The sequence below is a fragment of the Streptomyces akebiae genome (assembly GCF_019599145.1).
Lineage (GTDB): Bacteria > Actinomycetota > Actinomycetes > Streptomycetales > Streptomycetaceae > Streptomyces > Streptomyces akebiae.
Genome location: NZ_CP080647.1, coordinates 7,972,176 through 8,085,945, shown reverse-complemented (window position 1 = coordinate 8,085,945; position 113,770 = coordinate 7,972,176). Strand labels below are relative to the sequence as shown.

General features: G+C 71.3%; 101 protein-coding genes, 2 pseudogenes and 1 riboswitch (1 of these 104 running past the window's edge). Of the genes and pseudogenes, 42 read left to right on the top strand and 61 right to left on the bottom strand.

Going from position 1 to position 113,770, the window contains the following annotated elements; genetic code table 11:
* The 4 genes from K1J60_RS35020 to K1J60_RS35005 form a co-directional block, all read left to right on the top strand.
* Positions 1 to 838, top strand: partial view of a S8 family serine peptidase gene (locus tag K1J60_RS35020; RefSeq protein ID WP_220649710.1) — the 3' portion only. The gene continues 692 nt to the left of window position 1, outside the view; only the last 838 of its 1,530 coding nucleotides appear in the window; the start codon falls outside the window, past its left edge; its stop codon occupies positions 836 to 838.
* 37 nt (positions 839 to 875) lie between these two features.
* A complete protein-coding gene (locus K1J60_RS35015) occupies positions 876 to 2,396 on the top strand; it encodes a S8 family peptidase (RefSeq protein ID WP_220649709.1) in 1,521 nt (506 codons plus the stop codon).
* 73 nt (positions 2,397 to 2,469) lie between these two features.
* Entirely contained in the window at positions 2,470 to 3,900 is a 1,431-nt protein-coding gene (locus K1J60_RS35010) for a CoA transferase (protein ID WP_220649708.1), read from the top strand.
* Between the two features lie 99 nt (positions 3,901 to 3,999).
* Complete coding sequence (locus K1J60_RS35005; protein ID WP_220649707.1) at positions 4,000 to 5,040, top strand: CopD family protein; 1,041 nt, start codon at positions 4,000 to 4,002, stop codon at positions 5,038 to 5,040.
* Here K1J60_RS35005 and K1J60_RS35000 read toward each other — a convergent pair.
* Both K1J60_RS35000 and K1J60_RS34995 read right to left on the bottom strand, forming a co-directional pair.
* Entirely contained in the window at positions 5,006 to 5,746 is a 741-nt protein-coding gene (locus K1J60_RS35000; protein ID WP_220649706.1) for a lysoplasmalogenase, read from the bottom strand. The two genes, K1J60_RS35005 and K1J60_RS35000, sit on opposite strands and share 35 nt — an antisense overlap.
* Positions 5,743 to 6,663 carry a sterol desaturase family protein gene (locus K1J60_RS34995; RefSeq protein WP_220649705.1) on the bottom strand — a complete coding sequence of 307 codons (921 nt, stop codon included), beginning with the start codon at positions 6,661 to 6,663 and terminating at the stop codon, positions 5,743 to 5,745. Before K1J60_RS34995 ends, K1J60_RS35000 begins: the two co-directional genes overlap by 4 nt.
* A 190-nt stretch (positions 6,664 to 6,853) precedes the next feature.
* On the opposite strand from K1J60_RS34995, the gene K1J60_RS34990 reads away from it, so the two are divergent.
* From K1J60_RS34990 to K1J60_RS34980, 3 genes are all read left to right on the top strand, one after another.
* Entirely contained in the window at positions 6,854 to 7,864 is a 1,011-nt protein-coding gene (locus K1J60_RS34990; protein ID WP_220649704.1) for a DEDDh family exonuclease, read from the top strand.
* Between the two features lie 80 nt (positions 7,865 to 7,944).
* Entirely contained in the window at positions 7,945 to 8,178 is a 234-nt protein-coding gene (locus K1J60_RS34985) for a hypothetical protein (RefSeq protein WP_078853751.1), read from the top strand.
* Between the two features lie 59 nt (positions 8,179 to 8,237).
* On the top strand, positions 8,238 to 9,038 hold the full coding sequence (locus tag K1J60_RS34980) for an SURF1 family cytochrome oxidase biogenesis protein (RefSeq protein ID WP_220649703.1): 801 nt from the start codon (positions 8,238 to 8,240) through the stop codon (positions 9,036 to 9,038).
* 13 nt (positions 9,039 to 9,051) lie between these two features.
* Here K1J60_RS34980 and K1J60_RS34975 read toward each other — a convergent pair whose 3' ends face one another.
* The 4 genes from K1J60_RS34975 to K1J60_RS34960 form a co-directional block, all read right to left on the bottom strand.
* Positions 9,052 to 10,011 (bottom strand): hypothetical protein, encoded by a 960-nt coding sequence (locus tag K1J60_RS34975; RefSeq protein ID WP_259408061.1) that lies wholly within the window; start codon positions 10,009 to 10,011, stop codon positions 9,052 to 9,054.
* A gap of 86 nt (positions 10,012 to 10,097) precedes the next feature.
* On the bottom strand, positions 10,098 to 10,286 hold the full coding sequence (locus K1J60_RS34970; protein WP_220649701.1) for a YbdD/YjiX family protein: 189 nt from the start codon (positions 10,284 to 10,286) through the stop codon (positions 10,098 to 10,100).
* Complete coding sequence (locus tag K1J60_RS34965; RefSeq protein WP_220649700.1) at positions 10,283 to 12,433, bottom strand: carbon starvation CstA family protein; 2,151 nt, start codon at positions 12,431 to 12,433, stop codon at positions 10,283 to 10,285. Before K1J60_RS34965 ends, K1J60_RS34970 begins: the two co-directional genes overlap by 4 nt.
* Positions 12,434 to 12,551: 118 nt before the next feature.
* Positions 12,552 to 12,809, bottom strand: coding sequence for a DUF3311 domain-containing protein (locus K1J60_RS34960; RefSeq protein ID WP_220649699.1), 258 nt, complete (start codon positions 12,807 to 12,809; stop codon positions 12,552 to 12,554).
* Positions 12,810 to 13,004: 195 nt separating this feature from the next.
* Between K1J60_RS34960 and K1J60_RS34955 the strand changes: the two genes are divergently transcribed.
* The 5 genes from K1J60_RS34955 to K1J60_RS34935 all read left to right on the top strand — a co-directional run bounded on the left by K1J60_RS34955 (position 13,005) and on the right by K1J60_RS34935 (position 18,176).
* Positions 13,005 to 14,561: a sodium:solute symporter family protein gene (locus K1J60_RS34955; protein WP_220649698.1), complete on the top strand. Its 1,557-nt coding sequence runs from the start codon at positions 13,005 to 13,007 to the stop codon at positions 14,559 to 14,561.
* Complete coding sequence (locus K1J60_RS34950; RefSeq protein WP_259408060.1) at positions 14,558 to 15,262, top strand: SigE family RNA polymerase sigma factor; 705 nt, start codon at positions 14,558 to 14,560, stop codon at positions 15,260 to 15,262. The genes K1J60_RS34955 and K1J60_RS34950 overlap by 4 nt, the downstream gene beginning before the upstream one ends.
* Positions 15,259 to 15,552, top strand: coding sequence for a hypothetical protein (locus tag K1J60_RS34945; protein WP_033529192.1), 294 nt, complete (start codon positions 15,259 to 15,261; stop codon positions 15,550 to 15,552). Before K1J60_RS34950 ends, K1J60_RS34945 begins: the two co-directional genes overlap by 4 nt.
* A gap of 64 nt (positions 15,553 to 15,616) precedes the next feature.
* The gene (locus tag K1J60_RS34940) at positions 15,617 to 17,416 is read left to right on the top strand and encodes a glycoside hydrolase family 15 protein (protein ID WP_259408059.1); all 1,800 of its coding nucleotides are present in this window, start codon (positions 15,617 to 15,619) and stop codon (positions 17,414 to 17,416) included.
* Positions 17,417 to 17,420: 4 nt separating this feature from the next.
* Complete coding sequence (locus K1J60_RS34935) at positions 17,421 to 18,176, top strand: SDR family oxidoreductase (protein ID WP_220649697.1); 756 nt, start codon at positions 17,421 to 17,423, stop codon at positions 18,174 to 18,176.
* 12 nt (positions 18,177 to 18,188) lie between these two features.
* On the opposite strand, the gene amaP is transcribed toward K1J60_RS34935, so the two are convergent.
* From amaP to K1J60_RS34910, 5 genes are all read right to left on the bottom strand, one after another.
* Entirely contained in the window at positions 18,189 to 18,767 is a 579-nt protein-coding gene (gene amaP / locus K1J60_RS34930; protein WP_220649696.1) for an alkaline shock response membrane anchor protein AmaP, read from the bottom strand.
* A 6-nt stretch (positions 18,768 to 18,773) separates the two neighbouring features.
* Positions 18,774 to 19,535 (bottom strand): DUF6286 domain-containing protein, encoded by a 762-nt coding sequence (locus tag K1J60_RS34925; RefSeq protein ID WP_220649695.1) that lies wholly within the window; start codon positions 19,533 to 19,535, stop codon positions 18,774 to 18,776.
* Positions 19,532 to 19,906, bottom strand: a complete 375-nt coding sequence (locus tag K1J60_RS34920; protein ID WP_220649694.1) for an Asp23/Gls24 family envelope stress response protein — start codon at positions 19,904 to 19,906, stop codon at positions 19,532 to 19,534. The genes K1J60_RS34925 and K1J60_RS34920 overlap by 4 nt, the downstream gene beginning before the upstream one ends.
* On the bottom strand, positions 19,903 to 20,088 hold the full coding sequence (locus K1J60_RS34915) for a hypothetical protein (protein ID WP_220649693.1): 186 nt from the start codon (positions 20,086 to 20,088) through the stop codon (positions 19,903 to 19,905). Before K1J60_RS34915 ends, K1J60_RS34920 begins: the two co-directional genes overlap by 4 nt.
* An 84-nt stretch (positions 20,089 to 20,172) precedes the next feature.
* The gene (locus K1J60_RS34910) at positions 20,173 to 20,658 is read right to left on the bottom strand and encodes an Asp23/Gls24 family envelope stress response protein (protein WP_220649692.1); all 486 of its coding nucleotides are present in this window, start codon (positions 20,656 to 20,658) and stop codon (positions 20,173 to 20,175) included.
* Between the two features lie 87 nt (positions 20,659 to 20,745).
* On the opposite strand from K1J60_RS34910, the gene K1J60_RS34905 reads away from it, so the two are divergent.
* Positions 20,746 to 21,507, top strand: a complete 762-nt coding sequence (locus tag K1J60_RS34905; RefSeq protein WP_220649691.1) for a nucleopolyhedrovirus P10 family protein — start codon at positions 20,746 to 20,748, stop codon at positions 21,505 to 21,507.
* A 27-nt stretch (positions 21,508 to 21,534) separates the two neighbouring features.
* Here the strand turns inward: K1J60_RS34905 and K1J60_RS34900 are convergent, their stop codons facing one another.
* From K1J60_RS34900 to K1J60_RS34890, 3 genes are all read right to left on the bottom strand, one after another.
* Complete coding sequence (locus K1J60_RS34900; RefSeq protein ID WP_220649690.1) at positions 21,535 to 22,326, bottom strand: enoyl-CoA hydratase/isomerase family protein; 792 nt, start codon at positions 22,324 to 22,326, stop codon at positions 21,535 to 21,537.
* A gap of 126 nt (positions 22,327 to 22,452) precedes the next feature.
* Positions 22,453 to 22,674 (bottom strand): helix-turn-helix domain-containing protein, encoded by a 222-nt coding sequence (locus K1J60_RS34895; RefSeq protein WP_006123601.1) that lies wholly within the window; start codon positions 22,672 to 22,674, stop codon positions 22,453 to 22,455.
* 336 nt (positions 22,675 to 23,010) lie between these two features.
* A complete protein-coding gene (locus K1J60_RS34890; protein WP_220649689.1) occupies positions 23,011 to 24,609 on the bottom strand; it encodes an ABC-F family ATP-binding cassette domain-containing protein in 1,599 nt (532 codons plus the stop codon).
* Positions 24,610 to 24,909: 300 nt separating this feature from the next.
* Here K1J60_RS34890 and K1J60_RS34885 point away from each other — a divergent pair, with 300 nt between their 5' ends.
* Complete coding sequence (locus tag K1J60_RS34885; RefSeq protein ID WP_220651846.1) at positions 24,910 to 25,323, top strand: VOC family protein; 414 nt, start codon at positions 24,910 to 24,912, stop codon at positions 25,321 to 25,323.
* A 43-nt stretch (positions 25,324 to 25,366) separates the two neighbouring features.
* On the opposite strand, the gene K1J60_RS34880 is transcribed toward K1J60_RS34885, so the two are convergent.
* The 3 genes from K1J60_RS34880 to K1J60_RS34870 form a co-directional block, all read right to left on the bottom strand.
* Complete coding sequence (locus K1J60_RS34880) at positions 25,367 to 26,812, bottom strand: hypothetical protein (RefSeq protein ID WP_220649688.1); 1,446 nt, start codon at positions 26,810 to 26,812, stop codon at positions 25,367 to 25,369.
* A gap of 201 nt (positions 26,813 to 27,013) precedes the next feature.
* Positions 27,014 to 28,141: an alpha/beta hydrolase family protein gene (locus K1J60_RS34875; protein ID WP_220649687.1), complete on the bottom strand. Its 1,128-nt coding sequence runs from the start codon at positions 28,139 to 28,141 to the stop codon at positions 27,014 to 27,016.
* 241 nt (positions 28,142 to 28,382) lie between these two features.
* On the bottom strand, positions 28,383 to 29,114 hold the full coding sequence (locus K1J60_RS34870; protein ID WP_220649686.1) for a class II aldolase/adducin family protein: 732 nt from the start codon (positions 29,112 to 29,114) through the stop codon (positions 28,383 to 28,385).
* Positions 29,115 to 29,309: 195 nt separating this feature from the next.
* Between K1J60_RS34870 and K1J60_RS34865 the strand changes: the two genes are divergently transcribed.
* From K1J60_RS34865 to K1J60_RS34845, 5 genes and pseudogenes are all read left to right on the top strand, one after another.
* Entirely contained in the window at positions 29,310 to 30,056 is a 747-nt protein-coding gene (locus K1J60_RS34865; protein WP_220651845.1) for a lysozyme, read from the top strand.
* Positions 30,057 to 30,246: 190 nt separating this feature from the next.
* A complete protein-coding gene (locus tag K1J60_RS34860; RefSeq protein WP_220649685.1) occupies positions 30,247 to 31,515 on the top strand; it encodes an inorganic phosphate transporter in 1,269 nt (422 codons plus the stop codon).
* 30 nt (positions 31,516 to 31,545) lie between these two features.
* Positions 31,546 to 31,767: a hypothetical protein gene (locus tag K1J60_RS34855; protein ID WP_033529177.1), complete on the top strand. Its 222-nt coding sequence runs from the start codon at positions 31,546 to 31,548 to the stop codon at positions 31,765 to 31,767.
* A gap of 175 nt (positions 31,768 to 31,942) precedes the next feature.
* Positions 31,943 to 32,585, top strand: a pseudogene (locus K1J60_RS34850) (DUF5753 domain-containing protein).
* 193 nt (positions 32,586 to 32,778) lie between these two features.
* Complete coding sequence (locus K1J60_RS34845; protein ID WP_220649684.1) at positions 32,779 to 33,138, top strand: hypothetical protein; 360 nt, start codon at positions 32,779 to 32,781, stop codon at positions 33,136 to 33,138.
* On the opposite strand, the gene K1J60_RS34840 is transcribed toward K1J60_RS34845, so the two are convergent.
* Both K1J60_RS34840 and K1J60_RS46285 read right to left on the bottom strand, forming a co-directional pair.
* Complete coding sequence (locus K1J60_RS34840) at positions 33,068 to 33,379, bottom strand: hypothetical protein (protein WP_259408057.1); 312 nt, start codon at positions 33,377 to 33,379, stop codon at positions 33,068 to 33,070. The two genes, K1J60_RS34845 and K1J60_RS34840, sit on opposite strands and share 71 nt — an antisense overlap.
* Positions 33,380 to 33,410: 31 nt before the next feature.
* Positions 33,411 to 33,794 carry a DUF397 domain-containing protein gene (locus tag K1J60_RS46285; RefSeq protein WP_259408056.1) on the bottom strand — a complete coding sequence of 128 codons (384 nt, stop codon included), beginning with the start codon at positions 33,792 to 33,794 and terminating at the stop codon, positions 33,411 to 33,413.
* Positions 33,795 to 33,852: 58 nt separating this feature from the next.
* Positions 33,853 to 33,994, top strand: a riboswitch (cobalamin riboswitch).
* Positions 33,995 to 34,094: 100 nt separating this feature from the next.
* On the opposite strand from K1J60_RS46285, the gene K1J60_RS34830 reads away from it, so the two are divergent.
* The 5 genes from K1J60_RS34830 to K1J60_RS34810 all read left to right on the top strand — a co-directional run bounded on the left by K1J60_RS34830 (position 34,095) and on the right by K1J60_RS34810 (position 40,647).
* On the top strand, positions 34,095 to 35,036 hold the full coding sequence (locus tag K1J60_RS34830) for a cobalamin biosynthesis protein (protein ID WP_220649682.1): 942 nt from the start codon (positions 34,095 to 34,097) through the stop codon (positions 35,034 to 35,036).
* Complete coding sequence (locus tag K1J60_RS34825) at positions 35,033 to 36,559, top strand: cobyric acid synthase (protein WP_220649681.1); 1,527 nt, start codon at positions 35,033 to 35,035, stop codon at positions 36,557 to 36,559. The genes K1J60_RS34830 and K1J60_RS34825 overlap by 4 nt, the downstream gene beginning before the upstream one ends.
* A gap of 76 nt (positions 36,560 to 36,635) precedes the next feature.
* Complete coding sequence (locus K1J60_RS34820) at positions 36,636 to 38,672, top strand: putative cobaltochelatase (protein WP_220649680.1); 2,037 nt, start codon at positions 36,636 to 36,638, stop codon at positions 38,670 to 38,672.
* Positions 38,673 to 39,272 carry a cob(I)yrinic acid a,c-diamide adenosyltransferase gene (gene cobO / locus K1J60_RS34815; RefSeq protein WP_220649679.1) on the top strand — a complete coding sequence of 200 codons (600 nt, stop codon included), beginning with the start codon at positions 38,673 to 38,675 and terminating at the stop codon, positions 39,270 to 39,272. It abuts the gene before it with no gap.
* Between the two features lie 4 nt (positions 39,273 to 39,276).
* Entirely contained in the window at positions 39,277 to 40,647 is a 1,371-nt protein-coding gene (locus K1J60_RS34810) for a cobyrinate a,c-diamide synthase (RefSeq protein ID WP_259408055.1), read from the top strand.
* A 71-nt stretch (positions 40,648 to 40,718) separates the two neighbouring features.
* Here the strand turns inward: K1J60_RS34810 and K1J60_RS34805 are convergent, their stop codons facing one another.
* Positions 40,719 to 41,447: a ZIP family metal transporter gene (locus K1J60_RS34805; RefSeq protein WP_033529172.1), complete on the bottom strand. Its 729-nt coding sequence runs from the start codon at positions 41,445 to 41,447 to the stop codon at positions 40,719 to 40,721.
* A gap of 175 nt (positions 41,448 to 41,622) precedes the next feature.
* On the opposite strand from K1J60_RS34805, the pseudogene K1J60_RS34800 reads away from it, so the two are divergent.
* The 3 genes and pseudogenes from K1J60_RS34800 to cobC form a co-directional block, all read left to right on the top strand.
* A pseudogene (locus tag K1J60_RS34800) lies at positions 41,623 to 41,991 on the top strand (cobalamin biosynthesis protein); the annotation flags it as partial.
* A 207-nt stretch (positions 41,992 to 42,198) separates the two neighbouring features.
* Positions 42,199 to 43,140 (top strand): sirohydrochlorin chelatase, encoded by a 942-nt coding sequence (locus K1J60_RS34795; protein WP_220649677.1) that lies wholly within the window; start codon positions 42,199 to 42,201, stop codon positions 43,138 to 43,140.
* On the top strand, positions 43,130 to 44,269 hold the full coding sequence (gene cobC / locus K1J60_RS34790) for an Rv2231c family pyridoxal phosphate-dependent protein CobC (protein ID WP_259408054.1): 1,140 nt from the start codon (positions 43,130 to 43,132) through the stop codon (positions 44,267 to 44,269). The genes K1J60_RS34795 and cobC overlap by 11 nt, the downstream gene beginning before the upstream one ends.
* A gap of 10 nt (positions 44,270 to 44,279) precedes the next feature.
* Here cobC and K1J60_RS34785 read toward each other — a convergent pair whose 3' ends face one another.
* From K1J60_RS34785 to K1J60_RS34760, 6 genes are all read right to left on the bottom strand, one after another.
* Positions 44,280 to 44,483, bottom strand: a complete 204-nt coding sequence (locus K1J60_RS34785; protein ID WP_220649676.1) for a hypothetical protein — start codon at positions 44,481 to 44,483, stop codon at positions 44,280 to 44,282.
* A gap of 46 nt (positions 44,484 to 44,529) precedes the next feature.
* Complete coding sequence (locus K1J60_RS34780; protein ID WP_220649675.1) at positions 44,530 to 46,455, bottom strand: DUF2264 domain-containing protein; 1,926 nt, start codon at positions 46,453 to 46,455, stop codon at positions 44,530 to 44,532.
* A 104-nt stretch (positions 46,456 to 46,559) separates the two neighbouring features.
* On the bottom strand, positions 46,560 to 47,768 hold the full coding sequence (locus K1J60_RS34775) for a LacI family DNA-binding transcriptional regulator (protein WP_259408053.1): 1,209 nt from the start codon (positions 47,766 to 47,768) through the stop codon (positions 46,560 to 46,562).
* Positions 47,765 to 49,411, bottom strand: a complete 1,647-nt coding sequence (locus tag K1J60_RS34770) for a type 2 periplasmic-binding domain-containing protein (RefSeq protein ID WP_220649674.1) — start codon at positions 49,409 to 49,411, stop codon at positions 47,765 to 47,767. Before K1J60_RS34770 ends, K1J60_RS34775 begins: the two co-directional genes overlap by 4 nt.
* 35 nt (positions 49,412 to 49,446) lie before the next feature.
* Positions 49,447 to 50,307, bottom strand: a complete 861-nt coding sequence (locus K1J60_RS34765; protein WP_220651840.1) for a carbohydrate ABC transporter permease — start codon at positions 50,305 to 50,307, stop codon at positions 49,447 to 49,449.
* A gap of 77 nt (positions 50,308 to 50,384) precedes the next feature.
* A complete protein-coding gene (locus K1J60_RS34760; protein ID WP_033529167.1) occupies positions 50,385 to 51,239 on the bottom strand; it encodes an ABC transporter permease in 855 nt (284 codons plus the stop codon).
* A 432-nt stretch (positions 51,240 to 51,671) separates the two neighbouring features.
* On the opposite strand from K1J60_RS34760, the gene K1J60_RS34755 reads away from it, so the two are divergent.
* Positions 51,672 to 57,917: a golvesin C-terminal-like domain-containing protein gene (locus K1J60_RS34755; protein WP_220649673.1), complete on the top strand. Its 6,246-nt coding sequence runs from the start codon at positions 51,672 to 51,674 to the stop codon at positions 57,915 to 57,917.
* On the top strand, positions 57,917 to 58,741 hold the full coding sequence (locus K1J60_RS46945) for a polymorphic toxin-type HINT domain-containing protein (RefSeq protein WP_220649672.1): 825 nt from the start codon (positions 57,917 to 57,919) through the stop codon (positions 58,739 to 58,741). Before K1J60_RS34755 ends, K1J60_RS46945 begins: the two co-directional genes overlap by 1 nt.
* Before the next feature lie 74 nt (positions 58,742 to 58,815).
* On the opposite strand, the gene K1J60_RS34745 is transcribed toward K1J60_RS46945, so the two are convergent.
* The 5 genes from K1J60_RS34745 to K1J60_RS34725 all read right to left on the bottom strand — a co-directional run bounded on the left by K1J60_RS34745 (position 58,816) and on the right by K1J60_RS34725 (position 63,148).
* A complete protein-coding gene (locus K1J60_RS34745) occupies positions 58,816 to 59,442 on the bottom strand; it encodes a hypothetical protein (protein ID WP_220649671.1) in 627 nt (208 codons plus the stop codon).
* A gap of 90 nt (positions 59,443 to 59,532) precedes the next feature.
* Positions 59,533 to 60,624, bottom strand: a complete 1,092-nt coding sequence (locus K1J60_RS34740) for an amidohydrolase family protein (RefSeq protein WP_220649670.1) — start codon at positions 60,622 to 60,624, stop codon at positions 59,533 to 59,535.
* 42 nt (positions 60,625 to 60,666) lie between these two features.
* Positions 60,667 to 61,455 carry an amino acid ABC transporter ATP-binding protein gene (locus K1J60_RS34735; protein WP_220649669.1) on the bottom strand — a complete coding sequence of 263 codons (789 nt, stop codon included), beginning with the start codon at positions 61,453 to 61,455 and terminating at the stop codon, positions 60,667 to 60,669.
* Complete coding sequence (locus K1J60_RS34730) at positions 61,452 to 62,291, bottom strand: amino acid ABC transporter permease (protein ID WP_220649668.1); 840 nt, start codon at positions 62,289 to 62,291, stop codon at positions 61,452 to 61,454. Before K1J60_RS34730 ends, K1J60_RS34735 begins: the two co-directional genes overlap by 4 nt.
* The gene (locus tag K1J60_RS34725) at positions 62,288 to 63,148 is read right to left on the bottom strand and encodes a transporter substrate-binding domain-containing protein (protein WP_220649667.1); all 861 of its coding nucleotides are present in this window, start codon (positions 63,146 to 63,148) and stop codon (positions 62,288 to 62,290) included. Before K1J60_RS34725 ends, K1J60_RS34730 begins: the two co-directional genes overlap by 4 nt.
* A gap of 173 nt (positions 63,149 to 63,321) precedes the next feature.
* On the opposite strand from K1J60_RS34725, the gene K1J60_RS34720 reads away from it, so the two are divergent.
* From K1J60_RS34720 to thpD, 5 genes are all read left to right on the top strand, one after another.
* Positions 63,322 to 64,422, top strand: a complete 1,101-nt coding sequence (locus tag K1J60_RS34720; RefSeq protein WP_220649666.1) for a pyridoxal-phosphate-dependent aminotransferase family protein — start codon at positions 63,322 to 63,324, stop codon at positions 64,420 to 64,422.
* 342 nt (positions 64,423 to 64,764) lie between these two features.
* On the top strand, positions 64,765 to 65,295 hold the full coding sequence (gene ectA, locus K1J60_RS34715) for a diaminobutyrate acetyltransferase (protein WP_192829732.1): 531 nt from the start codon (positions 64,765 to 64,767) through the stop codon (positions 65,293 to 65,295).
* A gap of 136 nt (positions 65,296 to 65,431) precedes the next feature.
* Positions 65,432 to 66,703, top strand: coding sequence for a diaminobutyrate--2-oxoglutarate transaminase (gene ectB, locus K1J60_RS34710; RefSeq protein ID WP_220649665.1), 1,272 nt, complete (start codon positions 65,432 to 65,434; stop codon positions 66,701 to 66,703).
* 64 nt (positions 66,704 to 66,767) lie between these two features.
* Positions 66,768 to 67,172, top strand: a complete 405-nt coding sequence (locus K1J60_RS34705; RefSeq protein ID WP_220649664.1) for an ectoine synthase — start codon at positions 66,768 to 66,770, stop codon at positions 67,170 to 67,172.
* A gap of 7 nt (positions 67,173 to 67,179) precedes the next feature.
* Positions 67,180 to 68,094: an ectoine hydroxylase gene (thpD, locus tag K1J60_RS34700; protein WP_192829731.1), complete on the top strand. Its 915-nt coding sequence runs from the start codon at positions 67,180 to 67,182 to the stop codon at positions 68,092 to 68,094.
* A gap of 117 nt (positions 68,095 to 68,211) precedes the next feature.
* On the opposite strand, the gene K1J60_RS34695 is transcribed toward thpD, so the two are convergent.
* The 6 genes from K1J60_RS34695 to K1J60_RS34670 all read right to left on the bottom strand — a co-directional run bounded on the left by K1J60_RS34695 (position 68,212) and on the right by K1J60_RS34670 (position 74,262).
* Complete coding sequence (locus tag K1J60_RS34695) at positions 68,212 to 69,291, bottom strand: maleylpyruvate isomerase family mycothiol-dependent enzyme (RefSeq protein ID WP_220649663.1); 1,080 nt, start codon at positions 69,289 to 69,291, stop codon at positions 68,212 to 68,214.
* Between the two features lie 76 nt (positions 69,292 to 69,367).
* Positions 69,368 to 69,976 (bottom strand): RNA polymerase sigma factor, encoded by a 609-nt coding sequence (locus K1J60_RS34690; RefSeq protein WP_220649662.1) that lies wholly within the window; start codon positions 69,974 to 69,976, stop codon positions 69,368 to 69,370.
* Between the two features lie 54 nt (positions 69,977 to 70,030).
* On the bottom strand, positions 70,031 to 71,080 hold the full coding sequence (locus K1J60_RS34685; protein ID WP_220649661.1) for an aminotransferase class V-fold PLP-dependent enzyme: 1,050 nt from the start codon (positions 71,078 to 71,080) through the stop codon (positions 70,031 to 70,033).
* A 106-nt stretch (positions 71,081 to 71,186) separates the two neighbouring features.
* The gene (locus K1J60_RS34680; RefSeq protein ID WP_220649660.1) at positions 71,187 to 71,903 is read right to left on the bottom strand and encodes a DsbA family oxidoreductase; all 717 of its coding nucleotides are present in this window, start codon (positions 71,901 to 71,903) and stop codon (positions 71,187 to 71,189) included.
* Positions 71,904 to 71,993: 90 nt separating this feature from the next.
* Positions 71,994 to 72,602 (bottom strand): DUF1349 domain-containing protein, encoded by a 609-nt coding sequence (locus K1J60_RS34675; protein WP_220649659.1) that lies wholly within the window; start codon positions 72,600 to 72,602, stop codon positions 71,994 to 71,996.
* 130 nt (positions 72,603 to 72,732) lie between these two features.
* Positions 72,733 to 74,262 (bottom strand): aldehyde dehydrogenase (NADP(+)), encoded by a 1,530-nt coding sequence (locus K1J60_RS34670; RefSeq protein WP_220649658.1) that lies wholly within the window; start codon positions 74,260 to 74,262, stop codon positions 72,733 to 72,735.
* 154 nt (positions 74,263 to 74,416) lie between these two features.
* Between K1J60_RS34670 and K1J60_RS34665 the strand changes: the two genes are divergently transcribed.
* Together K1J60_RS34665 and K1J60_RS34660 are read left to right on the top strand one after the other, a co-directional pair.
* The gene (locus tag K1J60_RS34665) at positions 74,417 to 75,190 is read left to right on the top strand and encodes an IclR family transcriptional regulator (protein WP_033529151.1); all 774 of its coding nucleotides are present in this window, start codon (positions 74,417 to 74,419) and stop codon (positions 75,188 to 75,190) included.
* 97 nt (positions 75,191 to 75,287) lie between these two features.
* On the top strand, positions 75,288 to 76,739 hold the full coding sequence (locus tag K1J60_RS34660; RefSeq protein WP_220649657.1) for a peptidoglycan D,D-transpeptidase FtsI family protein: 1,452 nt from the start codon (positions 75,288 to 75,290) through the stop codon (positions 76,737 to 76,739).
* Between the two features lie 81 nt (positions 76,740 to 76,820).
* Here the strand turns inward: K1J60_RS34660 and K1J60_RS34655 are convergent, their stop codons facing one another.
* Complete coding sequence (locus K1J60_RS34655) at positions 76,821 to 78,272, bottom strand: NCS2 family permease (protein ID WP_220649656.1); 1,452 nt, start codon at positions 78,270 to 78,272, stop codon at positions 76,821 to 76,823.
* 270 nt (positions 78,273 to 78,542) lie between these two features.
* Between K1J60_RS34655 and K1J60_RS34650 the strand changes: the two genes are divergently transcribed.
* From K1J60_RS34650 to K1J60_RS34640, 3 genes are all read left to right on the top strand, one after another.
* A complete protein-coding gene (locus tag K1J60_RS34650) occupies positions 78,543 to 79,145 on the top strand; it encodes a SigE family RNA polymerase sigma factor (RefSeq protein ID WP_220649655.1) in 603 nt (200 codons plus the stop codon).
* Positions 79,142 to 80,023 (top strand): hypothetical protein, encoded by an 882-nt coding sequence (locus K1J60_RS34645; RefSeq protein ID WP_220649654.1) that lies wholly within the window; start codon positions 79,142 to 79,144, stop codon positions 80,021 to 80,023. Before K1J60_RS34650 ends, K1J60_RS34645 begins: the two co-directional genes overlap by 4 nt.
* Before the next feature lie 175 nt (positions 80,024 to 80,198).
* Complete coding sequence (locus K1J60_RS34640; protein WP_220649653.1) at positions 80,199 to 81,029, top strand: pectate lyase; 831 nt, start codon at positions 80,199 to 80,201, stop codon at positions 81,027 to 81,029.
* 380 nt (positions 81,030 to 81,409) lie between these two features.
* Here K1J60_RS34640 and K1J60_RS34635 read toward each other — a convergent pair whose 3' ends face one another.
* The gene (locus K1J60_RS34635; protein WP_220649652.1) at positions 81,410 to 82,564 is read right to left on the bottom strand and encodes a right-handed parallel beta-helix repeat-containing protein; all 1,155 of its coding nucleotides are present in this window, start codon (positions 82,562 to 82,564) and stop codon (positions 81,410 to 81,412) included.
* Positions 82,565 to 82,812: 248 nt separating this feature from the next.
* Here K1J60_RS34635 and K1J60_RS34630 point away from each other — a divergent pair, with 248 nt between their 5' ends.
* The gene (locus K1J60_RS34630) at positions 82,813 to 85,050 is read left to right on the top strand and encodes a family 43 glycosylhydrolase (protein ID WP_220649651.1); all 2,238 of its coding nucleotides are present in this window, start codon (positions 82,813 to 82,815) and stop codon (positions 85,048 to 85,050) included.
* Here the strand turns inward: K1J60_RS34630 and K1J60_RS34625 are convergent.
* The 20 genes from K1J60_RS34625 to K1J60_RS34530 form a co-directional block, all read right to left on the bottom strand.
* Positions 85,028 to 86,647: an esterase/lipase family protein gene (locus K1J60_RS34625; protein ID WP_220649650.1), complete on the bottom strand. Its 1,620-nt coding sequence runs from the start codon at positions 86,645 to 86,647 to the stop codon at positions 85,028 to 85,030. The genes K1J60_RS34630 and K1J60_RS34625 overlap by 23 nt on opposite strands.
* Positions 86,648 to 86,764: 117 nt before the next feature.
* Positions 86,765 to 87,877 (bottom strand): right-handed parallel beta-helix repeat-containing protein, encoded by a 1,113-nt coding sequence (locus K1J60_RS34620; protein WP_220649649.1) that lies wholly within the window; start codon positions 87,875 to 87,877, stop codon positions 86,765 to 86,767.
* A gap of 35 nt (positions 87,878 to 87,912) precedes the next feature.
* Positions 87,913 to 89,130, bottom strand: a complete 1,218-nt coding sequence (locus K1J60_RS34615; RefSeq protein ID WP_220649648.1) for a dienelactone hydrolase family protein — start codon at positions 89,128 to 89,130, stop codon at positions 87,913 to 87,915.
* Positions 89,117 to 90,145 carry a pectinesterase family protein gene (locus K1J60_RS34610; protein WP_220649647.1) on the bottom strand — a complete coding sequence of 343 codons (1,029 nt, stop codon included), beginning with the start codon at positions 90,143 to 90,145 and terminating at the stop codon, positions 89,117 to 89,119. The genes K1J60_RS34615 and K1J60_RS34610 overlap by 14 nt, the downstream gene beginning before the upstream one ends.
* Position 90,146: 1 nt before the next feature.
* Positions 90,147 to 91,292 (bottom strand): pectinesterase family protein, encoded by a 1,146-nt coding sequence (locus tag K1J60_RS34605; protein ID WP_220649646.1) that lies wholly within the window; start codon positions 91,290 to 91,292, stop codon positions 90,147 to 90,149.
* The gene (locus K1J60_RS34600; protein WP_220649645.1) at positions 91,292 to 92,611 is read right to left on the bottom strand and encodes a pectate lyase family protein; all 1,320 of its coding nucleotides are present in this window, start codon (positions 92,609 to 92,611) and stop codon (positions 91,292 to 91,294) included. The genes K1J60_RS34605 and K1J60_RS34600 overlap by 1 nt, the downstream gene beginning before the upstream one ends.
* 85 nt (positions 92,612 to 92,696) lie before the next feature.
* Complete coding sequence (locus tag K1J60_RS34595; protein WP_220649644.1) at positions 92,697 to 93,503, bottom strand: rhamnogalacturonan acetylesterase; 807 nt, start codon at positions 93,501 to 93,503, stop codon at positions 92,697 to 92,699.
* 152 nt (positions 93,504 to 93,655) lie between these two features.
* Positions 93,656 to 94,999: an ABC transporter substrate-binding protein gene (locus tag K1J60_RS34590; RefSeq protein ID WP_220649643.1), complete on the bottom strand. Its 1,344-nt coding sequence runs from the start codon at positions 94,997 to 94,999 to the stop codon at positions 93,656 to 93,658.
* A gap of 71 nt (positions 95,000 to 95,070) precedes the next feature.
* Positions 95,071 to 97,077 carry a pectinesterase family protein gene (locus K1J60_RS34585; RefSeq protein WP_220649642.1) on the bottom strand — a complete coding sequence of 669 codons (2,007 nt, stop codon included), beginning with the start codon at positions 97,075 to 97,077 and terminating at the stop codon, positions 95,071 to 95,073.
* Positions 97,078 to 97,120: 43 nt separating this feature from the next.
* Positions 97,121 to 98,683, bottom strand: coding sequence for a glycoside hydrolase family 43 protein (locus K1J60_RS34580; protein ID WP_259408052.1), 1,563 nt, complete (start codon positions 98,681 to 98,683; stop codon positions 97,121 to 97,123).
* The gene (locus K1J60_RS34575; protein WP_220649641.1) at positions 98,680 to 99,528 is read right to left on the bottom strand and encodes a DUF6807 domain-containing protein; all 849 of its coding nucleotides are present in this window, start codon (positions 99,526 to 99,528) and stop codon (positions 98,680 to 98,682) included. The genes K1J60_RS34580 and K1J60_RS34575 overlap by 4 nt, the downstream gene beginning before the upstream one ends.
* On the bottom strand, positions 99,525 to 100,715 hold the full coding sequence (locus K1J60_RS34570; protein ID WP_220649640.1) for a Gfo/Idh/MocA family protein: 1,191 nt from the start codon (positions 100,713 to 100,715) through the stop codon (positions 99,525 to 99,527). The genes K1J60_RS34575 and K1J60_RS34570 overlap by 4 nt, the downstream gene beginning before the upstream one ends.
* Positions 100,712 to 102,037 (bottom strand): pectate lyase family protein, encoded by a 1,326-nt coding sequence (locus K1J60_RS34565; protein ID WP_259408051.1) that lies wholly within the window; start codon positions 102,035 to 102,037, stop codon positions 100,712 to 100,714. Before K1J60_RS34565 ends, K1J60_RS34570 begins: the two co-directional genes overlap by 4 nt.
* Positions 102,034 to 102,936: a carbohydrate ABC transporter permease gene (locus tag K1J60_RS34560; RefSeq protein ID WP_220649639.1), complete on the bottom strand. Its 903-nt coding sequence runs from the start codon at positions 102,934 to 102,936 to the stop codon at positions 102,034 to 102,036. The genes K1J60_RS34565 and K1J60_RS34560 overlap by 4 nt, the downstream gene beginning before the upstream one ends.
* Positions 102,933 to 103,868, bottom strand: a complete 936-nt coding sequence (locus K1J60_RS34555; protein ID WP_220649638.1) for a carbohydrate ABC transporter permease — start codon at positions 103,866 to 103,868, stop codon at positions 102,933 to 102,935. The genes K1J60_RS34560 and K1J60_RS34555 overlap by 4 nt, the downstream gene beginning before the upstream one ends.
* 213 nt (positions 103,869 to 104,081) lie before the next feature.
* Positions 104,082 to 105,821, bottom strand: coding sequence for an L-arabinonate dehydratase (araD, locus tag K1J60_RS34550; protein ID WP_259408050.1), 1,740 nt, complete (start codon positions 105,819 to 105,821; stop codon positions 104,082 to 104,084).
* Positions 105,818 to 106,729, bottom strand: coding sequence for a dihydrodipicolinate synthase family protein (locus K1J60_RS34545; protein ID WP_220649637.1), 912 nt, complete (start codon positions 106,727 to 106,729; stop codon positions 105,818 to 105,820). The genes araD and K1J60_RS34545 overlap by 4 nt, the downstream gene beginning before the upstream one ends.
* A gap of 192 nt (positions 106,730 to 106,921) precedes the next feature.
* The gene (locus tag K1J60_RS34540) at positions 106,922 to 107,578 is read right to left on the bottom strand and encodes a GntR family transcriptional regulator (protein ID WP_220649636.1); all 657 of its coding nucleotides are present in this window, start codon (positions 107,576 to 107,578) and stop codon (positions 106,922 to 106,924) included.
* 178 nt (positions 107,579 to 107,756) lie between these two features.
* Complete coding sequence (locus tag K1J60_RS34535) at positions 107,757 to 108,506, bottom strand: MBL fold metallo-hydrolase (RefSeq protein WP_220649635.1); 750 nt, start codon at positions 108,504 to 108,506, stop codon at positions 107,757 to 107,759.
* A 90-nt stretch (positions 108,507 to 108,596) separates the two neighbouring features.
* Positions 108,597 to 109,211: a TIGR03086 family metal-binding protein gene (locus K1J60_RS34530; protein WP_220649634.1), complete on the bottom strand. Its 615-nt coding sequence runs from the start codon at positions 109,209 to 109,211 to the stop codon at positions 108,597 to 108,599.
* Between the two features lie 162 nt (positions 109,212 to 109,373).
* Between K1J60_RS34530 and K1J60_RS34525 the strand changes: the two genes are divergently transcribed.
* Positions 109,374 to 110,795, top strand: coding sequence for an MFS transporter (locus K1J60_RS34525; protein WP_220651836.1), 1,422 nt, complete (start codon positions 109,374 to 109,376; stop codon positions 110,793 to 110,795).
* 21 nt (positions 110,796 to 110,816) lie between these two features.
* Positions 110,817 to 111,425, top strand: coding sequence for a dihydrofolate reductase family protein (locus tag K1J60_RS34520; protein WP_220649633.1), 609 nt, complete (start codon positions 110,817 to 110,819; stop codon positions 111,423 to 111,425).
* A gap of 34 nt (positions 111,426 to 111,459) precedes the next feature.
* On the opposite strand, the gene K1J60_RS34515 is transcribed toward K1J60_RS34520, so the two are convergent.
* Positions 111,460 to 112,626 carry a hypothetical protein gene (locus K1J60_RS34515; protein WP_220649632.1) on the bottom strand — a complete coding sequence of 389 codons (1,167 nt, stop codon included), beginning with the start codon at positions 112,624 to 112,626 and terminating at the stop codon, positions 111,460 to 111,462.
* Positions 112,623 to 113,579, bottom strand: coding sequence for a 5-dehydro-4-deoxyglucarate dehydratase (locus K1J60_RS34510; RefSeq protein WP_220649631.1), 957 nt, complete (start codon positions 113,577 to 113,579; stop codon positions 112,623 to 112,625). Before K1J60_RS34510 ends, K1J60_RS34515 begins: the two co-directional genes overlap by 4 nt.
* Between the last annotated feature and the right edge of the window lie 191 nt (positions 113,580 to 113,770).

Below are 113,770 nucleotides of genomic sequence, written 5' to 3'. Positions count from 1 at the left end.
TGAGATAGCCGCGGCCCGCAACGGCGTCGGCGTCGCCGGTGTCGCCCCGGGCGTGAAGGTCTCCAGCATCAACGTGACCGACCGCGCCAGCGGCCTCTTCTACGCCGAGTCCGTCGTCTGCGCGTTCGTCTTCGCCGCCGACCGCGGCGTGGAGATCACGAACAACAGCTACTACGTGGACCCGTGGCTCTACAACTGCGTGGACGACCCGGACCAGAAGGCCATCGTCGACGCCGTCAACCGGGCCCAGAAGTACGCCACGAAGAAGGGCACCCTGCACCTGGCCTCGGCGGGCAACTCCAACCACGACCTCGCCTCCGACGCGATCCTGGACGCGTCCAGCCCCAACGACACCACGCCGGTCGAGCGCACCATCGACCCGAGCGAGTGCTTCGACGTGCCGACCCAGCTGCCGGGCATCGTCACGGTCAGCGCGACGGGCGTGAAGAACGAGAAGTCGTTCTACTCCACGTACGGCAACGGCGTCGTCGACATCGCGGCCCCGGGTGGTGACAGCCGCTACCAGATCCCGGACACGCCGTCGAAGAACGGCCGCATCCTGTCCACCATGCCGAACGGCGAGTACGGCTTCCTCCAGGGCACCTCGATGGCGTCGCCGCACGCCGCCGGTGTCGCCGCGCTGCTGAAGTCCACGCACCCGTGGGCGTCCCCGAAGCAGCTGCAGAAGCTGCTGAAGGCCCAGGCGGACGAGCAGGCCTGCCCGACGTCGTACGACCAGAACGGCGACGGCGTCCAGGACGCGGTTTGCGAGGGCGGCCCCAGCGTGAACGGTTTCTACGGGTTCGGCATCGTCAACGCCCTGAAGGCCGTCAAGTAACGCAGCCGGTGAGCAGCCACGACGAACTGGAGACAGCATGACGGCGCCTCTCAAGCGCTCCCGTCGTCTGACCGCGATCCCGCTGGGGATGGCCATGGCGACCGCACTGGTCGTCGTACCGAACATCACGGCCTCGGCGGCCGAGTCGGCCGCATCGGCCGGGCAGGCCGACGCGACCGGGCTCAGCTACGTCGTCAACGTGCGCGCGGGGTACGGGCCCTCCGCGCACGTGAAGAAGGCGATCGCTCAGGCCGGCGGCACGATCGTGACGTCGTACGACCGGATCGGTGTCGTCGTCGTCCACTCCTCGAACCCCGGCTTCGCCGCGGAGATCCGTGCGGTGCGCGGGGTCCAGTCGGCCGGTTCCACCCGGACCGCGCCGCTGCCCGCGCAGTCGACCACCGACGTGGGCACCCCGAAGGTGCTGACCGCCGAGGAGATGGCGGACGTCGAGGCGGCGGACGGGCAGGATCCGTTGGAGCCGTTGCAGTGGGACCTGCCGGCCATCAAGGCCGACAAGGCCCACGAGGTGTCGCTCGGCAGCCGGGACGTCACTGTCGCCGTCATCGACACGGGTGTCGACGACACGCACCCGGACATCGCGCCGAACTTCGACCGCGACGCCTCCGTCAACTGTGTGACGGGCAAGCCCGACACCAGCGACGGAGCCTGGCGGCCGGGGCCCACGGAGAGCGCGCACGGCACCCACGTGGCCGGTGAGATCGCCGCCGCGAAGAACGGCGTCGGTGTCACGGGCGTGGCGCCCGGGGTGAAGGTGTCCGGCATCAAGGTGTCCACCACCGCCGGCTTCTTCTACACGGAGGCCGTCGTCTGCGGCTTCATGTGGGCCGCCGAGCACGGTGTGGACGTCACCAACAACAGCTATTACACCGATCCCTGGTACTTCAACTGCAAGAACGACCCGGACCAGAAGGCGCTGGTGGAGGCCCTCGGCCGGGCGACGAAGTACGCGGAGAAGAAGGGCGCGGTCAACGTCGCCGCGGCCGGCAACGAGAACTACGACCTCGCGGCCGACGAGATCACCGACCCGGTCTCGCCCAACGACTCGACCCCGTCGGACCGGGTGATCGACCCGTCCGAGTGCCTCGACATCCCGACCCAGCTGCCGGGTGTCGTCACGGTCGCCTCGACCGGCGCCAAGGGCATCAAGTCGTCCTTCTCCAACCACGGTCTGGGCGTCGTCGACATCGCCGCACCCGGCGGCGACTCGACCCGCTTCCAGACCCCGGCCCCGCCCGCCACCAGCGGTCTGATCCTGGGCCCGCTGCCCGGCGGCAGGTGGGGCTACATGGCCGGTACGTCGATGGCGTCCCCGCACGTCGCGGGCGTCGCCGCGCTGATCAAGTCGACCCACCCGCACGCGCCGGCGGCGCTGGTCAAGGCACTGCTGTACGCCCAGGCCGACGCCACTCCCTGCACCGACCCGTACGACATCGACGGGGACGGCAAGGCCGACGCGGTCTGCGAGGGGCCGAAGAACTACAACGGCTTCTACGGCTTCGGCACCGCCGACGCGCTGGACGCGGTGACCAGGTAGGGGTTCGCCTCGTAGGAGGTCGTCGGGCCGGGCGGTGTCACACCGCCCGGCCCTTCGGCTGCATAGTGCGGTCATGACAGACCTGACAGACATGGACGATGTGTGGGCGGCGCTCGGCGGCGATCCCGCCCTGCCGCGGCGGATCTCGACCGTCGTACGGAGTGGGGTGCTCGACGCCCGGCTGCCGGTACGGGAACTGGCGCGGACCTGCGTCGGGGTGTGCGCGCTCGCGGCTGCCGAGTTGGGTGCGCGCCGGGCCGGGCTCACCGAGGTCCCGCGGGTGCGGGTGGACGACGGGGCGGTCGGCACCGCCTTCGTGAGTGAACGTCATCTGCTGGTCGACGGCCGGGCACCGGTCGCCTTCGCGCCGTTGTCGCGGTTCTGGCGGACGGCGGACGGGTGGGTGCGGACGCACGCGAACTATCCGCATCACCGGCAGCGACTGCTGTCCGCACTGGGGGTGGCCGCCGGTGATCTGCCCGCCGACGGGACACCTGTCGGTGATCTGCCTGCCGGTGAGGTGTCCGCCGTCGCGTCGGTGCTCGCCGAACGGTCGTCCCTGGAGGTCGAGGAGGCCGTGTGCGCGGCCGGGGGCCTGGCGTTCGCCCTGCGGACACCGAAGGAGTGGTCCGCGCACGCGCAGGCGGCGGCCCTGCGGGAGCGTCCGCTCATCGAGTGGCGGCGGTGGGACGGTGCCGACGCGTCACGCGCGCGCGTGCTCGCACCCCGGACGGAGATGTCAGCGCCGCCTGCCGCCGGAGTGCGTGTCCTGGACCTGACCCGGGTCATCGCGGGCCCGGTCGCCACCCGCACGCTCGCCCTCCTGGGCGCGGACGTGCTGCGGATCGACCCGCCCGGGACACCCGAGATCCTCGACCAGCACGCCGACACGGGCTTCGGGAAGCGGTCGGCGACGCTCGATCTGGCCGCGGACCCCAAAGCCTTCGAGGCGCTGCTCGCCGAGGCGGACGTCGTCGTCACCGGGTACCGGCCCGGCGCGCTGGACCGGTTCGGTCTGTCGCCCGAGGCACTGGTCGAGCGCAGGCCCGGGCTGGTCGTGGCACAGCTCTCGGCGTGGGGCGCGTACGGGCCGTGGGCGGCGCGGCGGGGCTTCGACAGTCTGGTGCAGGTGGCCACGGGCATCGCGGCGGTCGAGGGTTCAGCGGAGCAGCCGGGCGCGCTGCCCGCGCAGGCACTGGACCACGGGACGGGGTATCTGCTGGCGGCGGCCGTGCTGCGGGCGCTCACCGAGCGGGCGGACGGGGGCGGCGGCCGCGCGGTCCGGCTGGCACTCGCGCGTACGGCGGCCTGGTTGACGGACGGTGTCGAGCCCGGCCCGGACGGGCGCGCGGGCTACGACGGGCCGGAGGCGTGGCTCGCCGAGCGGGACAGTGGGCTGGGGCGGCTGCGGTACGCGCGGTCGCCGGTCTCCTTCGAGGGCGGGCCGGAGGACTGGACCCGCCCGCCCGGACTCTGGGGAGCGGACGAGCCGCGCTGGCGTTGAGTCACCGGGAGCCCGGAACCGTACGTATGGGCGGAATATCGAACTGCCAGTTGTTTTCCGGCACTTGCCCGGTTCTGGTACGACTGGTGGACTTTTTCGGTGAGCCTGACGAGACGGACGACGGTGGCGACGGAAGCGGAAGCGGACGGACCGGAGCGGCGGTCCGCCCGGACCCGGGGTGGGGCCGGACGGGCCGTCGTCATGCTCGTCCTGGTGACCGCGGCGGCACTGATACCCCTGTTCGGGCCGCGGGTCGCGCTCGACGGCACGGGTGAGGCCGCGGCACCCGGGACCGGCGGGATCGCCTTGCTGCGGACGGTGCTGCTGGCGGCGTTGTGCGTGCCGGTGGGCGAGCTGTTCGTGGCCCGGCTGGTGCGACGGGTGCCCGATGCGCCCGGGCGGGCCCCGCGCAGTTGGGCGCCCTGGGCGGCGGGGGCCGGTCTCGTGGCCTCACTGGGGCTGGCCTCGGTCGTGGCCACCGGCAATCTGGTGCCGGACTCCCCCGCCGACATGGACGTGGGCGGCCTCTACGAGACCCGGGACGGCAAGCTCGCCCTTCTGGAGGTCAACGCCTTCGCGGCGGCGGGTCTGCTGGCGCTGTCCCGCAGGCCGGCCGCCCAGGCGCTGCCCCTGGCCGCCGTCGTCGTCGCGGAGGCGCTGCGCGCCCACCCGAGCACGGACCACCACGACCCGCTGGTCGGCACCGGTCTGACGGTGGTGCACCTGACGTGCGCGGCACTGTGGGCGGGCGGACTGCTGCACGTGCTGCGGACCCTGCGCACGCGCGCGTGGCGCTCGTCGGGGCCGGGCACCGCGTTGTTGGGGCTCTACGCGCGCGTGGCCGCCGTTCTGCTCGCCGCCGTCACCGCCAGCGGAGTGTGGAGCACGCTGCGCCGGATGCCACCGGGCACGGTCCTCGACCAACTGACGGAGACGGCGTACGGGCGAGCCCTGTTCGCCAAGGTCCTGCTCGTGGCCGCCGTCGCCGTGCTGGCCCTCTGGGCCCGGCTGCGGCTGCGCCGCGCGGCCGACGATCCCCTCGGCGCCTGTGCTCCCGCGCGCGCGGAGGTGGTGGTGCTGGGCGCGGTCGTCGCGGTGTCGGCGCTCATGACGGCTCTGCCGCTGCCGATCCGCTGGTGAGGGGCGACGGGGCGGGGGCGTCGAGGATCCCTCGGGTCAGCAGGTACTGGGCCGCCAGATAGGTGAGCATGATCCACAGGTCGGGGCGGGGCGGCTGCGGCCACTCGGCGACGCCGGTCGCGATGAGCATGTCCGACACCACGAAGAGCGCGCCGCCGAGCCCCGCGACGAGCCCGACCCGGGCGGCGGCCCACGCCATCGTGGTCAGCAGGGCGCTGTACCCGGCGACGGGAAGGCGCAGCTCCGCCGGCAGACCGGGCCACAGACTCGCGACGGCGACGACCAGGGCGAGGCCGTACGCGACACCGGACCACACGCCGGACGCCCCGCCGTACGCCGGCTGTCCGGACCTGCCGAGTCCGCCGGCTCCGTCGAGTCCGTCGGCTCCGTCGAGTCCGCCGCGTCGACCGAGTCCGCCGAACAGCACGAGATAACAGACGTGCCCCACCGCGAAGGAGCCCATCCCGGCGAGGAAGGCCGGTTCGGCGTCGGAGAGGAGCAGCACGTCGCCACCCCAGCCGAACAGCAGGGCGGCGAGCAGCGGTCGGGGCGCGCCGCGCGTGTACGCGTACGCCGCGAGCAGGGGCATCAGCAGGGGCTTGGCGGCGAGGTGCCCCGCGTCGAACCCGGCGGCCAGGGAGGCGAGGTCGACGCCGGCGGCGACCCCGAAGGCGACGAGGAGGACGGCCCCTCTGTCCCGCCTCACGCGACGGTCTTCGAGGACGCGGACGCGGGCGAGGACGTGGGCGAGGACGTGGCTGAGGCCGAGGTGGTGGCCGAGGTCGCGGCCGGCTGCGCGGGCTTCCAGCCGGGCCCCGCGAAGACGCGTCCCGCGCGCTCACCCCAACCGCTCGCCCCCTTCAGGTCCTTGGCGATGGCGACGTACTCGTGCGTGGCGACCCGCAGCGGGTTGTACGTCTCGATGTTCTTCGTCAGGCCGTACACCGGCCGCTCGGTCTCCTCGACGAACGACCCGAAGAGCCGGTCCCAGACGATGAGGATGCCGCCGAAGTTGCGGTCCAGATAGCCGCCCTGGGAGGCGTGGTGGACCCGGTGGTGCGAGGGCGTGTTGAAGACGAACTCGAAGGCGCGGGGCAGCTTCCCGATCCGCTCGGTGTGGATCCAGAACTGGTAGACGAGGTTGGCGGAGGAGCAGAAGGCGAGCGCGGCCGGGTGCACGCCGAGGGCGATGAGCGGGACGTAGAAGGGCCACACCGTCCAGGTCGTCCAGGGCTGCCGGAGGGCGGTGGTGAGGTTGAACTTCCGGCTGGAGTGGTGGACGACGTGGCAGGCCCAGAGGATCCGGATCACGTGGTGGCCGCGGTGCGACCAGTAGTAGAAGAAGTCCTGCGCGAGCAGCATCAGCGGGACCGTCCACCACAGGACCGGGACGCGCAGCGGGGTCAGCTCGTGGACGGCCGTGTAGATCGCGACGATCGGGATCTTCCAGAGGAAGTCGAAGGCGAGGCTCCCGAGCCCCATCCCGACGCTCGTCGCGGCGTCCTTCGCCTCGTACCCCGCGGCGTCCTCGTCCGGATGGATCCGGACACTGATCACCTCGATCACGGTGAGCAGCACGAAGGCGGGTATGGACCACAGCACGACATCGGGCAGGTTCGGCATGGGGGCACGGTAGAACCGCTGGTCGACGGGGGCTAGACGTTGTTACTGACAAGTATTTCCGGCGGTACGCGCTTGCTTCTTGGTGTTCTCCACCAAACCGGCGGGCGGGAGGAGAGCTGTCGCTCTGTCACCTGTCCCGGGTCGGCGCCGGGTAACGAGCTGTCAGTCCCGGCCCGTATCCTCAGGGACCATGCTCGAAGACCACACGACCGCAGCGTCGCAAGCGCCTTGGCCGGCCGCGTACCCACAGGGGTACGCGGTCGTGGACGTGGAGACGACCGGGCTGGCCCGGGACGACCGGATAATCTCCGCGGCTGTGTACCGACTGGACGCGCGGGGCGAGGTCGAGGACCACTGGTACACGTTGGTGAACCCGGAGCGGGATCCGGGGCCGGTGTGGATCCACGGGCTGACGAGTGAGGTGCTCGAAGGAGCGCCGCTGTTCAAGGAGATCGCGGACGAGTTCTCCTCGCGGCTGGCCGACCGCGTGCTCGTCGCGCACAACGCGGTGTTCGACTGGTCGATGATCGCCCGGGAGTACGCGCGCGCGGAGACCGAGGCGCCGGTGCGGCAACGGCTGTGCACGATCGCGCTGTCGAAGGAGCTGGGGCTGCCGCTGCCCAACCACAAACTGGAGTCCCTCGCCGCGCACTTCGGGGTGGTGCAGCAGCGGGCGCACCACGCGCTGGACGACGCCCGGGTGCTCGCGGAGGCGTTCCGGCCGAGTCTGCGGGTCGCCGCCGCGAGCGGCGTACGGCTGCCGTTGCACGAGTGCCGGCCGCTGACCGAGTGGCGGGACAGCCCCGCCACGCCCCGCATCGGGCAGCAGGCGGGCCACGGCGGCGGTCACGGTGCCGGTTACGGCGGTTACCGGCCCACCAGTTGGCGCCCTTCGCGGAAGCGGCCCGCGTGCCCCTATCCCAACCCCGGGCGCTTCGAGGACGGCAAACCGCTCAAGCAGGGCATGCGGGTCGCCTTCTCCGGGGACACGTCGATCGAACGCGATCTGCTGGAGGACCGTGCCGTCGAGGCGGGGCTGCATGTGGCGACGAGCCTGTCCCGGGTGACCAGTCTGCTCGTCACCAACGACCCCGACTCGAACACGTCGAAGGTCGTCAAGGCCCGGCAGTACGGAACGCCGGTGGTGGACGAGGCCGCGTTCGGGCAGTTGCTCCGCGATGTCGCGCCCGCCGACGAGTGACCCGTACGGACGGGTGATTGCCGGGCGACTCGCCCGGCGTCCGCTCGCCCGCGCGGCGGCGACGGCCCACCCTGTGGCGCATGGCGAGATGCGAAGTTTGCGGCAATGACTACGGAATGACCTTCGAGGTCCACGCCCAGGGCGCGGTGCACGTCTTCGACTGCTTCTCCTGCGCGATCCACCGCATGGCCCCCATCTGCGAGCACTGCCGGGTGCAGATCATCGGCCAGGGCGTCGACGTCGACGGCCACTGGTACTGCGGCGCCCACTGCGCGCGGGCCGAGGGGAAGGCGGGCATCGTCGACAAAGTCTGAACACCTGCGAGTGCGCACCCGCCCGAACACACCCCACGACCGAGTTGTACGGTCGTGGGGTGTACCGCTTCCTGTTGTCCCGGCAGTGGGTGATCCTCACGCTGCTCGCCCTCGTCCTGATCCCGACCATGGTCAGGCTGGGTATCTGGCAGATGCATCGCTACGAGGAGCGCAGCGCGCGGAACCAGCTCGTCGCCGAAGCGCTGGCCGCGAAGCCGGTGCCCGTGGAGCGGCTGACCTCCCCCGGGCACACCGTCTCCAGCGCCGAGCGCTACCGCACGGTGACCGCCGAGGGCCGGTTCGACACCGATGACGAGGTCGTCGTCCGTCGTCGGGTCAACGCCGACGACGAGGTCGGCTTCCATGTGCTGACCCCGTTCGTGCTCGGCGACGGCAAGGTGCTGCTCGTCAACCGGGGCTGGATCCCCGCGAACGGTCCGAGCCAGACCGCGTTCCCCAGGATTCCCGCGCCGCCGGCCGGCGAGGTCACCGTCACGGGGCGGCTGATGCCCGACGAGACGACCGAGGCGAGCGGCATCAAGGATCTCCAGGGCCTGCCGGACCGGCAGATCATGCTGATCGACAGCGAGCGGGAGGCGGAGCGCCTCGGCGTCCAGGTCCTCGGCGGCTATCTCGCGCAGACCGCGCCCGAGCCCAAGGGGGACACCCCGGAACAGCTCGGCAGCCCCGGCGACGAGAACGCCGCGCTGAACTACGCGTACGCCCTGCAGTGGTGGCTCTTCGCCCTCGGCGTGCCCATCGGCTACGTGATCCTCGCCCGCCGGGAGCGCCGCGACCGCGCGGAGGCGGCGGCCGCGAAGGCCGAGGAGGAGAAGGAGACGGCACCGACTCCGGTGTAGGCGTCGGCCGGGCTCAGCTGCGGCCGCGACTCTCCGCCGCGCGCTCCCGCCAGTACGCGAACGTGCGTCGCGGCTCGGGGAGCAGGTCCCACGGGTGGGGGGTCATATGGCGGCCCAGGCGTTCGAAGACGGGGGCGGCCTCGGCCGGGCGGTGGGCGCGGGTGAGGGCGAAGGCGAGGATGTTGAGGTCGGTGACGGCTTCGGCATGGGGTGCGGTGCCGACGTCGAACCAGCCCTTGAGGGCAAGGTCGATCTCGTGCACGGACCGGGGCTCGTTCCAGTTGCCGCCGCCCGAGCCGAGGACGTCGACGGGTGTCGATCCCTGACGGTGGGCCATGAGTTCGACGCGGGCCGCCACCGGGAGCAGCGCCAGCGGTGATCCGTGGGGTGCGCGGGCGGCGGCCTGCCAGGCGAAGTCCATCATGTCGGGGACCGTCCCGTGTCCGCGCGGGGACAGATAGCGCAGCAGCCGGTGGTACGACGTCCGGAGCCAGGGGGCCCGGTCGACGGCTTCCGTCCATACGGGCACGGCGTCCTTGACCGGTACGGCGCAGGTGTACATCAGGGACAGCAGTGCCAGCCAGGGGGTGGGGTCCTCGGGGCAGGCCTCGGCGGCGCGGAGGCAGGAGTGCTCGGCGCGGCGGACGGCGGCCCGGTCGGTGGCCGGGGTGCGGTGCGACTCGACGAAGGCGCGCAGGGTGAGGGCGTCGCCGTCCTCCGGGCGGTCTGCCGTCCAGCGCTGGGGTACGGCGGCGGGGAGTCGCTGGGCCAGTACGGCGACGCGATGGGCCCGGCGGTCCCAGTCGCGGCCGGTGGCTCGCAGGAGGTCGGCCACGGGTTCCCACGGGGGGCGGGTGCGGCCCGCGCCGAGGCCGTGGAGCTGTGCGGTGGGACGCAGTTCGGCAAGGGTCGTGTGGAGAGGGCTGTCGTCGAGTTCGGGGCGGATCAGGAGGGAGGGGCGGCGTCTCAGCATCACTGGATCCGGGGTCGGGGGCGGGTGGGGAGCCGCCCCGGCGGCAGGGTCGCTCGCTGCCGGGGCGGCTCGGTGGGGCGGGGCGCTCAGCAGCAGCGGCCCTCCGGATGCTGCTCCCGGTAGGACGTGCGCTGTGCGTCGTACTCCCGTCGGGTGGGAACCGGCGCCGCCGGGTGGTGACGGCGGTGTCGTTCGCAGTAGCGGTCGTACTCGGCCTCGCCGGTGAGTTCCCGGAGGTACCAGCGGACCCCTCGCACCCAGTTCCGGGCGGTCACCGGCGGGCCCCCACCAACTGCTTCTCGGAGTCGTCGGCGTCGATGCGGGACTCGACGTACGGGGCCTCGGTCGACGGCAGGGGCACCGGGGACCGTACGGCGCGCACGCAGACCACGGCGCAGTTGACCAGGACCGTGAGGACCAGGAGCAGGAAGATCGCCATGATCACGCCGTCGACCGTGTTGTTGGTGACGATCGTGTGCATGTCGTCCATGGTCGTGGCGCCGGGCAGGAGTTCGCCCTTGTCGATGGCCGCCGCGTACTTGTCCCGCAGGGCGAAGAAACCGATCGCGGGGTTGTCCGAGAAGATCTTCTGCCAGCCGGCGGTGAAGGTGACGGCCACGTCCCAGGCCAGCGGGATGCCGGTGACCCAGGCCCAGCGCAGCTTGCCGGACTTGATGAGCACGGTGGTGGTGACGGCGAGGGCGACCGCGGCGAGCAGCTGGTTGGCGATGCCGAAGAGCGGGAAGAGCTGCTTGATTCCGCCGAGGGGGTCGGTGACGCCGGCGTAGAGGAAGTAGCCCCAGGCGCCGACGACCAGGGCGCTGGTGATCCAGATGCCCGGCTTCCAGGTGACGCGGCCGATCGGCTTCCAGACGTTGCCGAGCATGTCCTGGAGCATGAAGCGGCCGACGCGGGTGCCGGCGTCCACGGTGGTGAGGATGAACAGGGCCTCGAACATGATCGCGAAGTGGTACCAGAAGGCCTTCATCCCGGCGCCGCCGAAGACCCCGGCGAAGATCTCCGACATGCCCACGGCCAGGGTGGGCGCGCCGCCGGAGCGGCCGACGAGGGTCTCCTCCTCGACGGCCTTGGCCGCCGCGGTGAGCTGTTCCGGGGTGATGGTGAAGCCGAGGTTCTTGACCGCCTCGGCGGCGGTGTCGACCGTCGGGCCGAGCAGCGCGGCCGGGGAGTTCATGGCGTAGAAGAGGCCGGGCTCCAGCACACACGCGGCGATCAGGGCCATCACGGCGACGAAGGACTCCGTGAGCATGGAGCCGTAGCCGATCATCCGGACCTGGGACTCCTTCTGGATCAGCTTCGGCGTGGTGCCGGAGGAGACCAGGGCGTGGAAGCCGGACAGGGCGCCGCAGGCGATGGTGATGAAGAGGAAGGGGAAGAGGGAGCCGGCGAAGACCGGCCCGGCACCCGTGTGCGCGAATTCGGTGACCGACTCGGCGCGCAGGTTCGGGGCGGCGACCACGACACCCACGGCCATCAGGACGATGGTGCCGACCTTCATGAAGGTGGAGAGGTAGTCGCGCGGGGCCAGCAGCATCCACACGGGGAGCACGGAGGCGACGAAGCCGTAGCCGACCAGGCAGAAGACCAGGGTCTCGGGGCTCCAGACGAAGTACTCGGCGAGCGAGGAGTCCTGGATCCAGCCGCCGCCGAGGATGGCGAGCAGCAACAGGGCCACCCCGATGAAGCTGGTCTCGACGACCCGGCCGGGGCGGAGGTAGCGCAGGTAGAAGCCCATGAAGAGGGCGATCGGGATGGTCATGGTGACCGAGAAGGTGCCCCAGGCGGACTCGGCGAGGGCGTTGACGACGACCATCGCGAGGACCGCGAGCAGAATGATCATGATGGCGAAGACACCGATCAGCGCGGCGGCGCCGCCGACCTTGCCGATCTCGTCCCGGGCCATCTGGCCGAGGCTCTTGCCGTCCCGGCGCATCGAGAGGAACAGGACGATCATGTCCTGGACCGCGCCGGCGAAGATCACACCCGCGATGATCCAGATGGTGCCCGGCAGATAGCCCATCTGGGCCGCCAGCACCGGTCCGACCAGCGGGCCGGCGCCGGCGATGGCCGCGAAGTGGTGGCCGAACAGCACCCGCTTGTCGGTCGGGTGGTAGTCGACGCCGTCCTCCAGCCGTTCGGCCGGGGTGGCCCGGGTGTCGTCGACCTGGAGGACCCGGCGGGCGATGAACCGGGAGTAGAAGCGGTAGCCGATCGCATACGAGCCGAGGGCCGCCATGAGCAGCCAGACGGCGGAGATCTCCTCGCCCCGGGAGAGGGCGAGCACGGCCCAGCCGATCGCTCCGACGAGGGCGACGGCTATCCAGAGCGCGATCGATCTCGGCGACATACGGGATCTCTCCGGCGCTTCTGGACCGGATTCGGGCATGGCTGACGTAGGCATGGCGGCTCCTGTGACTTCAACGGATGTGCGGCGGGAAAGACCGGCGGAAAGGAAGGAGGGACAAAGGGAGGGACAGAGGGAGGGGAGGGAGGCGGTGAGAGGGCTGGAGGGCTGCGGCTCAGCGATGTCGGTCCGGGCGCGGCCCGTCCGGGCGGCCGCGGTCCGGGCGCTGTCGGCCCGTCAGCGCGTACGCGGCGAGCAGGCAGAGGCCGCATCCCGGGACCCAGGCGAGCTGGTACCAGTAGAAGAACGGCGTTCCCGCGAGCCGTGGCTCGGCACCGGCGTACCAGGGGACCCAGAGCAGTCCCGCGGCGGGGGCGAGGAGCAGGACGGCGGTCGCGACGCGCCGTAGTCGCTGGTGAGCGTGGTGTGCCATGGGCTGTGCTCCTCTCCCGATCGCTGTGGGTCTGTGCAAGAGTTGCCCACCCGCCGGATCCGGTTGACAGCGAATTTCAGAAGATTCCCCGAAGATTTCCCGCCGATCCGTGTCATCCGAACCGGCCGTCCACGCAACCAACACGCGAGGGCCGAGGTACAGCCGGTGGCCCAGGCACACCAAGGACGGTGACCCATGGCGGACGCTGCCATGACCGCGACGTTCCTCGCCGTGATCGGCGGAGCGTCGCTGCTCGCCGTCACCGCGCGCCGGCTGCGCCCCAGCGACCGGCTGCCCTCGCTGGAGGGCTGGGCGCTGGCCGACCGCGGCCTCGGCCCGGTGTGGACCTGGCTGCTGCTCGGCGGCACGATCTTCACCGCGTACACCTTCACCGCCGTACCGGGATTGGCGTACGGCAACGGGGCACCGGCGTTCTTCGCGGTGCCGTACACGGTGATCGTCTGCCCGCTGGCCTTCGTCCTGCTGACCCGGCTGTGGGAGGTGGCCCGGCGGCACGGGTACGTGACGGCCGGGGACTTCGTGCGCGGCCGGTACGGTTCGGCGCCGCTCGCCCTGGTGGTGGCGCTGACCGGGATCCTCGCGACGATGCCGTACCTGGCGCTGCAGCTGCTCGGCATAAGGGCGGTGCTGACGGCCGGGGGTGTGTATCCGAGGGGCGCGGCCGGTGATCTGGTGATGGTCGCGCTGTTCGCGGGGCTCGCGGTGGCGACGTACCGGCACGGGCTGCGGGCACCGGCCGTGATCTCGGCGCTGAAGGCGGTGGCCGTCTTCGTGTCGCTGACCGCCGTGTGCTGGCTGGTCCTCGAACGGTTCGGCGGCCCGGGCGCGGTCTTCGAGGGAGCGGCCCGCCGGCTCGGCGGCACGAGCGTCGAGGAGTCCGCGCTCCTCCTGGCCCCCGAACAGCAGCCCGCCTACGCCACCCTCGCGCTCGGCTCGGCGCTGGCCCTGCTGATGTACCCGCACGTGCTGACCGCCGGGTTCGCCGCCGACGGGGCACGCACGGTCCGCAAGGTCGCCGTGGCGCTGCCCGCCTGGACGGGACTCCTGGCCCTCTTCGGCTTCCTCGGGGTCGCGGCGCTCGCGTCGGGGGTCCGGGCCCCCGAGGGCGGTGCCGAGGCGGCCGTGCCGATGCTGGTGGACCGGCTGATGCCGGGCCCGCTGGCCGGGCTGGTGTTCGGCGCGATCACCGTGGGCGCGCTGGTCCCGGCGGCGGTGATGTCGATCGCGGCCGCCACCGGCTTCGTCCGCAACGTGTACGTCGAGTACTTCCAGCCCACCGCCACGCCCAAGCGTCAGGTGCGCATCGCCAAGGTGGTGTCGCTGACCGCGAAGGTGGGCGCGGTGGCGTTCGTGTTCGGGCTGCGCGACCAGGACGCCATCAACCTCCAACTGCTCGGCGGCGTGTGGATCCTGCAGATCTTCCCGGCGGTGGCGGTCGGCCTGTTCACCGGGCGGCTGCATCCGCGGGCGCTGCTGGCGGGGTGGGGCGTCGGCATGGTGACCGGCACCTTCCTGGTGGTGCGCGAGGGGTTCTCGTCCATCGTGCTGCTGGGCGGCGGCCCGCTGGAGATCTACGCCGGGCTGCTCGCCCTGCTGCTCAATCTGACCGTCGCCGTCGTCGGCACCACGGTCCTCGAACGGCTCGGTGTCCCGCGCGGCACCGACGTGACCGACCTACCGTCCCGCCTGACCGTCAGGCGGCGCCCCGAGACGGGAGCGAGCAACCCGTGAGACGCAGACCGCACATGCGTATGCCGGTGTCCCCGGCGGTCCCCGCGCCCATGACCGCCGCCGGGCCGCTCGGGCAGGTGCCCGCTCCGGCCGCCGAGCCCCAGGTCCCCCATGCCGAGCCCCTGGTCCCCCGTCCGGGGCTGGGCCCGGACTCCCCGTCGGTACCGGGCGCCGCGCTGCCGCCGGGTGCCCTCGGGGACCCCGTCGACGTGGAGCGCGAGGCGGGTGTCGCCCGGCTGTTCGAGCTGCACTACTCCTCGATGCTGCGGCTCGCGGTGCTGCTGGGCGCGGACGACCCCGAGAACGTGGTGGCCGAGGCGTACTACCAGATCTACCGCAAGTGGCGGCGCCTGAGGGACGCCGAGGCGGCGGAGGCCTACCTCCGTTCCACGGTCTGCAACCTGACGCGGATGCGGATACGGCACCTCCAGGTCGCCCGTCGGCATGTGGAGACCCCGGCGGCGGAGGAACCGGTGGCCTCCGCCGAGAGCACCGCCCTCCTCCACGACGATCAGCGGGTGCTGATCGAGGCGCTCCAGCAGCTGCCCGCCCGACAGCGGGAGGCGCTGGTGCTGCGCCACTGGCTCGGGCTGAAGGAGAGCGAGATCGCGGCCGCGATGGGCATCTCCTGCGGCTCGGTCAAGACCCACACCGCACGCGGCCTCGCCGCCCTCACCCAGGCGATGGAGGCCCGGCGATGAACGACACCACCGGCAACGACACCGGTCAGGACCGCACCGAGCGGGAGCTGGCCGCGGCGCTCGCCGCGCTGGCGGGCGGGGTGCACGCCGCGCCCGACGCCTACCGCACGGCCCGGGGGGACTGGCTCCGGCGTGAACGCCGACGCAGGCTGGTCCTGGCCGTCCTGGTCCTCGTCGTCTTCGCCCTGGCCACGCTGCTCGGCCTGTGGGTCCTCAACCAGGCCCCTTCCGGCTCCGGGGTGATCTTCTCGGGGGTGGGAGGGACCACGGCGGGGACGGGGCCGGGCTGACGGACGGTCGCGCGGTTTCCCGGGCGCGGGACTGATCACCCCCTGCTCCGGGCACCCGACCCCCGTGCCCCACATCGAGGACTACGCCCTGATCGGCGATCACCAGACGGCAGCGCTGGTGAGTCGCCACGGTTCCATCGACTGGCTCTGTCTGCCGCGGTTCGACTCGGCCGCGTGCTTCGCCGCGCTGCTCGGTGACGAGGAGAACGGTCACTGGAGGATCGCGCCCGGCGAGGGCGGCACCTGTACGCGGCGGTCGTACCGGCACGACTCCCTCGTGCTCGACACCGAGTGGGAGACGGACGAGGGCGCGGTACGCGTCACCGACCTGATGCCGCAACGCGACCGCGCGCCCGACGTCGTACGGATCGTGGAGGGGCTGTCCGGCCGGGTCACGATGCGCAGCACCCTGCGCCTGCGCTTCGACTACGGCTCGGCGGTTCCCTGGATGCGCAGGTCGGACGGCCACCGCGTGGCGGTCGCCGGCCCTGACGCGGTGTGGCTGCGCAGCGAGCCCCGGGTGCGCTCGTGGAGCGAGGACCGGGCCACGTACGCGGAGTTCACGGTGGAGCCGGGTGAGAAGGTCGCGTTCGTGCTGACCTGGCACCCCTCGCACGAGCCCCGCCCCCGCCTGGTCGACCCGTACGAGGCGCTGCGGTCGAGTCTCCACGACTGGCGGGCCTGGGCGGCGCGCTGCCGGTACGACGGTCCGCACCGGGACACCGTGGTCCGCTCGCTGATCACCCTCAAGGCCCTCACCTACGCCCCGACCGGGGGCATCGTCGCGGCGGCCACCACCTCCCTGCCCGAGGAGATCGGCGGCGTCCGCAACTGGGACTACCGTCACTGCTGGCTGCGCGACTCCACCCTCACCCTGGGCGCCCTGCTGTCCTGCGGCTACCAGGAGGAGGCCGAGGCCTGGCGCGACTGGCTGCTGCGCGCGGCCGCGGGCGACCCGGCCGACCTGCAGATCATGTATGGCCTGGCCGGTGAGCGGCGCATCCCCGAGTACGAACTGCCGTGGCTGTCCGGATACGAGGACTCGCGCCCGGTCCGGGTCGGCAACGACGCCGTACGGCAGGTGCAGCTGGACGTGTACGGCGAGGTCATCGACTCCGTGTTCGTGTCGCGCCGCGCGGGTCTGCCCGACAAGCCCGACATGTGGCGGATGCAGTGCGCGCTGATGGAGTATCTGCGGACGGCCTGGCGGAAGCCGGACGAGGGGCTGTGGGAGGTGCGCGGGCCGCGCCGCCACTTCACCCACTCCAAGGTGATGTGCTGGGTCGCCGCCGACCGGGCCGTCCGCACCCTGGAGGACGACCCGACCCTGAGCGGCGGCGACCTCGAAGGCTGGCGGGCCCTGCGCGACGAGATCCACCGCGAGGTCTGCGAACGCGGTTACGACGCCGACCGGGGCACGTTCACCCAGTCCTACGGCTCCCGCGAACTGGACGCCGCGCTGCTGCTCATCCCCCTCATGGGCTTCCTGCCGCCGGACGATCCCCGGGTCGTCGGCACGGTCGACGCGATCCGCGAGGAGCTGTGCCACGAGGGGTTCGTCCGCCGTTACAGCGCCGACCACCTCACGGCGGCGACCGGCTCCGTCGACGGGCTGCCGGGCGGCGAGGCCACGTTCCTCGTCTGCTCGTTCTGGCTGGCGGACGCACTGCACCTGACCGGCCGCACGCAGGAGGCACGCGACCTGTTCGAACGGCTGGTGGGGCTGGTCAACGACGTGGGCCTGCTCGCGGAGGAGTACGACCCCGTCGCGCGCCGTCAGCTGGGGAACTTCCCGCAGGCGTTCAGCCACGTCGGTCTCGTCGGCACCGCCCTCGCCCTCTACGACGGGAAGAAGGCAGGATAGGGCCATGGATCTTGGGCTGAAGGACCGTGTCTACATCGTCACCGGGGCGACCCGCGGGCTGGGCAACGCGGTCGCGCGGGAACTCGTCGCCGACGGCGCGAAGGTGGTCGTCACGGGCCGCGAGGAGGAGAGTGCGGGTGCGGCGGCCGCGGCGCTCGGGGCGAACGCGGTGGGTGTCGCCGCCGACAACGCGGACCCCGAGGCCGCCGAGCGGCTGATCGCCGCCGCCCGTGAGCACTTCGGGGGCTTCGACGGCATCCTGGTCAGCGTGGGCGGCCCGGCGCCGGGGTTCGTCGCCGACAACACCGACGAGCAGTGGACCACCGCGTTCGAGTCGGTGTTCCTGGGGGCGGTGCGCCTGGCGCGGGCCGCGGCCGCGGAGTTGGGCGAGGGCGGCGTCATCGGCTTCGTGCTCTCCGGGTCCGTGCACGAGCCGATCCCCGGGCTGACCATCTCCAACGGGCTGCGGCCGGGACTCGCCGGGTTCGCCAAGTCGCTGTCCGACGAGTTGGGGCCGCGCGGTATCCGGGTGGTCGGCCTGCTCCCGGCCCGTATCGACACGGACCGGGTGCGGGAGCTGGACGGGATGTCGGCGGATCCGGAGGCGACACGGGCGGCGCACGAGTCGCGGATTCCGCTGCGGCGGTACGGGCGGCCGGAGGAGTTCGGGCGCGCGGGGGCGTTTCTGCTGTCGCCGGCCGCTTCCTATCTGACGGGGATCATGCTGCCGGTCGACGGCGGGATGAGGCACGGGTTCTGAACCGCCGGGCGCTCAACTCACCCTTTCGGCACGGTGCTTGGCCGCCCGCAGTCTGACCTCGGCCGGCAGTTCCGCCAGGCCCGCCGAGTGCTGGGCGTGGGCGAGGGCCTCCGTGGTCAGGGTGTGCAGGGCCTCGCCCGGATTCACATGGGGCTGGAGGCGGAGGCGGACACGGGCCTCGGGGGCGCTGCGACGTCCGGTGAGGCGGGCGTGGGCGCGTTCGACGCCGTCCGACCGCGCCGCCTCGGCCGTCAGCACATCCTCCAGCGCCCGCCCGCGCAGCAGCGCTCCCTCGCCGTCTCCGGTGTCGACGAGGACCTCGGCCAGCCGGTGCCGGCGCAGGACGGCCGTCAGCCACCACAGGGCGAGCAGGACGAGGAAGGCGAGCACGGCGATGACGGCGGGCCACCACCAGCCGGAGTCGTGCCACCGGGTCCGCTCGGTGTCACTCAGCAGCACGTCCGCGGGGCCGTGGTGCGGCCACCAGGAGGGCGGGTCCACGCCGAGTCCGACGGCCAGGACGGCACCGCCGGCCACCACCAGGACGAGCCCCGCGAGACCCAGCAGCACCCGGTTGACGATCCTCAGCATCGCGTCTCATCCCTTCCGGCCGGGCCGGCGCACATGCACCGACAGGGCGGGCGGCCGGGCCAGCCCCAGTCCCCGGATGCCGTCGGCGAGCGCGACGTCCAGGTCGGCCCGTACCTCGTCGAGTTCCCGGAAGTGGGACACCGCGCGGACGTCGACCCGTCCGCGTCCCGCCCGGACCCGTACGGACTGCACGCCGGAGACCTCCATGGCCCGGTCGCGCAGGGCCAGCGCGGCGGCTTCCCGGTGCAGTCCGGCCCGTACCCGGGGGTGGACCCGCCGCATGGGCAGGAGGTCGCGCAGCCCCGGGGTGGCGGCGAGCAGCAGCAGCCAGAGGCCGAGCAGTACGGCGACCGAGGCTCCGGCGAGCACCCACGGGTCGTCGAGGGGGCGTTCGGCCAGTTCCCGGGCCAGTGAACGGCGCCACGCCATGGCGGGCCGGTCGGCCCGGACGGCGGCGACGTCGTACAGGACGAGGCCGGTGCCCGCCAGGAGCAGCGCCGCCAGGATGCCCGCGGGGACTCTGCGGGCGGACCAGAAGCGTTTCTCGTCGCCGTTCTCGTCGTCGAGGGCGGGCAGCGGGTCGTAGTCGGCGGCGGACGCGGACTGGTCCGGCTCGCGGCCGACGGTCCGTCCGCCGTTGTTCCCGCCCGCGTTCCCACCGGTCTTCTCATCGGCCTTGTCATCGGCCTTGTCATCAGCCTTGTCGTCGGCCTTCTCGATGACGGGCAGTCGTCGCGTGGTGCCCTCGGAGCTCCGGGGTTCGCTCATCGCGTCCTCCCCTGTGCCACATCGTGTGCGTGCGTCAGGTGCAGCCGTTCGACCTGGACGGCCACCTCCGACACGTGCGTTCCCGTCAACGTCCCTACCCGCTCGGCGACATGACGACGCACCGCAGCGCACTGGCCACCGATGTCCGAGGGGTAAGGAAGTTCGAGACTGACGCGCACGCGCGCGGTCTCGTGGTGGAGGACGACGGTGGCATGCGGGGGCGCGGAGTCCTGCGGCACGACGTCGAGTGCCTCGCGCGCCGCCTGCGAGGCGATCTTCGCGACGACCCGGTCGGCGATCCGGAGCGCCCCACGCTCCCCGGCCTCGACGGCTCCCCGCTCCGTGGGACGCCCGCTTGCCACGGGGTTCATCGGCGCCGGTCGTCACGCGGGCGGAAGAAGTCGCCCAGCTCCAGGTCCCCCTCGAGGAACCGGCCGACGACGAAGCCGACGGCACCCAGTGCGGCCACCAGCAGGAAGGCTCCGAACCCGCCGAAGTATCCGGCGAAGCCCAGCGCCATCCCGGCGACCATGCCGATCACGGCCAAGCTCATGCTGTGCTCCTAGCGACTCGGAGACTCCTGAACACGGGCGGACGGGGTGCGAGGCACGGATGGGGTGGAGGGCGCGAGCTCCGCTCACTGCAGCCGGGACTCCGGCTCCTCGTCCTCCTCGTCCGGCAGCTTCACATCGCTGACCGCGATGTTGACCTCGACGACATCCAGGCCGGTCATCCGCTCGACGGCCGCGATGACGTTCTCGCGCACGTCGCGGGCCACATCGCTGATGGACACCCCGTAGTCGACGACGATCTCCAGGTCGAGCGCGGTCTGCACCTCGCCGACCTCGACCTTCACGCCCCGGGTCACGGACTTGGTCCCGCCGGGGACCCGGTCGCGCATGGCCCCGAAGGTCCGTGACAGGCCGCTGCCCATGGCGTGCACGCCCATCACTTCGCGCGCGGCGAGCCCGGCGATCTTCTCCACGACACCGTCGGCGATGGTCGTGCGCCCCCGACCCGCCGGATCACCGCCGCCGCGCCGGGCGGTCCTGCGCCCGACCTGCGTCGGCTCCTTGGTCGTGTCGGGCCCTTCCGTCCGGTTCCGCTCCGTCATGTCAGTCATGCCGTCAGCCCCTTCCGGTCGTCCCCCTCAAGCCCACAGTAAGCGCGGTTGCGGCCCCGCGCGCCGGGGATGCGGCAGGCTGGAGGAATGACGGCGGACGGTTGGACGAAAGCGGTACGCCAGCAGCTCGGGCTCGGCCGCGTACTTCCCCTGGGTGGCCCGCGGGACGGCGCGTGGATCACGGAGAGCGCGGCCGGAGCCGCTCTGCGCCGCACGGCCGACTCTCTGCGCGGGCTGAGCCTCGGACGGCTCCGCATCTCGTCCGTCGACTCGGGTGGCAGCGAGGGTGAGGACGCGGACGAGCACGGCTACGAGGCAGCCGTGCCCCCGCCCCCGAGTGCCCTGCCGCCCGGTCCGCTCCGGGTCACGGCCGACCTCGCGGCCTCGGTCGGCCCGGCCGCCGAGCCCCTCCCGGCCACGGCGGCCCGCCTGCGCGCGGCCCTGTTCACCGCCGCCGGGGAACGCCTCGGGCTGACGGTGACCGAGGTGGATCTCCGGGTGACCCATCTGCTGGAGGCCGACGCGGGGCCGTCCGGTCCGACGGCCGAACCGCCGCCCCCCGCCGCCGCTCCGGCGTCGTCGGCCGGCGACGACGAGGAGTCCCGAGTGGCCGCGGCGGCGCTCTCCGTCCCCGGCGTCGCCCGTCTGACCGGCGCCTTCGGCGGTCTCGGCCGTGCGGTCGACATCGCCGCCGGGCCGGCCCTCCCCCGCCGCCATGTCCGCGTGGAGCTGGCGGTGACGGAGGAGCGACGTGCCCTGGACGTGGCGCGCGAGGTACGCGCGGCGGTGAGCGACTCCCTGCCGGACCACCCGTCGGTGGCCGTGCTCGTCACAGCGATCGGCACCTGATCCCGAGGGTCCCGGCCCGGGAGGCGGCTACTCGCCGACGCCCGCCAGGTCCCGCAGTCGCCGGGCCTGGGCCGCCCGCTCCGCCGCCCGCTGCTCGTCGTACCCCCGGTCCTGGGCATCGCGCAGCAACGCCTTGGTCTCGATGACCGCGTCCCGGGGCGCGGTCACGAGCGCACCGGCGAGGTCGCGCACGGCGTCGTCGAGCTGGTCGGCGGGGACCGCGAGGTTCGCGAGCCCGATCCGCTGGGCCTCGTCCGCCTGGACGAACCGTCCGGTGAGGCAGATCTCCAGCGCGCGGGCGTACCCGACGAGGCTCACCAGCGGGTGAGTCCCCGTGAGGTCGGGCACGAGTCCGAGGCTGGTTTCGAGCATGGCGAACTGCACGTCGTCGGCGACGACGCGCAGATCACAGGCGAGGGCAAGCTGGAAGCCCGCACCGACGGCGTGCCCCTGCACGGCGGCGACGGACACGATGTCGTTGCGCCGCCACCAGGTGAACGCCTCCTGGTACTCGGCGATGGTCGCGTCGAGCCCGGCGTCGTCACGGCGCGCGAGATCGACGAACGACGGCTCCCCTTCGATGCCTTCGGGCGTGAACATCTGCCGGTTGAGTCCGGCGGAGAACGATCTGCCCTCGGCACGCAGCACGACCACGCGGACGGAGCCCGGCACCGACCGACCGGCCTCGGTGAGCGCCCGCCACAGGGCGGGGCTCTGCGCGTTGCGCTTGGCCGGATTGGTCAGCGTCACCGTGGCGATCGCGTCGTCGACGGTGAGCCGTACGCCGTCCTTGTCGAGCAGCGTTTCGAGCGAAGCCATGGGGCGCCTCCGATGGGGTGCGGTCAGCAGAGCGATGAAGCGATGCTAAGTGACTGCACAGTAACCACCCGGCCGATCAGCCGACCGACCGGGTGGCCACCATCGAAGCCGATGGGCCGCCCGGCGTCAGGCCGACGCGGCCTTCTTGCCCCGCGTCGCGCCGCCACGCCCTCGGAGCGTGACGCCCGACTCGCTGAGCATCCGGTGTACGAAGCCATACGAGCGGCCGGTTTCCTCGGCCAGTGCCCGAATGCTCGCACCGGAGTCGTACTTCTTCTTCAGGTCTGCCGCGAGCTTGTCACGCGCGGCGCCGGTAACCCGGCTGCCCTTCTTCAGAGTCTCGGCCACCCGGTCCTCCTCATGGGAAGTGCGCTCTGGTCTCCTCATGATCACCCCTCCGGCGCGGGATGGCCACCCATTCGGCAAGGTCCGTGCGACAAGGTTTTGACGACGGGAGCGCGTCCCCACGAGCGGAACCTGTCATTCCGCACAGGCGTGTCCGTACGGCCGAACGGGTTGTTCTGTGAAGTCCCAGGTCAGAGACGCACGACGGCCGAGCCCTTCGCACAGAAGGACTCGGCCGTGAAATCGATGTAGGACACACCTCGGTACGAGGAGATCTCACACAGATGGTGGATCACCGATGGGCCGAATGATCCAGCGGCAGTTGATCAACCCATTCGATCAAGCGAGCGCGACGAGGTCGGCGTAGTCGGCGCCCCACAGGTCCTCGACGCCGTCCGGCAGCAGGATGATCCGCTCGGGCTGGAGAGCCTCGACCGCGCCCTCGTCGTGGGTGACGAGGACGACCGCGCCCTTGTAGGTGCGCAGGGCCCCGAGGATCTCCTCGCGGCTGGCGGGGTCGAGGTTGTTGGTCGGCTCGTCGAGCAGGAGGACGTTGGCGGAGGACACCACCAGGGTCGCGAGCGCGAGACGGGTCTTCTCGCCGCCGGAGAGCACTCCGGCCGGCTTGTCGACGTCGTCGCCGGAGAACAGGAAAGAGCCGAGTGTCTTGCGGATCTCGACCAGGTCCAGGTCCGGGGAGGCGGAGCGCATGTTCTCCAGGACCGTGCGCTCCGGGTCGAGGGTCTCGTGCTCCTGCGCGTAGTAGCCGAGCTTGAGGCCGTGGCCCTCGATCACCTGGCCGGTGTCGGGCTTCTCGACGCCGCCGAGGAGGCGGAGCAGGGTGGTCTTGCCCGCGCCGTTGAGGCCGAGGATGACCACCCGGGAGCCCTTGTCGATGGCCAGGTCGACGTCGGTGAAGATCTCCAGCGAGCCGTACGACTTCGACAGGCCCTCGGCGGTCAGCGGGGTCTTGCCGCAGGGCGCGGGCTCGGGGAAGCGCAGCTTGGCGACCTTGTCGGAGACACGGACGGCGTCCAGGCCGGCGAGCAGCCGGTCGGCGCGCTTGGCCATGTTCTGCGCGGCGACGGTCTTGGTGGCCTTGGCGCGCATCTTGTCGGCCTGCGAGTGCAGCGCGGCGGCCTTCTTCTCGGCGTTCTGCCGCTCGCGCTTGCGGCGCTTCTCGTCGGCCTCGCGCTGCTGCTGGTAGAGCTTCCAGCCCATGTTGTAGACGTCGATCTCGGCGCGGTTGGCGTCCAGGTAGAACACCTTGTTGACGACCGTCTCGACCAGGTCGACGTCGTGGGAGATCACGATGAAGCCGCCGCGGTAGGTCTTGAGGTAGTCGCGCAGCCAGACGATCGAGTCGGCGTCGAGGTGGTTCGTCGGCTCGTCCAGGAGCAGGGTGTCCGCGTCGGAGAACAGGATCCGGGCCAGCTCGATACGGCGGCGCTGACCGCCGGAGAGGGTGTGCAGCGGCTGGCCGAGCACCCGGTCGGGGAGGTTGAGCGCGGCGGCGATGGTGGCGGCCTCGGCCTCGGCCGAGTACCCGCCCTTGGTGAGGAACTCCGTCTCCTGGCGCTCGTACTGCTTCAGCGCCTTCTCGCGGGTGCCGCCCTGGCCGTTGGCGATGCGCTGTTCGTTCTCCCGCATCTTGCGGATCAGTACGTCGAGGCCGCGGGCGGAGAGGATGCGGTCGCGGGCGAGGACGTCGAGGTCGCCGGTGCGGGGGTCCTGCGGGAGGTAGCCGACCTCGCCGGAGCGGGTGATGGTCCCGCCGGCCGGGATGCCCTCGCCGGCCAGGCACTTGGTGAGGGTGGTCTTGCCCGCGCCGTTGCGGCCGACCAGGCCGATGCGGTCGCCCTTGGCGATGCGGAAGGTGGCGGACTCGATGAGGACGCGGGCACCGGCGCGCAGCTCGATACCGGAGGCGGAGATCACGGACAGACTCCAGGGCGGATTGGGGTGGCGGGTGTGGGCGGCTGAGGACGTTCCCGCCGTCTAATGCGCGAGGAGAATGGCCATGGGCCGATTCTAACTGGGGGCGGCAAGCGGTTTTCCGCCCGTGTGACAAGGGATCACGTGGTCTCGGTCACCGGGTCCGCCGGCCACCGGACGCCATCGGCCCGTTTCTTCCGACGGGGCGTTGTCGGTCTCCGGTGCGAAACTGGGCAGCGGGTCGTGTTCCGGGTGGCTGTCGTCGTCCGGACGGCTCAGGACGACGGAGAGGTCGTGATCGGTATGGCAGGCAGGGGCGACGGCCGCCCGAGTATCTATCCGACGCTGCTCTACGCGGACGCCAAGGCCGCCGTCAGGCAGCTCACGGAGGCGTTGGGCTTCGCCGAGCTCTCGGTGTACGAGGGCGAGGACGGCATCGTGCGGCACGCGGAGCTGACGCAGGGCAACGGCGCGGTGATGATCGGTTCCAAGGGCAGCGGCAGTGTCTTCGACGGCGCGATGAAGGGCGCGGGGCCCACCGGGGTGTACGTCGTCGTGGACGACGTGGACGCCCACCACCGGCGGGCCGTGGAGCACGGCGTGGAGATCCTGATGCCCCCGACGGACCAGGACTACGGCTCCCGGGACTACATGGCCCGGGACGCCGAGGGCAATGTGTGGAGCTTCGGCACGTACGCCCCCGAGACGGGCGGCTGACACCCGCGCGGGCGGTCGGGCGCACGCGGCCCCGTCGGCCGGGTCAGCTGCCTCCGGTGTGCACCTGGAAGGCGGCACGGCGGACGGCCTTGGCGAGGGCCGGATCGGGGTGGGCCGCGGCGAGGGCGACCAGGACCTGGACGGTGCGGGGGTGGCCGACCGCGCGGACCTCGTCGAGCAGCGCGGGGACCGTGGGCTGCACCGCGGACTCCAGATGCCGTACGAGCAGGGGTGCCTCGCCGTGGTCGGCGACGGCGGCGGCCGTGTCGACCCAGAGCCAGGTGGACTCCTCCCGGGTGAGGACCTCGTGCGCGTCCTCGGGGTCGGCGCCCTCGTGCTCGGCGAGCCACAGCAGGGCGTAGGGGCGCAGCGGGGTCTCGTCGGCGACCGTGCGGACGTCGGGCTCGGCGGGGGCGCCGACGACCCGCAGGGCCTCGAAGGCCAGGCCCCGGATGAGGGCGTCCTCGCCGCGGGCGGCGTCGATGAGTTCGGTGACGGCGCCGCCGACGGGGCGGGCGGCGAGCCAGGCGCGGTACTCGGCGCGGGCCGCGTTCGGCCGGAGCTGGGCGCAGCCTCTGAGCATGTCCTCGGCGGAGACCTCGATGTTCCCGGCGGGGCTCTGCGCGGCGACACAGATCTGTTCGAGCTTGACCCAGACCGCCCAGCTGCCGAGCGGGGTGAGGGTGGCCTGGCCGTCGCCGTAGGTGAGGGCGCCGACGGAGGCGAGGGCGCGCAGGGACCAGTCGAGGAGCGGGGCGAGGGGGGTGTCCTCGGCCGTGGGCTCCGCGGCGGGCTCGGAATCGGCGGGGGCGGCGCGGAGCGCCTCGTCAGAAGGGTGGTGGGCGACGGGTGGGACGTAGGGGACTTCGCAGCGCTCGGTGCGCAGTTCGGTGACCCGCTGTGCCAGGAGGTCGAGGAGCTGCTCCACGGGGACGGGCCCGGCGGAGAGCTGGAGGAAGGAGAGGACCTGGGGCATGGCCGAGACGACCTCGGCGACCGCCGCCGGCTCCCGGTCCTCGGGCTCCGGATAGGCGATGGACCAGGCGTCGAAGAACGCGACCCAGCCGCGCAGTACGGCGCTGTCGTCACGGTTCCAGGCACGCAGACGCCAGCCGGGTCGCGCGCTGTCGCCGTGCACCTCGACCAGGCCGGCCAGACGTGCCGTGTCCCAGTCGTGGCGGACCTGAGCCGGGGTCAGCCCCAGCTCGGCGGCGGCCCGTTCGGCGGTCGCGGCGGAGAGGGTGCCCTTGCCGTCGGGGCTCGCGCCCTCGCGGCCGGGGCGCAGGGCGGCATCGGCCCAGCGGGCGACGCGGGCCGCGTCCGCCAGGACGGCGCGGGCCATGCGGGCGAGTTCCACGGGCGGCGGTGTGCCCTCCGGGGGCCGGGGAGCCGGTCGGCGGCGCTGGGTCACTGCTGCTCGGGGAGCGGCGGCCAGGGTTCGCGGGCTGACGAGTCGGAGCCTGGAGTCGCGCGGATTACGGGACGTCACGGGGGCAGTCTTCCGGTTGACGGTCGGAAAACCCAAACGGAATGTCACAGCGGGCGACAGGGGTGGCCAACGCACGGGTCTTCCCAGGGGTCCGCACCGAGGAGGATCGCCTTGGTCCGACGCTAAACGGAATGTGGCGTACCTCTCTCTGGCGGGGCGATTCCGCGGCGCCTCCCCGTCCTGTGCCGGCCGTGCGCGGCCCTACACCAGCGGGGTGAGGAAGCGGCGGAGGGCCTCTTCGTAGGCCTTGGGGTCGGCGTTCCACATGGCGCCGTGCGGGGCGTGGCGGACCGTGCGGAGGGTGACCCGGTCGGGGCGGCGGGCGGCGAGGCGCTGGGAGGGGCCCCAGGGCGCGACGGTGTCGTCGGGGCCGTGGAAGAGCAGGGTCGGTGTCCTGAGCCCCGAGGAGTCGGTGTCCTCGCCGGTGGGGGCGGCGCGCAGTCCGGTGCGGCCCTGGGCGGCGCGGACCGCGAGCGGCAGCAGGGCACCGGGGGTGCGGCGGGCGGCGGCGAGGGCGCGCAGGGTGGCCGCCCAGTCGAGCACCGGCGAGTCCAGGACGAGTCCGGCGACGCGGTCGCGCAGCGGGGAGCGGGTGGCGGCGCGCAGGGCCATGGTGGCGCCGGTGGACCAGCCGAGCAGGACGACCCGTTCGGCGCCGAACCGGACGGCGTGGCGGACGGCGGCGTCCACGTCGCGCCACTCGGTCTCGCCGAGGTGGTTCAGGCCGTCCGGGGAGCGGGGGGCGCCCGGGTCGCCGCGGTAGGCGAGGGTGAGCACCGGGAAGTGGTGGCGGTGCAGGAACTCCATGACGTTCATGGGGTGTTCGCGGGTGGTGCCCAGTCCGTGCACGGCGATCACCCAGATGTCCCGGTGCCCGGGTACGAACCAGGCGGGCAGGGTGCCGAGTTCGCCGGGGATCTCGACGTCGTCGTGGTCGAGGCCGAGCGCGGTGCGCGGGTCGCCGCGGTGGAGGCCGGGGGTGAGCCACACCTTGTCGCCCGGCTCCAGGGTGCCGTGGGTGACGCGCTCCAGGCGGCGGACGACCGTGTCGGGGGCGTGCGGGGCGCCGTCGAGGACGGCGCCGACGACCGCGTGGGAGTCGTCGCCGGTGAGGCCGTAGACACCGGGGCGCTGGGAGGCGAAGGCGCGGGTCAGGACGATGCGTCCGGCGGCGGTGGCGTGCACGGTCAGCCGGGGTTCGGTGGGCAGCGGTTCGCCCGGCGGCGCCTTCAGCGCTACGTCGCTGGCCAGCCGGCCCGCTGCGACACTGGCCGCACCGGCCGCGAACGCGACCCCGACCGCGGCGACCGCCGCTTTGACTGCACCCACGCCTCCAGTGTCCTGGCCGACCACCCTTGCGGCCAGTGGGCAGGCACTCCGGAGTGACCGGAGCGGCGGGTGCGCGGACCTGATGCGCGCATGCCCCCGTGAGCCGACGACCGCCGAGAGGCCGAACGGGGTCGGACAGCGCCGCGGCGGAGAACGCCGGGGCCAGGGGAGCTCCCGAAGAGGGGGTGGTCGAGCGCGACGAGGTCCGTCGGCCGGGCGGCGACGGCAGGGTCGACAGGACCTAGCCCGGCTGGCCGTAGTCGCGGAGGCGGGCGCCGGCTTTCGCCAGTTGGTCGGGGGTGAGGAGGTGCGGGGTGCGGCCCGGGACGGAGGACGCCGTCAGCCAGACTCTGGACATCCATTCGAGCTGGGCCGTGCGGTCGTAGGCCTCGGCGAGGGTGCTTCCGTAGGTGATCGTGCCGTGGTTCTGCAGGAGACACCCGGTGCGCCCTGTCAAAGCGCGGAGCATGTTCTCGGCCAACTCAGGGGTGCCGTAGGTCGCGTAGGGAGCGACCCGGACCGGTCCGCCGAGGGCGGCGGACATGTAGTGGATCAGCGGCAGCTCGCTCACGAGGGTGGAGACGGCCGTCGCGTGGACCGCGTGGGTGTGGACGACGGCGCGGGCGTCGGTGGTGCCGTGGATCGCCAGGTGCATGGGGAGTTCGCTCGTCGGGCGGAGGGTGCCGAGGACCTGCCGGCCCGAGAGGTCCACACCCGTCACGTCGTCCGGGGTCAGACGGTCGTACGGCACTCCCGTCGGTGTGACCAGGACGGTGTCCCCGACGCGCACGGACACGTTCCCCGAGGTGCCCACGACCAGGCCCTCGGCCACCGTCCGGCGGGCCGTCGTGACGAGCTCGTCCCACGTGTGCGCCACGTCGTCCGGCACAGCGCTCCGCCGCTCGCCCCGCGCGCCTCGCGGAACCTCGACCGCGCCCCGCTCGCCCCGGGCGTTCCCCTGCTGCTCGACCATGCCGCGATCCTGCCAGGCGGCTGCCGGTGACGGGCACCCGGCGGAGGCGCCGCGGGCGTATCACGGCCCCGCGGAAGGCGCCATATACGCATACCCCACTCGGAGTTGGCGATTGGCCGATGATCGAGCGAGATTCAGTGATCTTCCAGTAATCTCCGGATGTTTTGTCGCACAATCGCCATTCCGGGGGGAATGATGGCCACAGCTCCCAAGCCGTCCCGTCGCCGCAACCGCGCCTTCGCCGCCTCCGTCGCGGCGCTCGCCCTCGGGGGGACCGCTCTTGCCGAGATCCCCGTCTCGGCCGCCGCCAAGCCCAGGGGGCACGACGTCTCCTCGCACCAGAAGAAGGTGAACTGGTCGAGCGCGAAGGCGAAGGGCGCCCGGTTCGTCTACGTCAAGGCGACCGAGTCCACCACCTACCGCAACCCGTACTTCGGCCAGCAGTACAACGGCTCGCGCGAGGCGGGGCTGATCCGCGGCGCGTACCACTTCGCACTTCCCCACCGGTCGTCCGGGAAGACCCAGGCCCGCTACTTCGTGAACAACGGGGGCGGCTGGCGCGCGGACGGCTGGACGCTGCCGCCGGCGCTCGACATCGAATACAACCCGTACGACAGGAAGAGGAAGTGCTACGGCCTGAGCGACAGCGCCATGGTCGGCTGGATCAAGTCGTTCAGCGACGAGGTGAAGCGCCTCACGGGCCGCCGCCCGGTGATCTACACCACCACCCACTGGTGGAAGACCTGCACCGGCGACAGCGCGGCCTTCGGCGACCACGCGCTGTGGCTGGCCCGCTACGACGCCGGCGGCGCGGGGGAACTGCCCGCGGGGTGGAAGTACTGGACGATCTGGCAGTACGACAACGGCAGCGGGAGCCTGCCGGGTGACCAGAACCTCTTCAACGGGTCGACGAACCGGCTGAAGAGGTTCGCGAAGGGGTAGCGGATCTCGCCATTCCGCCTGAGTTCGAAGGCCGGACCGCCGCTCCGCCAGGCCCTGGCCGCCCACCGGCCCACAAGCGGAGCGGCGGCACCTCGTTCATTACACCCGCGCGCCTGCCCCAGTTCATCTTCCGTTCACCCAGGTTGCCTACGGTCCACATGCCACTGACGTCCGAAAGAAGCCCGGGTAAATGGAAAACTTCTCGCTGATCCTCGCGATCGTGGTCATCACCGCGCTCGCGTTCGATTTTACGAACGGTTTCCACGACACCGCCAACGCGATGGCCACCACCATCTCGACCGGCGCAATGAAGCCCAAGGTCGCGGTGGCCATGTCCGCCGTGCTCAACCTTGTCGGCGCGTTCCTGTCCATCGAGGTCGCCAACACCATCTCCAAGGGACTCGTCGACGAGTCCGGGATACAGCCAGAGGTCATATTCGCGGCGCTCGTCGGCGCCATCCTCTGGAACCTGCTGACCTGGCTGGTGGGGCTCCCCTCCAGTTCCTCGCACGCCCTGATGGGTGGCCTCGTCGGCGCCACCATCGCCTCGGTCGGCCTCGGTGGTGTGCACGGCGACGTGCTCGTCACCAAGGTGCTGATCCCCGCCGTGGCGGCCCCGCTGGTGGCCGGCATCGCGGCGATGCTCGCCACCCGGCTGACGTACAGGCTCGGACAGCACACGAGCGAGAAGGCCTCCGGCAAGGGCTACCGCGCCGGTCAGATCGCCTCCGCGGGCCTGGTCTCGCTGGCCCACGGCACGAACGACGCCCAGAAGACGATGGGCATCATCACCCTCGCCCTGGTGGCCGGCGGCGCCCTCGCGCCCGACTCCGACCCGCCCGTGTGGGTCATCGTCTCCGCCGGTCTCGCCATCGCGCTCGGCACCTACCTGGGCGGCTGGCGCATCATCCGCACGATGGGCAAGGGTCTGACCGACCTCCAGCCGCAGCAGGGCTTCGCCGCCCAGACCAGCGCGGCCACGGTCATCCTGGCCTCCTCGCACCTCGGCTTCTCGCTCTCCACCACGCACTCGGTCTCCGGTGCGGTGATGGGCGCGGGCCTCGGCCGCAAGGGCGGGGTGGTCCGCTGGTCCACCGCGACCCGGATGTTCGTCGCCTGGGGTCTGACCCTGCCGGCCGCCGCGCTGGTGGCCGCGCTCGCCGAGTGGGTGACGTCCTTCGGCGCCTGGGGCACGGCCGTCGTCGCGGTCTTCCTCGTCGCCTCCAGCGCCGCGATCTGGGTGGTCTCCCGCCGTGAGGTCGTCGACCACACGAACGTCAACGACACCGAGGAGCCGCCCGGCGTGGTGACCACGGCGATGGCCGCCGTGACGCCACCGCCCGCCGGCACCGTCACCGTCACCGAGGACCTCTCGGCGACCATCCCGGTCCCCGCGGCCGCGACCGCCGCCGAGACCACGTCCCCGGCGAACTCGTCCACGCCGACACCCGCCCTCTGAGCCCCGCGACCTCCTGAGGAAGATCACCACATGCACATCGACTGGGCAGCCCTCGGCTCCGTCTTCGGAGTCAGCCTCGTGGTCACCGTGGCCCTCGTCGGCCTCTTCACCCTGGGGATCGTCGGCCTCTCCAAGCGGGAGGCGGCGACCACCGCGGGCACGTCGCCCGCGCTCGCCACGACAGCGGCGTACGCCTGCTTCGCGGCCTGCACGGCGGCGGTGGGTTACGGGATCTACCTGATCATGGCCTGAGGCCCCGTTCACCCCTCCCACCTCGCACGACACACACAGACAAACCCCTCGTACCGTTTGACCCGGTACGAGGGGTTTGTCTATTGTCCTGCGCATCGAGGCCGGCACGGTCGGGGTCAGCGTCACCGACGTCCGGGCGCTCATCCAGCAGTACGGGATCACGGATCCGGCGCTGGTGAGCGAGTTGGAAGAGGCCGCACGGGGCTCGAAGGGGCCGTCGTGGTGGGCCCCCTGGGGAAACCTGGTCTCCCAGCCCTTCGCCCAGTATCTGGGCTACGAGGGGGCCGCGACCTCCATCCGCGTCCACAACCCCATCGTGCTCCCCGGCCTCCTGCACACCGAGGACTACGCCACCGCCCTCCTCTCCCCCCACGTCGGAACCCACCGACGTCCGCCGGTCGGTGGAGCTCCGCCTCGCCCGACAGGAACGCCTGATCGACTCCGACGCGGGCCCGCGCATCGACGTCGTCCTGGACGAGGCCGCCGTACGGCGGGTGATCGGCGGCCCCCGCGTCATGCGTCAACAGCTGGACCACGTGAAGGCGCTGGCCGGGCGCCCCCGGATGGGCATCCGGCTGCTGCCGTTCACGGCGGGGGCGCACTTCAGCACCCTCAGCCCGTTCATCCTGCTCGGGTTCAGGGACGACGACGACCTGCTCTACCTGGAGGGCCCCAACGGCGGGCTGTCGAACCGCGAGGATCTCGATCTCACCGTCCGCCACCAGGAGTGCTTCGCGGACATCAGCGACAACGCGCACGAAGGCGACCGGATGATCGAGTTCCTCGACACGGTCCGGGAGAGCCTGGACAACGACTGAGCACCGGGCCGGGACGCCCGGCGGAATCGGGGGGAGGGCCCATGGCGGTCTTCGGTTGGCAGAGTGGTGGAGGCGGCTGACGGCGCGCCGCGCCGTTCCGGGCGACGGAGATCCGGACGGTCCTCCCCCGGCCGGCCCCCCGGGGTCCGGCGGTCCTGCCCCACTGGACGACTGCACGCTGAAGGCCTAAGCCATGCAGGAGTCGGAGTGGGCGGAGGCGCTCATCCGGGTGGAGAGTGCCCGGGTCGACGGCGAGATACGGCTCCTGTCCGCCCGTCTGTTACTGGGCACGTTCTGCGCCAGCGTCCTGCTGCTGAGCATCGCCGTGGCCGGTCGCGTCGTACCCACGACCCGGTTCGACGCCACGACACCGCTCACCACGGCGATCACCGGGGCGATCGCCGCCGCTCTGCTCACCTCGCTCGCGGCGGGCATCGGCAAGGTGCTGCGCGCCCGCGCCGATGCCGCGCGGCCCGTCGGCCTCAGCGCTCCTCCGGCCCCCGCGGGCGAGCCCCGACCAGAGCCCGGTCCAGGGCCCTCAGCCGCTCCGTGACCGGAGTGAGCCCCCACCACAGGCCCGCCCCCGTGGCGAGGAGGGCGGTCACCGCCAGCCAGACGACACCCCGCGCCTCCGTCCCCGGCACCAGCAGGGCGGCGAGAGCACCCACCCCCACGGCGAGGACCCCGGCGACCGTGCTGAAGAGCACCAGCGGCGCGGCGGCGGACAACAGCGTCCGCCGGCCCCTCGATGCCCGCTCACGCGCCGAGGCGGTTCCCTTGGTCCGATCTTCCATCGCGTGTACCTCCCGTCCCCCGAACGGTTCTTCAAGAACCGTCCGCTCCCGGGTCCACAAGCCCCGCCAGAAAACCACACCACGCGCTGTGACGGAAGGAGAGCACAGCGTTCTTCTTCGAGTTCGAGTCACGCACCAGAACCCGCCTCTCCTCGAACGACGCCTCCACGCACAGGCTGGTTTCGCCCGAATAACTGCTCCTGATCCAACTCCGCGCCGAGGGCTCCCTGTCGAACACCCTGACCTCCACCTCACAAGTCAGCGCGCCGACACGCGTCCACCGCGACGACCCGAGCGCCGTGCCCAGCCGCTGCCGCTCGTCGGCGCTCAGTCCTCGTAATGTCGTTCCCTCAAGTGTTCCCGCCCGGCGCTGTGGAGATGAGCGCAGAAAGAGCCGATTCGGGCGTCTGGCCATATTTCAGCGATGTGGGGCTGAGCACACCGCTGCGCCGCAGGTCAACAGCAAGTTGACGGGTCTTCCGGGCGCGTGGTGGACTGCCGGGGCCATGTACGACGGCAGGAGAGGAAGCCGGTGCGAGTCCGGCGCGGTCCCGCCACTGTCACCGGGGAAGAACCTCCCGGGAGCCAGGAACTCTCGCCGTCGGTCTCGTCGAACCAGGGCGTGGACACCCTGAGTGAGGACATATCGCCATGTGCGGCTGCCGCTTGAGTCCCGGTACCGGATCCTCCTCCCATCTCGCGATCGGCTGAACCGGTGCGTGCCGATCGCGTCTTCGCGTACGGCGCCACCGCCGGACTTCTCGGTGATCTGCTGCTCGGCGATCCTCGCCGGGGGCATCCGGTCGCCGCGTTCGGGCGGGCCGCCGGCGCCGTGGAGCAGGTGCTGTGGCGGGACCACCGGGGGTGGGGCGCGCTGCACACCGCCGTGTGCGCGGGTGGCGCCGTGGCGCTCGGGGCCTTGGCCTCGTCCGCCGTACGCCCGTCGCGTGCGGCCTCCGTCGCGTTGACCGCCGCCGCCACCTGGGCCGTCGTCGGGGGGACTTCGCTCGGGCGGGAGGCTCGCGCGATCGCACGGTCGCTCGACGCGGGGGACGTCGAGGGCGCGCGGGCCCGGCTGCCCCATCTGTGCGGGCGGGATCCCCAGGCGCTCGACCCGGACGGGATCGCGCGGGCGGTCGTGGAGTCCGTCGCCGAGAACACCTCCGACGCCGTGGTGGGCGCGCTCGTGTGGGGAGCCGTGGCGGGTGTGCCCGGGCTGGTGGGGTTTCGGGCCGTCAACACGTTGGACGCCATGGTCGGACACCGGTCGGAGCGGTATCGGCGGTTCGGATGGGCCTCCGCGCGGCTGGACGACATCGTGGGCTGGCCGGGGGCCCGGCTGACGGCGGTGCTGGCCGCGGCCTGCGGTGGGGATGCCCGCGGGGCGGTACGGGCCTGGCGCGCGGACGCGGGCCGGCACCCGAGTCCCAACGCGGGACCCGTGGAGGCGTCGTTCGCGGGGGCGCTCGGAGTGCGGTTGGGGGGCACGCTGTCGTACGGGGGGCGGGTCGAGCACCGGCCGGTGCTGAATGGGGAGGGGCGCGCCGTCGTCGTGGATGACATCGAGCGGACCGTCCGGTTGTCCCGGCGGGTCGGATGGCTGGCGTTGGGGATCGGTGCGGGTGTGTCGCTGCTGCGGTCGAGGAGGCAGGGATGAGTGGCGGGCTGTTGGTCGCCGGGACCACCTCCGACGCGGGGAAGAGCGTGGTCACCGCCGGAATCTGCCGGTGGCTGGTGCGGCAGGGGGTCAAGGTCGCGCCGTTCAAGGCGCAGAACATGTCGCTCAACTCCTTCGTGACGAAGGAGGGCGCCGAGATCGGGCGGGCGCAGGCCATGCAGGCGCAGGCGTGCCGGGTGGAGCCCACCGCGCTCATGAACCCCGTGCTGCTGAAGCCCGGGGGCGAACGCAGCAGTCAGGTGGTGCTGCTGGGCAAGCCCGTGGGCGAGATGAGTGCGCGCGGGTACCACGGAGGGCGGCAACAGCGGCTGCTCGGGGTCGTGTTGGACTGCCTCGCCGAGCTGCGGGGCACGTATGACGCGGTGATCTGCGAGGGGGCCGGCTCTCCGGCCGAGATCAATCTGCGGCGGACCGACATCGTCAACATGGGGATCGCCCGGAACGCCGGGCTGCCCGTGCTCGTGGTCGGCGACATCGACCGCGGCGGTGTCTTCGCGTCGTTCTTCGGGACCGTCGCGCTGCTCTCCCCCGAGGACCAGGCCCTCGTCGCCGGGTTCCTCGTCAACAAGTTCCGGGGAGACGTCTCCCTGTTGGAGCCGGGGCTCGACATGCTGCGCGGGCTCACCGGGCGGCCGACGTACGGGGTGCTGCCCTTCCGGCACGGGCTCGGGATCGACGAGGAGGACGGGCTGCGCATCTCGCTCCGGGGCACGGTCCGGGAGTCGAACGTCGCGCCGCCCGTCGGGGAGGACGTGCTGCGGGTCGCCGTGTGCGCGGTTCCGCTGATGTCCAACTTCACCGACGTGGACGCGCTCGCCGCCGAACCCGGTGTCGTGGTGCGGTTCGTGGACCGCGCCGAGGAACTGGCCGACGCCGACCTGGTCGTCGTCCCGGGGACCCGGGGCACGGTCCGGGCACTGGAGTGGCTGCGGGAGCGGGGGCTCGCCGAGGCGTTGGTGCGCAGAGCCGCCGAAGGGCGGCCGGTGCTCGGGCTGTGCGGCGGGTTCCAGATGCTCGGGGAGCACGTCGAGGACGACGTCGAGAGCCGTCGAGGACACGTCCCGGGGCTCGGGGTGCTTCCCGTCCGGGTGCGGTTCGCCCCGGAGAAGACGCTCACGCGGCCCGTCGGGGAGGCTCTCGGGGAACGGGTCGAGGGGTACGAGATCCATCACGGGGTCGCCGAGGTGCTGGGCGGTGAACCCTTCCTGGACGGGTGCCGGGTCGGACAGACCTGGGGCACGCACTGGCACGGGTCGCTGGAGTCGGACGGGTTCCGGCGGGCCTTCCTGCGCGAGGTGGCGACGGCCTCGGGGCGGCGGTTCGTGCCGTCCCCCGACACGTCGTTCGCCGCGCTGCGCGAGGAGCAGCTCGACCGGCTCGGCGACCTGATCGAGGAGCACGCGGACACGGACGCGCTGTGGCGGCTCATCGAGTCGGGCGCGCCGACGGGGCTGCCGTTCGTGCCGCCCGGAGCACCGGGAACACCGGGAGCGTCCGGATGAGCGCGGACGCGCTGCTGAACGACCGGCCGCGGGTCAACCGCCCGCTGCCGGAGGGTGACTTGGAGGGCGACGCAAAGTGAGTGTTCCTTTTCCGTTCACGGCCGTCGTGGGCCAGGACGACCTGCGCCTCGCGCTGCTGCTGAACGCGGTGTCGCCGGCCGTCGGCGGTGTGCTGGTGCGCGGCGAGAAGGGCACCGCGAAGAGCACCGCCGTGCGGGCGCTCGCGGCGCTGCTGCCGGAGGTGGAGGTCGTCGTCGGATGCCGGTTCTCCTGCGACCCCGTGAAGCCGGACCCGGCGTGTCCGGACGGACCGCACGAGCCGGCGTTCGAGACCCGGCCGTCACGCATGGTCGAACTGCCCGTCGGCGCCTCCGAGGACCGGCTCGTCGGCGCCCTCGACATCGAACGGGCGCTGTCCGAGGGCGTGAAGGCCTTCGAGCCCGGGCTGCTCGCGGACGCGCACCGGGGCATCCTCTACGTCGACGAGGTGAACCTGCTCCACGACCACCTCGTCGACCTGCTGCTGGACGCTGCCGCGATGGGCGCCTCGTACGTGGAGCGCGAGGGCGTCTCCGTACGGCATGCCGCGCGGTTCCTGCTGGTCGGGACGATGAACCCCGAGGAGGGCGAGCTGCGGCCGCAGTTGCTCGACCGGTTCGGGCTGACCGTGGAGGTCGCGGCCTCGCGGGAGCCGGACCAGCGGGTGGAGGTCGTCCGGCGGCGGCTCGCCTACGACGACGACCCGGCCGGTTTCGCGGCCCGTTGGGCGGACGAGGAGGCCGACGTACGGCAACGGGTCGTCGCGGCACGGGAGTTGCTGTCGTCCGTGGTGCTGGGCGACGGCGCGCTGCGGCAGATCGCGGCGACCTGCGCGGCCTTCGAGGTGGACGGGATGCGGGCCGACATCGTGATGGCCCGGACCGCGACCGCGCTGGCGGCGTGGAACGGCCGGACCGAGGTGCTCGCGGAGGATGTGCGCCGGGCGGCGCTGCTCGCGCTGCCGCACCGGCGCCGCCGGAACCCGTTCGACGCGCCGGGGCTCGACGAGGACAAGCTCGACGAGACGCTGGAGGAGTTCGCGGAGCCGCCGCAGGGCCCACAGGACCCGCAGGACTCGCAGGACGACGATCCCGATCCCGGTCCCGACGGGCCCGGTGGGGGTGGGCGGCCGCCGGCTCCCGAGTCCGACGGACCGCAGGGCGGCGACGGGGGCGCGCAGCCCGAGTCCGGCGAGGGTGTGCCGGCCCAGGCGCCCGCCGCCGGGGAGCAGTCCGCCGTACGGGCCGCCGAGCCGTTCCGTACGAGGGTGCTCAGCGTGCCGGGGCTCGGGGAGGGTGCCGCCGGGCGGCGTTCGCGCGCGCGGACCGAGCACGGGCGCACGACCGGGGCGCGCAGGCCGCGTGGCACGCTGACCAAGCTGCATCTGGCGGCGACGGTGCGGGCCGCCGCGCCGCATCAGCGGACGCGGGGGCGGTCCGGGCCGGGGCTGGTGGTACGGCGTGACGATCTGCGGCAGGCGACCCGGGAGGGGCGGGAGGGCAACCTCGTGCTGTTCGTGGTCGACGCCTCCGGCTCGATGGCGGCGCGGCAGCGGATGGGCGCCGTGAAGGGCGCGGTGCTGTCGCTGCTGCTCGACGCCTATCAGCGGCGGGACAAGGTGGGCCTGGTGACGTTCCGCGGGGCGGCCGCCGAGGTGGCGTTGCCGCCGACCTCGTCGGTGGACGCGGCGGCGGCCCGGCTGGAGTCGCTGCCGACGGGCGGGCGGACGCCGCTGGCGGCCGGGTTGCTCAAGGCGCACGACGTGCTGCGGGTGGAGCGGCTGCGGGACCCCGCGCGGCGACCGCTGGTCGTGGTGGTCACCGACGGCCGGGCGACGGGTGGGCCGGAGCCCGTCGCGCTCGCCGGGCGGGCGGCACGGCTGTTCGCGGCCGAGGGCCACGCGTCCGTGGTGATCGACTGCGAGTCGGGCCATGTCCGACTGGGGCTCGCCGGGCAGCTGGCGGGTGAACTCGGCGGTACGGCGGTGACGTTGGACGAGCTGCGGGCGGACTCCATCGCCGGGCTGGTACGGGATGTGCAGGGAACGCAGAGGACTTCTGGGAGGGCGGCGTAGATGCCTCAGGGACAGCCGAGTGTCGTACCGGACGACGGGCTGACGACTCGTCAGCGCAGGAATCGTCCACTGGTCTTCGTGCACACGGGCATCGGCAAGGGGAAGTCCACCGCCGCCTTCGGGCTCGCGCTGCGGGCCTGGAACCAGGGGTGGCCGATCGGGGTGTTCCAGTTCGTCAAGTCGGCGAAGTGGAAGGTCGGCGAGGAGAACGCGCTGCGTGTGCTCGGGGCGTCCGGTGAGGGCGGGTCCGTCGACTGGCACAAGATGGGCGAGGGCTGGTCGTGGGTCCAGCGCGACGGGCAGATGGACAACGAGGACAAGGCCCGCGAGGGCTGGCAGCAGGTCAAGCGGGACCTCGCGGCCGAGACGTACAAGCTGTACGTGCTGGACGAGTTCGCGTACCCGCTGCACTGGGGGTGGATCGACACCGACGAGGTGATCGACGTGCTGCGGAACCGGCCCGGGACCCAGCACGTGGTGATCACCGGGCGGAACGCGCCCGAGAAGCTCGTCGACTTCGCGGACCTCGTGACCGACATGTCGAAGGTCAAGCACCCCATGGACGCGGGCCAGAAGGGCCAGCGGGGCATCGAGTGGTGACATCGTGACGCCTTACGCCTCAGTGGCCTCCGTGCCCCGGCTGGTGATCGCCGCGCCCTCGTCGCGCAGCGGCAAGACCACCGTGGCCACGGGTCTGATGGCCGCGCTGACCGAGCGGGGGCTCGCCGTGTCCCCGCACAAGGTGGGGCCGGACTACATCGACCCCGGCTACCACGCGCTCGCCAGCGGGCGGGTGGGGCGGAACCTCGACGCGTACCTGTGCGGGCCGGAGCTGGTCGCGCCGCTCTTCGCGCACGGGGCGCGCGGGTGCGACATCGCCGTCGTCGAGGGTGTGATGGGGATGTTCGACGGCGCCTCGGGGCAGGGGGAGCTGGCGTCCACGGCGCACGTGGCGAAGCTGCTGCGGGCGCCGGTGGTGCTGGTCGTGGACGCGTCGTCGCAGTCGCGGTCGGTGGCCGCGCTGGTGCACGGGTTCGCCTCCTGGGATCCCGAGGTGCGGATCGGGGGCGTGATCCTCAACAAGGTCGCCTCGGACCGGCACGAGGAACTGTTGCGGGACGCCCTGGAGTCGACCGGGGTGCCCGTGCTGGGGGTGCTGCGGCGGGCTCCGCAGGTGGACACCCCGTCCCGGCATCTGGGACTGGTCCCCGTCGCCGAGCGGCAGACCGCCGCGCTGGAGGCCGTGGCGGCGATGGCCGCGCAGGTGCGGGCCGGGTGCGATCTGGAGGCGCTGGTCGCGCTCGCCCGCAGCGCCGGGGCGCTGTCGGGGGCCGTGTGGGAGCCCCCCGTCGCGGCCACGGCCACGGGGAGGCGGGAGGTGGTCGCCGTGGCCGGGGGGCCCGCGTTCACCTTCTCCTACGCCGAGCACGCCGAGCTGTTGACCGCCGCGGGTGCCGAGGTGGTCGTCTTCGATCCGCTGCGTGACGAGCAACTGCCCGACGGGACGCGCGGGTTGGTGATCGGCGGCGGGTTCCCCGAGATGTACGCCGCCGAGCTGTCCGCCAACGAGCCGCTGCGCAAGGCCGTGGCCGAGCTGGCGTTCGGCGGGGCTCCGGTGGCCGCCGAGTGCGCCGGTCTGCTCTACCTGTGCCGGGAGCTGGAGGGGCGGCCCATGTGCGGCGTGCTCGACGCGACGGCGCGGATGGACGAGCGGCTGACCCTCGGGTACCGGGACGCGGTGGCGGTGGGCAACAGCGTGCTCGCGCCGGCCGGGACCCGGATGCGGGCCCACGAATTCCACCGGACGGTCGTCGAGCCGGGGGCCGGGCCCGCCCCCGCCTGGGGGATACGGTCCCCTCGGCCCCGGGTCGAGGGATTCGTGCGGGGAGGGGTGCACGCGAGCTATCTGCACACCCACTGGGCCTCGGAGCCCGGTGTCGCACGGCGGTTCGTGGAGAGATGCCGGGCGTCATGAGCGGTCCGCGGGGCCTCACGAGCAGTCCGCGGGGCGTCGCGAGCGGCCGGTCGGCCGGTCGGCCTGCCCGCTCACTCCGCCACGCCCACCACCAGCCAGATGAAGGCCGCCCCGCCGATCGTGCACAGCAGCGTGGAGTGGGCCGGATGTTCGTGGTGGGCCTCGGGGAGGATCTCCGCGGCGGCGAGATAGAGCAGGGCGCCTCCGAAGAAGCCGAGATAACAGCCGAGCGGTCCCTCCGGGATCGTGAACAGCAGCGTGGAGGCGGCTCCCACCACCGGGGCCGCCGCGTCCGCGAACAGCATCGCCAGCGCACGGCGGCGGGCGTTGCCGTAGACGCTGGTGAGCGTGTACGTGTTGAAACCGTCCGCGAAGTCATGGGCGATCACCGCGAGCGCGACCGCGATGCCCATGCCCTCGCCGATCTGGAAGGCCGCGCCGATGGCGACACCGTCCATGGCGCTGTGTCCGACCATCGCGGCCGCGGCCGTCAGACCCACCTGGGGCGTACGGCCGTTGTTCTCCTCCGCGCCGTGCGCCGCCTGGCGGACGGCCAGCAGGCGTTCCACCAGGTGGGCCAGGAGGAACCCGGCGACGAACAGCAGCAGCGCGGCCGGTACGCCGAAGATCTCGTCGCCGGCGGCCTCCAGCGCCTCGGGGAGCAGATCGAGGCCGACCACACCCAGCATCAGGCCGCCGGCCAGGCCCAGCACCAGGTGACGGCGGTCCGTCACGCGTTGCGCCGTCCAGCCGCCGAGCAGCGTCATCAGGAACGCGCCGAGTGCCACGAAGACCGCCATGCGTCCTTGCTACCGGAAGAGGCGGGCCTCTTGGCTGCGGCGCCCCGGGACGAGGGTGGAGAGGGTGGAGCAGGTGGAGCGGGAGGTCGGGTTTCGGCTACGGGTTCGTTGTGGCTTGTCGCGCAGTTCCCCGCGCCCCTGACGGGGCGCGGCTGTGGCTGATCGTGTTTTCGAAGCGCTCGTCGTGGGTGTGGGCGCCTCCACGGGTGCGTCGGTGACGGAGGTCCTCGACCTGGTCGAGAGGGCTCTGCGGGATGCGGGGCTCTCCCCGGAGGCGGTCGTCGCGCTCGTCACCGTCGAGGCCAAGGCAGGCGAACCCGGGCTCGTCCGGGCCGCCGAACGGCTCGGCGTCCCCCTGGTCACCCACTCCGCCGCGGAGTTGGCCGGCGTGGCGGTGCCGAACCCCTCCGGTGTGGCCCTCACCTCCGTCGGCACCCCGTCCGTCGCGGAGGCCGCCGCGCTGGTCGGCGGGGGTGAACTCCTCGTGCCGAAGCGGAAGTCGGAGCCGGTGAACGGGCGGCCCGGGCGGGTGACCTGTGCCGTCGCGACGGCGAACCCTGGCTTCGCCGTACCCGGCGCCAGTCGGCATGATGATCGTCGTGGCGGTGACCACGACCGTGGCCGTGACCACGACCGTGGCCGTGACCACGACCGTGGTCGTCGAGAGACACCATGACGGTGACCGCCGCCGACTGCCCTGCCCTGCCCGCTCCCGCTCCCGCATCACCCCTTCCGCCTCTGAGGAGACATCGTGACCACCCCGCCGCCCGCCCTGCTCATCGCCGGTCATGGAACCCGGGACGATGCCGGGGCCGAGGTGTTCCGCGACTTACTGCGCGAGCTGGGGCGCCGCCACCCCGGGCTGCCCGTCGGGGGCGGCTTCGTCGAGCCGTTCCGGCCGCCGCTGGGTGAGGCCGTGAGCGCGCTCGTGGAGCACGGGGCACGGCGGTTCGTCGTGGTCCCGCTGGCGTGGGAGCCCGCCGGGCGTGCCGAGTCGGACGTCAGGGCGGCGCTGGACCGCGTGCGGGAGCGGCACCCGGAGGTGTCGCACGGACGCGGCCGCCCCCCGGGCCCGCACCCCGCGCTGCTGAGCCTGCTGGAGCGACGGGTGGAGGAGGCTCTGGGGTCGCCCTCGCCGAGGACTCCGGGCGACCGGGCCGATGTGACCGTCCTGCTCGTCGGGTACGGGTCCACGGACCCCGGGGCCAACGCCGAGGTGCACCGGGCTGCCCGGTTGTTGTGGGAGGGGCGCGGGTACGCGGGTGTGGAGACGGCGTTCGTCTCGATGGCCGCGCCGGACGTGCCGAGCGGCCTCGACCGGTGTGTGCGGCTGGGTGCGCGGCGGATCGTCGTCCTGCCGTACTTCCCGCTCGACGGCGGGCCGGCCGACCGGGTGCGGCAGCAGACCGAGGGCTGGGCTGCCGCACGTCCGGAGATCGCGGTACGGTCGGCCGATGTCATCGGCCCGGAGCCGGAGCTGCTCGATCTCATCGTGGAGCGGTACCGGGAGGCGCTGGAGGGCGACCCGTACATGAACCGCGATTCCCACGACGCCTCCGTACCCGGCGGCACCCCGCCCGGCGGCGGGAACAGCCCGGGGCTGCCGCGACAGCCACACGCCCGTCCGGACGACGACGGGCACCACGGTCACGATCGACACCACTGGGGACACACGCACTCCCATGCACACTGAATCCGACTCCGGGAGCAGGCACGACCTGCGGAACACCGGTCATGGCCCGTCGCACACGGGTGACGCCCCGTCGAACGCGGGTCATGACCTGCGCCATCACGGTGACGCCGAGGTGCGGGACGACGGGGCGAGGCTCATCGACCTCGCCGTGAACGTCCGGGCCGACACACCGCCCGCCTGGCTGCGTGAGCGGATAGCCGGGTCGCTGACCGGGCTGGCCGCCTACCCCGACGGACGGGCCGCGCGGGCGGCGGTGGCGGCCCGGCACGGGCTGCCGGTCGAGCGGGTCCTGCTCACGGCGGGCGCCGCCGAGGCGTTCGTGCTGCTCGCCCGCGCCCTGAAGGTTCGTCACCCGGTGGTCGTGCACCCGCAGTTCACCGAACCCGAGGCCGCGCTGCGGGACGCCGGGCACACCGTGGACCGGGTGCTGCTGCGGGAGTCGGACGGCTTCCGGCTGGACCCGGCGGCCGTACCGGAGGACGCGGACCTGGTGGTCGTGGGCAACCCGACCAATCCGACGTCGGTGCTGCACCCGGCGGAGTCCCTCGCCCGACTCGCCCGCCCGGGTCGGACGCTGGTCGTCGACGAGGCGTTCATGGACGCGGTGCCGGGTGAGCGCGAGGCGCTGGCCGGCCGGACGGACGTGCCCGGCCTCGTCGTCCTGCGCAGCCTCACCAAGACCTGGGGGCTCGCCGGGCTGCGGATCGGTTACGTCCTCGCCGCGCCCGGGACGATCGCCGAGCTGGAGCGGGCCCAGCCGCTGTGGCCGGTGTCGACGCCCGCCCTCGCGGCGGCCGAGGCGTGCGTCTCGGACCGGGCGCTGGCGGAGGCGGCCGAGGCGGCCGGTCGCATCGTCGCCGACCGGGCCCATCTGGTCGCCGGGCTCCAGGAGTTCGCCCCCGACGGCCTGGTCGTGGCCGAGCCGGCCGACGGCCCGTTCGTGCTGATCCGCCTGCCCCGCGCGACCGCCGTACGACGGCATCTGCGCAGTCTCGGCTTCGCCGTCCGCCGCGGTGACACCTTCCCGGGGCTGGACGACGCGTGGCTGCGCCTGGCGGTCCGTGACCGGACCACGGTCAACGGCTTCCTCCAGGCGCTGGACCGGGCGATGACGCTGGCGGACCGCTGAGCGGAGGGGCTCAGCGGTCCGTCGGCGGAACGAGCCGGGTGGTTCGGGTGCCCTTCGTGCAGAACTTCACCGGCGCGTTCCGGCAGCCGAAGGACCCGGCCGCACCGGCCTTCGGCTTGATCAGCTGGCCCTCCCCGGGGTACTTCTTCGGACGGACGTGCGGGACGGACGTGCGGGACGGACGTGCGGTGCGCCGCCGCGCCAGGGAGTTCACGGGTTCCCCCGACAATGTCACTTCGGCCAGTGCCCCTGAGGGAGTGTCAGTAGGGCCGCCCGTACGGCGTCTCGGTCCTGCGGACCGACTCACGGGTGCCGTCCGGGAAGCGGATGTCCACGTCTCCGTCGGCGTCGACCCTCGCGCTCGCTCCGGTGTGAGGGGTGTGCGGGTCGCCGCTGAGCTGGACGAGGGTGACCAGGAGCGATTCCCTCCCGCCGGGCGCCGTCCGTCCTTCGAGGACGGGCGTCGCCGAGTGGTGCCCGTAGGCGTTCGACCCGACGGCCCCCACGACTCTTCCGGGGCCGTCGCCCCAGCCGTGCAGGCCCACCAGCGCGCTGGTCAGGCCGTCCGCGCGGCGGGCCAGCGCCCAGCCCGGGCCGGACGTCCCCTCCGGCGGCCCGTCGTCGTCGGCCACGGCCCAGCCCCCTTCGCGTACGGGCGTGCCGGCCGGCGCGTGGACACGGTGCACCCGCACCTCCCAGGGGCCGTGCACCACGCTGACCGTCTCGATCCCGTCGCCGTCCTCGCCGCCGTACCGGGACGCTGCGCGGCGGCCCTCGGTGCCCAGGGGACGGATACGGCCTCGTGGCGAGGGGGTGCCGTCGGGTGCGAGCAGGGCGAGGTGGTTGTCGGGGCCCGCCCCGGGGCTCGTCGGGGTCTCCGGTGCCGTGGCGCTGGAGTAGGCGAGCCGGGCGTAGTGCGGGCTGTCGTCGGCGGTGGCGGGCGGGGGCGGCAGCCGGTCGCTGCCGTGGTTGACGAGCCGTACGAGGCCGTCGGCGGCCGTGGTGTGCAGCAGCCAGCCGGGGCCGGGCAGGGCGAGCGTGGTGTCGGCGGTGTCGATCGGCGCGGGCTCCTCCTGCGCGGTCCACACGGGGTGGCTCTCGGGCAGGAGCAGGCCGAGGAAGGCCTTGCTCGCCCAGTACGGGGAGGCGGGGCCCGAGTAGCGCTGGGTGACGGGGAGGAAGGGCCGGTACCAGCCCAGGGTGAGCAGGCCCCGCTCGTCGGGCACCCCCCGCTCCGCGAAGTGCCTCAGGGCCCCGGAGGCGAGCCGGCGGGTCCGGCCCGGCGGCAGCGGCGTGGCGTCGGCGAGGACGCCCGCCCACAGCGGGGCGGTGGTCGCGAAACGGTAGGTGAGGGAACGGCCCTGGTGGACCGGGGCCCCGTCGGCGCCGAAGAAGTGCTGGTGGGCGGCGAGGAACTCGCGCAGCCTCCCGCGGTGCCGGGCCACCGCCGCCGCGTCCGCCCGTGGACCCGCGATCCGCGCCCACAGCACCGGATACAGGTGCAGCGCCCAGCCGTTGTAGTAGTCGAACTTCCGCCCGTCGCCGTCGGTGTACCAGCCGCCGCCCCGGTACCAGTCCTCCAGTCGGGCGAGGCCCGCGTCGATCTCGGCGCGGCTGTGCGGGGCGCCCACCGAGGCGAGGAACTCCTCGGTGATCACCTGGAAGAGCCGCCAGTTGGAGTCGTTGACGTCCGCGCCGACGAACCCGCCCAGCCAGTGGGCGACCCGGCCGCGCACCCCGTCGTCGAGCCGGTCCCACAGCCACGGGCGGGTCTCGTGCAGGGCGATCGCGATCGACGCGGCCTCCACCATGGGCTGCGCCCGGTCCGTGATCGCCGGCCACCGCTCGTCACCGCCTGCGGGGTCGGTCCCGGCGGCGAGCCCGGCCGCGTACCGCTCGATGAGCGCGGGCCCGACCCGCCCCCGCGAGCCCGCGATCCGGAAGGCGGCGAGCAGGAAGGACCGTGCGAACCCTTCGAGCCCGTCGGACAACGCCCCCGAGTGGCTGGCCCGCCCCGGCAGCCGGTACTGCGCGAGGCCCGGCGAGGCGAACGGCTCGATCCCGTCGAGCAGCCGGTCGGCCATGGCCTCCCAGTGGGCTCGGGTCCAGCCGGTGAGGGGGGAGAGAAGAGAGTCGGAGGGCGCAAGCGTCGAGCTGTCGGCGGGTGACATGTGCGGCGCGGTCATACGGGGTCGAAACCTCCGGTGAGTTGTGGACAGAGAGCAGGGCAGCGCGCCCCTTCAGGGGCGCGGGGAACTGCGCGACCAGCCACGACGGACCCGCACGCGACCTACGGCCGGACCGGCGGCGCCATCGGCGGAGCCACGCTGCGCCGCACGACGATGTGCGTGCCCAGCACATGCCGGCCCCCCACCCCCCGCTCCGGATCCCGCAGAGCGATCCGCACCGCCGCCCGCCCCAGCTCCTCGGCCGGCGTACGCACCGTCGTGAGCGGCGGATCGAAGTCCTCGGCCAGCGGGATGTCGTTGTACCCGACCACCGAGATGTCGTCGGGAACCCTGAGCCCGGCTTCGGCGATCGCGCGGAGCGCCCCCGCCGCGACCATGTCGTCCCCCGCGAAGACGGCCGTGAACTCCCGTGTCTCCTTGAGCAGTTCGGTCATCGCGCGGAGCCCCGCCGGGCGGCCGAGGCCGCAGTTCACGACCCGCGCGGCCTCGGGCGGCAGCCCGTGCTCCGCCAGTGCTGCCCGGTAGCCCGCGACGCGGGCGTCGAGCGCCGTGTTCCCGGGCAGCCCGCCGAGGAAGACGATCCGGCGGTGTCCGGCGGACAGCAGGTGCCCGGTGATCGCCCGCGCCCCCGCCTCGTTGTCGAACTCGACGACCAGCGCCGGGATCGCGGGATCGGGGGCCGGCCGCCCGCACAGCACGAGCCGGGCCCCGGAGGCGTCCAGGGCCTGCGCGTACTGGGCCACGCGCGAGCGGTACGCGTCGTCCTCGACGACCCCGCCGACCAGGATCACCAGCCGCGCCCCCTCCTCCCGCATCAGCCGTACGAAGTCCATCTCGCGCTGCGGGTCTCCCCCGGTCGCGCCGACCACGCACAGCCAGCCGCGGTCGGCGGCCTCCGCCTCCACGCCCTCGGCGACCTGGGCGTAGAAGGGGCTGGTGACCTGGCGGACGACGACGGCGGCCATCTTGCGGCCGCCGCCGACCAGGGCACGGGCGTGCGCGTTGGCGACGTAGTCGAGTTCGCGGGCGGCGCGCAGGACGCGGGCCCGGGTGGCGGCGGGCACCGGATGGTTGCCGCTGAGCGCGCGGGAGGCGGTGGCCGTCGACACGCCCGCCCGCACGGCCACCTCCCGGATCGTGACCCGGCCCCTGGCAGCCGGGTCCTTGGGCTCCGTCTCCCCGGGGCCCGGCGCCCCGGAGAGCGGCTCCTTCCGCGCCGGGGCCTTGAGTTCCGTCTCCTCGGACGCCATGTCGTTCCCCATCCCCCGCGTCTCCTGTTCCGCCGCCGTCGGCCGCAGGCCGTCGCTCATGTGTTGGCCGCGTAGTCCTTCGCGAACTCCTCGGCCATTCTGTCGCCGCCCCGCTGCCGCCACTTCTTCACGGTCGCGTCCCATTCCGAGAGCGGGAGCCGCCCGGCGACGATGCCGGTGATCGTGTCGTCGACGAGGGCCTTGAGAGTGGCGCCCTGGGAGTTGGAGGTGGCGGACTGCAACCCGTAGGAGGCGTTGCGAATGGCGTGCGGCACGACCTTCCGCTGCCAGGCGTGGAGGGCACGTACGGCGTCCGGCATGCCCGGTACGAAGAGCACCTGGGGGCCTTCGGCGAGGTATTTCAGGGGCAGGTTGGTGTTGTTCTCGACTTCTCCGAGCTTCGTGGCCTCGGGCGAGCCGTCCCTGCCCCGGGTGAAGTGGACGCCCTCGACGCCGTAGTGGACGAGTTCCCACTCCTTGGTGCCGAAGGGCGCGGCGAGGAAGTCGAGGATGCGCAGCATCAGCTCGATGCGTTCCTTCTTCGCCTTCTTCAGGATGGTGTAGCCGAAGGAGCGACGGGCGGCGACGACCCCGCCGGGCGTGCCGTCGACGCTGTACGGCAGCGCGGCGGCCGGGGTGAACTTGCCTTCGGAGTCGAGGTACTTGGGCAGATAGGCGCCGAAGCCGTCCTGCATGGAGCCGACGGTGCCGTTGAGGAAGAGGCTGCTCAGGTCGATCTGGGAGACCGAGGTCGCGTCCGGGTAGTAGGAGCCGCTCTCGCGCAGCCGGGCGCGGAAGGCGATCGACGCCTTGTAGCGCTCGTCCGCGTACCCCGGCACGAAGACGCCGTCCTTGGTGACGGACCAGTCCTGGGGCGCGTTGTGGGCGGCGGAGTGGTAGCCGTTGCCGAACCCGGAGCCCTGGGCGGCGCCGAGGGCGTACGTCCTGCCGCGGGTGGCCTGCCGGGCGACGGCGGCGAAGTCGTCGGAGGTCCAGCCCTCCTCCATGCCCGCGCCCGTGAACATGGCCTGGTTGAGCCAGAGCGTGGAGCCGGGCAGCGGGCGTTCCAGGGGGACGCCGTAGATCCGGCCGCCGATACGGCCCATGTCCCGCCAGGCGTGGGTGGGGATGTTGGCGAGGTTGGGGTAGTCGGTGACGGCGTCGCCGGACAGGTACGGGGTGAGGTCCTCGCCGCGGGTCCGCACGAACTGGGCCTCGCGGGGCACGGTCAGCCCGGTGAACATGTTGATGATGTCGGGAAGGCTGTCGGCGTCGCCCGCCATGACCGTGGCCATCTTCTTCTGGTAGTCGGCCTGGGAGATGATCGTGTAGTCGATCTTGACACCGAGTGCCTTTTCGACAGCCGCCCAGAACCGGTTGGACGAGGCCGGTTTGGGTGGTGTGCCGAAGGACACCGTCATGACCTTGATCGTGGATCCGTCGCCCGGGGTGCGGGACACGGACTGCGTCAGCTCGGCCGGGTAGGACGTGTATCCGGCCTGGACCCCTTCCGCGGTGGCGGCGAGGTCCGGCTTGGGGGCCTTGGCGGTGGGCCGGTGGGTGGGCCAGGGGGCCAGCTTCTTACCGGCGTTGGAGACGTCGCTGTCACGGCTGCCGGAAGAGGAGCAGGCGGTCAGTACGCCGGGGGCGGCGACCGCGGCGGCCACGGAACCGAGCAGAGTACGTCGGGACATGCGGGGCATGGGTGAATCCCTCGTGTCGGCTGGAATCGGCGGGGTCAGCTCTTGATGGCGCCGGTGAGCACGCCCTTGGTGAAGTACTTCTGGAGGAAGGGGTAGACGAGCAGGATCGGTACGGTGGCGATCACCAGCACCGCCATCTGGACGGTCTGCGGCGCGGTGACCGTGCCCTCGCCGGTCGTCGCGTCGGTGAGCCCGGAACCGGCCACCACATAGGTGCGCAGGACCTGTTGGAGGGGCCAGTGGTCGCTCTCCAGGTAGAGCGAGGCGTAGAACCAGGAGTTCCAGTACGCCACCGCGTAGAACAGCCCGACGACGGCGAGCGCGGCCTTGGACAGCGGCAGGACGACGGAGAACAGCACCCGCCAGTCCCCCGCCCCGTCGAGCCGGGCGGCCTCGTACAGCTCCTCCGGGATGCCCTGGAAGAAGCCGCGCAGCACGACGAGGTTGAAGACGTTGACGAGGACGGGCAGTACCAGGGAGGCGTAGCTGTCCAGCAGGCCCAGCTCCTTGACCAGCAGGAAGCTCGGGATCATGCCGGGCGGGAAGAGGAAGGTGAACAGGATGAGCAGCAGGGCCGGCCGGCCTCCGAAGACCCCGGGGCGGGAGAGCGCGTAGGCGAGGGTGACGGTGCAGGCCAGGCTGAGCAGGGTGCCGACGGCCGTCACGCCCGCGCTGACGCCGAGGGCGTGGGTGACGATGCCGCCGTCGAGGATGTCGCGGTAGGCGTCGAGGCTGGGTTCGGTCGGCCAGAGGACCCAGCCGCCGTTCGCCACGACCTCGTCGGTGGAGGCGAGGGAGGTGGAGACGATGACGAGGAACGGCACGCAGACCAGGAGGACGACGGCGGCGAGGGCGACGGCCTTGGCGGCCTGGGTCAGCGGCTTCGGCTTCTCCAGCCAGCCGGGCCGGACGGCGGTACGGGAGCCGGCGCGCCCGGCGGGACGGGCGCGGACGGCGCCACCGGTGCGGGCGCTCACTTGTAGACCCCCTGTTCGCCGAGACGGTGGGCGACCTTGTTGGCGGCGTACACGAGCAGTGCGCCGATGACGCCCTTGAACAGGCCCGCGGCGGCGGCGAATCCGTAGTCGCCGCCGACGACGCCCTGGTAGTAGACGAAGGTGTCGATGATCTCGGCGGCCTCGGGGCCTACCGCGTCGCGCTGGAGCAGCATCTGCTCGAAGCCGACGGAGAGGATGTCGCCGAGCCGCATGATGAGCAGCAGCACGATCACCGGGCGGATGGCGGGCAGTGTGACGTGCCAGAACCGCCGCCAGGGGCCGGCCCCGTCGATCGCGGCGGCCTCGTACTGCTGCTCGTCGACCTGGGCGAGGGCGGCGAGGAAGATGATCGTGCCCCAGCCCGCGTCCTTCCAGATGACCTGGGCGACGGTGAGCGGCCGGAAGGCGTCCGGGTTGCCGATGATGTCGACGGTGCTCAACCCCATGCCGTCGAGGGAGGAGTTGAGCAGTCCGGTGTCGCCGAGCACCTGCTGGAACAGGGCGACGACGATCACCCAGGAGATGAAGTGCGGCAGGTACGCCACCGACTGCACGAAGCGGCGGACGCTGCTGAAGGTGAGGCTGTGCAGCAGCAGGGCGAGGCCGAGCGGCACGGGGAAGTAGAAGACGAGCTGGAGGACGGCGATCCAGAGGGTGTTGAGGACGGCCGCCCAGAACGCCCCGTCGTCGAACATCCGCCGAAAGTTGTCCACGCCGACCCAGGGGCTGCCCCAGATGCCGTCGAACGGGACGTATTCCTTGAACGCGATGAGGTTGCCGGCCAGCGCGCCGTAGTGGAACAGGAGGAAGTAGGCGAGACCGGGGAGCATGAGCAGCAGCAGAGCCCGGGAACTCCGGTCTCGCCCCTGCCTCTGAAAACCTTTTCGTCCCGGCGGTGCGCCGTTCGCACGACGGCGATCCCGTCCAACCTCCTCTTTACCTGTGCGTTCCCGTAGTACAACGGCCACGGGTCCCCCTCACGTCTCGAAGTCGGAGTGAGGGGAAGTTAAAACGTTTTCAATGACCGGTCAACAGCCCTGACACAGAAAGGCCGTTGACCCGGTGACCGGATCCGGCCGACCCGCTTACGCGGCTTCACACCACCCCACCGGTCCGTACAGGACTTCTTCGCAACGTTCGCAGTCCGGAACTCGCCCCTTCATTTGACATGTCGTTGACATGGCTTTGGGGGGCCTTGGTAGACAGTTGCGCCCGGCGATTCCTGTGCGACCCCTGTGCTCACGGGGAACAAGGAGCCCTTCATGGCAGCCTTAGACCACACCCGCGTCCGTATCCGCCTCCGCCGCGTCCGCCTGCGCCGATTCCGCCTCCGCGCCGCCCTGGTCGGCACCGTGGCGACGGCCCTGATCATCGGCGGCGCTCCCGCCACCCCCGCCACGACCGGCGAGAAGAGACCCGCGGCCGCGGTCGAACCCGACACCAGCGATCCCCGCGAGGGCTGGAGACCCGCCAGCGAACTCGCCGAGGACGAGGACGAGGACGACCCGGGCATCCTGGAGCGCCTCTTCGGCGACGACGAGGACGGAGAGGAGATCGACCGGGGCGACGACCCGAAGCCGCCCCGCATCGGCCTGGACCGCTCACGGGGCTCGTCCTCCCTCACCCACCGCGGCGTCACGGGCGACGCCGACAGCGTCCGCATCGCCGCACCCCGTACCACGCACGCCACCGGCGCCGACCTCGCCTGGAGCGCGTACCGGGGCAAGGACCTGCGGGAGTACGAGGTCCACCGCGCCACGAAGAAGGACTTCACCCCGACCGACGAGACCCTGCTCGCCCCCGTCGACCGCGACACCCGGACCTTCGCCGACCGCACGGCGCCCCCGGCGCTCGACGGCGGCGGCAAGGGCCAGGCCAAGGGCAAGGGCAAGGCCAAGGGCAAGACCTACCACTACCGGATCGTCGTCCGCACCCAGCAGGGCAGGCTGCTGGCCGGCCCCGCCCGCACGGTCGAACTTCCGCCGCTGGGCCAGGTCGCCGAAGGGGCGAAGCTGCTCGCCGCCCCCGAGGGGGAGACCTACTTCCTGCCGTACACCCCGGCGCGGATGATCCCCGGTGAGAAGGCCACCGTCGAGGCGGCCCTCACCAACACCACGGACACGGTGTGGAAGAAGGGCGAGCGCGTCCTGTCGTACCGCTGGACGCTGGACGGCAAGGACGTCACCCACCTTCTCAACAAGGACGCGACACCCCTGCCCGAGGACGTGCGGCCGGGCGAGACGGTGACCTTCGACGCGGAACTCAAGGCCCCGGTCCTGGTCGACCCGCTCGACAAGCGGCTCACCTTCGGCCTGGAGTGGGACCTGCGGGAGAAGGCCACCGGCGACTGGCTGTCCGAGACGGACGGGGTGCCGCCCTCCCAGCACCAGGTCACCGCCGAGTACCCGACCTCCGACCAACTCGGTCTGGAGGACTTCCACTCGTACGCCGGCAAGAACACCGGTGCGGGCTCGGCGCTGATGAGCAATCTTCACGCGGGCAACGCGGTGTGGTCGTACAACGCCTTCTCCAACCCGTCGCTCGGCTTCTCGACCTTCCTGCGGCTGGCCTACAACTCGCAGGACGCGTCCAGCACTCCGGCCGGTTTCGGCTGGTCGCTGCAGGCCTCCTCGCCGGTCCGGCTGGGCACGCCGCTGGACTTCCACCCGGCCGCGCTGCTGCCCAAGCAGATCACGCTGACCGACGGCGACGGCACCAGCCACGTCTTCAGCAAGAACAAGAAGGGCGAGTGGGACTCCCCCGCCGGCGTCCACTTCCGGGTCAGGCAGCTGGAGAAGGACTGTCTGCTCCACCCCCACCAGCGCGAGGCCTGGGAGTTCCTGCGCCCGGACCGCACCCGGTTCCTCTTCGACTGCCAGGGCTACCCGAGCGCCCAGGTGGACAAGAACGGCAACCGGATGGAGTTCACGTACGAGGAGCGACTGCTCGGGCACCCGTCCAAGCTGCTGAAGTACGTCACCGACGCCGAGGGCCGGCGCACGCTCAGCATCGACTACTGGGAGAAGGGCGAGGCGTACTCGTACGTCGACAAGGACGGCGAGGTCAAGACGGGCAAGCACCTCCTCAACCCGTTCATCGTCGACAAGGTCCGCTCCGTCACCGACGTCTCGGGGCGGCGTGTCGATTTCACCTTCACCGAGAAGGGCCTGCTGGCACGGCTGACGGACGGCGCGAATGCCGAGGAGAAGCTGCGCAAGGTCTTCGCGTTCGAGTACGGCAAGGAGTTCGACCACCCCGGCGTGAAACTGGTCGAGGTCACCGACCCGCGGGGCAACGCCTCGAAGGTCGACTACGTCGGCCCGCACGACGACAAGGACCAGCTGCACTACCTGGGGTACACCAAGGCGGTCACGGACCGGCTCGGCGGTGTGACCAAGTACCGCTACAAGGACCCCGACGGCCATGACGGCAAGGGGACCGAGACGGTCGTCACCGACGCCGAGGGCAACCCCAGCACCCAGCGACTGGACGGCTACGGCCGTCCCGTGAAGCTCACCGACGCCAAGAAGCGGACCACGAGGCTGGGTTGGGACGCCGACAACAACGTCACGCGCCTGGAGGAGAACAACGGCGCCGCCCGCACCTGGAAGTACGACCCGAAGACGGGCTACCCGCTGGAGAGCCGGGACGCGGAGTCGGTGAAGAACGACCGGCCCGCCGCCACGCTCACCTACGCGACCGGTGAGAACGGCTACATCGCCGACCTGGTGCGCCGGGTCTCCCCGGAGGGCCGTACCTGGCTCTTCGGCTACGACACGCGCGGCAACATGACCTCGGTCACCGACCCGAACGGCGTGGCGAGCGAGCCCGCGGACGACTACACCTCCACCAACGCCTACGACGCGCGGGGCCGGCTCGTCTCGGCGACCGACCCCAACGAACACACGACGAAGTTCGAGGACTACGACCCGTCCGGCTATCCACGGGTGATCATCGACGCCCTCGGCAACCGTACGACCACGACGTACGACGTACGCGGCAACGTCACCGAGGTCGAGGAGGCCGACGGGGCGACGACCACGCAGACGTACGACGTGTTCGCGCGTCCGCTGGAGAACCGCAGGCCGAAGGACCAGCAGGCGGGCGAGTTCATCGTCACGCCCGCGCCGAAGTACGACGTGAACGACAACACGCTCGTCTTCACCGCCCCCAACGGGGTGTCGAGCACCAGCGAGTTCGACGCCGCCGACCAGCTGCTGAAGTCCAGCCAGCCCGGTGACGAGGAGGGTGCGCCGGCACGGGTGTCGACCTTCACGTACGACAAGGTCGGCAACCAGCTCACCTCGACGGAGCCGAAGGGCAACCTGACGGACACGCCCGGCGACTTCACCTCGACCACGAAGTACGACGAGGTCTACCAGCCGATCGAGGCGGTCAACGCGGCGGGCAGGCGCGCCTCGGCCGTCTACAACGACGTCGGTGACCTGGTGAAGGTCGTCGACGCCCGCAAGAACGAGACCGAGGACCCCGACGACTACACCACCAGGTTCCGCTACGACCTCGACCACCGGCTCCTGGAGACGACCGACGCGATCGGCGAGTCGACGACGAGCACGTACGACTGGGACGGTCTGACCACCGCCACCACCGACGCCGAGGGCAACCGCACCGACCTGGTCCTCGACGCCCGCGGCGCCCTGGCCGAGGCGCGGGTCCCGCACGACGACGGCGTCATCCGCAGAACCCGCTTCGAGTACGACGAGGTCGGCAACCGGACCCGGGCCGTCACCCCGCGCGGTATGGAGACCGAGGACCCGAAGGACTTCGCCTCCGAGACCGTCTACGACGAGCTGAACCGCGTCAAGGAGACCCTGAGCCCCTTCGACCCGGACGACGACCGGTACAACACCCCCGACCGCACGACGTACGAGTACGACGCGCTGAGCCGGGTGAAGAAGGTCAGCGCCCCGCCGTCCGAGGGACAGAGCGTCCGCAACGAGACGGAGTACACCTACTTCGACACCGGCTTGGTCAGGACGTCGGTCGACGCCTTCGACATCAGGAACTCCTACCGGTACAACGACCTCGGCCAGCAGATCCAGAACACCCTGAGCAGCGCGGGCGGTTCGTTCTCCCGCACCCTCAACTCCTCCTTCTATCCGAGTGGGGCCCTCAAGTCCCGTTCGGACGACGGGGTACCGGTGGGCCTCCAGGTCGCCCTAGTCGACAACAGCGACATCAACAACACGGCGCAGCAGGGCACGTGGACGGCGGTCGACCCCGAGGGGTCGTACGGCTACGACGCGCAGACGCACGCGCCGGGTACCGGCGAGGACCGCTTCGTCTGGCAGCTGACGATCCCGCAGGCAGGCGACTACACGGTCTACGTCCGCCACCCGAAGGTCGACGGGGCGGCGAAGGACGCCGCGTACGAGATCAAGCACAAGGACGGCACCGAGACCAGGACCCTCGACCAGAGCGAACTCCCCGGTGAATGGCGCTCGCTGGGCAAGTACGCGTTCGCCGAGGACACCGGTCAGGCCATCACCCTCACCGACAAGGCGACCGGGACGGTGGTCGCGGACGCGGTGCGGCTGGTGCGCGACTACGAGGGCGACACCGACAACGAGAAGAAGGACTTCTCCTACCGCTACGACGCCAACGGCAACCAGGTCGAGATCGTCGACAACAGCCCCGGCGTCGAGACCGACCGCTACACCCTGGCCTACGACGAACTCAACCAGCTCACCGAGGTGGTGGAGCGCGACGGGGACAGTGTCCGCGACACGACGGCGCTGACGTACGACGCCAACGGCAACACGCTGACGACGACCCACGACCTGACCTGGAGCAAGCTGGAGTACGACGAGCTGGACCGGGTCGAGCGCATCACCAACGCGGCGTCGCCGACGGCGGACGACCGCCAGGTGACCTCGGTGGAGTACACGGCCAGGGGCGAGCTGGCGAAGCAGACGAAGCCGAACGGCAACGTCCTGACCGTCGACTACTACCTCGACGGCGCGACGAGGAGGACCACGGAGCGGCAGTCCGACGACACCCTCGTCGCCGAGCACGCCCTGAAGTACAACGCCAACGGCCACAAGGTCGAGGACGTCCTGAAGCTGATGGACGCCGACGACCACGGCTCCACGATCGACAACACGTACGCGTACACGTACGACCCGCAGGACCGCATCGCGAAGGTCGCGAAGACCGGTGACGACGAGAAGACGGAGGAGTACCGGCACGACGCGGCCGGCAACGTGGTCCGGCAGACGGTCGACGACACGACGACGACCCACCGCTACGACCGCAACCGTCTCCTGACGTCGACGGAGGACGGCGCGTCGTCCACGTACAACTACGACCCGCTCGGGCGCCTCGACACCGTCTCCTTCGGCGGCGAGACGATCCAGAAGTACCGCTACGACGGCTTCGACCGCCCGGAGTCGATCACCTCGGGCGCCGGTGACGCGGCCCGGACGACCCGTCTGACGTACGACGCGTTCGACCGCACGGTGAAGGAGACGGTCGGCAGCGGCGACGACGCGAAGACCACGCTCTTCACCTACCTGGGCATCACCTCGAACTCCCTGAAGGAGGAGGTGACCGACGAAGGCGTCACGTCCTTCCAGTACGCCTCCTGGGGCCAGAAGCTGACCCAGATCAAGGACGAGGAAGACGATGCGGGCGCGGACCCGGAGACGACGCAGTACCTCTACCACCCGCACGGCGACGTGGAGGCGCTGACCGACAAGGACGGCGACACCAAGACCACCTACGGCTACACGGCGTACGGCAAGAACGACACAGCTCAGTTCACGGGCGCGGACAAGCCGGGGGCGGGTGGCGAGGCCGCGGAGCCCTACAACTCGTACCGCTTCAACGCCAAGCGCTACGACACGGCGTCCGGCACGTACGACATGGGCTTCCGCACGTACGACCCCGGGCTGAACCGCTTCCTGACCCGTGACATGTACGGCGGGGCCCTGGCCGACATGGGTCTGACGATGGACCCGTACACCGGCAACCGCTACGCGTTCGCCGGCGGCAACCCGGTCTCCTTCATCGAGATCGACGGCCACCTGTTCGGCCTTTCCTGGTCCGACATCGGTCACGCCGCCCTGGACGTGGTCGGCCTGATCCCGGTCGTCGGCGAGGCGGCGGACCTGGCCAACTGCGGCTGGTACGCGGCCGAGGGCGAGTACGTCGACGCGGCCCTGTCCTGCGCCTCGGCGATCCCGTTCGCGGGGTACGGGGCGACTGCGGCGAAGGTGGCCAAGTACGGGGACGAGGCGCTGGAGGCGCTGGACACGGCGAGCGACGTCGGCCGCAACGTCCCGTCCGGCGCGGCGACACCGCCGACGAACAGCGCGAACCCGCCGTCGGCCGGCGCCGCCGATCCCCCGCCGGCCGGCGCCGCGGACGCACCCCCACAGGCGGCGCCAACCCCCCGGCGGCCGACGCCCCGGCCCCGGCCGCGCCGAAACCCCCGGACGCCCCGCCCCCCTGCAAGAACAGCTTCGTCCCCGGCACCAAGGTCCTGATGGCCGACGGTTCCACGAAGGCGATCGAGGACATCGAGATCGGCGACAAGGTCACAGCGTCGGACGTGGAGACGGACGACACGCAGGCCCGGACGGTCACACGCACGATCGAGGGCGACGGCACCAAGCATCTGGTCACCTTGACGATCGACACGGACGGCCGGGCGGGCGACGAGACGTCCACGATCACGGCGACGGAGAACCACCCGTTCTGGCTCCCCGACTTGGCCCGCTGGGTGGACGCCGGAGACCTGAAGCGTGGCCAGTGGCTCAGCACGGGCAGCGGCAGCTGGGTCCAGATCACGGCCGTCAAGGCGCGCAAGGCGCAGGCGACGGTTCACAACCTGACCGTGGCGGGCCTGCACACGTTCTATGTGCTGGCTGGAGCCACGTCGGTCCTCGCGCACAACTGCGACGAGGCGGGGCTTGCGGCCGCCGAGCGGGCGGGCAATCACTTCGCCTACCCCGGAGGCGCCACAGGCGCTCTCCGCTCGGACGAGCTCGGATGGTTTGCCGATCCGCTGTCCTCAGGGGGCAGGAACATCCATCCAGGCATCGCTGGAAATCCGGCGCCCGGAACCAAGGCAGGCTACGCACATCACCTGGAAGCTCAGGCAGCGGCGCTGATGCGCCAGAATCCCGGGATGCGGAATTCAACCCTCTACATCAATTTCCGGGACCCGAATGCCGCACGAGAAGTCTGCTGGGCCTGCAACGGCACATTGGAAGACATGCTGCCGACAGGCGCTTCCTTGACCGTTGTGTTCAGACAGCTGGACGGCAGCATCTTCCGGTCAAGGCCATATATCGGTAACGCCAACTGACAGCAAGAAAAGAAAAGAGGCCGGACCCGCACTTCCCGGGTCCGGCCTCTTTCTGCGTCGAACCTGCTACGCCCTCATGTTCGCCAATGCACTCCGGAAATTTCTTCGAAGCGGGACAGATTTTCGACGTCCGGTGAAACCACTTCTACGTCCCAGCCGGATCCGGAACCGCCCTTGACGATCTCCGCGAGCGCAGTTCCACCCAGGAAAATACGGTAACCCGGCGCCGGCCACTTCCAGGCTCCGAACGCGACTTCTTCCAGTGAAGCAAGGATTTCTGCCAGTTTGTCGTCAGCGACAGACAGCGCCCGCACTCTGGCGGCAGCTCCGCAGACAACTTCTCGAACGGTATGATGCACGAGAAAGTCCGCAAGCCCTTCCGAATTTCTCTCCCAGGGCTCATAGAGCTCGGCATCAAAAACGCCATCCGGGTCGTTCGGGTCGATGCACCAGCGCCAGTCACCCGTTGCATCCACCATGAAGATTGCCTTGCCGTCGTCGGCGATGTTGATTCGCTCCGGCGGAATCATCGACGTCGAGTACGTGATTCTCCTGTCCCACCGCATGGTCAACTCATGCCATTCCTTGAGCGGCTTGGGGAGCCAATGACAGGAATCTGGTAGCGATTTCGCACTCTGCCGAGGAGCGCCGTACCAAGTGGCCAGGAATTCAGTCAGATCAATACTCTTGGGATCGATCACGCGGTCATTCTCCCATGGGAGCGGCTTGGGCTTCGAGGCCGGCCGGCCCGAAGGGAATCCACACGTGTCAGAAGCCTGCCGCAAGCGTGATCACCCCACGACCCGCCCGTTGAGCACCACCCTCGACGGGGCCCCGAGCACGCGTACGTCCGTGCGGGGGTCCCGTTCGTACAGCACCAGGTCGGCCGGGGCGCCCTCGGTCAGGCCGGGGCGGCCCAGCCACTCGCGGGCTTGCCAGGTGGTCGCCGCGAGGGCCTCGACCGGCGGGATACCGGCGGTGACCAGTTCGGCGACCTCGGCGGCGACCAGGCCGTGGGCCAGGGAGCCGCCCGCGTCCGTGCCGACGTAGACCGGGATGCCCGCGTCATAGGCGTTGCGCACGGTGTCGTAGCGGCGTTCGTGGAGGCGGCGCATGTGGGCGGACCAGGTCGGGAACTTGGTCTCGCCGCCGGCCGCCATGGACGGGAAGGTGGCGATGTTGACCAGGGTCGGGACGATCGCGACGCCTCGGGAGGCGAAGAGGGGGATCAGGTCGTCCGTCAGGCCCGTCGCGTGTTCGATGCAGTCGATGCCCGCCTCGACGAGGTCGCGGAGGGACGACTCGGCGAAGCAGTGGGCCGTCACGCGGGCGCCCAGCAGGTGCGCCTCCGCGATCGCCGCCTCGACCGCCTCCCGCGGCCAGCACGGCGACAGGTCGCCCAGACCCCGGTCGATCCAGTCCCCCACCAGCTTCACCCAGCCGTCCCCGCGCCGGGCCTCCCGGGCGACGTAAGCGACCAGTTCGTCCGGCTCGATCTCATGGGCGAAGTTGCGGATGTAGCGGCGCGTGCGGGCGATGTGGCGGCCGGCCCGGATGATGTTCGGCAGGTCGTCGCGGTCGTCTGTCCAGCGCGTGTCGGAGGGGGAGCCGGCGTCGCGGATCAGGAGGGTGCCCGCGTCACGGTCGGTGAGGGCCTGTTTCTCCGCCTCGTCGACGTCGACCGGGCCCTCGGGGCCCAGGCCGACGTGGCAGTGCGCGTCGACGAGGCCGGGCAGCGCCCAGCCCTCCACCGTGCGGATGTCACGGGCGGCGGCGGGACGGTCGTAGGAGACACGACCGTCCACCACCCACAGCTCGTCCCGGACGTCGTCGGGCCCGACCAGGACCCGGCCCTTCACATGCAGCACCGGCTCATCGCTCATGAACCGCACCCTAGCCACCCGGACCGCTCCCCGGTCATCCGGCTAGTCGCTCTTGCCCACCTGGTCCGACGTCTCCTCCACGTCCGCCATCGCCGGGTCGAGCAGGCGGGAGAGGAAGTGGCGGGTGCGCTCGTGCCGGGGACTGCCGATGACCTGGGCCGGGGTGCCGTCCTCGACGATCACGCCGTCGTCCATGAAGACGACGCGGTCGGCGACCTCCCGGGCGAACGTCATCTCGTGGGTCACCACCATCATCGTCATGCCCTCGTTCGCGAGCATGCGCATGACCGCGAGGACGTCGCCGACGAGTTCCGGGTCGAGCGCCGAGGTCGGCTCGTCGAAGAGCATGACCTCGGGGCCCATCGACAGCGAGCGCGCGATGGCCACGCGCTGCTGCTGGCCGCCGGAGAGGGAGGCCGGGTAGGCGGTCGCCTTCTCGGACAGACCCACACGTTCCAGGTTCTCGGCGGCCACCCGGGCCGCCTGCGCCTTGTCCCGCTTGAGGACCCTGCGCTGCGGCAGCGTGAGGTTCTCGGTCACCGTGAGGTGCGGGAAGAGGTTGAACTGCTGGAAGACCATGCCGATGCGGCGGCGTACGGCGTCGATGTCGACGTCGGGGTCCGTCAACTCCGTACCGCCGACGAAGACCTGGCCCTTCGTCGGCTCCTCCAGGAGGTTCACACAGCGCAGCAGGGTCGACTTGCCGGAGCCCGACGGGCCGATGACGCACACCACCTCGCCGCGCCCGATCTCCAGATCGATGCCCTTCAGCACCTCGTTGGCGCCGAACGACTTGTGCAGACCGCGTACTTGGATCTCGGGCCGGTTCATTTCACGGCCTCCTGGGCCTTCGCCTCCATACGGCGCACGACGAAGCCGAGCGGGATGGTCACCAGCAGGTAGCACAGGCCGGCGACCAGGATCGGCGTGGAGTTGGCGGTGGTGCTGGCCAGGTCACGGCCGTACTTGGACAGTTCGCGCTCCTCCAGCGTGACACCGAGGAAGAGGACGAGCGAGGAGTCCTTGAACAGCAGGACCAGTTCGTTGGTGAGCGGCGGCAGGATGATCCGGAACGCCTGCGGGATGATGATCGAGACCATCGCCCTGGCGGGCGAGAAGCCCAGGGAACGGGCCGCTTCCAGCTGGCCCTTGGGGACCGCCTGGATGCCCGCGCGGATCGTCTCCGCCATGTACGCGGCGGCCACCAGACCGAGCGCGAGCGCCACCTTGCCGTACGTGCCGCCGGGGATCTCCGTGCCGGGGAAGGCCAGCGGCACGGCGACGCCGATGAAGATGAAGATCAGCAGCGCGGGCAGGCCCCGGAAGATCTCGATGTACACGCCGGCGAACCAGCGGTACGGGCCCACCGACGACAGCCGCATCAGCGCGATGACCATGCCGAGGACGAGGCCGAACACGAAGCCGGACAGCGTGTAGAGGACGGTGTTCTTCAGCGCCAGCGTGATGACGTCGGGGAACATCTGCTCGGCGATGTCCCACTGGGCGAACTGGTTCTTGAGCCGGTCCCAGTCGGCCGACACCGCGAAGGCGACGACGGCCGCGACGAACAGCGCGTACTGCGCGCCCCGCGAGAGGGCGCGCCTGCGGCTCCGGCTGAGGCCCTTGCGCTTCGGCTGGAGCGGTGTGTCGGGGTCGGTCGCACTCATGAGGCGGACGGGGAGGCGGAGGCGGCGCTCTCGTCGTACGGGCCGATCCACTGCTCGTACAGCTTCTTGTACGTGCCGTCGGACTTGGCGTCCGCGAGGGCCTTGTTGACGGCGTCGAGGAGCTTGGTGTTGCCCTTCTTGACCGTGAAGCCGTACTCCTCGCCGGTGTTGATCTGCTCGGCGACCGTGTAGGCGTCGGCGAGGTCCGCGCTCTTCAGCCAGCCCTGGACCACCGGGTAGTCGATGACGACGGCGTCGACCTGGCCGGTGCGCAGGCCGTTGAGGACGGCGTCGGAGGACTCGAAGGAGACCGGGTCGAGGCCCTGGCTCTTGGCGTAGTCCTCGCCGGTGGTCTGCGCCTGGGTGCCGACCTTGTAGTCCCCGTCGCCCTTGAGGTCCGCGAAGGAGCCGATGTCGGCCTTCTTGGCGGCGAGTACTGCCTGGGTGGCCTCGAAGTACGGGTCGGAGAAGTCGACGTTCTTCTTGCGCTCCTCGGTGATCGTCATGCCGGCCGCGGCGAGGTCGCACTCGCCGGAGTTCAGGAAGGCGCCCGTCTTGAAGTTCTCGAAGGGGGTGTCGAGGATCTCCTGCTTCACCCCCAGGTCGTCGGCGACGAGGTCGATCAGGGACACGTCGAAGCCCTGCACCTCGCCGTCGATCTCCGACTGGAACGGCGGGTACGGGAGGTGGGTGCAGGTCGTCAGCTGACCGGCCTTCACCAGCTCGACCCCGCCGGCCGCGGTCTTGGTGCCGCCGCTGCCGCCGTCGTCCGAGGAACAGCCGGCCACGAGCAGCAGTCCGGCCGCGGCGGTGGTGGCGGCCAGGATGCGGGTCCGGCGTCCGGGGACCGAGTTCACGGGGAGACCTCCTGTGGGGGAACTGAGACAACCGATGATAAGGAAATGTTTGGCTTGCTCAAACTATTCCGATGGCTACCGGGCCGTCTGACCTCCGATGTCGCCGGCGAGGGGCGCGCGGGTGCCGTCGGTACCCTCGACACCATCTACCCCGTCTGTGAAGAGAGCACCCCGTGACACACCCGTTTCTGGATCTGGCCCCGCTGAGCGCGTCGCACTTCGCCTCGATCGAGAACCGGGTGGCCCGGCTGCTCTCCACCGAGCAGGACGTCGTGATCACCCAGGGCGAGGCGCTGCTGCCGCTGGAGGGCGCGATCCGCGGGGCCGCCGGGCCCGGCACGACCGCGCTGAACGTGATCACCGGGCCGTACGGGCAGACCTTCGGGAACTGGCTGCGGGACTGCGGGGCGACGGTCGTCGACCTGGCGGTGCCGTTCCACACGGCGGTGACGGCCGAGCAGATCCGCGACGCCTTCGCCGAGCACCCGTCGATCGACTTCGTGTCGCTGGTGCACGCGGAGGCGGCCACCGGCAACACCAACCCCGTGGCGGAGATCGGTGAGGTCGTCCGCGCGCACGGCGCCCTGTTCTACCTGGACGCGGTGGCCTCCGTCGGAGCCGAGCCGGTCCTGCCGGACGCGTGGGGTGTCGACCTGTGCGTCATCGGGGCGCAGAAGGCGATGGGCGGGCCGGCCGGGGTCTCGGCGATCTCCGTGAGCGAGCGGGCGTGGGCGCGGATGGCGGCCAACCCGCGGGCGCCGCGCCGCTCGTACCTCTCCCTCCTGGACTGGAAGGAGAGGTGGATCGACGGCGGCCGGCGGGCTCTCCTGCACGCGCCCGCCCAGTTGGAGATGCTCGCCCTGGAGGCCTGTCTGGAGCGCATCGAGGCGGAGGGGCTCGACACGGTGATGTCGCGGCACGCGTCCGCCGCCGCGGCGACCCGGGCGGGGGCGCTCGCGCTGGGCGGGGGCCTGGAGCCGTACGTGCGTGAGGCGGCCGACGCCGCGCCGGTGGCCACGACCCTCCGGGCACCCGCCGGGGTCGACGCCTCGGAGCTGGTCGCCAAGACGCTCGCCACGGATCCGGAGCTCCCCCTGGCCGCCGGCGGCGGGGCGCTCGCCGCGGAGATGATCCGCGTGAACCACTACGGCCCCGACGCGACCTCGGACGTCGTGCACCGCGCTCTCGCGGGGCTGGGCGCGGCGCTGGCGGAGTTCGGCGCCGCCGTCGACCCGGAAGGGGCCCGGCGAGCGGCGGCGGAGGCCTGGGCGTAGAAAACCCGCTCCACCGGCGGGGGAATGCGATCGGCTTTTCCGGCAGGAATACAGTGGAATTCCCAGAACAGGATCCCGTATTCTTCTGCCCGCTCTCCCCTCACCTAAACGCAAAGGTTTCGCGAACACCGGCGGGGCCGATTCGGGCAGAAGTCGTGAGGGTTACGTACGTGTGACCGACTCCACAATGCGCCCGTTTTGTGCGGTAATTTACGGGCGAAACCGCCCACACTGACCAGGTAACCGCAGGTTCCTCACGCCCGCGTGATAACACGTGAACGGCCCATGCGTAACCCCGCGCGGCGATGCAATTCGAATTTCCCATGGGTAAATTCAAGCCCCATGACTGCCGCACAAGCAGAACCACTGACAGAAATCGCGGAAGGGATTCGGATCGACCGCCCGGACGTGTCGGACGGCGCGTCGCTGTGGCGCATCGCCGGCGACTCCGGAGCCCTGGACCTGAACTCCTCGTACAGCTATCTGCTGTGGTGCCGGGACTTCGCGGACACCTCGGCGGTGGCGCGGGACGAGTCCGGGGAGCCGGTCGGGTTCGTGACCGGGTATGTGCGGCCGGAGCGACCGGACACCCTGCTGGTGTGGCAGGTGGCCGTCGACGAGGCGCACCGGGGGCTCGGGCTCGCGGGCGCGCTGCTGGACGGGCTCACCGCCCGGGTCGCGCGACGGCACCCCCTGACCACCGTCGAGACGACGATCACGCCCGGCAACACCGCGTCCGAGCGACTGTTCGCCGCGTACGCCGAACGGCACGGCGCGAGCGTCGAGCGCACGGTCCTGTTCGAGGCGGGGGACTTCCCGGACGGCCCGCACCAGCCCGAGGTGCTCCACCGCATCGGCCCGCTGTCCCCCTGAGGCCGCCGCCCGCCCGGGACCTCCCGCCCGCCCGGGATGTCCCGCCCGCCCGGGGTCTCCGCCCGCCGGAGGACCCGCCCCCTTCTCCACTCCCCCTCCCTCCCCTCACCCCCCACGCACCGAGGAGCGATTCGACGTGACCATCACCCAGCCCGACCTGAGCGTCTTCGAGACCCTGGAGTCCGAGGTGCGCAGCTACTGCCGCGGCTGGCCCACCGTCTTCGACCGCGCGCAGGGCAGCCGGATGTTCGACGAGGACGGCCACACGTACCTGGACTTCTTCGCCGGCGCCGGTTCACTCAACTACGGCCACAACAACCCCGTGCTCAAACGCGCCCTCATCGACTATCTCGAACGGGACGGCGTCACCCACGGGCTCGACATGTCGACGACCGCCAAGCGGGCGTTCCTGGAGTCCTTCCAGAACCTGGTGCTGCGGCCGCGCGACCTGCCGTACAAGGTCATGTTCCCCGGGCCGACCGGCACCAACGCGGTGGAGTCGGCGCTGAAGCTGGCACGGAAGGTGAAGGGCCGGGAGTCGGTCGTCTCCTTCACCAACGCCTTCCACGGCATGTCGCTCGGCTCGCTCGCCGTCACCGGCAACGCCTTCAAACGGGCCGGGGCGGGGATCCCGCTGGTGCACGGCACCCCGATGCCGTTCGACAACTACTTCGACGGCACGGTCGAGGACTTCCTGTGGTTCGAGCGGCTCCTGGAGGACCAGGGCTCGGGGCTGAACAAGCCCGCCGCGGTGATCGTGGAGACCGTGCAGGGCGAGGGCGGCATCAACGTCGCCCGCCCGGAGTGGCTGCGCGCGCTCGCCGATCTGTGCGCACGGCAGGACATGCTGCTCATCGTCGACGACATCCAGATGGGCTGCGGTCGTACGGGCGCCTTCTTCTCGTTCGAGGAGGCCGGTATCACGCCCGACATCGTGACCGTCTCGAAGTCCATCAGCGGCTACGGGCTGCCGATGTCGCTCTGCCTGTTCAAGCCGGAGCTGGACATCTGGGAGCCGGGCGAGCACAACGGCACCTTCCGCGGCAACAACCCGGCGTTCGTGACGGCGACGGCCACCCTGGAGACGTACTGGGCCGACGGCTCCGTCATGGAGAAGCAGACCCGCAAGCGGGGTGAGCAGGTCGAGCAGGCGTTCATCTCCATCACGGAGGAGAACCTCGCCGACGTGAAGGAGTACCGGGGCCGCGGCCTGGTGTGGGGCATGGAGTTCCACGACAAGGAGCGCGCGGGACGGGTGGCCAAGCGGGCCTTCGAACTCGGGCTGCTGATCGAGACGTCCGGCCCGGAGAGCGAGGTCGTCAAGCTGCTGCCGGCCCTCACCATCACCCCCGACGAGCTGGACGAGGGCCTGCGCGTCCTCGCCCGCGCCGTACGGGAGACCGTCTGACGCCGCACGGGAGACCGTCCGGCGCCGTACGGCGAACCATCTAACTAGGAGGCATCGCACCACCGTGATCGTCCGTTCGTTCAAGGACATCGAAGGAACCGACCGCCATGTGAAGTCGGCGTCCGGCACCTGGGAGAGCAAGCGCATCGTGCTCGCCCGGGAGCGGGTCGGCTTCTCCCTGCACGAGACGACTCTGTACGCGGGTACGGAGACGTCGATGTGGTACGCCAACCACGTCGAGGCCGTCGTGTGCGTCGAGGGCGAGGCCGAGCTCACCGACCAGGAGACCGGGCGGAGTTACACGATCACGCCCGGAACCATGTACCTCCTCGACGGGCACGAGCGGCACACGCTGCGGGTGAAGGAGGACTTCCGCTGCGTCTGTGTCTTCAACCCGCCCGTGACCGGCCGGGAGGACCACGACGAGAACGGCGTCTACCCGCTGCTCACCGAGCCCGAGGAGGTGTGACATCACCATGACCACGACCACCACGATGAACACTGCCACCACCGTCCCCGACCTCTACCCCAGCCGTGGGGCCACCGAGGTGTCGGTCCCGCGTCAGGACCCGGTCGTCTGGGGCTCCCCCGGCACGCCCGGCCCCGTCTCCCTCGCCGAACTCCAGGCGTACGAGCGCGACGGCTTCCTCCCCGTCGAGCAGCTGATCGCGCCGGACGAGGTCGCCGTGTACCGGCAGGAGCTGGAGCGGCTCGTCGCCGATCCGGCGATCCGCGCCGACGAGCGCTCGATCGTCGAGCCGAAGTCGCAGGAGATCCGGTCGGTCTTCGAGGTGCACCGGATCAGTGAGCTGTTCGCGCGGCTGGTGCGGGACGAGCGGGTCGTCGGGCGGGCCCGGCAGATCCTCGGCTCGGACGTCTACGTCCACCAGTCGCGGATCAACGTGAAGCCGGGCTTCGGCGCGTCCGGCTTCTACTGGCACTCCGACTTCGAGACCTGGCACGCCGAGGACGGACTGCCGAACATGCGGACGGTGTCCGTCTCGATCGCCCTGACCGAGAACTACGACACCAACGGCGGTCTGATGATCATGCCGGGGTCGCACCGGACGTTCCTCGGCTGCGCGGGAGCCACCCCGAAGGACAACTACAAGAAGTCGCTGCAGATGCAGGACGCCGGCACCCCGTCCGACGAGGCGCTGACGGCCATGGCGTCGGAGTACGGCATCAAGCTGTTCACCGGCAAGGCCGGTTCGGCGACCTGGTTCGACTGCAACTGCATGCACGGTTCGGGCGACAACATCACACCGTTCCCGCGCAGCAACGTCTTCATCGTCTTCAACAGCGTGGAGAACACGGCCGTGGAGCCGTTCGCGGCGCCGGTACGGCGGCCGGAGTACATCGGCGCCCGGGACTTCACCCCGGTGCGGTGAGCCCACCGCCCCCCTGAGGGGGCCGGGCGGTCGCCACCCCTGAGCGACCGCCCGGCCCCTTTCGCACGCCTGCGTGCGCGACCGCCCGGGTGCGCGCCTGGCGCGCCGGGCGAACGCTCAGAGCCATGCCAACGACGCCGCCCTCTCCAGTACGTTCCGTGCCGCGTCCTCGTCGCCCGTGATGGTGCTCGGTACCTCCTCCGGGGCGTGGCGGCCGCCGACCAGGAGGCAGAAGTCGACCGGATCCAGGCTGAGTTCGGCGTGCACGGGATCGGTGTCGTCGCCGAGGATCCAGCTGGTGCCGGTGGGCCCGGTGACCTCGAAGAGAACGGGGGGCGCGCCGTGGAGGGCCGGGCCGAGGATGCGGACGGCCAACCGGACCAGGGACCACAGGTGTTCGTCGGGGGGCGGCGGGACGGGAAGACCGAGGGCCCGGCCGATGTCGTCCGTGTGGATCCAGGCCTCGAAGGCGCGGATCACGAAGTGGTCGGCGACCGGCAGCCGCAGGCCCATCACCGTGACGGGCCGGGCGGCGAGTTCGGGGTCGGCGGCCTCGGGGGTGGCGAGCAGCGCGGCGGCCTGCGCGGCCCAGGTGGCGACCGTCTGCGCGGGCGTGCGCCCGTGCTCGTGGGCGATGACGTCGGCGGTGCGCCGGGCCCAGGCGTCCTGGGCGGGCGTCCCCTCCGGGATGGGCGAGACGGGCAGCCGCCTGTCGACGCCCAGGTGTACGGCGAGGTGTTCGTCGGCGGCGACGAGGTGGGCGACGGTGGCGTGCGCGTCCCAGTCGTGCACGACGGGGGTGCCCCAGTGGCCCTCCACCTCCGGTACCAGCGCCTGGAGTCCGGCCACGGCCGCGGCGTAGGGCGCCGCGTGGTGGGCGATCTCGGCGGCGCGGGGGCGGCGGGAGCGGAGGGCGAGCGAGAGGACGCCGTCGGCGCTCGCGTGCACCGCGCCGTCCGGGCGCCCGTGCACCGCGCCGTCCGGCGGGGCGGTCGTCCCCGGCTCCGCCCACGGCGTCGGGGACGGCTCCGGGGTGCCGTCCAGCAGTCGTACCGTGTCGCGGAGCCGTTCCGCCTCCGCCGCGCACGACGTGCAGGCGGCCAGGTGCTGGACGACTCCGAGCCGGTCGCCGGGCGGGAGGGCACCGACGGCCCAGGCAGCCAGCAGCTCCCGTACGCCGTCGTGGTCGTTGGTCATCGCGCGCCGCCCTTTCGCCCTGCCACGTCCACGATACGCAGGTGCCGCGCGCTCCGGACGGTCCCGTGCGCCCCCATCACGCGCCCCTTGCCGCTGCGGGGTCCGGTGGGTCCGCGAGGGACTCCGCCAGTGTGCGCAGCGCCGATCGGAGGCGGCTCTTCGCGGTGCCCTCGGGGATGCCCAGCTCGACGGCGGCCTGGCGGTAGGTGCGGCCCGCGAAGTAGGCGAGGTGGACCACCTCCCGCTGGGGGCGGGGGAGTTCGGCGAGGGCGCTGTGCAGCAGGAGGGAGCGCTCGCGGTCGACGACCGCCTCGGCCGGGTCGGGGGCCGGGTCGGGGATGGCGTGCAGCGCCGAGTCGTCCGCGCGGACGTCCTTGCGGTGCCGGGCCTCGCCGCGCACCCAGTCCACGGCCCGCCGGTGGGCGACCATGGACAGCCAGGTGCGCAGTGAGCCCCGGCGCGCGTCGAAGCCGTACGGCCTGCTCCACAGCTGCGCGAAGACCTCCTGCGCCACGTCCTCGGCGGCCGCCGGGCTCCGGGTGACCCGGACGGCCACCCGTCGGACGAGTCCCCCGTACGCCGCGTACGCCTCACGCAGCGCGGACTCGTCCCCGTACACCAGCCGCCGATGCAACTCCACATCGATGGACGGCTGTTCGAGCGTCGGCTCCACCGGCACCACCACCTCGTGCTGCCTTCCTAGCGTCCTGGCGCGGTCCGCGCCAGTGGGTCGGGAAAGTCAGCCGGACAGGACATCCAGAAGCCGGTCGACATCCGTCCGCGTGTTGTACAGGTGGAAGGCGGCACGCAGATTCCCGGCACGGTCGGAGACCTCCACCCCCGCCCGGCTCAATTCCGCCTGCCGCCGCCCGAGTCCGGGCACCGACACGATGGCCGAGCCGGGCGCGGGCACCGGCTCGTGGCCGAGGCGGGCGAGGCCGGCCCGGAAGCGGTCGGCCAGCGCGAGGTCGTGCTCCCGTACGTTCGCCACGCCCAGCTCCTCGATCAGCGCGAGGGAGTGGCGGGCGCCGGCGTACGAGAACAGACTGGGGCTCTCGTCGAACCGGCGGGCGGAGCGGGCGAGTTCCTCGACCGGGCCGTAGCAGCTGTCCCACGGCTCCTCCCCCGCGACCCAGCCGGCGAAGACGGGCGTGAGACCGCCGAGGTCCTCCGGGACGACGAGGAAGGTCACTCCGCGCGGGCAGACGAGCCATTTGAAGGCGACGGCGACGACGTAGTCGTACGTGTCCGCGTCGATCGGCAGCCAGCCGGCGGACTGTGACGCGTCGACGAACGTACGCGCTCCCCGCTCCCGGGCCGCCTCGCGGATCGCGTCCAGGTCGGCGAGGCGGCCGTCGGCGGACTGCGCGGCGCTCACCGCGACGAGTGCCGTGCCGGGCCGCACCGACTCGGCGACGCGCTCCAGCGGCACCTGACGCACCTTGAGGTCGCCGCGCACATGGAAGGGGTTCACGAGGGAGGCGAATTCGCCCTCGGCGGTCAGCACCTCGGCGCCCGCGGGCAGCGCGGCGGCGATCAGCCCGCTGTAGACGGCGACCGAGGCACCGGCCGCCACGCGGCGGTCCGGCACCCCGGTGATCCGGCCGAACGCCGCCCGCGCGGCCTCCACGTCGGCGAACATGTCCTGGGGCCGCCCGGCCGCCACGGACTCCACGGCGGCCTTCATCGCGTCGACCGCCCGGGCGGGCAGCAGGCCGGTACTGGCGGTGTTCAGATAGGTGTTCTTCGGGACGAACTCGGCACGAACGAGGCTCTCGAAGGTTTCCATGGGACCACTGTGGGGCCGGGCGCACCCCACGTCCATTGAGATGTTCTGCGCCCTGTCCCCAAGCAACGCTTATGCATGGCGTCTGACCTGCGCCGCAGCGCCCCCGTTACCGCGGCACCGCGCATCCGTCCGGCCCGCAGGCCTCCGCGCCGGCCGCCGCCACGACCCTCAGCGGCGCGGGCCGCTCCCCCCACGCCTGGGCGAGCGCCTTCTCGAAGACCTCCGCGGGCTGGGCCCCGGAGACCCCGTACTTCCGGTCGAGCACGAAGAACGGCACCCCGTTCGCCCCCAGCTCCGCCGCCTCGCGCTCGTCCGCGCGGACGGCGTCCGCGTACGCGTCGGGGTCGGCCAGTACCTTGCGCGCGGCCTGCTCGTCGAGCCCCGCCTCGACGGCCAGCTCGACCAGGTACTCGTCCGCGTCGACGTACACGGACCGCTCCTCCGCGAAGTTCGCCCGGTAGAAGGCCTGGAGCAGTTCACTCTGCCGTCCCTGGTCCTTGGCGAAGTGGATCAGGCGGTGCATGTCGAAGGTGCTGCCGTGGTCACGGCCCTCGGCCCGGTAGGCGAGCCCCTCGGCCGCCGCCTGCTCCCGGAGGTTGTGCTCACCGGCCTGGGCCTGCGCCATGCTCATCCCGTACTTCTTGGTCAGCATGGTGAGCACGGGCTGCACGTCGTCCTTGGCGCGTCCCGGGTCGAGCTCGAAGGAGCGGTGTACCACCTCGACACCGTCGCGGTGCGGGAAGGCCGCGAGTGCCTTCTCGAAGCGGGCCTTGCCCACGTAGCACCAGGGGCAGGCGATGTCGCTCCAGATCTCGACGCGCATGGTGTCAGCTCTCTCCAGGTCGTACGGGTACGGAGACGGCCTCCGCTTCTACGGTGGATGAACGTTCAAGCAGCGCGGCTCATTCCCCGGTCAGCTGCCGTTGCGCAGGTCCTCCGGCCAGTTCGGGCGGAACTCGATCTCGTCGTAGGTGACGACGCAGCCCTCGCCCATCGGGGACTGCGTCATGAAGCCGACCAGGGCGGCGCCGCTCTCCCGCTCGCCGGCCAGGGTGAAGAGACGGACGAAGGTCCACCGCTTGCCGTCGCGGGAGGCGTGGAAGGCGAAGGCACGGCCGGTGCGGCTGACCCTGAGCCAGACCGAACTGCCCTCGACGGTGAAGGAGTTGGCGTCGTCCGAATGCCCACGGGTGACCACCGTGCACACGGTCGGCACGTCGGGTGAGTTCTCCAGGCAGAGCTTGGCCCAGGCCCGCTCCCCCACGTGCACATACAGCACGCCCGCGTCGAACCCGGCGGCGAAGCCGACGGTGACGCGGGCTATCAGCTGGAAGTCCCCTTCCGGCGACCCCAACAGCCGGGGCGCGTCCGACTTCGGGTCGAGCCCTTCGTCCGTGGGCGGCACGAAACGGTCCTGCCGGGCACCGGCCCACCCGGTGAGCACGCCGTCCTCGTAGGACCAGTGCCCGTCGGGGCCATAGGTGCGAAGGGGGAAGGGGAGTTCGGGAATTTCGACGTCCATCGGGGGATTCTCGCAGCTCCCGGCCCCCATCAGCAGGCTTTTGGGGGCGCCGGGAACTGCGCGAGCAACCACGACGCTCGCGCAGCCCGGACCCGATCCGCGCCCCTGCCCACGGCGCTCCCGCGGAGGGCTAGCGCTCCAGCACCCCGTTGAACCGCCGCGGCAGCCCCAGCGGGTTGTCGTCCCGCAGCTCCGGAGGAAGCAGCGCCTCGGGCGCCCCCTGGTACGCCACCGGCCGCAGCCACCGCTCGATCGCCGTACCGCCCACCGAGGTGGACGTGGAGGTCGTCGCCGGGTACGGCCCACCGTGGTGCTGGGCCGCCGCAACGGCCACGCCCGTCGGCCAGCCGTTGACGAGGACACGCCCGGCGAGCGGCGTCAGCTCGGCCAGCAGCTCCGGTCCGCGCCCTCCCTCGGCCGCCTCCTCGCCCGACACGTGCACCGTCGCGGTGAGGTTGCCCGGCAGCCGGGAGAGCACCGACTTGGCCTCGTCCTCGTCCTCGTAGCGGGCCACGACCGTGAGCGGCCCGAAGCACTCCTCCAGGAGCAGATCGTGCTCGCCCTCGACCGCCAGCTTGCCCGCGGGGACGGTCAGGAACCCGGGGCTGACCGTGTGCTCGCCGCCCGCGCCGGCGGTCACCGGCGACTCCACGTCCGGCAGCTCGGCACGCTCGGCGACCCCGGCGAGGAAGTTGTCACGCATCCGGTGGTCCAGCAGGACCCCGGAGTCGACGTCGCTGACCGCGTCGGTGAGCGACTTGAGCAGCCGGTCACCGGCGTCACCGGCGGGCGCCAGCACCAGGCCCGGCTTCACGCAGAACTGGCCGACACCGAGCGTCATCGACCCGGCGAGCCCGGCGCCGATCGTCTCGGCGCGCTCGGCGGCGGCGGCCTCGGTGATGAGGACGGGGTTCAGGGAGCCCAGCTCGCCGTGGAACGGGATCGGCACGGGGCGCGCGGCCGCCGCGTCGAAGAGGGCACGGCCGCCGCGTACCGAACCGGTGAAGCCGGCGGCGGTGACGAGCGGGTGCTTGACCAGCTCGACGCCCGCCTCGAAGCCGTGCACGAGACCGAGGACGCCCTCGGGGATGCCGTGCTCGGCGGCGGCCCGGCGCAGCACGATCGCGACCAGCTCGGACAGGGCCGGGTGGTCGGGGTGGGCCTTGACGACGACCGGGCAGCCTGCGGCCAGCGCGCTCGCCGTGTCACCGCCGGGGACGGAGAAGGCGAAGGGGAAGTTGGAGGCCGAGTAGACGGCCACGACGCCGAGGGGGACCTTGTAGCGGCGCAGGTCCGGGATGGGCGGGGTGGCGGTGTCGTCGGGGTGGTTGATCACCACGTCGAGGAAGGCGCCCTCGTCGACGATGTCGGCGAAGGCCCGCAGCTGGTAACAGGTGCGGGCGAGTTCGCCGGTGAGCCGGACCGGGCCGAGCGCCGTCTCGGCGTCGGCGACCTCGACGAGCTGGTCCTTGGCCGCCTGGAGCTGTTCGGCGGCGGTGCGCAGGAAGGCCGCGCGGACCGTGCGGTCGGCCAGGGAGGCGCGGGCGGCGTGCGCCGCGCGGACGGCGGCGTCCACCTCCTGGGCTGTGGCCTCCACCGCAACCTGCTCGCGCTGCTTCCCGGTACGGGGGTCGACACTCCAGACTGGTGCTGCTGCCACCGCGGGTTCCTCCACGTATTTCTGGATCGATTCCCAGGGGTATATCTGGGTCATTCACCAGCGTCGTTCGATATGCTGAACGCCGTCTCTGATGATGAATATTCTGTCGGAGACTATATCTTCAGCTTCTCGCCGAACGAAGGGGTCAAGGGCGATGACGGCAGTGGAGACGGGCGGCGGAGCACAGGTCAAATCGGCGGTAAGGACCGTTGAGCTGCTCGAATACTTCGCCGGACGCCCCGGTATGCATTCCCTGGCGGCGGTCCAGGAAGCCGTCGGATATCCCAAGTCGAGTCTGTACATGTTGCTGCGCACCCTCGTGGAGCTCGGCTGGGTGGAGACCGACGCGACCGGCACCCGGTACGGCATCGGCGTGCGGGCCCTGCTCGTGGGCACGTCGTACATCGACGGCGACGAGGTGGTGGCGCTGGCCCGGCCGACGCTGGACCGGCTGTCGGACGACACCACCGAGACGATCCACCTGGCCCGGCTCGACGGCACCAACGTCGTTTATCTCGCCACCCGCCAGTCGCAGCACTATCTACGCCCCTTCACCCGGGTCGGCCGCCGGCTGCCCGCCCACTCCACCTCGCTCGGCAAGGCGCTGCTGGCCACCCACACCGACGAGCAGGTCCGCAAGATGCTCCCGGAGACGCTGCCGGCGCTGACCGAGCACACCATCACCGACCGGGAGCGGCTCATCGAGGAGCTGCGCCAGATCCGCGAGCAGGGGTTCTCGGTGGACCGCGAGGAGAACACGCTCGGGCTGCGCTGCTTCGGGGTGGCGATCCCCTACCGCACACCTGCCCGCGACGCGATCAGCTGCTCCGTCCCGGTGGCCCGGCTGACCCCGGCCCACGAGCAGCTGGTCAAGGACGCCCTCTTCGACGCCCGCGACCGGCTGACGCTGGCGACCCGCAGACTCTGATCCGCCGCCTCGTGGCAACCCCGGCTTCATGAGGACCGCATGAGAAAGCCGGGCCGATGGAACGATTGATCGCATCCCGCTCGTCCTTCCGGGTGCGATGAACAAGACGATCAGGCGCTCCGCCGTCTTCTCCCTGCTGCTCGTGCTCGCCCTGCTGGTCAGGGCGACGTGGGTGCAGTTCTACGAAGGGACGGCGCTCGCGGACGACCAGAACAACCGGCGCAACGCGATCCGGACGTACGCCGACCCGCTCGGGAACATCATCGTGGCGGGCGACTCGATCACCGGCTCGGCCCGTACCGAGAACAGCGACCTCGCCTACAAGCGCACGTACAAGGACGGCGAGCTGTACGCGGCGGTCACGGGCTACGCCTCGCAGGCCTACGCGCCCACCCAGCTGGAGGGTGTCTACCAGGACCTGCTCGACGGCACCGACCTGCGGCTGAAGACCGTCATGGACACGGTCACCGGGCAGCGCGCCGAACCGGGCAATGTGATCACCACCATCGATCCGGCCGTGCAGAAGGCGGCGTACGACGCGCTCGGCGACAAGAAGGGCGCGGCCGTCGCGATCGACCCGACGACGGGGAAGATCCTCGCGGTGGTGTCGACTCCGTCGTACGACCCGTCCTCCCTCACCGACGCCGGCACCGCCGGTACGGCCTGGAAGAAGCTCAACGCGGACGAGGACAAGCCGCTGACCAACCGGGCACTGCGCCAGCCGCTGCCGCCGGGGTCGACGTTCAAGCTGGTCGTGGCGGCGGCCGCGCTGGAGGACGGGCTGTACTCGTCGGTGGACGAGAAGACGGTCAGCCCGGACCCGTACACGCTGCCGGAGACCGAGACGGAGCTGTCCAACGAGAATCCGAGCGCGCCCTGCGAGAACGCCACGATCCGTACGGCGCTGCAGTACTCGTGCAACAACGTCTTCGCGAAGATGGCCGTCGACCTCGGGCAGGACAAGGTGCGGGCGACGGCCGAGAAGTTCGGCTTCGACGACAAGACGCAGGACGTGCCGGTGCGGGCGTACGAGAGCGTCTATCCGTCGGACATGAACAAGCCCTCCACGGCTCTGACGGGCATCGGCCAGTACGACGTCACCGCGACGCCGCTCCAGATGGCGATGGTGTCGGCGGCGATAGCCAACGGCGGCAAGCTCGTCGCGCCGCACATGGTGGCGCAGATCACCAACGGCGGTGGGGACGTCCTGGAGGACTACGACTCCGAGGCGGACACGAAGGAGATCATGAGCTCCGACACCGCCGAGCAGTTGCAGTCGGCGATGCGGACGGTCGTCGAGGACGGCACCGGCACCAACGCGCGGATCAGCGGGGCGACGGTGGGCGGCAAGACCGGTACGGCCCAGCACGGCGAGAACAACAGCAAGACGCCGTACGCCTGGTTCACCTCGTACGCGAAGGCCGACGGCAAGGAGGTCGCCGTCGCGGTCGTCGTCGAGCAGTCGAACGCGGCGCGGTCGGAGGTCAGCGGCAACGGGCTGGCGGCGCCGGTCGCGAAGGCCGTGATGGAGGCGGCGTTGAAGGGCTGAGGGACCACGGGATCCCTCTGAGACCACCTGAATAGGAAGGGCCGCCCTCACTCCCCCCGGAGGGCGGCCCTTCGTCATCGACTACTTCACGCCGAACAGCTGCTGGATCGGGTTGATCGCGAAGTACACCAGGAACAGCGCCGAGGTCGCCCACAGCAGCCAGTGGATCTCCTTCGCCTTGCCGAGGACCGTCTTGATGAGGACGAAGGCGAGGAAGCCCGCGCCGATGCCGTTGGTGATGGAGTACGTGAACGGCATCACCGCGATGGTGAGGAACGCCGGGATCGCGATCTCGTACCTGTCCCAGTCGATGTTCTTGACCTGGGTCATCATCAGGAAGCCGACGGCGACGAGCGCCGGCGCGGCGGCCTGCATGGGGACGATGGTCAGCAGCGGGGTGAGGAAGAGCGCCACCGCGAAGAGGCCGCCGGTGATCAGGTTGGAGAACCCGGTGCGTGCGCCCTCGCCGACGCCGGCCGCGGACTCGATGTAGGAGGTCGCGGAGGACGAGGAGGCCGCGCCGCCCGCGACGGCGGCGGCGCCGTCGATGAGGAGGACCCGGCCGAGGTTCGGGACCTTGCCCTCCTCGTCGAGCAGGCCCGCCTCGGCGGTGATACCGACGACCGTGCCCATGGTGTCGAAGAAGTCCGAGAGCAGCAGGGTGAAGATCAGCAGGACGACCGTGATGACGGTGGTCTCGCCGAACGAGCCGAAGAGGCTGAAGTCGCCGATCAGTCCGAACTCGGGGGCGGCGACGATGTCGTCGGGGACCTTCGGGGTGGTCAGGCCCCAGCTCTTGATGTCGGCCACCGAATTGATCACGATCGCAACGACCGTCATCGTCAGGATGCTGATCAGGATCGCGCCCTTCACCTTGCGGGCGAGCAGCGCGACGGTCAGCAGGACGCCGGCGCAGAAGACCAGGATGGGCCAGCCGGACAGTGCGCCGCCGGCGCCGAGCTGGACCGGCACGGTGGTGTTCGCGATGTCCGGGATACGGGTGACGAACCCGGCGTCGACGAAGCCGATGAAGGCGATGAACAGGCCGATGCCGACGCTGATCGCCTGCTTCAGCGCCTGCGGAATGGCGTGCATGACGGCCTCACGCAGGCCGGTCACCACCAGGACGCAGATCAGCAGGCCTTCGAGGACGACCAGGCCCATCGCGTCGGACCAGCTCATCAGCGGGGCTATCTGGAAGGCGACGACCGCGTTGAGACCGAGGCCCGCGGCGAGCGCCAGCGGAAGGTTTCCTCCGACACCCATGATGATCGTCATCACGGCGGCCACGAGGGCGGTCGCGGTGACGAGTTCGGCGCCGTCGAGGGTGTGGCCGTACTTGTCCTTCGCGCTGCCGAGGATGATGGGATTCAGGACAAGGATGTACGCCATCGTGAAGAACGTGGCGAAGCCGCCGCGTATCTCACGGGCGAAGGTGGACCCCCGGGCGCTGATCTTGAAGAAGCGATCGACGCTGTTCGCCCCGGGTGGCTCGGCTGCGGGCCGGTCGGCCACCTTCTGTGCGTCGGACATGAACGGTGCTCCTAGTGACATGCGTGGACTACGCGCGGATGCTGGCTGGATTGTTCCCCTGTTGAACCCGATTCAGGTTTTCACCGTGTTACGGAATCGGAGTTCTCCCTGCAAGACGGCGTTCGAAGCCGCGTACGAACCCCCTTCACGATCACTGCTACTCTTCCGGATCTCGTCGGGGGGCGACCCCGGACGACCACATGTCATTCACATGACACGCACAGTGAGCCGGCTCGGCCGCTGTGGGCCGCAGCGAGAAGAGAGGTCCCCGTGGGCACAGTCGTCGACGACGCAGCCTCCGTGGAGTTCCACGCCTTCTTCGAACGGCACTATGCCGAACTCTCGCGTCTGGCACACCTGTTGACGGGTGAGGCGGACGCCGCCGACGACCTGGCCGCGGACGCGTTGCTCGCGATGTGGCACCGTTGGGACCGGGTCCGAGCGGCGGACCATCCGGTGGCGTACGCCCGTGGCGTCGTCGCCAACCTGGCCCGCACCCGGATCCGCAGCGCGGTCCGTGAGCGCCGCAGGATCACGCTGTTCTGGTCGCAGCGCGAGGAGAAGACCGAGAATCCCGATGTGCCCGGCGTGGTCGACGTCCAGTCGGCGCTGCGCAGGCTGCCGTTCCGCAAGCGGGCCTGTGTGGTCCTGCGTCATGCCTTCGACCTCTCGGAGAAGGACACGGCGCTCGCCCTCGGCGTCTCGGTCGGTACGGTGAAGAGCCAGACGTCCAAGGGGATGGCCGAGTTGCAGAAGCTGCTCGGCACCGAGGACGCGCCGCAGCGGATGCACGCGGGCATCGCGGGCGGGGGCGTCACGAAACCGCGCGTGACCCGCGCGGGCGTGACCGGCACCGGAGGAAGGGACCGATGAGGGACGTGCACGAGGAGCTGCGCGCCCGGCTGCGCGAGTCGGCCGAGGCGCACGAGCCCGACCGCGCCCGCATCCTGGCCCGGATCGAGCGCGGTATGGCCGCCCCCGAGGAGCGCCGGAGCCGCAAGGCGACCCGGCCGCCGCTGTGGGGCTGGGTGCGGGTGGTCACCGCCACCGCCGGGGTCGCGGGCGTGCTCGCGGTCGGCGGCTACGCGGTCGCCTCCGCGGTGAAGGGCGAGGCGACCCCGCCGGCCGATCAGACGGTCGTGGTCTCCCCGACTCCGGTCGACTCCCCCGCCGCCACGAGCCGGGCCCCGGTCCGGCCGGACCGCCCGAGCCCCGGCGTCGGCGGGAAGCAGGAGGAGAAGCCCGGCTCGACGCCGTCGAAGAGCCCGTCGCCCAAGGGCACGACGGTGCCGAAGCTGCCCACTTCGAAGAACGAGGAGGACGGCCCGCTCTGGTCGGACGGCTCCGTCGACCCGCACAGCAACGACTTCTGGGCGCAGAGCAACCTCACCCTGAAGACGAGTGAGCAGCTCACCGAGCTGACCGTCCAGCTGACGATCGCCCAGACCGGCGGGGTCTCCTCGGCCGGCGCCTGGCGGTCGCTGCCGGAGCAGGACTTCGACCTCACGGTCACGTCCGACGACGGGTTCCTGGTCTACACCTGGGTGCTCAAGGACGGACGCACGGTCCCGAAGGGCGAGTTCGTCTTCGCCGGGCAGTACAACCACGAGCGCGGTGGCCGTGACGCGGGCGACGACCGCTACACGATGACCGCCAGGGCGGGCGGCGAGGACCTCACGGTGGGCGGCGACTTCGAGGGCCACGACGACGACAACGACGACAACGACTCCTCGGACGAGGGCGATTCGTAGCGGAGATTCGTGGCGGAGACCCTCAAAGGAGGGCACGGGAGGTCACGTTCACGGGAGGTCACAGGAGGGGTCCGTGAAGAAGTTCCCGTGAAAAAGATCTGTGGGCGCGGCAACCCTTTCTCCACCGGTGGCGACCAGTAGGCGCAAGAGTCACCACCAGCGAGGGATCGGGTACATGACCGCACCTGCAGAGCAGCGCGTCCGGCACCGCCGTCGGGTCACGGGCCGGAGGGCCGTGATCGGCTCGGTGGCCGCCCTCGCCCTCACCGGCGGGGCGCTCTTCACGACGTCGCTGCTGTCCCCCGCCGACGCCGCCGCCACCTGGCCGACGGCCAAGGGCAGCAAGGCCGTCTCCTCGACGATCGAGGTGAAGGGCACCTACGACGGCAAGCTGAGGAAGTTCTTCGGCAAGGGCGCGCTCGGCGGCGGCGGCCAGGACGAGGGGCAGGACCCGGTCTTCGAGCTGGCCGACGGTGCCGTCCTCAAGAACGTGATCATCGGTCTTCCGGGGGCGGACGGGGTGCACTGCAAGGGCAGTTGCACCCTGAAGAACGTGTGGTGGCTGGATGTCGGCGAGGACGCGGCCAGCTTCAAGGGCACGTCGTCGAAGGCCGTGTACAAGGTCATCGGCGGGGGCGCGAAGAAGGCCTCGGACAAGGTGTTCCAGTTCAACGGCGCCGGCAGGCTCAGCATCACCGGCTTCCGGGTGCGGGACTCCGGCAAGCTGGTGCGCTCCTGCGGCAACTGCAAGAAGCAGTACAAGCGCACGATCGTGCTGAGCGACATCGACGTCGTGGCGCCCCTGCAGGCGATCGTCGGCGTGAACGCCAACTACCGCGACACCGCGACGCTGTCGAAGATCCGCATCCACGGCGACCCGAAGAAGAAGGTCAAGACCTGCGTGCGCTTCAAGGGCAACAGCTCGGGCAAGGAGCCGACCCGGATCGGCGTCGGCGCGGACGGGACCACCTGCAAGTTCTCGTCATCCGCCATCACCTACAAGTGAGCCCCTCGCCAAGAAGGGGAGGGGAGCGTGCGCGTTCGCGGGAGGGCGGGCGCGGGTATCCATCAACAACCGGGTCTCGCCGGTACCGGGCGGACAACCCCACCTTCCTCCACGGCGTCCCTGCAAGTGCGTGGAAGTCGAACACCAGTGAGTACGACGTACTGACACTCGACATGGTCAGTGGTTCGAGCGGCACGGGCCTCCTCGGTCCGGGCACCTCGTTCGACTGCGTGGACCTGCCGGCCCGAGCCCCCCTCGGCCGGCAGTCGGTGCCGACCGGAGCCCCCCTCGGGGTCGGCACGAAAAACGCCCCCCGCCGGTGACGACCGGCGGGGGGCGCCTTCTTCTCACCCCTGCGCGTTCCCGCCTCGCGCGGCGGGTCAGTTCATCGTCGCGCCGATGGCCTTGGAGCCCGTGGTGAGGAACGTCGTGATCGGCAGGGACCCGTCCGTGCGCCGGGCGGCGTACGCGGTGGCCGCGTCCGTCGAGCGGAAGGCCGGCGTGGTGATGCCGCTGTCCCAGTTGTTGGCTGCCGAGACCGTGGCGGAGCCCTGCTTCGCCTTCCCCGTCCCGTTGCCCACCGCGAGGTTCCGCGCCAGCCGGGCCTTGCCGGTGGAGAAGTAGAACCCGGTCGCCTTGTTGCCGTACGCCGTGTTCCGGTTCAGCAGGATCGCGCCGGTGTTGGAGTTCTCGGTGAACCCGTGCAGCGTGTTGTCCCAGGCCGCGTTGTTGTTGACCGAGTGCGCGACCGAGGCCCCGCCGCCGCCCAGCTTGAACCCGTTGCCGTTGCCCTCGAACGCGGAGTCCTTCCAGCGGTTCCTGCCGTTGCCGAAGGCCCAGGAGTGGTCGATGGTGACGGACGAGGAGAACTGCCAGAGGTCGAGGCCGTCGTCCGCGTTGCCGTAGAGGCGCGCTCCGGTGATCCTGTTGCCGGTGCCGGAGCCGAACTTCACGGCGATGCCGTCGGCGTTCTGGCCGTGGGTCGCGGCGTCGTAGTTGCCGTGACTGTCCAGGTTCCGTACGAGGTTGTCCGTCGTGCCGTCACCGCGCAGCGTGAAGCCGGAGTCGCCGTTGTTCGCGGTCACGAGGTTCTCGAAGATCCCGCCGACCGAGGACGTGACGACCAGGCCCTGGGCCGGGGAGTTCTGGAAGGTGATGCCGGAGACCGTCCAGTGGTCGCCGTAGATCCCGGCGAGCCAGGAGCCGGCGGGCAGCGCGGACCCGTCGATCCTGACCTTCTCGCCGCGGAGAGCGGTGAGCGTGATCCGGGCGGAGGGGGTGCCGTTCGCGGTGGACTTCAGGGTCCGCGTCGGCCGGTAGGTGCCGGCGCGGACCTGGATCGTCGTACCCGCTCGGGCGCCGGCCACGGCCGCCTCCAGCGACGCGGTGCTGGAGACGGTGACGGTGGTGGCGGCGGCCTGGGCACCGTCGTGCGTGAGGCCGAGGTGGACGCCGCCGGCCCCCGCGGCGACGGACACGGCGGCGGCGATCGACAGGGTCCGGGTTCTTCGGTGGCGTCCAGAGGTCTGACGCACGGGTGTTCCTTTCGCAGGGGACGCGTCTTCGGGAGACGAGGAACGAAGCGGGCCGGAGGGGCCGCCCCGGCCCGCTTCTGATCACTGGTCGCCGCCCGCCGGGAAAGGGTTGCCGCGCCCCGCGAAATCGCTCGAAAGTTTCGCTGGGAGTCTTCACACGCACACCGATTGACGCCCTGGAGCGCCACTGATGAGACTCCGAGGGCGACACGGCAAACAGAATCCATCAGACTTCCACAGGATGTGTCATGCGCCCCACCGCCCGTACGCTCCTGCTTCCCCTCCTGGCCCTCGTCCTCGGCCTCCTGGCCGCCCCACCGGGCGCCGCCCAACCGGCGCCCGACTCCTCCCCACGGCCCGCACGCTCCGAGAAGAAACCGGAGTACGCCGGTTATCTCTTCGCCTACTTCACCGGCGAGGGCACCGCCGACGGCGAGCAGATCCGCTACGCCCTCAGCCGGGGCGACGACGCCCTGCACTGGCGGGAGCTGAACGCCGGGAAGCCGGTCCTCACCTCGACGATCGGCGAGAAGGGGCTGCGCGACCCGTCCGTGATCCGCGCCCCCGGCGGCGACAAGTTCTACATGATCGCCACCGATCTGCGGATGTACCGCAACAGCAGCGGCAGTTGGGACCAGGTCCAGAGACACGGCAGCAAGTCGATCATGATCTGGGAGTCCACGGACCTGGTGCACTGGACCGACCAGCGGCTGGTGAAGGTCTCGCCCGACAAGGCGGGCAACACCTGGGCGCCGGAGGCCTACTGGGACGACAGCCTGGGTGAGTTCGTCGTCTTCTGGGCGTCGAAGCTGTACGCCGACGACGACCCGGACCACACCGGCTCGACCTACAACAAGATGCTGTACGCGACGACCAAGGACTTCCGCACCTTCAGCGAGCCGAAGGTCTGGGACGATCCCGGCTACTCGGTCATCGACTCGACGGTGGTCAAGCACAAGGGCACGTACTACCGGTACACCAAGGACGAGCGGGACCCCACCTCCTCCAGCCCGTGCTCGAAGTTCATCACCGCGGAGAAGTCGACGTCGCTCACCGACACCTCGTACGACTTCGTCTCGGACTGCGTCGGCAGCGGCTCCATCGACCGCGGTGAGGGCCCGACGGTGTTCAAGTCCAACACCGAGGAGAAGTGGTACCTGTTCATCGACGAGTACGGCGGCCGCGGCTACGTCCCCTTCGAGACCACCGACCTCGACTCGGGCAAGTGGACCATGTCGAAGAACTACCAGCTTCCCGCGAGCCCGCGCCACGGCACGGTGATGCCGGTGACGCAGGAGGAGTACGACCGGCTGCTGGCCGCGTACCCGGTGAGCCCCGCCTCGGTCGTGGACGCGACGGTGAAGGGCCAGAAGGGGTACGCGATCGTCACGGAGGCCGCGAACAAGGTCGTCCTGCCGATGGGGCCGGACACCGGCGAAGCAGCCCTGCGACGGCTGGCGCCGGAGCTCCGGCTCGGTGAGGGCGCGACGGTGAGCCCGCGGTCGGGCACCCGACGCGACTTCCGCAAGCCGCAGAAGTACACGGTCACCGCCGCCGACGGCACGCAACGCGTCTGGACGGTCGAGGCGGTGCCGGCCCGCAGCCCGGTCCTGCCCGGCCTCTACGCCGACCCCGATGTCACGTACATGGACGGCCGCTACTGGATCTACCCGACCACGGACGGCTTCCCCGGCTGGAGCGGCACACGGTTCAAGGCGTTCTCGTCGAAGGACCTCGTCCACTGGAAGGACCACGGCGTCATCCTCGACCTGGGACCCGACGTGTCCTGGGCCGACAAGAACGCCTGGGCCCCGGCGATCGCCGAACGGAACGGCAAGTACTACTTCTACTTCTGCGCCGAGCAGCAGATCGGTGTGGCGGTGGCCGACTCCCCCGCCGGTCCGTTCGAGGACGCCCTCGGAAAGCCCCTGGTCGCCAAGGGCGGGTCGCTGAAGGGCCAGATGATCGACCCGTCGGTCTTCACCGACGGCGACGGGCGGTCGTACCTGTACTGGGGCAACGGACACGGCTACGTGGTGCCGCTGAACGACGACATGGTGTCGTTCGACCCGGGTCAGGTGAAGGACATCACCCCGGACGACTTCCGGGAGGGCTCCTTCGTGATCGAGCGTGAGGGCACGTACTACTTCATGTGGTCCGAGGACGACACCCGCAGCGAGAACTACCACGTGGCCTACGCGACCGGACCGTCCCCGCTGGGCCCGTGGACCAAACGGGGCACGATCCTGTCCAAGCGTCCCGAGTACGGCATCCTCGCCACCGGCCATCACTCGGTGGTGAACGCACCGGGCACGGACGACTGGTACATGGTGTACCACCGGTTCGCCCTCAACGGCCCCGGCAGGCCCGGCGGGGACGGCACCCACCGCGAGACGACCGTCGACCGCATGGAGTTCGCGGCCGACGGCACGATCCGGCCGGTGGTGCCGACCCTGGAGTCGATCAGGCCGGTGCGGCGCCCGTAGTCCGTTCGTCGGTCACCGTCAGCAGCAGGTCCGCCTTGAAGCCGGTCCCACCGACCTGGAAGGTCCAGCTGCCGGGCCCACCCTCGTCGGTGGGCCTCATCGGCCACACCTCCGACACCTGCTCGTCCTCCGCGGCGGCGTGCCCTTCCTCGGTGCTCACCCCCGGCGCCAGGAAGCGCTCGCCGGTGTGGAGGTACAGCGACCACTCCCCCGCGCCATCGGGCACCGCCTGGACGTAGTAGTGCTTGCGGAAGACGAGGTTGTCGGAGAATCCGATGCCGAGGCTGTCCCGCTCGTACACCTGGACGTCGAGGCGGAGCACCACGCTCCGGTCCACCGCCCCCTCGGGTTTGGCGGCGGCGTCGACCCAGCCCTCCCAGATCAGCCGGTTCTCGTCCGCCCACCCGGTGGTGGCGTCACCCGGTTCCGAGAGCGGCTTGCTCAACTCCGCGGCGAGATCGGGCAGGTCGTCGGTGAAGTCGGCCTTGCGGAAGGGGCCGTAGTGGTTCTCGGCCTCGCTGCTCTGGTGGCACAGGTCGAAGTCGACGAACCGAGGCTTGACGGACACCCCGAAATAGAACTCGCTGCGGCCGAAGAGGTCCCGGCCACGCGTCACCTCGGCCCTGTCCAGTCGCAGCCGCACGTGGTGCGTGCCGTGGAAGAAGCGCATGGCTACCTCGTAGGCCTCGCGCGATGTCACCAGGGAGTCCTCGCCGCCGTGGCATTTGTGGACGAAGGTCCGGGGAGCACCCGGGATCTGGGCGGAGGCCTGCTTGACCAGGCCGTCGCTGCGGTTGTAGGTGAGTGTGCCCTCGTCGATCAGGCCGGCGATGCGATTGCCCAGGGTGGCGAACTTGTTGCTGTAGGAGCGGTGGTCCGTGCCGACCACCGTGAGGATCCGCCTGACGGGGAACGGGATGGCCCGGATGTCCGTGCGGTCCGGGTCGAAGGCGGCGATCTCGTCCGCGACCGCGTCGGGCAGGCACTTGACCAGCGCGTCGGGCAGGTACTGGAACGCGATCCCCCGGTGCGGTGTGCCCAGGGTGACGATGCGGTGGATGACGTCCGCGCTGCCGTCCCCCAGCCGGCTCAGGGCGGCCCGGGTGACGAGGCCGCCCATGCTGTGCGCGACGATGTCCACACCGGTGAACTCCTCGTCCGGGCGCATGCCGTGCCGGATGATCTCGATGAGCCTGACCAGTCCTTCCCCGAAGCGGTCGATCTTCCGGGGAAGGAGGTCGTAGTAGCGGTAGATCCACAGGGTCCCGAGGGCGCCCTGGCCCAGCACCTCGCGCGCCATGGGGACGTCCACCACCATGGTGCCGGTGAGCAGGTGCTCGGGCCATCCGTCGCGCTCGCCCGGTCTGGGCTTCTGCTCCTTCTCGTAGTAGCCGACGACGTTGGTCGCGTCCCGGTACGGGTGGAGCCGCGACTTGAGGGCGCGCAGGACGAATCCCTCGTAGATGTAGTTCTCGCCGTAGCGCTCCGCGTAGACGCTGCCGTTGTTGAATCCCTGATACGCGTCGCGCCGTTCGTCCGACACACCGGGGCCGCCGAATCCGCGAATCAGGATCAGCGGGCGAGGACTACCGACCACGAGGACCACTCCACTCAGATGCGCATGCGCTGTTCGTCGCGCAACACTGTGTGGGGTCGCACCGGCTCCATGTCGACAGAATCGTTTTGCCCGGCGTGCCGGACGAGCACGCGCCGGTCAGTTCATCGTCGCGCCGATCGTCGTACTGCCCGTGGTCAGGAAGGTGGTCGCGGGCAGGGTGCCGCTCGACGAACGGGCGTTGTACGTCGAGGAGGCGTCGGTGGAGCGGAACGACGGGGTCGAGATGCCGGAGTCCCAGTTGTTGCCGGACGACACGACGGACGAACCCTTGTTGGCCGAGCCGCCGCCGTTGCCCACCGCCAGGTTCTTGCCGAGGCGGGCCGCTCCGGTGGCGAAGTAGTAGCCCCACTTGGCGTTGGCGTAGGCGGTGGTGCGGTTGATGACGATGGCGCCCTTGTTGCTGTTCTCGGTGAAGCCGTTGCCCGCGTTGTCCCAGGCCGCCGAGTTGTTGATGACGTGGGCCACGGTCTCGCCGTCGCCGCCGAGCTTGTAGCCGTTGCCGTCGCCGGCGAACGCGGAGTCCCCCCAGCGGTTCTTGCCGTTGCCCATCGCCCAGGTGTGCTCGACGGTGACGGGCGAGGAGAAGGACCAGAAGTCCAGGCCGTCGTCCGAGTTGTTGTAGAGGCGGGCGCCGGTGATGAGGTTGCCGCTGCCTGAGCCGTACTTCACGGCGATGCCGTCGGCGTTCTCCCCGTGGTTGGCCGGGTCGTAGTGGCCGTAGGAGTCGATGTTGCGGACGGTGTTGTTGGTGGTGCTGTCGCCGGTGAGCGTGAAGCCGGAGTCGCCGCCGTTGATGGTCTTGATGTTGTCCCACACCGTGGAGGCGCAGGACTGGCAGACGACCGCGCTGTCCGGGGAGTTCTGGAAGGTGATCCCGGAGACGGTCCAGTAGTCGGCGGTCAGCTTGAAGATCCAGTCGCCGTCGGGGAGGTTCGAGCCGTCGATCTTCACGGTCTCCGAGCCGTACGGCTGGAGGTGTATCCGGCTGGAGGAGGTGCCGTTGGCCGTCGACTGGAGGGTCGCCGTCGGGTAGTACGTGCCGCCGCGCACCTGGATGACGGTGCCGGCGGTGGCGTTCTTGATGGCGTTGGCCAGGTCGGTGGAGTTGCTGACGACCACGGTCGCGGCGTGCGCCTGGGTGGGGAGCACGGCCAGACCGGTGCCGAGGGCCAGGGCGGTGCCCAGGGCCAGAGCGGTACGACGAGACATGGAGAGCGGTTCCTTTCTCGTGCGGGTGGGGTGCTTCACAGGACGGAGTCGAACCAGTCGACGACCTCGTCCTGCAGGGGCGCGGTGAACACGTGGCCGAGGTCGGGCCAGGTCTTCAGCCGCAGCCGCTCCTCGGCGTGGCGGGACCGCCAGACGGCGCGCAGCTTGTCGTGGGCCGCGCGGACGCCGTCGGCGGGGAACAGCGGATCGAGGCCGCCGTTCAGGAAGAACATCGGCTTGGGGGCGCCGATGCTCGCCACGTCGGGGAAGTCGAGGTGCCGGGCGAGCCCGGGGTGGAGCATGTAGTAGGAGGACTGGCCGCGCAGGATGTTGTTGCCGGGGACCATGACCTCCTTGAGGCCGGTCATCCAGCACACGCTCGCGGCGGCCGCGATGTCGTCGCTGAGCGCGGCCGTCTGCCAGGCCCGGAACGCGCCCATCGAGAACCCGAGGGCCGCGACCCGGCGCCGGTCCACCCGGTCGAGGCCGGCCAGGAAGCCCGCGGCGCGCACGTCCTCCCTGGCCATCAGCCCGGCGAGCGAGGAGCCCAGGTTGTAGAGGTTGCTCGCGAGGGCCTGCTGTTCCTCGTAACCGACCGGTCCCCGGTCGCCCCAGCCGAGCGCGTCGACGGCGAGGACGACATAGCCGCGGCGGGCCAGTTCGTCGCCGACGAACCGGCCGCTGAAGTACCGGTCGGCCCAGGCCCGCGCGGAGGCCAGCCGGCTCTCGTCGGACCACGGCAGGACGAGTTTCTCCTTGCCGATGTCGAACTTGGCGCCGTGGTCGTGCAGAAGGAGGACGGCCGGGAACGGTCCGGTGCCGTGCGGGGTGAGCAGGGCGCCCCGGACGCGGCCGTACCGGGTGAGGGAGAAGGTCACCGACTCACGGACGTAGCCGTCGCCTTCGGCTCGCCGTGCGTCGAACTCGGGGTCGTACGGGGTGTCGTCCCGGGCGACGAGGAGATGGTCCTCGACCTTGGCCCGGGCGACTCGCCTCCAGGTGCGGAAGTCCCGGATCGGGGAGGTGCCCCAGGCGAGCGGGAAGCGGAGCTCGTCCTTGAGGAGGGGGTGGAAGTCGGGGAGGGTGCCGGCCAGGGCGGCCCCGGCGACGCCCGACGGCTCCGCCCCGGCCGCCGCGGCCGTTCCGGCGCCCGTGAACGCCGCCGCCCCCGCGCCCACGACGAACGCCCGGCGCCCCACGGATCCACGGGTCCCGGGCGGGTCGGGGCCGCCCGCCGGTTCACCGGCCGGCATACGGCCTCCAGTCCCCGAGATAGGTCCGCCGGGTGTGCTCGCTCGCCTCGGCCGCCGTCAGCTGGGGCCGGTTCTCCGGCACGGAGACGACCGCGCCCGGGCCGGAGTTGGCGTACTCGCGAAAGCGCATGGTCTGCCAGGGGTAGGCGTCGCGCATGTTGGTGTAGGGCGCGACGGCGTCGATCCCGGGGCCGATCCAGGTGTCCCGCACGACCAGCGAGGGCCAGGCGGTCGTCTCGTACGAGGGCACCCAGGGCCGGGCGATCTTGTACGCGGCGTCCTCGGCGCCGGAGGTGATCCGGCCGCGCAGGGCGAGGAAGCCGTAGGGGTTGGCGCGGGCGGTGGCGGGGGCGAAGACCATGCCCTTGGGGGTGAAGGACACGTCCCGCCGGAGGGTGCGGAAGTGGCAGGAGTCGAAGACGGCGCGGGCCCGCCCGAACACGAAGTCGACGTCGCCCTCGATGTAGCAGTGGCGGTAGTACTGCCGGTCGAAGGCGTCGAGCGCGGTGGTGTCCGCGAACAGCGTGTCCTGGTGGGCGAGGAACCGGACGTTCTCGAAGTGCGAGCGGTCCCCGGTGACGTACGCGGCGACCGCCTGGGTTCCGGTGTAGTCCGGGTGGTCCGCGCGCAGCCAGTCGTTGGCGAGGGTCAGGTCGCGTACGGTCAGGCCCGGCGCCGCCGAGGTGAAGGTGGCGGAGCCCGCAGTGCCGTACGTGCCGCCCTCGGGCCTGGGGGTGCCGTTGGCCCGGTCGAAGACGATCACGGCGGCGCGGGGGTCGCGGGAGACGCCCCGCAGGGTCAACTGTCCTTTGCCCACTGGGATGTTGACGACCTCGCGGTACGTCCCCGGGTGGACCACGATCGTCCAGCCGGGTCCGGTGACGGCGTCCACGGCGGCCTGGACCGATCCGCCGGGCCGGACGTGCAGGACCCGGCGGCCGTGGGCGAGGGCGGGGGCCGCGCCGGCGGCCACCAGGCCGCCGGCGATCCCGCCGAGCAGGGTGCGTCGGCGCATCTCAGCACCTCTCCCACGGGGTCCAGTCGCCGAGGTACGCCTCACGGGTGGCGGAGGCGGCTTCGGCGGCCGTGAGCTGGGGCCGGTTCTCCGGGACGGAGACGACGGCGCCGGGTCCGGTGTTCCGGTACTCGGCGAACCGCTGGTCCTGCCAGGGGAAGCCCGACGACATGTTGGTGTAGGGCGCGACCGCGTCGATCCCGGCACCGAGGCGGGTCTCGCGCACGGTGAGCATGGGCCGGGCGGTGGTGTCCGAGCTGGGCACCCAGGGGCGGGCCAGCTTGTAGTAGGCGTCGGGGGCCTCGCTGGTGATCCGGCTCCGGCTCACCAGATAGCCGCGCGGGTTGGCGCCGGCCGTGGAGGGCGCGAAGACGAACCCGTACGGCGCGGACCCCAGGTCGGTCCTGGTCAGGGTGTGGAAGTGGCAGCGTTCGAAGACGGCCGTGGCCCGCCCGAAGACGAAGTCCACGTCCCCCTCGGCGTAGCAGTCGCGGAAGTACTGCCGGGCGAAGGTGCCGAGCGCCATCGAGTCGGCGTAGAGCGTGTCCTGGTGCCCCAGGAACCGGCACCGCAGGAACGCCGACCTGTCGCCCTGCACCTTGAGGGCGACGGCCTGGGTGCCGCTGATCCCGGGGTGGTCGGCGCGCAGCCAGTCGTTGGCGAAGGTGATGTCCCGCGCGGTGAACCCGTCGGCCTGCACCAGGGTCGTGGCGGACCCGGTGGTGCCGTAGGTGCCACCGCCGGGCTTCGGGGTGCCGGCCGCGTTGTCGTACACGACCACGACGTCCCGGGCGTCCCCGGAGGCCCCGATCCAGGTCATCTCCTTACGGGCGACGCCGACGGCGACGGTCTCCCGGTACACGCCGGGCGCGACGACCAGCGTGTGTCCGGTGCCGCTCGCCGCGGTGACGGCGGCCTGGACGGTGGTGAAGTCACCCGCGCCGCCGGCGTCCACGTACAGGGTCCGGTCGTCGAGGCGGGCGGCCGGCGATCCGTACCGCCCGAAGACCCGGCGGCCACGGGCGGCGCGGTCGGCCTCGGCCGCCGGTGCCGCCTGGGCCCCGGGCGCGACGGCGAGCGCGAGTGCGGTCCCGACCCCGGCGGCCACGAACGACCGTCTGCTCAGCCCTCCTTGGCGCTCGGCCATCAGCAGACCTTCCCGGCGCCCGCGCGGTTCGCGACGATGCCCGGCACGGCGCGCGGCTTGTCGACCTTGGTCCGCAGGGTGGGCGTCCACCCGGCGCCGGACCGGAGGAACTCCGAGGGGATCTCGGCGTTGTGGACGGCGATGAGGTCCGTCAGCCTGCCGTTGACGTAGTTGTTCTCGGCGGTGAGCGGGGAGTCGTTCCACCTCTTCAGGGCCTTGCCGACGCTCGCGCCCGCGGGCAGCGTGATCGCGTTGTCGCTGGCGTGCAGTTGCGAGGAGATGCCGACACCGAAGATGTAGTAGTCGTCCTTCTGCTCCTCGGTGACGACGTAGTGGTTGTTGTAGACGTCGACCTGGCCGAACCGCACGCGCGGGGAGCGCTGGAGGATCCCGTCGAAGCGGTTGTGGTGCATGGTGACCTTGAGCTTGCCGCCGTCCGTGGCGGCGAGGCCGTCGCCGTTGCCGATCAGCATGTTCTTGTCGTGGTTCTCGTAGCGGTTCCAGGACACCGTCACGTAGTTGGAGCCGCGCACGATGTCCGTCAGCCCGTCGTGCTGCTGGAAGACCTTGCCGAAGTAGACCGGCCGCTCGCTGTCGGGGTAACGCCCGTCGGTGAACGTGTTGTGGTCGAGCCACACGTGGTCGGTGCCGTAGACGACCACGGTGTCGTACTCGGAGTTCCAGTTGCCGGTGTTGTTGTCGTCGGTGGGGTCCCACTTGGGGAAGCAGTCGAGCGGGGCCTCGATGGTGAGGTTGCGCATGATGACGTTCGAGACGCCCTTGATCTGGAGGCTGCCGCCGAGGATGCCGGAGTTCTTGCCGACGCCGACGATGGTGGTGTTGGACGGGATGTTGGCCTTGATCGCCGAGTCCTGGTTGGCCATGGACGCGACCCGCGCGTCCTCCTGCGGACCCTTGGCGACCTGGTCGTTGCCGTAGACGGCCGGGTCGTAGTCCTTGAGGTACTGCTGGAGGTCGTAGCCGCCCGTGACGAAGGCCTCGCAGCCCTCGGAGACGGCGTCGATCATCCCCTTCACCTTGATGATCTTCGGCGCGTCTCCGCCGGCGGCCAGTGCGGCCTTGAACTCCGCCCAGGTGGTGACGGTGTAGACGTGGTCGGCGTCGGCCGCCGAACCGCCGGTGGTGCCGCCTTCCGCCGATCCCCACCCGTCTCCGGCACCGAGGACCTGGCGGGCGAGATCACGCTCCTGGGCCTGGGCCTGGGCCTGGGCGACGCCGGAGCCGGCGACCCCGAGCACCAGCGCGGTACAGCCGACGACGGATGTCATGACATGGGCATGCCAGATACGAGGACGCATGGGTGCGGTTCCTTTCACAGCAAAGGGGGAGGGAGGTCTTCTCGTGGGAGCGTGCGAGGGCGCGGTGGACCGCGGGGACGGGCGACTACGCCACGGGCCACGTGATCCAGGAGTCCGGCACCTCTTCGTCCAGACGGCGCACGTCACGACGCGCGAGGACCCGTCGACGAAGCAGCTCGGAGGCCACCGTCCGCGCGACGGCGATCGCCCCCGGCGGGTTGAAGTGCGTGTTGTCCTGCTCGGTCCCGGTCCAGTTGAAGTACTTCTTGGTCTCCTCGACCCCGAGCCTCTGCCACAACGCGATCGACAGCGCCTGGATGTCGAGGAGGGCGACCCCCTCCTCCGCGGCGAGAGCGATCGCCGCTGCCGGATAGTCGCCGTGGGTCGGCAGGGCGTTGCCGTCCGGGTCGAACTTCCTGCGCTCGACGGAGGTGGCGAGCACCGGCCGCGCGCCCCGTGCCCGTGCGCCGTCGATGTACTGGCGCAGATGGTCCTGGTAGGTCGTCCACGGCTCGGTGTACCGCGTGGGATCGGCGATCTTGGAGTCGTTGTGCCCGAACTGGACGATCAGGAAGTCCCCGGGGCGAAGGGCTCCGAGGATGACGTCCAGGCGCCCCTCGTCGATGAAGCTCTTCGAACTCCGCCCGTTCACGGCGTGGTTGGAGACGGCCAGCCCTTTTCCGAGGAAGAACGGCAGCGCCATCCCCCACCCGGTCTCGGGCGCGGCGTCGGCGTACTTCTGGGCGGCGGTGGAATCGCCGGCGATGTAGAGGGTGCGCTCGCGGCGTGACCCGCCGGGCGAACCCGCGGCGTACGCGGGCCCCGTGGCGGCGACGGCGAGCGGAACGGCGGCGAGCGCCGCGCCGGTGACCTGTCTGCGGGTGAGTGACACGTGCGGGGTGCCTTTCTCAACAGGGCGTGCGAAGTAGGGGGGTTGTGCGATGCCTTTCCGGTGGGGGGTGCCCCCCGCGCCCCTGTCGGGGCGCGGGGAACCAGCCGCCGGTCACGACGGACCGGCGGCGGAGGGTCGCTGCCGGCCGAGCGTCAGCCCTTCTGCTCCTGCCATTCGGCCTGCGCCTTGTTCAGCTGCTCGGCCAGCGTGTCCAGGAACTCCTTCGCCGTGCTCTGCCCGTCCATCACCTTCTGGAAGGCCGGCTCGTTGTCGGCCTTGGAGATCGTGTTCCAGTCCGGCAGGTAGTACGGCAGCTGCACGATCGTCGTCGACCCGTCGGTCAGCGCGGCGGCGGCCAGCTTCGTCGGCTCCGCCTCGGAGATCCAGGCGTCCTTCGCGGCGTCGTTGTTCGACGGCACCTGCCCGGCCGACTTGTTGAACTTGGAGTTCTCCTCGTGCGAGGTGGCGAACTCGATGAACTTCCAGGCGGCTTCCTTGTTCTTCGAGCTCTTGAACAAGCCGAGCCCGTCGACCGGGTTGGACACCTGGACCCGCTTGCCGCCGGGCCCGGTCGGCTGCGGGATGCCCCGGAACTTGTCGCCGAACGCCTTCACGTGGTCCTGGTACGAGCCCAGGTTGTGGTTCAGCATCCCGATCGTGCCGGAGTCGAACTGCGCGACCATCTTGGTGAAGTCGTTGTTGAGGTCGGCCGCGGGCGTGACCTTCTTGTAGAGGCCGACGTACTTCTCCAGGGCCTCGACGTTCTTCGGGTCGTTCACGGTGGTCTTCTCACCGCTCGCGTCCCAGAACTCGGTGATCCCCGACTGCCCGTACATCGCGTCCAGCGCCTGCGCGATGGAGCCGGCGCCACCGCGGATGGTGTAGCCGAACTTGTTCTTGTCCTTGTCGGTGAGCTTCTCGGCGGCCTCGTAGAACTTGTCCCAGTCGGTCGGCTCGGCCAGGCCCGCCGCCTTGAACAGGTCGGTGCGGTAGTAGAGGACACCGTTGTTGGCGGAGGTCGGGATCGAGTAGAGGGCGTCGCCGCCGCCGGCGGACTTCAGCGACTCGACCATCGCCTCGTTGAGCTTGCCGCTCAGGGAGGACTTGGAGAGCCGGTCGTCGAGCGGCTCCAGCGCGCCCTGGGCGGCGAAGCCGGCGGCCATGGCCGCGCCGACACCGCCGACGTCCGGCAGGCCGCCGCCCTGGATGGCCGTGTCCACCTTGGACTGGTACTCCGTGGAGGCGATCCCGACGTACTCGACGTCGATGTCCGGGTTGGCCTTCTCGAAGTCGGCGATGACCTCCTTCCAGATGTCGGTGCGGACACCGCCGTTGTTGTCCCAGAAGACGATCTCGCCCTTGCCGCTGCCCTCGGAGCCCTTGTCCCCGCCCGCGCCGCTGCCGTCGTCACCGCAGGCGGTGGCGGTCAGGGCGAGTACGGATCCCAGGGCGATGGCCACGGCGGCACGCCTGCTTCTGCGATTGCTGATCTTCATTGAACGGCTCTCTTCTTCTGGATACGAGGGTTATGAAGTTGTGGGGGGTCTGTGCTGTCCCCGGGGCGGACTCAGTGGCCGGCGCGACCGCGATGCGGTGCCCAGCCGTCCGTCCCCGCGAGGTACTTGGCGACCGTGTGGGTCGAGGCGGCCGCGTCGTCGAGCTGCGGCCGGTCGGCGGTGACACCGGATCCCGGCCCGTACGTCCGGTACTCCGCGAACCGCGCGTCCTTCCACGAGAAGCCGCTCATGTCCGTCCACGGCGACGACTTGATCGCGGCGGGCAGTTCGGTCTCCCGGAAGAGCACCTGGGCGACGGCGTTCGGCTCACCGCCCGGGTGCCAGGGCCTGCCGAGGTGGTACGTCCCGGCGGGCGCGTCGCTGACGACCTTCGACCGGGTGATCAGGAACCCGTAGGGGTTGTCCTTCCAGGTCGAGGCGGCCGTGATGTAGCCGTTGTTGCTGTCCGAGCCCCGGCTGAGCGCCTTGATCAGGGAACGCTCGATGACCGTGGTGGCCCGGCCGTAGATGAAGTCGACATCGCCCTCGATGTACGAGTCGCGGATGTAGACCCGGCTGATGACGTCGAGCTTGGGACTGTCCGTCATCAGGGTGTCCTGGTTGCCCAGGAAGGCCGTGTCCTCGAAGACGATCCGGTCGCCGGTGGTCTTCATCGCGAGCGCCTGCTCGCCGTTCACCTCGTGCGCGGCCTCGTCGAAGTCGTTGCTGAAGGTGAGGTTGCGGGCGGTGACGTCACTGGCGAGGATCCGCACGGTGGCGCTGCCGTTGGAGCCGCCGTTCGCGGCGGGTGTGTCGTGGACGATGACGGTGTCCGAGCGGTCCTGTCCAGTCCCCTGCAGCACCAGGTTCGGCTTGTTCGCGGGGATCAGGACCTTGGCGCGGTAGGTGCCGGGCGCGATGCGGATCGTGACCGTGCCGTCGTTGCCGGCGGGCACGGCGTCCACGGCGGCCTGGACGGTCGCGTAGTCGCCGGGGACGTTCAGGACGGTGTTCGCGCCGAGCGACTTCTGCGGGCCGGAGAACCGGGTGACCAGCGCGGGGACGGCGGCGGCCGGGTCGAGCCGGTAGGCGTAGAAGTCCCTGGGGTCGAAGGCCGTACCCCACTCCTCCTGGCGTCCGGTGACGTTCTTCAGAACCGACCCGCGCTGCACCAACTCGGCGGTGGCGTCGGCCTGGTAGGGGTGCTGGACACCGTCGTAGTAGCTGTTCTCGATGACCATCCTGGTCCTGCCGCGCGCCCAGTTCCCGTACGTCCACACCGGGTCGCCGTCGGCCACCTGCGCCGAGAGGTAGTTGTTGTAGAGGTGGGCGTAGGCGCAGTTGTCGGCGGAGGGGTTGCGCTGCTTGGTGCCGGTGAACCAGTTGTGGTCGATGGTGATCTCGGTCAGGAGGTTCGTCGTCCAGCCGATGCCGAGGGCCTTGTTGTGGTTCTTGAACTGGTTGTGGGAGACGGTGATGTACCGGCTGTCCTTGCGGATGTCGAGGAGCCCGTCGCCCATGTGCTCGAAGCGGTTGTGGTCGATCCAGACGTGGTCGGCGGAGTCCATCTGGATCGCGTCGAAGTCGGTCGTCTTGCCGTCCCAGTCGCCCTCGACGTAGGAGTCCCGGATCGTCAGATTGCGGATGACGACGTTGCTGGTCCCGGGACCCAGGTGCAGTTCGCCGTGGACGATCTCGCCGGTGTCGCCGACACCGATGATCGTCTTGTTCGAGGTCACGACGATGTCCGAGCCGAAGGGCGCGACGTCGATCGCCCCGGCCACGCGGATGACGTACGGCTCCTCGGCGGCCGCGTAACGCGCCAGTGCGGCCTGGTCGGTGACGGTCACGACCTTGCCGCCCGCGCCGCCGGTGGTGCCGCCGTCGAGCGAGGCGAACCCGTGGGGGCGGTCGGTCCAGCGGGGTGCGGCGGCGGACCCGGCGGTGTCGGCGGCCTCCTGGGGCTGCGCGGCCTCCGCCGGGGTGAGCGCGCCGACGACGAACGAGGCGATCAGGGCGGTGACGGCGGCGAGGGTTCTCCCCTTGTGCGGCAAGCGCTTGCTACGGAGGTGCGTCATTGCGGCTCCCAACAGGCGTACGAAGACGGGGTCAGGCGATGGGTCAGGCGGTGCCGTCCGGCGCGGCGGTGATCCTGAACTGCGTGAACGTGGCCGCCCCGGCGTGGCCCCCGCCGGTGGGCGCGACCGCGAAGAGGCCGAGCAGGGCGCCGACCCAGCGCCAGGAAGTGGCGGCGAAGACCTGTCCCGAGGGCTGCCACCCCTCCCCCACGTCGTAGGAGAACCGGCAGCGGGCCCCGGCCGAGGTCTCGATCCGCAGCCGGGCGCGTCCCCCGGGCGCCGGGCGCGCGTGATCGGCGTCCCGTTCCCGGTCGGCGACGGTCTCGGCGAACCGGTGGACGAGGTGCACGGTCCCGTCGGCACCTCGCTGGAGTCCGATCCAGCGGAACGCGTCCCCGAGCACCGCGAGCCCGGCGCGCGCCCCCGGTTCCTCGCTGTCGAGCCTCAGTTCCACCTCGACGACGGCGGGGATCCCCGGCAGCCGCTGTGTGAGCACATTCGCCAGTTTCCGCAGGTCGTGCGCGTGCACGGAGCGCACGCACGTGAGCCGCAGCCCGTCGCCGGAATGCTGGGTGGCCCAGCCGTCCTGCGGGTTCGCGGTCCACTGCCACTGGCGTCCGAAGCGGCCGCCGGGGAAGTCGTCGTCGAGCGCGGGCGCGGCCGGCGGCTGCGCGGGCAGCTCCGGCTTGCGGTGGACGGCGACGGGAGCGCCCTCCTCACCGAGCACGGGCCAGCCGTCCGGCGCCCAGCGCATCGGCTGCAGGTGGACGACCCTGCCGTACGCGCCCCGCTGCTGGAAGTGCAGGAACCAGTCCTCGCCGGCCGCCGTGCGCACCCAGCCGCCCTGGTGCGGCCCGTTGACGTCGGTGTCCTTCTGCTCCAGGACGATCCGCTCCTCGTACGGGCCGAAGAAGTCGCGGGAGCGGAAGGCGCCCTGCCAGCCGGTCTCCACGCCCCCGGCGGGGGCGAAGATCCAGTACCAGCCGTCGTGCCGGTAGAGCTTGGGCCCCTCCAGGGTGAACCAGCCGGGGAGCCGGTCCGCGTCGACGATGATCTTGCCTTCGTCGAGCAGCCCCGTCCCGTCGGGCCGCATCCGGTGGCCCGTGAGCCGGTTCTTGACGCCGGAGCGGGACTTGGCCCAGGCGTGCACCAGGTACGCCTCGCCGGTCTCCTCGTCCCACAGCGGGCACGGGTCGATCAGCCCCCTGCCCTCCTTGACCAGGTGCGGCCGGGTCCAAGGGCCGCGGATCCCGGGCGCGTTGACCTGGAAGATGCCCTGGTCGGGGTCGCCCCAGAAGATCCAGAACCGGTCGTCGAAGTGGCGCAGCGAGGGCGCCCACACCCCGCAGTCGTGGCGGGGGGCCTTGAACTCGGCGGCCGGTTCGAGGAGTTGCAGCGCGTGGCCGACGAGCGTCCAGTTGACCAGGTCCCGGGAGTGGAGCAGGGGAAGACCCGGGGCCCGGCCGAAGCTGGAGGCCGTCAGGTAGAAATCGTCGGCCACGCGCAGGACATCGGGGTCGGACCAGTCGGCGTCGAGGACCGGGTTGCGGTAGGTGCCGTCGCCCCGGTCGGCGGAGAAGGCGGGTGCGCTCACCGAGGTGGTCACGGGCTCACCGCCTTGCGCACGAGGGCCGCCGCCTCGTCCCGGTCGAGGGTGCCGTCGGCGACGACGGTGACGACCCGGCGTACGGCCGTCCCGCCCGGCTCGATCGGGAGACGGTCGGTGTGGGCGAGGGAGGAGCCGACGCCCGGGTACTCGTCGGCGCGGACGAACCAGGGGTCGCGACGGGTGGTGTCGGTGGCCCCGGCGAAGACGAGCGTCCAGGTGCCGCCGACCAGCGCGAGCCAGTCGGCGCGGCTGCCGTGGACCTCGGCCTCGCCCTCCGCCTCGGCGGTGAGGACACGGGGTGCCGTCGCCTCCTTGCGGGCCCGCCAGAAGAAGCCGCCGTACGCCGCGCCGGGGCGGCCGTTGGTGGCGGGGCTGCCGATCGACACCGGGGCGTCGGTGATGTTGGTGAGGGAGAAGGTGAAGTCCAACGCCCAGGCGGTGTCGGTGAGTTCGGTGGCCGCGACGGTACGGCGCTCGCGCAGCAGTTCCCGGCCGGACGCCACCCAGCGCAGCTCCTCGACGAAGCCGTCGGGGTCGCGCAGTTGGAAGGCGGTGTGGCGCTGGGAGCCGTGGTTGTCGAGCTCGGTCGGCCCCTGGTCGCGGACATAGGTCCGTCCGCCCCAGAAGTTGTGCCCCTCGACGTCGGGAACGGCGACACCGACGCCGAGGTGGTGGAGGTGGTCGGCGGGACTCAGTTCGGTGACCGCCGTACCGGACAGGGTGGTGACGGGATGCAGACAGGGGCGCGGGGAGAGCCGCTGGGGCAGTTCGGGCCGGGTGAGGTAGCGGCCCACCGGGCGGCCCGCCACGCGCAGGACCAGGGAGTCGTCGGTGATCGTCATGTGCTCACCTCTTTCGCCGTTGCTTCGGGGAGCGCCCAGGGGGCGCCGAGTTCGGAGTAGAGGGCGAGGTCGTCGGCGGCGGCCGCGACCAGGCCGTCGATGCCGTCGACGACCCGGCGGTCCTCGTCGGGCAGCCTGTGCCAGGCCTCGGCCGGGAGCGCGACCGGGTCCGGGGCGACCCGGATCGCCTCGACGACCTTCATGAACGCGCCGGTCACCTCCGGCGGGACCAGCAGGTCGGTGCCGTCGACGAGGTGGTCGACGAGGTTCTCCAGCAGGTCCGTGCGGCCGTACTCGATCTCCTCCGGGCCGTGTCCGGCGCGCTGGACGAGCACGCGGTCCTGCTTGTACCAGAAGGTGATCCGGCCGCTGGTGCCGTGGACGACGTTGTACGGGTCGTCCGGGTCCTCCGCGCACAGCGTGGCGGCGACGGTGACCCGGCCGCCGTCGGCGGTGGTGATCCGTACGCAGGAGGTGTCGTCGGACTCGATGTCGTTGGCGCGCAGCAGTTCCGTCTCGATGGCGGCGACGTCCTCGGCGCGGGGTGCGCCGGCGAGCGCGAGCCCCGTGGCGACGGCGTGCGCGAGGGGGTTGGTGAGCGCCCCGTCGATCACGTCCACGCCGTTCATGCGCCGCTTCCCGGCCCAGGGCGCGCGCCGGTAGTACGCCTCGGCGCGGGCCCAGGCACCGGCGCCGCCGACGCCGACGACCTCGCCGATCAGGCCTTCCGCGACCATCTTGTGGATCGCGGGCAGGGCGTGCGAGCCCAGCGACTGGAAGCCGATCTGGCAGACCACTCCGGCCGCCGCCACCCCGTCGGCCATCCGGCGGAACTCGGCGTACGACGGGGCGGGCGGCTTCTCCAGCAGGACGTGTACGCCCCGCTCGGCGGCCGTCAGCGCCAGGTCGGTGTGGGTGGGGATGGGCGTGCAGATCACGGCGATCGCCGCGCCCGTGGAGTCGAGGAGCGCCCCGAAGTCGGCGGACTGCTCGGGTGTGCCGAGGCCGTCCGGGATCTCGTCCGCGCCCAGCGGGGTCAGTTCGCAGATCCCGGCGAGCCGGACGATCCCCTTGTCGGCGAGGCGCCGGATGTTCTCCAGGTGCCAGCGGCCATGGCCCCGGGCGCCCGCGAGGACGAGCGGAAGCGGGGTCTCGTGGGCGGTGCCCTGCGGGTTCACGGTGTTCATCGGATCCTCCCTGCGCCCGCGCCGCGTGCCACCTCTCGGTCGGCCTCACCGGCGCTGTCGATCTTCTGGTGCAGGGTAGGCGTCCAGCCCACGTCGGCCGTGAGATCTCGCTCGCTGCCGGAGTTGTAGGCGTTGTGTATGGCCAGGAGATCCACCGGATAGCCGTTGAAGAGGGTGCCCGTCTGGTGCAGGGCGGTGCCGTTCCAGCTCTTGACCAGGTCGGCGACCTCGATGTGGCCGGGCGTGGTGAACGCGTTGTTCTCGGCGTACACGGCGGACTCGGTGGAGACGCCCAGGGAGTAACGGTGGTCGTGGGCGTCGGCCGGGACGACGTAGCGGTTGTTGTAGAGGTGCACCTGTCCGAAGCGGACGCGCGGCGCGCGCTGCACGACGTTCTCGAACTGGTTGTGGTGCAGCGTCACCCGGAGCCTGCCCCGGTCGCCGGTGGCGGTGTCGCCGTTGCCGATGAGGATGCCCTTGTCGTGGTCGGCGAAGCGGGACCAGGAGACGGTGACCAGGTCGGAGGCGTTGGTGATGTCGAGCAGGCCGTCGTGGCGGAGGTAGTTGCGGCCGAAGTACGTCGGCTCGTCCTCGTCGAGGTGCCCCTTGTCGGAGATCGTGACGTGGTCGATCCAGACATGGCGGGAGCCGCGCACCCAGATGTTGTCGTACGCCGTCTTCCAGTCGCCGAGGCCGCCCGTGTTGGGCTGCCAGGCGGGGAAGCAGTCGTAGGCGTCGCGGAGTTCGAGGTCGCGGACGATCACGTTGTCCGCGCCCTTGAGCTGGAGGCTGGCTCCCTTGAGCACCGCTCCCTTGAGCCCGACGATCGTGGTGTTGGAGCCGACGGCCAGCTCGATCCGCTCGGCCTGCCTGGCCGCCGACGCCTGGCGGGCCTCCTCCTGGGGGCCGCTGAGCCTGGCGCCACCCCAGGTGCGCGGGTCGTAGGCGGCCAGATACTTCTTCAGGTCGTAGCCGTCGGTGGCGTAGTCGGCGCAGTCGAGCTTCTCGCCGTCGTCGGACGTGTTGGCGTCGATGGTCCCGGCGATCCGGATGATCTTCGGGGTGGCGCTGCCGCCGTCGAGCGCGCGGACCAGCTCGCTCCGGGTGCGTACGGTGACGACCTGGGCGTCGGCGGCGGTGGAACCCCCCGTGGTACCACCGTCTGCCGCCGCCCAGCCGTCGTCCGCCGCGAGCGTGTCCCGGCTGATGTCCCGGCCGGCGCCCTGGGCCTCGGCCCCGGCCGGGACGGTGAGCGTGAGGCCCAACACCCCCGCGAGGGCGACCACTCGCACACCCCTCCGCCGAAGGGTCAGGGGACTCATCCCTTCACCGCCCCGGCGCTGAAGCCCGTGATGAGCCACTTCTGGATGAAGGCGAAGACGATGACCACCGGGACGGCGGCGATGATGCCACCGGCCGCCAGCGCGCCCAGGTCGACGCTGTCCGCGCTGAGCAGGGTGTTCAGGCCGACCGGGATGGTCTGCTTCTCCTGGTTGCTGAGGAACATCAGGGCGAACAGGAAGTGGTTCCAGGAGTGCACGAAGGCGAAGGAGCCGACGGCGATCAGGCCGGGCCGCAGCAGCGGCAGCACGACCACCCGGAACGCGGTGAAGCGGTTGCAGCCGTCCACCCAGGCCGCTTCCTCCAGCGAGTACGGCACGTTCTTGATGAAGTTGCTGATCAGGATGATCGACAGCGGCAGCTGGAAGACCGTCTCGGCGAGGATGACACTGCCGAGCGAGTTGATCATCTGCAGCTCGGCGAAGATCTGGAACAGCGGGACCAGGAGCAGTGCGCCCGGGACGAACTGGGAGCAGAGCAGCGCCAGCATGAACCCGCGCTTGATCTTGAAGTCGAACCGGGCGAGGGCGTAACCGCCGGCCAGGGCGACGAGCGTGGTCATCAGCAGGGTGACGACACCGACCAGCACGCTGTTCTGGAAGTAGGTGCCGAAGCTGCGTTCGTTCCAGACCTTCTCGAAGTGCTCGAAGGTGACGGGCCAGGGCACGAGCGAGGTCGAGCCGGGCTTGCGGAGCGCGAACAGCAGGATCCAGTAGAAGGGGACGAGGGTGAAGACCAGGTAGATCGACAGCGGGAGGTAGATATGCCAGCGGGGGACCTCGTCCCAGGCGCGGTGGACCTTGCCCGGTCGCTGCGGGGGCTCCTCGGCAGCGGGCGCGGACGTCACCGGTACGGTCCTCTCGGCGTCCTTGGTGATCACTTGGACTCGCCTCCGAACTTGCTCAGCCGCAGATAGACCATCGAGCAGAAGAGCAGGATCACGAACGCGACCGTGGTCAGGGCGGACGCGTAGCCGAAGTTGTGGGCGTCGACGGAGGTGTTGGCGATGTACAGCGGGAGGGTCGTGGTCACTCCGGCCGGTCCGCCGCCCGTCAGGGTGTACAGCAGGTCGACGTTGTTGAACTCCCACACCGCGCGCAGCAGCGTGGAGAGGATGATCGCGTCCTTCAGGTGCGGCAGCGTGATGTGCACGAACTGCCGGACGCGGCTGGCGCCGTCGACCTCGGCGGCCTCGTACAGGTCCTTCGAGATGGACTGGAGGTCGGCGAGGATGAGGATCGCGAAGAAGGGGACTCCGCGCCACAGGTCGGCGACGATCGCCGCCGAGAAGACGGTGGAGGTGTCGGAGAGCCAGCTGGTGCCGTACTCACCGATGCCCATGTCCGCGAGGTACCGGGTGATGCCGGTCTGGGAGTTGTAGAGCAGCACCCAGATCGCGGAGGTCAGCACACCGGAGACGGCCCACGGGGAGAAGACCAGGGCACGGCCGAGGGCACGCCCGACGAAGGTCTGGTTGACGATGAGCGCGAGGGCGAGACCGAAGAGCAGCTGCAGCGAGACCTCGACGATCACCCACTTGGCGCTGAAGACGAGGGTGTCCCAGAAGAGGGGGTCCTCGGTGAAGGCGTGGACGAAGTTGTCGAAGCCGGCGAAGCCGTTCCGCCAGGGTTTCGTGGGGTTGTAGTGCTGCAGGCTGTAGTAGAAGACGCTGACGACCGGATAGGCGATGAAGCCCAGCATGAGCAGGGCGGCCGGGGCGATCAGCAGGTACGGCAGCCTGCGCGGGGTCGCGGAGGCACGGCGCCGCCGGGGTGGCGCGGGCGGTTTCGCCACGGCTGCGGCTTGGGCCATGACTGGGGCTCCGTTTCTGGGTCTGTCGTGGTGCGTCGTCGTGCGTCGCGGTGCGGTGTCGTGCGTCGAGCAGGAAGCGCTTTCTCGATGGACGTGGTCGTGCTGGATCGCGCGGTACGGGGTGCCACTCGCGGTGTGCCGGCGTGTGCGGGTGCGTGGGGGCTTGTCGCGCGGTTCCCCGCGCCCCTTTCACCGCACCCGGCGTCACGTCGTTCAGCCCGCGTAGGGGTCCGGGACCTTGCCCGGTCTGGCCAGGAACTCGAAGTCGCAGCCGGTGTCGGCCTGGGTGATCTGGTCGTTGTAGAGGGCGCCGTAGCCGCGTTCATAGCGGGTGGGCGGTGGGGTCCACCCGGCTCGGCGGCGCTCCAGCTCCTCGTCGTCCACGTTGAGCCGGAGACTCCGGGCCCCGACGTCGAGGGTGATCGAGTCGCCGGTGCGGACCAGGGCGAGGGGTCCGCCGATGTACGACTCCGGTGCCACGTGCAGGACACAGGCGCCGTAACTCGTCCCGCTCATCCGGGCGTCGGAGATCCGCACCATGTCCCGTACGCCCTGCTTCAGCAGATGGTCGGGGATGGGCAGCATCCCGTACTCGGGCATGCCCGGCCCGCCCTTGGGGCCGGAGTTGCGCAGCACCAGCACGCTGTCGGCGGTGATGCCGAGGGACGGGTCGTTGATGGTCCGCTGCATGGTCCTGTAGTCGTCGAAGACGACCGCGGGGCCGGTGTGCTTCAGCAGGTGCGGCTCGGCCGAGATGTGCTTGATGACCGCGCCGTCCGGACAGAGGTTGCCCCGCAGGACGGCGACCCCGCCCTCGGTGGCGACCGGGTTGTCGCGGGTCCGGATGACATCGTCGTTGTGCACGAGCGCGCCGTCGAGCTGTTCGCGCATCGTGTCGTGGGAGACGGTCGGCCGGTCCAGGTGCAGCAGGTCGGTGATCCGGGACAGGAACCCGGGCAGACCCCCCGCGAAGTGGAAGTCCTCCATCAGGTACGTCCGACCGCCGGGCCGGACGTTGGCGAGCACCGGGACCGTACGGGCGATGCGGTCGAAGTCGTCGAGGGTGAGCTGGACGCCCGCGCGGCCGGCCATCGCGATGAGGTGGATGACCGCGTTGGTGGAGCCACCGAGTCCGAGGACGGTGGTGACGGCGTCCTCGAAGGCGTCGGCGGTGAGGAGGTCGCTCAGCTTCCGGTCCTTGTGGACCAGTTCGACGATACGCAGACCGGCGGCGGCCGCCATGCGGTCATGGCCCGAGTCGACGGCCGGGATGCTGGACGCGCCGGGGACGGTGACCCCGAGGGCCTCGGCGGCGGCGGTGAGCGTGGAGGCCGTACCCATGGTCATGCAGTGCCCCGGCGAACGCGCCAGGCCGGACTCCAGCTCGGTCATCTCGCAGTCGCCGATGAGCCCGGCGCGCTTGTCGTCCCAGTACTTCCACATGTCGGTGCCGGAGCCGAGGACCTCGTTGCGCCAGTGGCCCGGCAACATGGGCCCGGCGGGCACGAACACGGCCGGCAGGTCGACGGAGGCCGCGCCCATGAGCAGCGCGGGCGTCGACTTGTCGCAGCCTCCCATCAGCACGGCACCGTCGACCGGGTAGGACCGCAGCAGTTCCTCGGTCTCCATCGCCAGCATGTTGCGGTAGAGCATCGGGGTCGGCTTCTGGAAGGTCTCGGAGAGGGTCGAGACCGGGAACTCCAGCGGGAAACCGCCCGCCTGCCAGACACCCCGCTTGACCGCCTGCGCGCGATCCCGGAGGTGCACATGACAGGGGTTGATGTCCGACCAGGTGTTGAGGATCGCGATGACCGGCTTGCCGAGGTGCTCCTCGGGCAGGTAGCCGAGCTGGCGGGTACGGGCGCGGTGGCTGAAGGAACGCAGTCCGTCGGTGCCGTACCACTGGTGGCTTCGGAGTTCTTCGGGCTTCTTCATGTCGGCCGGCTCGCTCATATCGACCACCCGGCGACTATGGCGGCGACCTCGGAGCGTTCTTCCTCGGGCAGCTGCCTGCTGGGGGCCCGGACGTCGCGGAGGCAGAGGCCGAGGGAGGCGAGGGCCTCCTTGACGACGGTGACGTTGTTGGCGGAGCCGTTGGCGGCGCGCAGTTCCTCGAAGCGGCGGATCTGCTCCCAGACCTTCATCGCGGCCGGGAAGTCGCCCGATCGAAGCGCTTCGATCATGTTCAGCGAGACGGCCGGGGCGACGTTCACCAGTCCGGAGGTGAAGCCGGTGGCGCCGGCCGAGAAGTAGGAGGGCGCGTACGGCTCGGCGAGGCCGGCCACCCAGACGAAGCGCTCCAGGCCGGCATCGCGGGCGAAGGCGGCGAAGCGCGCGGCGTCCGGCACGGCGTACTTGACGCCGATCACGTTCGGGCAGGCGTCGGCGAGTTCGGCGAGGCGTTCGCCGGTGAGCTGGGCGTTGCGGATGTAGGGCACCACGCCCAGTTCGGGCACAGCCTCCGCGATCGCCCGGTGGTAGTCGACCCAGCCGCGCTGCGAGACGTACGGGTGCACCGGCTGATGGACCATCACCATCTGCGCCCCGGCCTCGCGGGCGTGCTCGGCGGAGGCGACGGCGGTCGGCACGTCGTGCCCCACGCCGACCAGGACGACGGCCCGGTCGCCGACCTCGTCCATGGTCAGCTCGGTGACCAGACGGCGCTCCTCAGGGGTGAGGGCGTAGAACTCACCGGTGTTGCCGTTCGGGGTGAGGGTGGTGATCCCGCCGTCGAGCAGCCGACGCAGCAGGGCCCGGTGGGCGCCCTGGTCGACGGTGCCGTCCTCGGCGAACGGAGTCACCGGGATCGCCACCACGTCGGCCAGAGCCGTCCGTTGGGTCTCGAACGTCACGCTGCTCATGGATGACCTTCCTCTGCAAGGAACTCTTGGAGGACTGCGGAGGGCTGGCGGGGCCGCGTCGTGCGGCTCCGCCGTGCCTCGTGGACTCGGGGGCTTGCTGGTCCTGCGGGCTTGCTGGTCCTGCGGGCTTGCTGGTCCTGCGGGCGTACCGGTCGGGCTCACTGGCCGTGCGGGCCCACTGGCCGCCCGGGCTCACTGGGCCTGCTGTTCCTCGCGGGCCCCCGGGAAGGCCCGTTCCACGAAGGAGGCGATGTGCGCGTACAGGGCCGCGGCGGCACCGTCGGCGTCGCCGTCGAGGGCGAGCCGCAGGATCTCCCGGTGCTCGGCGGCCTCCCGCTCCCAGGAGGGGTCGGCGGCCCAGGCGACGGCCGAGACCAGGGCGGCCTGGTCGCGTACCTCGTCGAGCATCCGGCCGAGCAGCGGATTGCCGCACGGCACGTACAGCGCGCGGTGGAACTCCCGGTTGGCCAGCGATCGTTCGGCGGTGTCCGTGGCCTCGTCGGCCCTGGTCAGCGCGTCACTCGCCGCGTCCCACGGGACACCGCGCCGCACCGAGCGACGCAGCGCCTCCGGCTCCAGGAGCAGCCGCACGTCGTAGACCTCGCGCGCCATGTCCGCGTCCACCATGCGCACCGTGACGCCCTTGTACTGGCTCATCACGACGAGTCCGGTCCCGGCCAGCGTCTTGAGCGCCTCGCGGACGGGCGTCTTGGACACCCCGAACTGTGCGGCCAGCTCGGTCTCGACCAGGGCCTGACCGGGCGTCAACTGCCCGGTGAGGATGCGGTGCTTGATCCCCTCCAGCACGAACTGCGTGCGGGACGGGATCGGCGTGGGCACAGAGGTCATGCGCGCCTCTCGGATCTCACGTATGCGATCTCACGTATGGGATCTCCCATATCGCGTCTCATATATGACGTACGAAGTACGACGCGTTGAAGGTAGGGAGGGCGTCCGTGTTTCGTCAATGCTTCTGACAGAAGAAGATGTGCGAGCCGTCACATGATCTTGGTGTCACACGAGGAGTTCACACGGTGTGGGTGTCCCCCACACGCGCGCTCTCGGTCGGGCCGCCGAAGACCACCGCCGCCCGCCCGGTCGCCCCCTCCGGGGTGAGCGTGGGCCCCACATGGGTGACCAGCAGCCGGCCGGCGCCCTTGGCGTACCTCCCGGCCTCCTCCGGGGTGAGATGCACCCGGGGTTCGCCTTCGCGATGCGTGTCGATGTCCGCCTCGCACAGGAACAGGTCGGCGCTGCCGGCGAGCGCGCTCAGCGCGTCGCACGGCCCGCTGTCCCCCGAGTAGGCCAGCACCCGCCCCTGGCACTCGGCGCGCAGCCCGTACGCCTCCACATCGTGGACGACGGCGCGGGCGGTGAGCGTGAGGTTCCAGTGCCTGGCGGTATGGCCGTCGTGCAGGGGGCGGAAGTCGAACACCCCGTTGAGGAAGGAGCTGTCCGACCGCCCGAGGGACCCCGCGACCCGGGCGGCGCAGTCGCCGGGCGCGTAGACCGGCAGCGGCGCCGGCAGGGTGAGGCCGCCGTACGCGAACCCGTACAGCGCGGCCACCAGATCCGCGCTGTGGTCCGCGTGCAGATGGGAGATCCAGATGGCCGTGAGCCGGGTGGGGTCCGTGTGCCGCTGCAACTCGGCGAACGTACCGAAGCCCGCGTCCACCCATATCTCGGCGCCGCCGCCACGCAGCAGATACCCGGAGGCGGGCCGGCCCGGGCCGGGGTGCGGTGAGGCGGTGCCGAGGACGGTGAGGCTCAGGGGCATGCTCGGGAGCGTACGGACGCGGGCGGGGGCGCGCGCCGCGTTTGTGCGTTCTTTCGTGGGTTGCTCATGGTGTTGTGCGCGGGGTTGCCGCTATGGCTTCCACTTGGGATCACGTCCGCTCAGACCGATCACACGGTCGAGCAGCGGCTCGTCGTCCGGGACGGGCACCACGGGGCCGAAGATCTCGCCGCGCGAGGGATCGTCGACCGAGGCTTCGAGGAAGGAGTGCGTCGCGGCGAGGGCCGACGGATCGGCTTCGTACGGCTGACCGGTCGCCCGAGCGAGGTCCCAGCCGTGCACGACGAGTTCGTCCGTCGCCACGGCCCCGGCGACGTCCCCCGGCAGCGGCACCCCGCCCGCCCTGGTCTCACCGGTCCACGCGGCCGGGTCCCGCCAGACGTCCGCCAGTTCGTCGAGCACCTGCGGCAGTGCCTCGCGCCAGTCGGGCCCGATGTCGGGCAGCGCCGCCTGCGGGGCGGTGTCCGTCGTGGCCCCCAGCTCCTTGCGGCCCGCGTCGCGGAAGGCGATGGCGAGCCCGAGCAGATGCCCGAGGAGGTGGCGCACCGCGTACTGCGGGCACGCGGTGGGGCCGGAGAGCTGGTCGTCCCGGACGGCCGCGACGAGCCGGGCGACGATCCGGGTCTGCGGGCCGAGGTCGAGGGAGGTCGGGCCGTGGTCGAGGGAGGTGGGGCCGTGGTCGGTCATGCGGTACTCCTCACCGTCTTCGTCGTCGGTGTTCGGTAGACCCCCGGCGTCCCGAGAACTCATCGCCCACGGACCACCCACCTTTACGAGTGACGATTCCCAGGGCATCCGCCCGATCCCTACGCCGGGGCCTTAGCGCCACGCTCACCAGCCATGACATCCATGACATCCACGACATGGGCGGTGGCACGGGTGCTCCGGGACCGCGACGCCGGGCTGTATCTGGCCGGGGTGCTGGTCTCGGGCCTCGGTTCGTCGGCGATGTGGCTGGTCGCGGGCGTCTGGGTCAAGGACCTCACCGGCTCGGACGCGCCGGCGGCCCTGTGCGCGTTCGTGCTGTGGGCTCCGCTGCTCGCCGGGCCCGTCCTGGGCACCCTCGCGGACCAACCCCGCCGCCGCGCGCTCCTCATCACCACCGATCTCGCCCTGGCCGCCCTCCTCCTCACCCTCCTCGCCGTCGACGCCCCGGGCGACCTGTGGCTCCTCTACGCGGTCCTTCTCGTATACGGGACGGCGGGCGTCGTCCACGACGCGGCGGAGTCGGCCCTCGTCGCCACCACCGTCGACCCTTCCCTCCTCGGCGACTTCAACGGTCTGCGCATGACGGCGAACGAGGGCATGAAGCTGCCGGCTCCCCTGGCGGGGGCGGGTCTGTACGCGGCGTACGGCGGAGCGACGGTGGCCCTGCTGGACGCGGTGTCGTTCGTCGCGGCCGCGGGGTTGTACGGGCTGGTGCGGGAGCGGGCCGTCGCCCGCGAAGAGGGCGGGGACCGGGAGCAGGCCGGGGGCCGGAAGCGGGACCTGCACCAGGCGGCACGGTCCCGCCCCGCTGCACCGCAGGCCCCAGCCCCACAGGCCCACACGACCGAAGGCCCCCACACGACCGATGGTCCCCACACGGCCCGAGGCGCCCGCGCGCCCGGAAGCTCCCGCATGACCGAAGATTCCCGCCCGGCCGAAGCCCGCCGCACAACCAGCGGCCCCCGCACGGCCCAAGCCGACCGCCCCACCCGAACCGGCCGCACAGCCGGAGGCGTCCGCCACCTGCTCACCCGCGCGCGCCTGCGCCCCCTCGTCCTCGCCGGCGGCGCGACCATGCTGCTCTCGGGGATCAACGGCTCGCTCGTCTTCGCGGTGGTCGAGGCCCTCGGCCGCTCCCCCGCCTACGCCGGCCTCCTCCACGTCGCCCAGGGCGCCGGCTCGATCGCCGTCGGTCTGGCAACCGGCCCCCTCCTGCGCCGCCTCGGCGAACGCCGCTTCGCCGCGTACGGGATCGCCCTGACAGGGGTGGCCGTCGCGCTGCGCGCCGTACCCGACGACACCGTCGTCCTCGTGTGCGGCGCGGCGATCGGCGCCGGTCTGCCGTGCGTCCTCGTCGCCGCGCTCACCGCCGTCCAACGCGACACCCCACCCCACCTGCTGGGCCGCGCCACCGCCGCCGCCCACACCCTCCTCCTCGCCCCGACAGCGGTGGGCATCGCGATCGGCGCGGCCCTGGTGGGACCGGTCGGCCTCCCGGTGCTGTCGGTGACGGTGGGGGCCGTCTCCCTCCTGCCGGCGGCCGCGCTGCTGCGCCGTCCCTGACCCGTGGGGGACCCTGTACGCATGGGCAAGGTGAGCTGCGACATCACGATCTCGCTCGACGGCTACTCGGCGGGGCACCACCAGACCGAGGAACGTCCGTTCGGCGACGACGGCGGCGACGGTTCGGGCGCCGCGCTGCACGCCTGGATGTTCGACGCCCCCGAGGAGAACCGGGCCGAGATCGCCCGGTTGAACACGGCCGGAGCCTTCGTCATGGGGCGCAACATGTTCGGCCCGGTGCGCGGCGCGTGGGACCGGCCGTGGAACGGCTGGTGGGGCGACGATCCGCCGTTCCACGCGCCGGTGTTCGTCCTCACCCACCACCCGCGCGCCCCGCGGCCGATGGCCGGTGGCACCACGTTCCACTTCGTCACGGAGGGCGTCACCGCCGCGCTGGCCCGGGCCCGCGCGGCGGCCGACGAGGGCGACGTCACGATCCTCGGTGGCGCGACGACCGTCAACCAGTACCTGACCGCCGGCCTCGTCGACGAACTACGGCTGCACATCGCCGCGTTCACCCTCGGCTCCGGCACCCGGCTCTTCGACGGCGTCCCCCCGCTGAACCTCAGGCAACTGACTTCCCGCCCGACGAGCCTGGTCACCCACCTGACCTACCGCGTGCTGCCCTGAGGAGGGAGCGCGCCCGCGCCCTGCCCCACCCGGCTCACCCCACCGCGGTCAACGCCTCCCGCACCGCCGCCAGGTCCTGGTCGGAGGCCAGACCCGCGTGGTACAGCCGGAGTTCGGTCGCGCCCAGCTCCGCCGCCCGGCCCGCGTCCTCGGCCAGGGTGACCGGGCTGCCGCCCATGCCCGACACGATGCCGAAGTTGGCGGCCAGTACGGCGCCTGCCGCGCGGACCTCGGCGAAGGCGGGCAGCAGACCCGGCCCGCCCGCGCACGGGACGACGACGCCGTCCGCCACACGGAGGATGTGCTCGGGGTCGACACCGGGGTTCGCGCCGCAGTGGTACGGCACCGGGTCGGCGTGCAGCAGGATCCGGAACCCCGCGGGCGCGGCGGCCCGCACGGCCTCGACAGCCGTCTCCTGGAGGGAGCGGGCGATCGCGTCGCGCCACGCGCGTGTGGCCGCCGCCCGCTCCGCGCCGAGCAGCTTCTCCACGGCCGGCCAGCCCTCGTCGACGGCATCGCCCCGCCACAGCGGTTCCAGCGCGTCCCGGACGCCCGCCGCCAGTTCCTCGGGGTCCTGGCCGGCCTCGGCGTAACCGGCGCGGCAGGTCGCGCAGAAGCAGAGCGACATCAGGTACTGCCCGGCGTCCCCGAGGCCGACGCCGCCCGTCTTGTCGTGGGCGTGGAGGTGGGAGAACCCGTACCAGCCGAGCGACTCCAGTTCCGTGCCGCGGGCGCCCGGCCGGACCGCCGCCTCCACGGCCAGGTCGACGAGGTACTCCCGGGTCGCCTCCTGCGCGACACACGGCGCCCACGGATACCGGTCGCCGTAGGCGTTGACCACGGAGGTCGAGGGGTGCTCGGCGCCGAGCCGGGAGTTGTGGGCGAGGACGACCCAGGTGTGCACGTCGAGACCGGCGTGCGCGAGGGCCGTCGCCGCCTCGCCGAACGCGTCGCCCGGTGCCCACTCCCCCGCCGTGTACGGCCGCAGCGTACGGCCCTCCCAGCGTGCGCCCGGCGGGTACAGGACGGCCGCGTGCTCGGCGGTGACGATGCGCCGGCGGGGGTGGCGGGGGGTGAGCGCGCGGGTGGAGTGGTACGCGGAGGCGAGCGTCACCTGTCGTACGCCCAGCCCCGCGATGCGCTCCGCGGCTGCCGGGTCCCCGTTGACGTCCCACGGGTAGACGAACGTCGACGCCTTCACTTGCCCTCCTGGCACTCTTCCAGCAGCGCGTGTCCGCGCTCGATCAACTGGCCCAGCTGCTTGACGTGTTCCTCGGCCGGCTCGTGCAGCGGCGGCCGTACGCCGCCCACGTCCAGTCCCCGTAGCCGTACCCCGGCCTTGACCAGTGACACGGCATAGCCCCGGCCCTTGGCGCGGAGTTCGACGAAGGGCCGGTAGAACCCGTCGAGCAGTTGTTCCACGATCGCACGGTCACCGGCTTCGAGCGCCCGGTGGAAGGCGAGGGCGATCTCCGGGACGAAGCAGAAGACGGCCGACGAGTACAGCGGGACGCCGACGCCCCGGTACGCGGGCTGGGTCAGCTCGGCGGTCGGCAGGCCGTTGAAGTAGAGGAAGTCCCCGGTGGTCGGGGCCTCGGCGCGTACCGCGCTCACGATCCGCGTCATCAGGTCCAGGTCGCCGACGCCGTCCTTGAGGCCGACGATCCCTTCCGTGCGGGCCAGTTCGACGACGGTCTCCGGGGTGAGGACGGCGTTGTCGCGCTGGTAGACGACGACTGGCAGGGAGGTCGCGGCGGCCAGTTCCCGGTAGTGGCGCAGCAGCCCTTCCTGGGCGGCCACGACGAGGTAGGGCGGCAGGGCGAGCAGGCCGTCGGCGCCCGCCTCCTCGGCGAGGCGGGCGTAGCGCACGGCGAGGGCGGTGCCGTAGCCCGCGCCGGCCACCACGGGCACCCGGCCCGCCGTCTCCGTGACGGCGGCCCGTACGCAACTCTGGAACTCCTCGGGCGTGAGCGCGTGGAACTCGCCGGTGCCGCAGGCGACGAAGACGGCTGCGGCACCGGCGTCGACGCCCTGGCGGACGTGCGCGCGACAGGCGGCGAGATCGACGGCGCCGTCCGGGCCGTACGCCGTGACGGGGAAGAACAGCGGTCCGCTGGGGACCCTGAGCCGGGCGGTGAGAGGGGCTGACGTCACGGGGGCTCCCAAGTCCGGGCCGAAGTCGACGGTCCGAGCCGACGTCGACGCACAGGTCCATGTCGCTGATCAATGTTTACATTTCTGAACAAGAGCACGCTAAGGCGCCCGCGCGGGGCCGGTCAAGCCGAGCAACCCCCACCGCACCAGCGATTTCCCGCCCTCGCGTCCCCCTTGACTTGACGCACGCC

Excerpts from the sequence above, each read along its gene's own strand:
- K1J60_RS35015 (WP_220649709.1), top strand. The coding sequence starts at position 876 with ATGACGGCGCCTCTCAAGCGCTCCCGTCGTCTGACCGCGATCCCGCTG.
- K1J60_RS35010 (WP_220649708.1), top strand. The coding sequence starts at position 2,470 with ATGACAGACCTGACAGACATGGACGATGTGTGGGCGGCGCTCGGCGGC.
- K1J60_RS34995 (WP_220649705.1), bottom strand. The coding sequence starts at position 6,663 with ATGCCGAACCTGCCCGATGTCGTGCTGTGGTCCATACCCGCCTTCGTG.
- K1J60_RS34990 (WP_220649704.1), top strand. The coding sequence starts at position 6,854 with ATGCTCGAAGACCACACGACCGCAGCGTCGCAAGCGCCTTGGCCGGCC.
- K1J60_RS34985 (WP_078853751.1), top strand. The coding sequence starts at position 7,945 with ATGGCGAGATGCGAAGTTTGCGGCAATGACTACGGAATGACCTTCGAG.
- K1J60_RS34975 (WP_259408061.1), bottom strand. The coding sequence starts at position 10,011 with ATGCTGAGACGCCGCCCCTCCCTCCTGATCCGCCCCGAACTCGACGAC.
- K1J60_RS34965 (WP_220649700.1), bottom strand. The coding sequence starts at position 12,433 with ATGCCTACGTCAGCCATGCCCGAATCCGGTCCAGAAGCGCCGGAGAGA.
- K1J60_RS34960 (WP_220649699.1), bottom strand. The coding sequence starts at position 12,809 with ATGGCACACCACGCTCACCAGCGACTACGGCGCGTCGCGACCGCCGTC.
- K1J60_RS34955 (WP_220649698.1), top strand. The coding sequence starts at position 13,005 with ATGGCGGACGCTGCCATGACCGCGACGTTCCTCGCCGTGATCGGCGGA.
- K1J60_RS34945 (WP_033529192.1), top strand. The coding sequence starts at position 15,259 with ATGAACGACACCACCGGCAACGACACCGGTCAGGACCGCACCGAGCGG.
- K1J60_RS34935 (WP_220649697.1), top strand. The coding sequence starts at position 17,421 with ATGGATCTTGGGCTGAAGGACCGTGTCTACATCGTCACCGGGGCGACC.
- amaP (WP_220649696.1), bottom strand. The coding sequence starts at position 18,767 with ATGCTGAGGATCGTCAACCGGGTGCTGCTGGGTCTCGCGGGGCTCGTC.
- K1J60_RS34925 (WP_220649695.1), bottom strand. The coding sequence starts at position 19,535 with ATGAGCGAACCCCGGAGCTCCGAGGGCACCACGCGACGACTGCCCGTC.
- K1J60_RS34920 (WP_220649694.1), bottom strand. The coding sequence starts at position 19,906 with ATGAACCCCGTGGCAAGCGGGCGTCCCACGGAGCGGGGAGCCGTCGAG.
- K1J60_RS34915 (WP_220649693.1), bottom strand. The coding sequence starts at position 20,088 with ATGAGCTTGGCCGTGATCGGCATGGTCGCCGGGATGGCGCTGGGCTTC.
- K1J60_RS34910 (WP_220649692.1), bottom strand. The coding sequence starts at position 20,658 with ATGACTGACATGACGGAGCGGAACCGGACGGAAGGGCCCGACACGACC.
- K1J60_RS34905 (WP_220649691.1), top strand. The coding sequence starts at position 20,746 with ATGACGGCGGACGGTTGGACGAAAGCGGTACGCCAGCAGCTCGGGCTC.
- K1J60_RS34900 (WP_220649690.1), bottom strand. The coding sequence starts at position 22,326 with ATGGCTTCGCTCGAAACGCTGCTCGACAAGGACGGCGTACGGCTCACC.
- K1J60_RS34885 (WP_220651846.1), top strand. The coding sequence starts at position 24,910 with ATGGCAGGCAGGGGCGACGGCCGCCCGAGTATCTATCCGACGCTGCTC.
- K1J60_RS34870 (WP_220649686.1), bottom strand. The coding sequence starts at position 29,114 with ATGGTCGAGCAGCAGGGGAACGCCCGGGGCGAGCGGGGCGCGGTCGAG.
- K1J60_RS34865 (WP_220651845.1), top strand. The coding sequence starts at position 29,310 with ATGGCCACAGCTCCCAAGCCGTCCCGTCGCCGCAACCGCGCCTTCGCC.
- K1J60_RS34860 (WP_220649685.1), top strand. The coding sequence starts at position 30,247 with ATGGAAAACTTCTCGCTGATCCTCGCGATCGTGGTCATCACCGCGCTC.
- K1J60_RS34855 (WP_033529177.1), top strand. The coding sequence starts at position 31,546 with ATGCACATCGACTGGGCAGCCCTCGGCTCCGTCTTCGGAGTCAGCCTC.
- K1J60_RS34845 (WP_220649684.1), top strand. The coding sequence starts at position 32,779 with ATGCAGGAGTCGGAGTGGGCGGAGGCGCTCATCCGGGTGGAGAGTGCC.
- K1J60_RS34840 (WP_259408057.1), bottom strand. The coding sequence starts at position 33,379 with ATGGAAGATCGGACCAAGGGAACCGCCTCGGCGCGTGAGCGGGCATCG.
- K1J60_RS46285 (WP_259408056.1), bottom strand. The coding sequence starts at position 33,794 with ATGGCCAGACGCCCGAATCGGCTCTTTCTGCGCTCATCTCCACAGCGC.
- K1J60_RS34825 (WP_220649681.1), top strand. The coding sequence starts at position 35,033 with ATGAGTGGCGGGCTGTTGGTCGCCGGGACCACCTCCGACGCGGGGAAG.
- cobO (WP_220649679.1), top strand. The coding sequence starts at position 38,673 with ATGCCTCAGGGACAGCCGAGTGTCGTACCGGACGACGGGCTGACGACT.
- K1J60_RS34805 (WP_033529172.1), bottom strand. The coding sequence starts at position 41,447 with ATGGCGGTCTTCGTGGCACTCGGCGCGTTCCTGATGACGCTGCTCGGC.
- cobC (WP_259408054.1), top strand. The coding sequence starts at position 43,130 with ATGCACACTGAATCCGACTCCGGGAGCAGGCACGACCTGCGGAACACC.
- K1J60_RS34780 (WP_220649675.1), bottom strand. The coding sequence starts at position 46,455 with ATGACCGCGCCGCACATGTCACCCGCCGACAGCTCGACGCTTGCGCCC.
- K1J60_RS34775 (WP_259408053.1), bottom strand. The coding sequence starts at position 47,768 with ATGAGCGACGGCCTGCGGCCGACGGCGGCGGAACAGGAGACGCGGGGG.
- K1J60_RS34770 (WP_220649674.1), bottom strand. The coding sequence starts at position 49,411 with ATGCCCCGCATGTCCCGACGTACTCTGCTCGGTTCCGTGGCCGCCGCG.
- K1J60_RS34760 (WP_033529167.1), bottom strand. The coding sequence starts at position 51,239 with ATGCTCCCCGGTCTCGCCTACTTCCTCCTGTTCCACTACGGCGCGCTG.
- K1J60_RS34755 (WP_220649673.1), top strand. The coding sequence starts at position 51,672 with ATGGCAGCCTTAGACCACACCCGCGTCCGTATCCGCCTCCGCCGCGTC.
- K1J60_RS46945 (WP_220649672.1), top strand. The coding sequence starts at position 57,917 with ATGGCCGACGGTTCCACGAAGGCGATCGAGGACATCGAGATCGGCGAC.
- K1J60_RS34740 (WP_220649670.1), bottom strand. The coding sequence starts at position 60,624 with ATGAGCGATGAGCCGGTGCTGCATGTGAAGGGCCGGGTCCTGGTCGGG.
- K1J60_RS34735 (WP_220649669.1), bottom strand. The coding sequence starts at position 61,455 with ATGAACCGGCCCGAGATCCAAGTACGCGGTCTGCACAAGTCGTTCGGC.
- K1J60_RS34730 (WP_220649668.1), bottom strand. The coding sequence starts at position 62,291 with ATGAGTGCGACCGACCCCGACACACCGCTCCAGCCGAAGCGCAAGGGC.
- ectA (WP_192829732.1), top strand. The coding sequence starts at position 64,765 with ATGACTGCCGCACAAGCAGAACCACTGACAGAAATCGCGGAAGGGATT.
- thpD (WP_192829731.1), top strand. The coding sequence starts at position 67,180 with ATGACCACGACCACCACGATGAACACTGCCACCACCGTCCCCGACCTC.
- K1J60_RS34695 (WP_220649663.1), bottom strand. The coding sequence starts at position 69,291 with ATGACCAACGACCACGACGGCGTACGGGAGCTGCTGGCTGCCTGGGCC.
- K1J60_RS34685 (WP_220649661.1), bottom strand. The coding sequence starts at position 71,080 with ATGGAAACCTTCGAGAGCCTCGTTCGTGCCGAGTTCGTCCCGAAGAAC.
- K1J60_RS34680 (WP_220649660.1), bottom strand. The coding sequence starts at position 71,903 with ATGCGCGTCGAGATCTGGAGCGACATCGCCTGCCCCTGGTGCTACGTG.
- K1J60_RS34675 (WP_220649659.1), bottom strand. The coding sequence starts at position 72,602 with ATGGACGTCGAAATTCCCGAACTCCCCTTCCCCCTTCGCACCTATGGC.
- K1J60_RS34665 (WP_033529151.1), top strand. The coding sequence starts at position 74,417 with ATGACGGCAGTGGAGACGGGCGGCGGAGCACAGGTCAAATCGGCGGTA.
- K1J60_RS34660 (WP_220649657.1), top strand. The coding sequence starts at position 75,288 with ATGAACAAGACGATCAGGCGCTCCGCCGTCTTCTCCCTGCTGCTCGTG.
- K1J60_RS34655 (WP_220649656.1), bottom strand. The coding sequence starts at position 78,272 with ATGTCCGACGCACAGAAGGTGGCCGACCGGCCCGCAGCCGAGCCACCC.
- K1J60_RS34645 (WP_220649654.1), top strand. The coding sequence starts at position 79,142 with ATGAGGGACGTGCACGAGGAGCTGCGCGCCCGGCTGCGCGAGTCGGCC.
- K1J60_RS34640 (WP_220649653.1), top strand. The coding sequence starts at position 80,199 with ATGACCGCACCTGCAGAGCAGCGCGTCCGGCACCGCCGTCGGGTCACG.
- K1J60_RS34630 (WP_220649651.1), top strand. The coding sequence starts at position 82,813 with ATGCGCCCCACCGCCCGTACGCTCCTGCTTCCCCTCCTGGCCCTCGTC.
- K1J60_RS34620 (WP_220649649.1), bottom strand. The coding sequence starts at position 87,877 with ATGTCTCGTCGTACCGCTCTGGCCCTGGGCACCGCCCTGGCCCTCGGC.
- K1J60_RS34615 (WP_220649648.1), bottom strand. The coding sequence starts at position 89,130 with ATGCCGGCCGGTGAACCGGCGGGCGGCCCCGACCCGCCCGGGACCCGT.
- K1J60_RS34610 (WP_220649647.1), bottom strand. The coding sequence starts at position 90,145 with ATGCGCCGACGCACCCTGCTCGGCGGGATCGCCGGCGGCCTGGTGGCC.
- K1J60_RS34605 (WP_220649646.1), bottom strand. The coding sequence starts at position 91,292 with ATGGCCGAGCGCCAAGGAGGGCTGAGCAGACGGTCGTTCGTGGCCGCC.
- K1J60_RS34600 (WP_220649645.1), bottom strand. The coding sequence starts at position 92,611 with ATGCGTCCTCGTATCTGGCATGCCCATGTCATGACATCCGTCGTCGGC.
- K1J60_RS34590 (WP_220649643.1), bottom strand. The coding sequence starts at position 94,999 with ATGAAGATCAGCAATCGCAGAAGCAGGCGTGCCGCCGTGGCCATCGCC.
- K1J60_RS34585 (WP_220649642.1), bottom strand. The coding sequence starts at position 97,077 with ATGACGCACCTCCGTAGCAAGCGCTTGCCGCACAAGGGGAGAACCCTC.
- K1J60_RS34575 (WP_220649641.1), bottom strand. The coding sequence starts at position 99,528 with ATGACGATCACCGACGACTCCCTGGTCCTGCGCGTGGCGGGCCGCCCG.
- K1J60_RS34570 (WP_220649640.1), bottom strand. The coding sequence starts at position 100,715 with ATGAACACCGTGAACCCGCAGGGCACCGCCCACGAGACCCCGCTTCCG.
- K1J60_RS34565 (WP_259408051.1), bottom strand. The coding sequence starts at position 102,037 with ATGAGTCCCCTGACCCTTCGGCGGAGGGGTGTGCGAGTGGTCGCCCTC.
- K1J60_RS34555 (WP_220649638.1), bottom strand. The coding sequence starts at position 103,868 with ATGGCCCAAGCCGCAGCCGTGGCGAAACCGCCCGCGCCACCCCGGCGG.
- araD (WP_259408050.1), bottom strand. The coding sequence starts at position 105,821 with ATGAGCGAGCCGGCCGACATGAAGAAGCCCGAAGAACTCCGAAGCCAC.
- K1J60_RS34545 (WP_220649637.1), bottom strand. The coding sequence starts at position 106,729 with ATGAGCAGCGTGACGTTCGAGACCCAACGGACGGCTCTGGCCGACGTG.
- K1J60_RS34540 (WP_220649636.1), bottom strand. The coding sequence starts at position 107,578 with ATGACCTCTGTGCCCACGCCGATCCCGTCCCGCACGCAGTTCGTGCTG.
- K1J60_RS34535 (WP_220649635.1), bottom strand. The coding sequence starts at position 108,506 with ATGCCCCTGAGCCTCACCGTCCTCGGCACCGCCTCACCGCACCCCGGC.
- K1J60_RS34530 (WP_220649634.1), bottom strand. The coding sequence starts at position 109,211 with ATGACCGACCACGGCCCCACCTCCCTCGACCACGGCCCGACCTCCCTC.
- K1J60_RS34525 (WP_220651836.1), top strand. The coding sequence starts at position 109,374 with ATGACATCCACGACATGGGCGGTGGCACGGGTGCTCCGGGACCGCGAC.
- K1J60_RS34520 (WP_220649633.1), top strand. The coding sequence starts at position 110,817 with ATGGGCAAGGTGAGCTGCGACATCACGATCTCGCTCGACGGCTACTCG.